General features: G+C 72.8%; 105 protein-coding genes and 1 tRNA gene (3 of these 106 cut by a window edge). 36 read left to right on the top strand and 70 right to left on the bottom strand.

Annotated features, from left to right (window positions below; genetic code table 11):
- Positions 1-7, top strand: partial view of a helix-turn-helix transcriptional regulator gene (locus C6W10_RS07810; protein WP_107257479.1) — the 3' end only. Its footprint begins 344 nt before the window's first position; 7 of the gene's 351 nt are visible here — the last part of the coding sequence; its start codon lies beyond the left edge, outside the window; its stop codon occupies positions 5-7.
- Positions 1-467, top strand: partial view of an SRPBCC domain-containing protein gene (locus C6W10_RS07805; protein WP_107257478.1) — the 3' portion only. Its footprint begins 10 nt before the window's first position; the window shows 467 of its 477 coding nt (coding positions 11-477); its start codon lies beyond the left edge, outside the window; its stop codon occupies positions 465-467. Before C6W10_RS07810 ends, C6W10_RS07805 begins: the two co-directional genes overlap by 17 nt.
- Positions 464-1,090 (top strand): dihydrofolate reductase family protein, encoded by a 627-nt coding sequence (locus tag C6W10_RS07800; RefSeq protein WP_107257477.1) that lies wholly within the window; start codon positions 464-466, stop codon positions 1,088-1,090. The genes C6W10_RS07805 and C6W10_RS07800 overlap by 4 nt, the downstream gene beginning before the upstream one ends.
- A gap of 85 nt (positions 1,091-1,175) precedes the next feature.
- Here the strand turns inward: C6W10_RS07800 and C6W10_RS07795 are convergent, their stop codons facing one another.
- The 3 genes from C6W10_RS07795 to C6W10_RS07785 form a co-directional block, all read right to left on the bottom strand.
- Positions 1,176-1,427, bottom strand: a complete 252-nt coding sequence (locus tag C6W10_RS07795) for a hypothetical protein (RefSeq protein ID WP_107263748.1) — start codon at positions 1,425-1,427, stop codon at positions 1,176-1,178.
- Between the two features lie 89 nt (positions 1,428-1,516).
- Positions 1,517-2,791 carry an APC family permease gene (locus C6W10_RS07790; RefSeq protein ID WP_107257476.1) on the bottom strand — a complete coding sequence of 425 codons (1,275 nt, stop codon included), beginning with the start codon at positions 2,789-2,791 and terminating at the stop codon, positions 1,517-1,519.
- A 10-nt stretch (positions 2,792-2,801) separates the two neighbouring features.
- Positions 2,802-3,554, bottom strand: coding sequence for a phosphatase PAP2 family protein (locus tag C6W10_RS07785; RefSeq protein WP_107257475.1), 753 nt, complete (start codon positions 3,552-3,554; stop codon positions 2,802-2,804).
- Between the two features lie 134 nt (positions 3,555-3,688).
- Between C6W10_RS07785 and C6W10_RS07780 the strand changes: the two genes are divergently transcribed.
- On the top strand, positions 3,689-4,891 hold the full coding sequence (locus C6W10_RS07780; protein WP_107257474.1) for a DUF4032 domain-containing protein: 1,203 nt from the start codon (positions 3,689-3,691) through the stop codon (positions 4,889-4,891).
- A gap of 46 nt (positions 4,892-4,937) precedes the next feature.
- Here C6W10_RS07780 and C6W10_RS07775 read toward each other — a convergent pair whose 3' ends face one another.
- On the bottom strand, positions 4,938-6,950 hold the full coding sequence (locus C6W10_RS07775) for a TrkA family potassium uptake protein (RefSeq protein WP_107257473.1): 2,013 nt from the start codon (positions 6,948-6,950) through the stop codon (positions 4,938-4,940).
- A 116-nt stretch (positions 6,951-7,066) separates the two neighbouring features.
- On the opposite strand from C6W10_RS07775, the gene C6W10_RS07770 reads away from it, so the two are divergent.
- Both C6W10_RS07770 and C6W10_RS07765 read left to right on the top strand, forming a co-directional pair.
- Positions 7,067-7,567: an MSMEG_6728 family protein gene (locus C6W10_RS07770; protein ID WP_107257472.1), complete on the top strand. Its 501-nt coding sequence runs from the start codon at positions 7,067-7,069 to the stop codon at positions 7,565-7,567.
- On the top strand, positions 7,567-9,045 hold the full coding sequence (locus C6W10_RS07765; protein WP_107257471.1) for an FAD-dependent oxidoreductase: 1,479 nt from the start codon (positions 7,567-7,569) through the stop codon (positions 9,043-9,045). The genes C6W10_RS07770 and C6W10_RS07765 overlap by 1 nt, the downstream gene beginning before the upstream one ends.
- 7 nt (positions 9,046-9,052) lie before the next feature.
- On the opposite strand, the gene C6W10_RS07760 is transcribed toward C6W10_RS07765, so the two are convergent.
- Entirely contained in the window at positions 9,053-9,289 is a 237-nt protein-coding gene (locus tag C6W10_RS07760; RefSeq protein WP_107257470.1) for a hypothetical protein, read from the bottom strand.
- 174 nt (positions 9,290-9,463) lie between these two features.
- Entirely contained in the window at positions 9,464-10,672 is a 1,209-nt protein-coding gene (lhgO, locus tag C6W10_RS07755; RefSeq protein WP_107257469.1) for an L-2-hydroxyglutarate oxidase, read from the bottom strand.
- 209 nt (positions 10,673-10,881) lie between these two features.
- Here lhgO and C6W10_RS07750 point away from each other — a divergent pair, with 209 nt between their 5' ends.
- The 3 genes from C6W10_RS07750 to C6W10_RS07740 all read left to right on the top strand — a co-directional run bounded on the left by C6W10_RS07750 (position 10,882) and on the right by C6W10_RS07740 (position 12,710).
- Positions 10,882-11,706 (top strand): hypothetical protein, encoded by an 825-nt coding sequence (locus tag C6W10_RS07750; RefSeq protein WP_159104503.1) that lies wholly within the window; start codon positions 10,882-10,884, stop codon positions 11,704-11,706.
- A 3-nt stretch (positions 11,707-11,709) separates the two neighbouring features.
- The gene (locus C6W10_RS07745; RefSeq protein ID WP_107257467.1) at positions 11,710-12,018 is read left to right on the top strand and encodes a hypothetical protein; all 309 of its coding nucleotides are present in this window, start codon (positions 11,710-11,712) and stop codon (positions 12,016-12,018) included.
- A 71-nt stretch (positions 12,019-12,089) separates the two neighbouring features.
- Positions 12,090-12,710, top strand: coding sequence for a collagen-like triple helix repeat-containing protein (locus C6W10_RS07740; RefSeq protein ID WP_107257466.1), 621 nt, complete (start codon positions 12,090-12,092; stop codon positions 12,708-12,710).
- 90 nt (positions 12,711-12,800) lie between these two features.
- On the opposite strand, the gene C6W10_RS07735 is transcribed toward C6W10_RS07740, so the two are convergent.
- Positions 12,801-12,877 (bottom strand) — tRNA-Thr (locus C6W10_RS07735).
- Between the two features lie 321 nt (positions 12,878-13,198).
- On the opposite strand from C6W10_RS07735, the gene C6W10_RS07730 reads away from it, so the two are divergent.
- Complete coding sequence (locus C6W10_RS07730; protein WP_107257465.1) at positions 13,199-14,290, top strand: ABC transporter ATP-binding protein; 1,092 nt, start codon at positions 13,199-13,201, stop codon at positions 14,288-14,290.
- 162 nt (positions 14,291-14,452) lie between these two features.
- Here C6W10_RS07730 and C6W10_RS07725 read toward each other — a convergent pair whose 3' ends face one another.
- The 8 genes from C6W10_RS07725 to C6W10_RS07690 all read right to left on the bottom strand — a co-directional run bounded on the left by C6W10_RS07725 (position 14,453) and on the right by C6W10_RS07690 (position 27,522).
- Complete coding sequence (locus C6W10_RS07725; RefSeq protein ID WP_159104502.1) at positions 14,453-17,062, bottom strand: family 16 glycoside hydrolase; 2,610 nt, start codon at positions 17,060-17,062, stop codon at positions 14,453-14,455.
- A 180-nt stretch (positions 17,063-17,242) separates the two neighbouring features.
- The gene (locus C6W10_RS07720) at positions 17,243-18,865 is read right to left on the bottom strand and encodes a polysaccharide lyase family 1 protein (protein WP_234361656.1); all 1,623 of its coding nucleotides are present in this window, start codon (positions 18,863-18,865) and stop codon (positions 17,243-17,245) included.
- A gap of 163 nt (positions 18,866-19,028) precedes the next feature.
- Positions 19,029-20,390: a polysaccharide lyase family 1 protein gene (locus C6W10_RS07715; RefSeq protein WP_107257463.1), complete on the bottom strand. Its 1,362-nt coding sequence runs from the start codon at positions 20,388-20,390 to the stop codon at positions 19,029-19,031.
- 252 nt (positions 20,391-20,642) lie between these two features.
- A complete protein-coding gene (locus C6W10_RS07710; protein WP_107257462.1) occupies positions 20,643-21,875 on the bottom strand; it encodes a Gfo/Idh/MocA family protein in 1,233 nt (410 codons plus the stop codon).
- Entirely contained in the window at positions 21,872-23,377 is a 1,506-nt protein-coding gene (locus tag C6W10_RS07705) for a mannitol dehydrogenase family protein (protein WP_107257461.1), read from the bottom strand. The genes C6W10_RS07710 and C6W10_RS07705 overlap by 4 nt, the downstream gene beginning before the upstream one ends.
- Positions 23,368-24,678, bottom strand: a complete 1,311-nt coding sequence (locus C6W10_RS07700; RefSeq protein WP_107257460.1) for an enolase C-terminal domain-like protein — start codon at positions 24,676-24,678, stop codon at positions 23,368-23,370. The genes C6W10_RS07705 and C6W10_RS07700 overlap by 10 nt, the downstream gene beginning before the upstream one ends.
- Before the next feature lie 61 nt (positions 24,679-24,739).
- On the bottom strand, positions 24,740-26,176 hold the full coding sequence (uxaC, locus tag C6W10_RS07695; RefSeq protein ID WP_107257459.1) for a glucuronate isomerase: 1,437 nt from the start codon (positions 26,174-26,176) through the stop codon (positions 24,740-24,742).
- 17 nt (positions 26,177-26,193) lie between these two features.
- Positions 26,194-27,522, bottom strand: coding sequence for a Gfo/Idh/MocA family protein (locus C6W10_RS07690; protein WP_107257458.1), 1,329 nt, complete (start codon positions 27,520-27,522; stop codon positions 26,194-26,196).
- A 241-nt stretch (positions 27,523-27,763) separates the two neighbouring features.
- On the opposite strand from C6W10_RS07690, the gene C6W10_RS07685 reads away from it, so the two are divergent.
- Genes C6W10_RS07685 through C6W10_RS07665 form a run of 5 tightly spaced genes read left to right on the top strand, consistent with a single transcriptional unit; the run spans position 27,764 to position 32,926 of the window.
- Positions 27,764-28,927 (top strand): LacI family DNA-binding transcriptional regulator, encoded by a 1,164-nt coding sequence (locus tag C6W10_RS07685; RefSeq protein WP_107257457.1) that lies wholly within the window; start codon positions 27,764-27,766, stop codon positions 28,925-28,927.
- 19 nt (positions 28,928-28,946) lie between these two features.
- Entirely contained in the window at positions 28,947-30,290 is a 1,344-nt protein-coding gene (locus tag C6W10_RS07680; protein WP_107257456.1) for an ABC transporter substrate-binding protein, read from the top strand.
- Between the two features lie 31 nt (positions 30,291-30,321).
- A complete protein-coding gene (locus tag C6W10_RS07675; protein ID WP_107257455.1) occupies positions 30,322-31,305 on the top strand; it encodes a carbohydrate ABC transporter permease in 984 nt (327 codons plus the stop codon).
- Positions 31,305-32,207, top strand: a complete 903-nt coding sequence (locus tag C6W10_RS07670; protein WP_107257454.1) for a carbohydrate ABC transporter permease — start codon at positions 31,305-31,307, stop codon at positions 32,205-32,207. The genes C6W10_RS07675 and C6W10_RS07670 overlap by 1 nt, the downstream gene beginning before the upstream one ends.
- Positions 32,208-32,266: 59 nt before the next feature.
- Positions 32,267-32,926 carry a hypothetical protein gene (locus tag C6W10_RS07665; RefSeq protein WP_107263746.1) on the top strand — a complete coding sequence of 220 codons (660 nt, stop codon included), beginning with the start codon at positions 32,267-32,269 and terminating at the stop codon, positions 32,924-32,926.
- A 29-nt stretch (positions 32,927-32,955) separates the two neighbouring features.
- Here the strand turns inward: C6W10_RS07665 and C6W10_RS07660 are convergent, their stop codons facing one another.
- From C6W10_RS07660 to cysS, 9 genes are all read right to left on the bottom strand, one after another.
- Entirely contained in the window at positions 32,956-34,230 is a 1,275-nt protein-coding gene (locus tag C6W10_RS07660; protein WP_199853889.1) for a cytochrome P450, read from the bottom strand.
- Positions 34,227-34,865, bottom strand: coding sequence for an ATP/GTP-binding protein (locus tag C6W10_RS07655; RefSeq protein WP_107257452.1), 639 nt, complete (start codon positions 34,863-34,865; stop codon positions 34,227-34,229). The genes C6W10_RS07660 and C6W10_RS07655 overlap by 4 nt, the downstream gene beginning before the upstream one ends.
- On the bottom strand, positions 34,846-35,217 hold the full coding sequence (locus tag C6W10_RS07650) for a DUF742 domain-containing protein (RefSeq protein ID WP_107257451.1): 372 nt from the start codon (positions 35,215-35,217) through the stop codon (positions 34,846-34,848). Before C6W10_RS07650 ends, C6W10_RS07655 begins: the two co-directional genes overlap by 20 nt.
- Before the next feature lie 22 nt (positions 35,218-35,239).
- Positions 35,240-35,662: a roadblock/LC7 domain-containing protein gene (locus tag C6W10_RS07645; RefSeq protein ID WP_107257450.1), complete on the bottom strand. Its 423-nt coding sequence runs from the start codon at positions 35,660-35,662 to the stop codon at positions 35,240-35,242.
- A gap of 29 nt (positions 35,663-35,691) precedes the next feature.
- Positions 35,692-37,128 (bottom strand): ATP-binding protein, encoded by a 1,437-nt coding sequence (locus C6W10_RS07640; RefSeq protein ID WP_159104501.1) that lies wholly within the window; start codon positions 37,126-37,128, stop codon positions 35,692-35,694.
- Positions 37,129-37,362: 234 nt separating this feature from the next.
- Positions 37,363-38,433, bottom strand: a complete 1,071-nt coding sequence (locus C6W10_RS07635; protein ID WP_107257449.1) for a pentapeptide repeat-containing protein — start codon at positions 38,431-38,433, stop codon at positions 37,363-37,365.
- Positions 38,434-38,495: 62 nt separating this feature from the next.
- Complete coding sequence (locus tag C6W10_RS07630) at positions 38,496-41,234, bottom strand: Hsp70 family protein (protein ID WP_107257448.1); 2,739 nt, start codon at positions 41,232-41,234, stop codon at positions 38,496-38,498.
- A gap of 171 nt (positions 41,235-41,405) precedes the next feature.
- Entirely contained in the window at positions 41,406-42,560 is a 1,155-nt protein-coding gene (rlmB, locus tag C6W10_RS07625) for a 23S rRNA (guanosine(2251)-2'-O)-methyltransferase RlmB (RefSeq protein ID WP_107257447.1), read from the bottom strand.
- Positions 42,560-43,981: a cysteine--tRNA ligase gene (gene cysS / locus C6W10_RS07620; RefSeq protein WP_107257446.1), complete on the bottom strand. Its 1,422-nt coding sequence runs from the start codon at positions 43,979-43,981 to the stop codon at positions 42,560-42,562. The genes rlmB and cysS overlap by 1 nt, the downstream gene beginning before the upstream one ends.
- A gap of 153 nt (positions 43,982-44,134) precedes the next feature.
- On the opposite strand from cysS, the gene C6W10_RS07615 reads away from it, so the two are divergent.
- A complete protein-coding gene (locus C6W10_RS07615; protein WP_107257445.1) occupies positions 44,135-44,812 on the top strand; it encodes an IclR family transcriptional regulator in 678 nt (225 codons plus the stop codon).
- 73 nt (positions 44,813-44,885) lie between these two features.
- Here the strand turns inward: C6W10_RS07615 and C6W10_RS07610 are convergent, their stop codons facing one another.
- The 3 genes from C6W10_RS07610 to C6W10_RS07600 form a co-directional block, all read right to left on the bottom strand.
- A complete protein-coding gene (locus C6W10_RS07610) occupies positions 44,886-45,563 on the bottom strand; it encodes an HAD family hydrolase (protein WP_107257444.1) in 678 nt (225 codons plus the stop codon).
- A 34-nt stretch (positions 45,564-45,597) separates the two neighbouring features.
- A complete protein-coding gene (locus C6W10_RS07605) occupies positions 45,598-46,998 on the bottom strand; it encodes a class II fumarate hydratase (RefSeq protein WP_107263744.1) in 1,401 nt (466 codons plus the stop codon).
- 96 nt (positions 46,999-47,094) lie between these two features.
- A complete protein-coding gene (locus tag C6W10_RS07600; RefSeq protein WP_107257443.1) occupies positions 47,095-50,091 on the bottom strand; it encodes a BTAD domain-containing putative transcriptional regulator in 2,997 nt (998 codons plus the stop codon).
- Between the two features lie 247 nt (positions 50,092-50,338).
- Between C6W10_RS07600 and C6W10_RS07595 the strand changes: the two genes are divergently transcribed.
- Complete coding sequence (locus tag C6W10_RS07595; protein ID WP_159079277.1) at positions 50,339-50,593, top strand: hypothetical protein; 255 nt, start codon at positions 50,339-50,341, stop codon at positions 50,591-50,593.
- A 348-nt stretch (positions 50,594-50,941) separates the two neighbouring features.
- Here C6W10_RS07595 and C6W10_RS07590 read toward each other — a convergent pair whose 3' ends face one another.
- The 3 genes from C6W10_RS07590 to C6W10_RS07580 all read right to left on the bottom strand — a co-directional run bounded on the left by C6W10_RS07590 (position 50,942) and on the right by C6W10_RS07580 (position 55,473).
- Positions 50,942-52,612 (bottom strand): fumarate hydratase, encoded by a 1,671-nt coding sequence (locus tag C6W10_RS07590; RefSeq protein WP_107257441.1) that lies wholly within the window; start codon positions 52,610-52,612, stop codon positions 50,942-50,944.
- Positions 52,613-52,707: 95 nt separating this feature from the next.
- Positions 52,708-54,138 (bottom strand): PQQ-binding-like beta-propeller repeat protein, encoded by a 1,431-nt coding sequence (locus tag C6W10_RS07585; protein WP_369931375.1) that lies wholly within the window; start codon positions 54,136-54,138, stop codon positions 52,708-52,710.
- Positions 54,139-54,174: 36 nt separating this feature from the next.
- On the bottom strand, positions 54,175-55,473 hold the full coding sequence (locus C6W10_RS07580) for an MFS transporter (RefSeq protein ID WP_107257440.1): 1,299 nt from the start codon (positions 55,471-55,473) through the stop codon (positions 54,175-54,177).
- A 254-nt stretch (positions 55,474-55,727) separates the two neighbouring features.
- On the opposite strand from C6W10_RS07580, the gene C6W10_RS07575 reads away from it, so the two are divergent.
- The gene (locus C6W10_RS07575; RefSeq protein ID WP_107263742.1) at positions 55,728-56,768 is read left to right on the top strand and encodes a DUF5937 family protein; all 1,041 of its coding nucleotides are present in this window, start codon (positions 55,728-55,730) and stop codon (positions 56,766-56,768) included.
- Here C6W10_RS07575 and C6W10_RS07570 read toward each other — a convergent pair.
- Positions 56,672-57,214, bottom strand: coding sequence for an Lrp/AsnC family transcriptional regulator (locus tag C6W10_RS07570; protein ID WP_107257439.1), 543 nt, complete (start codon positions 57,212-57,214; stop codon positions 56,672-56,674). The genes C6W10_RS07575 and C6W10_RS07570 overlap by 97 nt on opposite strands.
- Before the next feature lie 137 nt (positions 57,215-57,351).
- On the opposite strand from C6W10_RS07570, the gene hppD reads away from it, so the two are divergent.
- From hppD to C6W10_RS07540, 6 genes are all read left to right on the top strand, one after another.
- The gene (gene hppD, locus C6W10_RS07565) at positions 57,352-58,572 is read left to right on the top strand and encodes a 4-hydroxyphenylpyruvate dioxygenase (protein ID WP_107257438.1); all 1,221 of its coding nucleotides are present in this window, start codon (positions 57,352-57,354) and stop codon (positions 58,570-58,572) included.
- A gap of 11 nt (positions 58,573-58,583) precedes the next feature.
- Entirely contained in the window at positions 58,584-59,327 is a 744-nt protein-coding gene (locus tag C6W10_RS07560; RefSeq protein WP_234361655.1) for an RDD family protein, read from the top strand.
- A 28-nt stretch (positions 59,328-59,355) separates the two neighbouring features.
- A complete protein-coding gene (locus C6W10_RS07555) occupies positions 59,356-60,438 on the top strand; it encodes an RDD family protein (protein ID WP_107257436.1) in 1,083 nt (360 codons plus the stop codon).
- Complete coding sequence (hisC, locus tag C6W10_RS07550; protein WP_107257435.1) at positions 60,435-61,586, top strand: histidinol-phosphate transaminase; 1,152 nt, start codon at positions 60,435-60,437, stop codon at positions 61,584-61,586. Before C6W10_RS07555 ends, hisC begins: the two co-directional genes overlap by 4 nt.
- A gap of 131 nt (positions 61,587-61,717) precedes the next feature.
- Positions 61,718-62,272: a hypothetical protein gene (locus tag C6W10_RS07545; RefSeq protein ID WP_234361654.1), complete on the top strand. Its 555-nt coding sequence runs from the start codon at positions 61,718-61,720 to the stop codon at positions 62,270-62,272.
- Between the two features lie 31 nt (positions 62,273-62,303).
- Positions 62,304-63,332 carry a hypothetical protein gene (locus C6W10_RS07540; RefSeq protein WP_199853888.1) on the top strand — a complete coding sequence of 343 codons (1,029 nt, stop codon included), beginning with the start codon at positions 62,304-62,306 and terminating at the stop codon, positions 63,330-63,332.
- A gap of 85 nt (positions 63,333-63,417) precedes the next feature.
- On the opposite strand, the gene C6W10_RS07535 is transcribed toward C6W10_RS07540, so the two are convergent.
- The 5 genes from C6W10_RS07535 to C6W10_RS07515 form a co-directional block, all read right to left on the bottom strand.
- Positions 63,418-64,713, bottom strand: coding sequence for a PQQ-binding-like beta-propeller repeat protein (locus C6W10_RS07535; RefSeq protein WP_107257433.1), 1,296 nt, complete (start codon positions 64,711-64,713; stop codon positions 63,418-63,420).
- Positions 64,714-64,832: 119 nt separating this feature from the next.
- Positions 64,833-65,417, bottom strand: coding sequence for an SRPBCC domain-containing protein (locus tag C6W10_RS07530; RefSeq protein ID WP_107257432.1), 585 nt, complete (start codon positions 65,415-65,417; stop codon positions 64,833-64,835).
- Between the two features lie 191 nt (positions 65,418-65,608).
- Positions 65,609-65,806, bottom strand: a complete 198-nt coding sequence (locus tag C6W10_RS07525; RefSeq protein ID WP_107257431.1) for a DUF397 domain-containing protein — start codon at positions 65,804-65,806, stop codon at positions 65,609-65,611.
- Between the two features lie 191 nt (positions 65,807-65,997).
- Positions 65,998-67,203, bottom strand: coding sequence for a fumarylacetoacetase (fahA, locus tag C6W10_RS07520; RefSeq protein WP_107257430.1), 1,206 nt, complete (start codon positions 67,201-67,203; stop codon positions 65,998-66,000).
- Positions 67,204-67,219: 16 nt separating this feature from the next.
- Positions 67,220-68,077, bottom strand: a complete 858-nt coding sequence (locus C6W10_RS07515; protein WP_107257429.1) for a hypothetical protein — start codon at positions 68,075-68,077, stop codon at positions 67,220-67,222.
- Positions 68,078-68,171: 94 nt separating this feature from the next.
- Between C6W10_RS07515 and C6W10_RS07510 the strand changes: the two genes are divergently transcribed.
- Positions 68,172-69,347 (top strand): homogentisate 1,2-dioxygenase, encoded by a 1,176-nt coding sequence (locus tag C6W10_RS07510; protein ID WP_107257428.1) that lies wholly within the window; start codon positions 68,172-68,174, stop codon positions 69,345-69,347.
- A 23-nt stretch (positions 69,348-69,370) separates the two neighbouring features.
- Here C6W10_RS07510 and C6W10_RS07505 read toward each other — a convergent pair whose 3' ends face one another.
- The 4 genes from C6W10_RS07505 to C6W10_RS07490 all read right to left on the bottom strand — a co-directional run bounded on the left by C6W10_RS07505 (position 69,371) and on the right by C6W10_RS07490 (position 72,932).
- Positions 69,371-70,417 (bottom strand): hypothetical protein, encoded by a 1,047-nt coding sequence (locus C6W10_RS07505; RefSeq protein WP_159104500.1) that lies wholly within the window; start codon positions 70,415-70,417, stop codon positions 69,371-69,373.
- 149 nt (positions 70,418-70,566) lie between these two features.
- Positions 70,567-71,604, bottom strand: coding sequence for a tetratricopeptide repeat protein (locus C6W10_RS07500; protein ID WP_107257426.1), 1,038 nt, complete (start codon positions 71,602-71,604; stop codon positions 70,567-70,569).
- 370 nt (positions 71,605-71,974) lie between these two features.
- Positions 71,975-72,163, bottom strand: a complete 189-nt coding sequence (locus tag C6W10_RS07495; protein WP_107257425.1) for a DUF397 domain-containing protein — start codon at positions 72,161-72,163, stop codon at positions 71,975-71,977.
- A complete protein-coding gene (locus C6W10_RS07490; protein WP_159104499.1) occupies positions 72,156-72,932 on the bottom strand; it encodes a helix-turn-helix transcriptional regulator in 777 nt (258 codons plus the stop codon). The genes C6W10_RS07495 and C6W10_RS07490 overlap by 8 nt, the downstream gene beginning before the upstream one ends.
- Before the next feature lie 135 nt (positions 72,933-73,067).
- Here C6W10_RS07490 and C6W10_RS37170 point away from each other — a divergent pair, with 135 nt between their 5' ends.
- Positions 73,068-73,379 carry a hypothetical protein gene (locus tag C6W10_RS37170; protein WP_159104498.1) on the top strand — a complete coding sequence of 104 codons (312 nt, stop codon included), beginning with the start codon at positions 73,068-73,070 and terminating at the stop codon, positions 73,377-73,379.
- Between the two features lie 371 nt (positions 73,380-73,750).
- Here the strand turns inward: C6W10_RS37170 and ispF are convergent, their stop codons facing one another.
- The 3 genes from ispF to C6W10_RS07465 form a co-directional block, all read right to left on the bottom strand.
- Positions 73,751-74,233 (bottom strand): 2-C-methyl-D-erythritol 2,4-cyclodiphosphate synthase, encoded by a 483-nt coding sequence (gene ispF, locus C6W10_RS07475; protein ID WP_107257422.1) that lies wholly within the window; start codon positions 74,231-74,233, stop codon positions 73,751-73,753.
- A gap of 18 nt (positions 74,234-74,251) precedes the next feature.
- Positions 74,252-74,962, bottom strand: a complete 711-nt coding sequence (ispD, locus tag C6W10_RS07470) for a 2-C-methyl-D-erythritol 4-phosphate cytidylyltransferase (RefSeq protein ID WP_107257421.1) — start codon at positions 74,960-74,962, stop codon at positions 74,252-74,254.
- Between the two features lie 63 nt (positions 74,963-75,025).
- Positions 75,026-75,511, bottom strand: coding sequence for a CarD family transcriptional regulator (locus C6W10_RS07465; protein ID WP_007073334.1), 486 nt, complete (start codon positions 75,509-75,511; stop codon positions 75,026-75,028).
- A 330-nt stretch (positions 75,512-75,841) separates the two neighbouring features.
- Here C6W10_RS07465 and C6W10_RS07460 point away from each other — a divergent pair, with 330 nt between their 5' ends.
- The gene (locus C6W10_RS07460) at positions 75,842-76,606 is read left to right on the top strand and encodes a hypothetical protein (RefSeq protein ID WP_107257420.1); all 765 of its coding nucleotides are present in this window, start codon (positions 75,842-75,844) and stop codon (positions 76,604-76,606) included.
- A gap of 37 nt (positions 76,607-76,643) precedes the next feature.
- Here C6W10_RS07460 and C6W10_RS07455 read toward each other — a convergent pair whose 3' ends face one another.
- The 4 genes from C6W10_RS07455 to C6W10_RS07440 form a co-directional block, all read right to left on the bottom strand.
- Complete coding sequence (locus C6W10_RS07455) at positions 76,644-77,135, bottom strand: hypothetical protein (protein ID WP_159104497.1); 492 nt, start codon at positions 77,133-77,135, stop codon at positions 76,644-76,646.
- 35 nt (positions 77,136-77,170) lie between these two features.
- Positions 77,171-78,304: a type III polyketide synthase gene (locus tag C6W10_RS07450; RefSeq protein ID WP_107257418.1), complete on the bottom strand. Its 1,134-nt coding sequence runs from the start codon at positions 78,302-78,304 to the stop codon at positions 77,171-77,173.
- 178 nt (positions 78,305-78,482) lie between these two features.
- Positions 78,483-79,652 carry an acyl-CoA dehydrogenase family protein gene (locus C6W10_RS07445; RefSeq protein WP_107257417.1) on the bottom strand — a complete coding sequence of 390 codons (1,170 nt, stop codon included), beginning with the start codon at positions 79,650-79,652 and terminating at the stop codon, positions 78,483-78,485.
- A 45-nt stretch (positions 79,653-79,697) separates the two neighbouring features.
- Positions 79,698-80,498, bottom strand: a complete 801-nt coding sequence (locus C6W10_RS07440; RefSeq protein WP_107257416.1) for a methyltransferase domain-containing protein — start codon at positions 80,496-80,498, stop codon at positions 79,698-79,700.
- Here C6W10_RS07440 and C6W10_RS07435 point away from each other — a divergent pair.
- The 4 genes from C6W10_RS07435 (at position 80,497) to disA (ending at position 85,230) form a co-directional block, all read left to right on the top strand.
- Positions 80,497-81,384, top strand: a complete 888-nt coding sequence (locus tag C6W10_RS07435) for a UbiA family prenyltransferase (protein WP_199853887.1) — start codon at positions 80,497-80,499, stop codon at positions 81,382-81,384. The genes C6W10_RS07440 and C6W10_RS07435 overlap by 2 nt on opposite strands.
- Before the next feature lie 181 nt (positions 81,385-81,565).
- A complete protein-coding gene (locus C6W10_RS07430) occupies positions 81,566-82,288 on the top strand; it encodes a hypothetical protein (RefSeq protein WP_159079273.1) in 723 nt (240 codons plus the stop codon).
- Between the two features lie 75 nt (positions 82,289-82,363).
- A complete protein-coding gene (radA, locus tag C6W10_RS07425) occupies positions 82,364-83,809 on the top strand; it encodes a DNA repair protein RadA (RefSeq protein ID WP_107257413.1) in 1,446 nt (481 codons plus the stop codon).
- A 236-nt stretch (positions 83,810-84,045) separates the two neighbouring features.
- A complete protein-coding gene (disA, locus tag C6W10_RS07420) occupies positions 84,046-85,230 on the top strand; it encodes a DNA integrity scanning diadenylate cyclase DisA (RefSeq protein WP_107257412.1) in 1,185 nt (394 codons plus the stop codon).
- A gap of 48 nt (positions 85,231-85,278) precedes the next feature.
- On the opposite strand, the gene C6W10_RS07415 is transcribed toward disA, so the two are convergent.
- From C6W10_RS07415 to C6W10_RS07405, 3 genes are all read right to left on the bottom strand, one after another.
- Positions 85,279-86,019, bottom strand: a complete 741-nt coding sequence (locus C6W10_RS07415) for a hypothetical protein (protein WP_107257411.1) — start codon at positions 86,017-86,019, stop codon at positions 85,279-85,281.
- Between the two features lie 81 nt (positions 86,020-86,100).
- Complete coding sequence (locus tag C6W10_RS07410) at positions 86,101-86,658, bottom strand: peptide deformylase (protein WP_107263740.1); 558 nt, start codon at positions 86,656-86,658, stop codon at positions 86,101-86,103.
- A 20-nt stretch (positions 86,659-86,678) separates the two neighbouring features.
- Positions 86,679-87,191: a glycine cleavage system protein R gene (locus C6W10_RS07405; RefSeq protein WP_107257410.1), complete on the bottom strand. Its 513-nt coding sequence runs from the start codon at positions 87,189-87,191 to the stop codon at positions 86,679-86,681.
- Between the two features lie 137 nt (positions 87,192-87,328).
- Here C6W10_RS07405 and C6W10_RS07400 point away from each other — a divergent pair, with 137 nt between their 5' ends.
- Positions 87,329-88,225 carry an A/G-specific adenine glycosylase gene (locus C6W10_RS07400; RefSeq protein WP_107257409.1) on the top strand — a complete coding sequence of 299 codons (897 nt, stop codon included), beginning with the start codon at positions 87,329-87,331 and terminating at the stop codon, positions 88,223-88,225.
- Between the two features lie 97 nt (positions 88,226-88,322).
- On the opposite strand, the gene C6W10_RS07395 is transcribed toward C6W10_RS07400, so the two are convergent.
- The 3 genes from C6W10_RS07395 to lysS form a co-directional block, all read right to left on the bottom strand.
- Positions 88,323-90,854: an ATP-dependent Clp protease ATP-binding subunit gene (locus C6W10_RS07395; protein WP_107257408.1), complete on the bottom strand. Its 2,532-nt coding sequence runs from the start codon at positions 90,852-90,854 to the stop codon at positions 88,323-88,325.
- A gap of 462 nt (positions 90,855-91,316) precedes the next feature.
- A complete protein-coding gene (locus tag C6W10_RS07390) occupies positions 91,317-91,667 on the bottom strand; it encodes an Lsr2 family protein (RefSeq protein ID WP_101369180.1) in 351 nt (116 codons plus the stop codon).
- A 111-nt stretch (positions 91,668-91,778) separates the two neighbouring features.
- A complete protein-coding gene (gene lysS, locus C6W10_RS07385; RefSeq protein ID WP_369931418.1) occupies positions 91,779-93,233 on the bottom strand; it encodes a lysine--tRNA ligase in 1,455 nt (484 codons plus the stop codon).
- A gap of 144 nt (positions 93,234-93,377) precedes the next feature.
- Between lysS and C6W10_RS07380 the strand changes: the two genes are divergently transcribed.
- Complete coding sequence (locus tag C6W10_RS07380) at positions 93,378-94,124, top strand: class I SAM-dependent methyltransferase (protein WP_107257406.1); 747 nt, start codon at positions 93,378-93,380, stop codon at positions 94,122-94,124.
- A 33-nt stretch (positions 94,125-94,157) separates the two neighbouring features.
- Here C6W10_RS07380 and C6W10_RS07375 read toward each other — a convergent pair whose 3' ends face one another.
- From C6W10_RS07375 to C6W10_RS07345, 7 genes are all read right to left on the bottom strand, one after another.
- The gene (locus tag C6W10_RS07375; RefSeq protein ID WP_107257405.1) at positions 94,158-94,916 is read right to left on the bottom strand and encodes a type III pantothenate kinase; all 759 of its coding nucleotides are present in this window, start codon (positions 94,914-94,916) and stop codon (positions 94,158-94,160) included.
- A gap of 39 nt (positions 94,917-94,955) precedes the next feature.
- Positions 94,956-95,843, bottom strand: a complete 888-nt coding sequence (gene nadC / locus C6W10_RS07370; protein ID WP_107263739.1) for a carboxylating nicotinate-nucleotide diphosphorylase — start codon at positions 95,841-95,843, stop codon at positions 94,956-94,958.
- The gene (locus C6W10_RS07365; protein ID WP_107257404.1) at positions 95,840-97,543 is read right to left on the bottom strand and encodes an L-aspartate oxidase; all 1,704 of its coding nucleotides are present in this window, start codon (positions 97,541-97,543) and stop codon (positions 95,840-95,842) included. The genes nadC and C6W10_RS07365 overlap by 4 nt, the downstream gene beginning before the upstream one ends.
- Positions 97,544-97,668: 125 nt before the next feature.
- Complete coding sequence (locus tag C6W10_RS07360; RefSeq protein ID WP_107257403.1) at positions 97,669-98,574, bottom strand: septum formation family protein; 906 nt, start codon at positions 98,572-98,574, stop codon at positions 97,669-97,671.
- A 138-nt stretch (positions 98,575-98,712) separates the two neighbouring features.
- Positions 98,713-99,138: an aspartate 1-decarboxylase gene (gene panD, locus C6W10_RS07355; RefSeq protein ID WP_107257402.1), complete on the bottom strand. Its 426-nt coding sequence runs from the start codon at positions 99,136-99,138 to the stop codon at positions 98,713-98,715.
- 56 nt (positions 99,139-99,194) lie between these two features.
- On the bottom strand, positions 99,195-100,055 hold the full coding sequence (gene panC / locus C6W10_RS07350) for a pantoate--beta-alanine ligase (protein WP_107257401.1): 861 nt from the start codon (positions 100,053-100,055) through the stop codon (positions 99,195-99,197).
- Positions 100,056-100,107: 52 nt separating this feature from the next.
- Positions 100,108-101,004 carry a Rossmann-like and DUF2520 domain-containing protein gene (locus C6W10_RS07345; protein WP_107263738.1) on the bottom strand — a complete coding sequence of 299 codons (897 nt, stop codon included), beginning with the start codon at positions 101,002-101,004 and terminating at the stop codon, positions 100,108-100,110.
- Between the two features lie 263 nt (positions 101,005-101,267).
- On the opposite strand from C6W10_RS07345, the gene C6W10_RS07340 reads away from it, so the two are divergent.
- Together C6W10_RS07340 and C6W10_RS07335 are read left to right on the top strand one after the other, a co-directional pair.
- Positions 101,268-102,365 (top strand): SAM-dependent methyltransferase, encoded by a 1,098-nt coding sequence (locus tag C6W10_RS07340; RefSeq protein ID WP_304598412.1) that lies wholly within the window; start codon positions 101,268-101,270, stop codon positions 102,363-102,365.
- Positions 102,362-103,525 carry an NADH-quinone oxidoreductase subunit D gene (locus tag C6W10_RS07335; RefSeq protein ID WP_107257399.1) on the top strand — a complete coding sequence of 388 codons (1,164 nt, stop codon included), beginning with the start codon at positions 102,362-102,364 and terminating at the stop codon, positions 103,523-103,525. Before C6W10_RS07340 ends, C6W10_RS07335 begins: the two co-directional genes overlap by 4 nt.
- A 58-nt stretch (positions 103,526-103,583) precedes the next feature.
- Here the strand turns inward: C6W10_RS07335 and C6W10_RS07330 are convergent, their stop codons facing one another.
- From C6W10_RS07330 to C6W10_RS07315, 4 genes are all read right to left on the bottom strand, one after another.
- A complete protein-coding gene (locus C6W10_RS07330) occupies positions 103,584-105,893 on the bottom strand; it encodes a hypothetical protein (protein ID WP_107257398.1) in 2,310 nt (769 codons plus the stop codon).
- A 146-nt stretch (positions 105,894-106,039) separates the two neighbouring features.
- A complete protein-coding gene (locus C6W10_RS07325) occupies positions 106,040-107,053 on the bottom strand; it encodes a glycine betaine ABC transporter substrate-binding protein (protein WP_107257397.1) in 1,014 nt (337 codons plus the stop codon).
- Positions 107,054-107,348: 295 nt separating this feature from the next.
- Positions 107,349-108,083: an ABC transporter permease gene (locus C6W10_RS07320; protein ID WP_107257396.1), complete on the bottom strand. Its 735-nt coding sequence runs from the start codon at positions 108,081-108,083 to the stop codon at positions 107,349-107,351.
- Between the two features lie 19 nt (positions 108,084-108,102).
- A complete protein-coding gene (locus tag C6W10_RS07315) occupies positions 108,103-108,795 on the bottom strand; it encodes an ABC transporter permease (protein WP_107257395.1) in 693 nt (230 codons plus the stop codon).
- Between the two features lie 2 nt (positions 108,796-108,797).
- Between C6W10_RS07315 and C6W10_RS07310 the strand changes: the two genes are divergently transcribed.
- Positions 108,798-109,829 carry an ABC transporter ATP-binding protein gene (locus C6W10_RS07310; RefSeq protein WP_107257394.1) on the top strand — a complete coding sequence of 344 codons (1,032 nt, stop codon included), beginning with the start codon at positions 108,798-108,800 and terminating at the stop codon, positions 109,827-109,829.
- A gap of 211 nt (positions 109,830-110,040) precedes the next feature.
- Here C6W10_RS07310 and C6W10_RS07305 read toward each other — a convergent pair whose 3' ends face one another.
- The 6 genes from C6W10_RS07305 to folB form a co-directional block, all read right to left on the bottom strand.
- Complete coding sequence (locus C6W10_RS07305; protein ID WP_107257393.1) at positions 110,041-110,532, bottom strand: hypothetical protein; 492 nt, start codon at positions 110,530-110,532, stop codon at positions 110,041-110,043.
- Positions 110,533-110,683: 151 nt separating this feature from the next.
- Positions 110,684-110,992: a hypothetical protein gene (locus C6W10_RS07300; protein ID WP_107257392.1), complete on the bottom strand. Its 309-nt coding sequence runs from the start codon at positions 110,990-110,992 to the stop codon at positions 110,684-110,686.
- Between the two features lie 131 nt (positions 110,993-111,123).
- Positions 111,124-112,461 (bottom strand): ABC transporter permease, encoded by a 1,338-nt coding sequence (locus C6W10_RS07295; protein WP_107257391.1) that lies wholly within the window; start codon positions 112,459-112,461, stop codon positions 111,124-111,126.
- A 183-nt stretch (positions 112,462-112,644) separates the two neighbouring features.
- The gene (locus C6W10_RS07290) at positions 112,645-113,124 is read right to left on the bottom strand and encodes a DUF3180 domain-containing protein (RefSeq protein ID WP_107257390.1); all 480 of its coding nucleotides are present in this window, start codon (positions 113,122-113,124) and stop codon (positions 112,645-112,647) included.
- Positions 113,125-113,270: 146 nt separating this feature from the next.
- Positions 113,271-113,795: a 2-amino-4-hydroxy-6-hydroxymethyldihydropteridine diphosphokinase gene (gene folK, locus C6W10_RS07285; RefSeq protein WP_107257389.1), complete on the bottom strand. Its 525-nt coding sequence runs from the start codon at positions 113,793-113,795 to the stop codon at positions 113,271-113,273.
- A 1-nt stretch (position 113,796) separates the two neighbouring features.
- Positions 113,797-114,101, bottom strand: partial view of a dihydroneopterin aldolase gene (gene folB, locus C6W10_RS07280; protein WP_107257388.1) — the 3' portion only. Its footprint extends 118 nt past the window's final position; 305 of the gene's 423 nt are visible here — the last part of the coding sequence; its start codon lies beyond the right edge, outside the window; the stop codon is at positions 113,797-113,799.

Here is a 114,101-nt window from a genome sequence, read left to right as displayed (position 1 = left end):
ACCTTGACCTGACCCTGGAGCGGGTCATCCGCGCGCCCCGCGCCGTCGTCTGGCGCGCCTGGACCGATCCGTCCCGCTTCGCGAAGTGGTGGCTGCCGGCGCCGACCCTCTGTCGGGTCGACCGCCTGGAGGTCCGGCCCGGCGGCGGACTGGTGACCCGGATGAGCGACGACGGGGTGGAGTTCGTCCCGCACATGGACGCGAGCTTCCTCGTCGTCGACGAACTGGAGCGGATCGTCTTCACGAACGCGATCGACAGCGGATGGCGACCGACGCAGCCGGCTCCGGTCCCGATGACCGCCGAGATCACCCTGAGCGATCATCCGGACGGCACCGACTACCGGATCCTCCTCCGGCACGGCGATCCCGCCGCCCGCGCCCGGCACGAGGAACTCGGCTTCGCCGATGGGTGGGGATCGGTGACCAAACAGCTCGCCGGACTCGCCGAGGCCGAGGCGGTTCGATGAAGATCGCTCTGACCGAGTTCGTCACCCTGGACGGGGTCAGCCAGGGACCGGGCTCGTCGACCGAGGACCCCACCGGCGGCTTCACCCGGGGCGGCTGGCTCGTACCGCACATGGACGGGTCGTTCGTCCGGCGTACCTCGCAGTGGCTGGACCTCGCCGACGGACTGCTGCTCGGGCGGCGCACCTACCAGGCGTTCGCCCGCGACTGGCCGCGGATCACCGACCCGGCCGACCCGTTCACCGTACGGATGAACTCGCTGCCGAAGTACGTCGTCACGAACACCCTCACCGAGGGAGACTGGCACCCGACGACGGTGCTCCGGGGCGACCCGGTCCAGACCGTCGGGGAACTCAGGACACGCCCCGGACGGGAACTCCAGCTCCACGGCAGCGCCCGGCTCGGCAGCACCCTGCTCTCGGCCGGCCTCGTCGACACGCTCCGGCTCGTCATCGCCCCCACCGTCACCGGCGCCGGACGGCGGCTGTTCGACCACCCGGGCGCGGCCGTCGGCTTCCGACTGGTCCACTCCGAGGTGACGGCGACCGGCCTCCTGCTGCTCGAGTACGAGGCGGTCGGCACCGCCCCGGTCGCGGATTACGAGGGCCTCAGCGCCTTCGTCTAGGCACCGCCCCGCACGACACGGCCGTCCCGGCGCTGGCTCACTCGCCGTCCCGCCCGCTGACTCACTCGCCGTCCCGGCCGCTGACTCACTCGCCGTCCCGGCCGCCTCCGGTCGCCGCCCGGCGCCGCCACCACGAACGCGCGGCCAGTCCGAGCAGCACCGCGGAGACGACCCCGGGACCACAGTGGACCAGCAGCACCCCGGCCAGGCTCGGCCCGCCCCAGTCCCGCTGGTAGGTCGCCGGATCGGTCATGTCGATCACGAACGGTTCGGCGACCGCGCGGACGATCAGATAGAGCCCGAACAGGATTCCGAGCACGGCGAGAGCCTTCTTCATGCGCTCGACCATAGGAGGGGATCAGTGGAATGCGCGTCGCCCTGCGGTAGCAGCGCCGCGCTCGTACCTGGGTATGACCCGCCGGCCGCTCACCGCGCGCCGCTGTCGCCGCCCGGGTGTCGGGCGAGCCGGCGGGCGGCGTAGCCGAGCGCGCCGACGGCGAGCACGGCGAAGCCGGCCAGCACGCTGCCGACCGGCAGGGTGACCGCGAGCAGCAGGCAGCCGGCCAGCCCGAGCCCGGCGAGAAACCGGACCGGAAGCCTGCGGCCCGGGTCCCGGCCCAGGGTCAGCGCGGCGGCATTGGTGATCGCGTAATAGACCAGCACCGTACAACTGGAGAAGCCGATCGCGTGCCGGACGTCGCCGAGCGCCACCACCAGCACCACCACCCCGGCGACGGCGAGTTCGGCCCGGTGCGGCACCCGGTACGTCGGGTGCACGGCGGCCAGCGCACCCGGCAGGTCACGGCGGCGGGCCATCGCCAGCCCGGTCCGACCGACCCCGGCGACCAGTGCCAGCAACACGCCGAGCACCGCCACCGTCGCGCCGGCCCGGACCAGCCAGCCCAGCGCGGCGAGCCCGGCGGCGTCCACCACCTCGGCGAGCGGTGCGGCCGAGTGCGCCAGCCGGGCCGGCCCGAGCACCGAGAGCGCGACCACGGCCAGCCCCAGATAGATCACCAGCACCATCCCGAGCGCGACCGGTACCGCCCGGGGGATGGTCCGCTCCGGATCACGTACCTCCTCGCCGAGGGTGGCGATCCGGGCGTATCCCGCGAAGGCGAAGAAGAGCAGCCCGGCGGCGGTGAGTACCCCGGCCCCGGCCGGCCCGCCGACGGCGTCACCGAGCCGTACCGGCCGGAACTCCCCGCCGAGGAGCCCCACCAGCGCCACCAGGGCCAGTACGCCGAGCGTCACCGCCACCAGCCACCGGGTGACCCGGGCCGTCTTCTGCACCCCGCGCAGGTTCACCCCGGTCACCGCCAGCACGGCGGCCACCGCGACCGGCCGGGCGTGCCCCGGCCACAGGTACGCCCCGATGGTCAGCGCCATCGCCGCGCAGCTCGCGGTCTTGCCCACCACGAAGCCCCAGCCGGCGAGAAACCCGGGGAACGGGCCGAGCCGCTCCCGGCCGTAGACGTAGGTGCCGCCGGACTCCGGATAGCGGGCGGCGAGCCGGGCCGAGCTGGTGGCGTTGCAGTAGGCGACCAGGCCGGCGACGGCCAGCGCGCCGAGCAGGCCGAAGCCGCTGCCGGCGGCGGCGGTCGCCGGGGCGAAGACCACGAAGACCCCGGCCCCGAGCATCGACCCCAGGCCGATGACCACCGCATCGGGTACGCCGAGCCGGCGCTCCAGTTCCTGCACGACGCCGAATCTAGAGGTCGTCGGTGAACACTCCGCGTCGGTGCACCCCGCCCGGCAGGGACGGCAGCGGTACGTCGTCCCACGGCACCCGGTCGAGCAGCCGGCCGAGGAAGAGTCCGAGCAGCAGCCCGGCGACCGAGTCGGTGATCCAGTGCCAGCCGAGGTAGGTGGTGGTGCAGAAGACGATGACCGGGGGCGCCAGCCGGATCACGGCGTACAGGCCGGGCGGGGCGTCCGGCCGGCCGAGGGTACGCAGCAGCGCGGCGAGCAGCAGCGCGATCGCCGCGTACCAGACGACGGCGTTCGCCACGTGCCCGGACGGGTACGCCGTGCCGCCCGCCGGGTCGCTGAACAGCTTCTCCGGGTGCGCCAGCTCGAAGTTGTGCGGGTAGCCCCGGTCCAGCCACAGCTTCATCGGGCCGATGGTGAACGAGGTCAGCACGAACGCGCCGATCGGCACCAGCAGCGGCCGGACCGACCGGGTGCGCCAGCCGACCAGCACCGCCAGGCCGAACGCGATCGGCATCAGGAACCAGCCGCCCTGGCCCAGCGAGTTGAAGACCCGGGCCACCCAGTACGCCGGGCCGGGCCGGTGCGCGTCGACCCAGTCCCGTACCGCCAGGTCGATTCCGAGCAGCGCACCGGCGGCGAGCGCGGCGGTCAACGCGACCACCGCCGCGACCAGTACGCCGTCGAGCCACCAGCCGGCCGGACGGACGGGACGCAGCCGCAGCGGTCGGCGTACCGTCGTGGTCTCCCGCATTCCGACCACGCTACCGGGCGGCCGGGCGGAGCCGGCACAGGACGGCGGCCGGCCGGTTCGGCGGGTCCGGCCGGCGTGTGTGCCTGCACACGTGAGGCGGCGCTGGGCGGCTCGGACCGGCATGCTTGATATCCGTGCGGATCACCTCGGCCCTCGTCGACCCGGCGCTGCTCGACCTTCCCTGGTCGACTCCGCTGGAGGAGTGGCCCGCCGACCAGTTGGTGGCGCTACCCCAGGGAATCTCCCGGCATATCGTGCGGTTCGTCCGCCTCGCCGGCACCGTCTACGCGGTCAAGGAGACCGGCGAACGGGTGGCCGAGCGGGAGTACGACCTGCTCCGCGCGTTGGAGCGGATCGATTTCCCCTCCGTGGAGGCGGTCGCGATCGTCGCCGACCGGCACGACGAGCGGGGCGAGCCGCTCGACCCGGTGCTGATCACCCGGCACCTCCAGTTCTCCCTGCCCTACCGGGCGCTCTTCTCGCACACGCTGCGCCCCGAGACGCTGAACCGGTTGCTCGACGCGCTGGCCGCGCTGATCGTCCGGATGCACCTGACCGGCTTCTTCTGGGGCGACTGCTCGCTCTCCAACACCCTCTTCCGGCGGGACGCCGGCGCCTTCGCCGCCTATCTGGTCGACGCCGAGACCGGCGCGCTGCACACCCGGCTCTCCAACGGGCAGCGGGAGGAGGACCTGGAGATCGCCCGGGTCAACATCTTCGGCGAGGCGCTGGACCTGGAGGCCGCCGGGCTGCTGCACCCCTCGATCGACCCGGAGGTGGTCTGCGAGGAGGTGGTGCTGCGCTACCAGCGACTGTGGCACGAGATCACCTACGAGCAGCAGATCGAGCGGGAGGCCCGGCACGACATCGAGGGCCGGATCCGCCGGCTCAACGAACTCGGCTTCGACGTCGCCGAGGTGGCGATGTCCGTGGTGGACGGCGGGCGCTACCTGGTCCGGCCAAAGGTGGTCGACGCCGGCTACCACAGCCGCCGACTGCTCCGGCTGACCGGACTGGACGCCGAGGAGAACCAGGCCCGGCGGCTCCTCAACGACCTGGACACCTACCGGGCGGAGAGCGACCTCACCGACGAGCAGCAGGCCGCGCACCGCTGGTTGACCGAGGTCTTCGAGCCGGTGGTCCGGGCCGTGCCGGCGCACCTGCGCAAGAAGCTCGAACCGGCCGAACTCTTCGCACAGGTCATCGAACACCGCTGGCGGCTCTCCGAGCGGGCCGGCCGGGACGTCGGGCTGGCCCCGGCCGTGCAGTCGTTCCTCGCCGACGAACTGGTGCACCGCCCCGACGAGCAGGCCGTACTCGGCATCGAGGTCGGCTGACCGCCAGGATCGCAGCCGGGCGACCGCCGTCGGAGTCGTAGCGGGCTCAGTGCGGGGGATCGGGCCGGCGGGCCGGTGGTGGGACCGGCTGGCTCCGCCGCGCCGTCCGGCCCGGCTGGCTCCGGGTACCCGCCCGGCCCGGCTGGCCGGACTGCTCGCCGGTGCGGTCCCGGGCCGTCGACCGGCCGGCCTGCCGGGGTACGGTCCGCCGGCTGGGCCGGCTCGGATCCGACGACGACCGGCCCGCCGGTTCGGGCCGACCGGTCGACCCCGCTCCGGACTCCGACGGCGGCGGAAGCGGGGTACTCGCCTCCCTGAGCAGCCGGTTCAACCCGGCCCGCCGGACCACCACGGTCAACACGTCCCCGGGCCGGAGTTGGTGCCCCGGCGGCGGGGCCCACTCGGCGCGCCGCTGGCCGGCGCCGGTCAGCGCGAGCACCCGGACCCACTCCGCCTGGCTGACCACCCGCAGTTCCTGCCCGGCCAGTGCCGCGCCAGAGGCGATCGGCACCTCCGCGACCAGCAGGGCGTGCCGGGCCACCGGGATGGTCGCGATCACCGCCCGGTTGAGCAGGGCCGCCGAGAACGACGGCGCGGCCAGGTAGGAGACGCTGCGGGACACGCCGATCCGGAACGTTTTCTGGATCCGCTGCGCGAAGTCGCCGTCGAAGAGCCGCAGCACCACCTGTAGGTCGGCGCGGAGCGCCCGGGCGTTCAGCGCCGCCTGGAGGTTGGTCACGTCGTCGGTGGAGACCACCACCAGGGCCTGGGCGGTACCGACCGAGGCGTTGTCCAGGGTCTCCTCGCGGGCGGCGTCGCCGACGATCAGCGGGATGTTCAGCCGCCGGGCGACCGCCGCCCCCCGGGCCTCCGGATCCTTGTCGATGGCGACCACCTCGACGCCGAGGTCGTGCAGCTGCCACATCACCCGGGTACCGACGTTGCCCAGCCCGACCACCACCACGTGCCCGCTGCGCTCGCTCGGCAGCAGCCCGGCGTCCAGCGCCAGCCGGGCCTTGACGATCCCGTCCACCACGGCGGCGGTGATCAGCGGGATCAGCGCCAGCCCGGCCAGGTTCAGCACCACCTGGAGGACCTGGGCCGCCGCGCCCTTGTTGGTGTCCGGGTCGGCACCGACGATCGTGGTCACCATGGTCAGGTAGATCGCGTCCCCGATGCTGGTGTGCTCGGCGAAGGAGAGCAGGAAGCCGAGCACCACCGCCACGACCAGCACCGCGATGGTGGCCATCCCGATCTTGCGGGTGGCGAACGAGCGTACCGCCCGGAGCAGCACCGAGATCCGACGCCGCCGCCACCGCTGGGTGCGCAGCAGCCGCCGCCGGGTGGCCTGCTCGGTGCCGACCTGCCCGCCCTGGCCGACCGCCTCGGCGAGGACCAGGTCGGCGTCGGCCGGATCGCCGGGCAGCACCACCGGATGGTTCGGGTCCCGGGTGTCGGCCAGCCCGCAGACCACCTGTTCCGGCCGCACCTCGGCCCGGGGGGCGACGAAGAGGGTACGACCGCCGTGCCGGAAGTACGAGGGTGCGACCTCGCCGAGCGCCGCCGCGACGAACGCGGGCGCGGCCATCGAGGCGTCGGAGAGTACGGCGCTGTTCGGGAAGAGCTGCCGGATCCCGTGCCCGAGGCTCATGTTGAACATCCGCAGCACCACCCGGAGGTCCGGCTCGACCTCCTGGGCGCAGAGCGCCGCGTGGATGTTGCCCACGTCGTCCTGGTGCAGCAGTGCCAGCCCGGTCGCCCCGACCAGGCCGGCCGTCTTGAAGGTCTCCTCGTCGAGCCGGTCCGACTGGATCACCCGGACGCCCCGGATCGAGCGGATGTCCGGCCCGTCCGGCCGGCGGCGGTACGGCACGATCACGGTCACCCGTACGCCGCTGCCCTGCGGGTCGTTGCCGAGCAGCTCGGTGACGAGGTGGACGGCGAGGGCGTCCTGGCCGCAGACCACGTAGTGCGGGCGGTGATCTCCGTTGGTGCGCAGGCCGTCCCGCAGTCGGGTCTCGAACGCGCGCCGGGCCCGGGTCCGCCAGAGATCCGCCATGCCCGGATGGTAGTCACTGTGATCAGTACGCGGGAGCCGTCCGGGAAGCGGACGAGACAGTACAATCACCCAGCGTGTCGATGAATGGAACGCGCGGTGACGGGTAGTGCATCCGGGTGCAGACCTTCCTGCCGTACCCGGACTTCGGGCGGACCGCCCGGAGCCTGGACCCGCTGCGGCTGGGCAAGCAGCGGGTCGAGGCGATCCAGGTGCTGCGCGGCCTGGTCCGTCCCGGCTACGGCTGGCGCCACCACCCGGCCGTGAAGATGTGGGCCGGTTACGAGGAGGCGCTGGTCCGGTACGGCCTGGACATCTGTGCCGAGTGGGTCTCGACCGGCCGGGCCGACACCTGCGCCGGCACCCTGGTCGCCGACCTCGCCGCCGGTTGCGGCCTGGACCGGGTACGCCGGCAGGACGAGCTGGCCGCCGCCGGTGAACTGCCGCCCTGGCTCGGCCGGGAGGAGCTGCACCTGAGTCACCGCTCGGCACTGCTGCGCAAGGATCCGGTGCACTACGGCCCGATCTTCGGCGACGTCCCGGAGGTGCCGTACGTCTGGCCCGGCTCCGACCGCCCACCGGCCTGCCGGCCCCCGGCCCCACCACCCGGAGAGTCCTGATGCGACCCTCGTCGGGGTGGGTACGGCGCGACACGGACGCGCTGGTGGTCGGCGGCGGTGTCGCCGGGATCTCGGCGGCGGTCGTCCTCGCCGAGCGCGGTGTCCGGGTCACCGTGCTGGAGGCGCGGCCCCGGCTCGGCGGCCGGCTCGACACCCGGCCCGAGACGCTTACCGACGGCACCGTCGCGCCGGTCGACCACGGCTTCCACGCCTTCTTCCGGCAGTACCACAACCTGCGCGCGATCCTGCGCCGGATCGATCCGGCGCTCACCCTGCTCCGGCCGGTACCCGGTTATCCGGTGCTGCACGCCGACTGGCCGGCCGAGGACTTCGGCCGGCTGCCGGCGAGGCCACCGTGGAGCCTGTTGGCGCTGCTCGCCCGCAGTCCGAGCCTGCGCCTGCGTGATCTGCGCCGGATGGACGGCCGGGCCGCCCTGCCGCTGCTGGCCTACCACCCGCGACAGACGTACGCCGAACTCGACCACACCACCGCCGAGGAGCTGCTCGACGGGCTGCGGTTGCCGGACCGGGCCCGGGCGATGCTCTTCGACGTCTTCGCGCACTCGTTCTTCAACCACGAGGCCGACCTCTCCGCGGCGGAGCTGGTGGCGAACTTCCACTTCTATTTCCTCGGCAACCCGGAGGGGCTCGGCTTCGACGCACCGGACCGGGACTACGAGTCGGCGATCTGGCAACCGCTCGCCGCGCACCTGCGCCGGCACGGTGCCCGGATCCTCCTCGGACGGCCGGTGGCGGCGGTGCTGCCCGACGGCGACGGCTGGCGGCTGGAAACCGGCACCGGAGAGGGGCACCGGGCCGGGAACCTGGTGCTCGCCGTGGATCCGCCGGCCCTGAGCGCGCTGCTGGCCGGCTCGCCGGAGCTGGCCGCCCGGGCACCCGTACTCGCCGGACGGGCGGCCCGGCTCGGCGCCGGCCCGCCGTACGCGATCGCCCGGTACTGGCTGGCCGGCGACGTGGCCCCGGACCGGGCGGTGTTCAGCGGGGTGTCCCGGCAACCCACCCTGGATTCGGTGACCCTCTACCACCGGCTGGAGGCGGGTTCCCGCGACTGGGCCGACCGGACCGGCGGCGCGGTGGTGGAACTGCACGCGTACGCCTGCCCGGACGGCGTGCCCGCGCCGGAGCTGGCCCGGCGGATGTGGGCCGAGTTGGCCGGGCTCTGGCCGGAGGTCGCCGACCTGCCGGTGCGGGACCTGCGCTGCCGGGTCGAGCGGCGGGCCCCGGCGTTCCGGCCGGGCTGCTCGGCCGACCGGCCCGGGGTGCTCACCGACGCGGACCGGCTCTATCTGGCCGGCGACGGGATCCGCACCGAGCTGCCCAGCGCGCTGCTGGAGCGGGCCGCCCTGACCGGGATGCTCGCCGCCAACCACATCCTCCGGCGGGCCGGCGCCGCCACCGAGCCGATCCGGACCATCCCCCGACACGGCCTGCTGGCCCGCCGCGCACGCCGAGCGTGACCGAGGGTCAGCGTTCGCCGCCGGCTGCGGCCCAGCCGACGGCGACCAGGCAGATCAGCAGCACGATGCCGCCACGGCTGGTAGCGATCCGGGTCACCGTCCACGCGGTCCTGCGGAGTCCGGGCAGGCTCGCCCTGGTCTTGCGGTAGTCCACCCAGGCCCGCCGGGCCACCGCGTACGCGGTGCCCGCGAAGAGGCCGAACGCCACTCCGACCAGCAGGATGGCGACACCGGGACGGTCCACCCGGCCAGTGTCACCGGCACCGGTCGACGATCACCATCACCCGATCCGGTGACGCACAGTGATCGAGTGATCGACAGGCGTCAACGGTCGGCAGTCGTCGACGGCCGGCAGTCGTCGACGGCCGGCAGTCGTCGACGGCCGGCGGGGAGGCGGTCGACGGTCGGCGGGGAGGCGTCAACGGTCGGCGGGGAGGCGGTCGACGATGTGCCGGGCGATCTCGAACGAGCTGGTCGCGGCCGGCGACGGCGCGTTAAGCACGTGCACCTGCCGCTCCGTCTCGACGATGAGGAAGTCGTCCACCAGGCTGCCGTCCGGGCGTACGGCCTGGGCGCGTACGCCGGCTCCGGCGGGGACGATGTCGGCCTCGGTCAACTCCGGCACCAGCCGGGCGAGGCTGGCTGCGAACCGTTTCCGGGACAGCGAGCGGGTCACCTCGGTCAGCCCGTACCGGTAGTGCCGGCGGGCCAGCGCCCAGAGGCCGGAGTAGCCGACCTGCTCCCAGACGTCGCGCGGGTCGAACCGGCGCCACGAGTAGCCCTCCCGGGCGGTCGCGAGCACCGCGTTCGGGCCGGCGTGCACCGTACCGTCGATCATGCGGGTCAGGTGTACGCCGAGGAACGGGAACTGCGGGTCGGGTACCGGATAGATCAGTCCACGCACCAGCTTCCGCCGCTGGGGCACCAGTTCGTGGTACTCGCCCCGGAACGGCACGATCCGGGCCGGCGGGTCGATGCCGGCCAGTGCGGCGATCCGGTCGGCGTGCAGCCCGGCGCAGTTCACCAGTACGTCGCCGGTCACCTCGCCGGTACTCGTGCGCACCACGACGCCGCCGGCCCGGCCGTGGCTCCCGGCGACCCCGTGGATCCCGGTGACCCTGGTGTTCCGGCGCAGGTCGGCGCCGCTCGCGGCGAGGAGTTCGGCGAGCCGCCGGCAGACCGCGCCGAAGTCGACGATCCCGGTGGAGGCGACCCGCAGCGCGGCGACGGCGGCGACGTGCGGCTCGTGTTCGGCCGCCTCGATCGCGTTGAGCAGGGTGACCGGCAGCCCGTTGGCGAGCGCCCGCTCGTGCAGCGCGTGCAGCCGGGGCAGTTCGGCCGCCTCGGCCGCGACGATCAGCTTGCCGCAGACCTCGTACGGCAACTCCTGCTCGGCGCAGAACCGCACCATCGAGGCGCTGCCGGCCCGGCAGAGCGTCGCCTTGAGACTCCCCGGCCGGTAGTAGACCCCGGCGTGGATGACGCCCGAGTTGTGGCCGGTCTGGTGGGCGGCCCAGCCGGACTCCTTCTCCAGCACGGTCACCGTGTCCCGGGGCCGGTCGGTACGCAGCCGGTGCGCCACCGCGAGCCCGAGGATCCCGCCGCCCACGATCACGTACCTGGTCATCCGCGCTCCCCGGCCGCTGGCATCGGAGCCGATGGTATGCGCCCGTACCCGGCCCGGGACGGCGTCGCGTAGCCGCCGGTCAGGGCGTGTCCCGGTACGACACTGTCGGGTTGACGACTGTTTCTTCCGCAATATGGCAAGTCACGACAAATATCAATACTAGCCTGTAGCACCCCAATTTAGAGAACTTTTCACAATAGGCAGGTTCGATGCCGACCTATCCGCAATTACAAGCTGAATCATGGTGGGGTCGGGAGATCGTCACGCCGGAACTGGACTGGCTCGGCGACGAACTGTGCCGGCGTACCGGACGGCCCCGGGGCGCCTTCGGTGTCAAGGGCGACAACAACCACCTGCGGGGCGCCCACCGATCCCAGGAGTGGATCCTCAAGTCCCGGTACTGCACCTCCCGGACGTACACAGTGCAGTCGGGCCTGACCGCCGTCCAACAGCGACACGTCGCCGGAGTCGACTTCACGCCGGGCTCGGCCGGCCAGATGGTCGCGCAGTGCAAACGGCTCTACGCCGCGCTGCGCGCCGGTCAACTCGAAGAGGTACGCGAGTTCTACGGCAACGTCGACGGCGACAAGGTCGTCGACGGCTGGGACAACGTGCGGAACCGGGCCGCCAGCAGCGATTCCAGCCACCTGTGGCACTGGCACCTGACCCTCGACCGGCGCCACTGCGCCGACAGACGCGTGATGGAGCGGATCCTCGCGATCGCGCTCGGAGACCCGACGGAGGAAGACGTGGACGACGCGACGATTGACAAGATCGCAACCCGTACCAAGGCGAAGGTGCTGGCCGACGGCGGGATCCAGCAGTTGCTGGCCCGGGTCCAGCAGTTGACCGTCAGCCAGGCGACCCTGCTCGACGCCGTCGGCCGGGACACCACCGACGAGAAGGCCATCGTCGACGGCGTACTGGCCGGGCTCGGCCAGCGCGACATCGACAGCGTCGCGGCGGCCCTGAGGTCCGCGTTCGGCGACCGGGCGGCGGAACTGGCGGCGAAGTTGGGCACCCCGGCGAGCTGACGTGTGGGTGAACTGGCAAATCTCCTCCCGACCGGCGGCTTCGGTGCCGTCGGCGTCGGAGGGCTGCTCGTGACGATCGTGGCGTACCTGCTCAACGCCAACCGGGCCGATCGCAAGGAATACCAGGAGGCGATCGACCGCGCGGAGAAGCGCGCGGACGACGCCGCACGCCGGACCGATGCCGCCGAGCAGCGCGCCGAGGGGCTGCAACAGGCCATCGACGAGGCCCGCCGCGCGCGGCGGGCCGCCGAGGACGCGCTCGCCCTCGTCGAACGCGAACTGCACCGCTACCGCCCCAACGGTCCGGCATGACCGCCGGGCCTGACGACCTTCGGTGATGACCCAGGCGAGATCGGCAGGCCGGATCGCCGCGAGGAGGCGCGATGACCGAGGAGACGGAAATCTTCCGCCGCCGGATGGACCGGCGCATCCGGCGCCGGCTCATCATCGTGGTGGTGGCGACCGCGCTGGTCGCGGCGGCCGGCGGCTGGGCCTGGGCGAGGCTGGGCCGGCAGGCCGCCGTCGAGCAGCGCCGGGCGGCGACCGCGGTCTCCGGCGCCGAGCAGCTCTGCCAGCAGGTACGCCAGCTCGGCGGCGAGTGCGTCGTCGACCCCGCCAACCTGCGCGGCGCGCAGGGCCCGGCCGGACCGGAGGGTCCGCCAGGCCCGCCGGGGCTGCCCGGCCGGGACGGCCGACCGGGCGATCCGGGCCCGCCCGGAGATCCCGGCCCGCCGGGCGAACCTGGTCCGGCCGGCGATCCGGGCCCTCCGGGCGTGAGCGGGGGTCCGGGTGCCGCCGGCCCGACCGGACCGGAAGGCCCCGCCGGCCCGGAGGGACCCGCCGGCCCGACGGGCGAACCCGGTCCCTCCGGCGGACCCGGGCCGCCCGGCCCGATCTGCCCCGCCGGTACGACCCTGCTGACGCTGACCGTGGTGACGCCCGAGGGACCACGGCAGATCACCGCCTGCGTCGTCGACCCGGCTCCGCAGACACCCGCCCCGTGACCGCCCACTCCCGGGCCGCCGGTTCGCCGGTGGATTTACGCCGCGTCGCCCCGCTCGCCTGACGCCTTCGAGAGGGTGTCCCGGTGTAGTTGGAGCCCCCGGTCGGACTCGAACCGACGACCACTCGCTTACAAGGCGAGTGCTCTGGCCAACTGAGCTACAGGGGCGCGATGTTCGTGGTCAGCATAGCGACAGATGCCCTCCTACCATGGGTGGCACCGATTCCGATACCCGACACCGGGCGGCCTCGGAAGCGCTTGGTGACGGACCATGCCCGGATGCCCGAAATGTTCGTCAGGTACATCCCAGAAACGCCGCCTCACCTTGGCATGTGAGAAAAACCCGTTTACCGTGGCGTGACGCGGATGACACCCGACGCTGGCCACGGCCGGCCGAATGCCGTCCACGGACCGGTGCGGTAGCGCGCCGGTCGTTCTTTCACTCGGATCGTCCGGCACGTTCCTGCCGGTGGAAGGAAGCGCTGCACCATGGCTACGGTCACCTACTCGAAGGCCACCCGGATCTACCCGGGTACGGAGCGCCCAGCGGTCGACCACCTCGACCTGGAGATCGGCGACGGCGAGTTCCTCGTCCTGGTCGGCCCCTCCGGCTGTGGCAAGTCCACCAGCCTCCGCATGCTCGCCGGGCTGGAAGACGTCGACGACGGCTCGATCTACATCGACACCCGGGACGTCACCCACCTGCCGCCGAAGGCCCGCGACATCGCGATGGTCTTCCAGAACTACGCGCTCTACCCGCACATGACGGTCTACGAGAACATGGCGTTCGCGCTGAAGCTCCGCAAGACCTCGAAGTCGGAGATCGACCGGCGGGTCAAGGAAGCGGCCGCCCTGCTCCAGCTGGAGGACTACCTCAGCCGCAAGCCCAAGGCGCTCTCCGGCGGTCAGCGCCAGCGGGTCGCGATGGGCCGGGCGATCGTCCGGGAGCCGCAGGTCTTCCTGATGGACGAGCCGCTGTCGAACCTGGACGCCAAGCTCCGGGTGCAGACGCGTACCCAGATCGCGACCCTCCAGGCCAAGCTCGGCGTCACCACCGTCTACGTCACGCACGACCAGGTCGAGGCGATGACCATGGGCCACCGGGTGGCGGTCATGCTCGACGGCGTGCTCCAGCAGGTCGACACCCCGCGTGAGCTCTACGACACCCCGGCGAACGTCTTCGTCGCCGGCTTCATGGGCTCCCCGGCGATGAACATCAAGACGGTGCCGCTGACCGACAGCGGGGCGATGTTCGCCGACCTGGCCATCCCGCTGACCCGCGAGCAGGTGGCCGCGGCCAGGGCCGAGGGCGGCAACGGCAAGGTGACCGTCGGCTTCCGTCCGGAGGACTGCGACCTGGTCTCGCAGAGCGAGGGCGGCCTCGCCCTCGTCGTCGAGCTGGTCGAGGACCTCGGTTCGGACGCGAACGTCTACGGCCACGCCGCGATCGACGGCACCTCGGAGCGGTTCGTGGTGCGTACCGACCGGCGGAACATGCCGAACATGGGCGACACCGTCTACGTGAAGCCGCGTACCGGTCGGAACCACGCCTTCCACGCCGTGACCGGCAACCGGATCTGATCCGGCCGACCGACCGAATCGGGGCGGTCGCTTCCTGCTGGAAGCGACCGCCCCGATCGTTTTCCACCGGACCTTCCGCCGGGGTCGCGGTGCCGGGCGACTCCGGCGGGCGCCGATCAGGTCACGGCGGAGCCGAGCGGCGTCGGCGGCCGACCGGGCCGGTCAGAGCCTGCCCGCACCCGCACCCGCCGTGACGGATGCCTTGACCGTGCCGACGTTGTCGGCGGTGTAGCCGTACGGGACCGCGGCCACCGAGCCGTTGACCTCGCACGGGCCGGAGTTGGTCAGCGAGTTGTTCCGGGCGACCAGCCGGCCGGGGTCGGAGTCGGCGTACCCGCTCGCCGACCAGCACGCCTGCTGCACGTTCTCGAAGACGTTGGCTTCGACGAGTACCCCGGCGTTCATGGTGGACGCGATCGCGTACGAGTCGGCGTTGTTGTTGACGTTGGAGTAGTAGTTGTTGAAGACGTGTACCGTCTCGCCGAAGCGCACCCGGGGGCTGCGCTCGAAGGTCCGGTCGAACCAGTTGTGGTGGTACGTGACCCGCAGGTGACCCACGTCCTCGCCGGAGTTGCCGTCGGAGTGGCCGACCAGCGAGGTCTTCCAGTGGTTGCGGACGACGTTCCAGGACACCGTGATGTAGTCACCGGCGTGGGTGATGTCGATCATGCCGTCGTAGAAGTCGGGATCGTCCTCGATCGTGCTGGAGAACGTGTTGTGGTCGAGCCAGATGTGGGTGGCGTTCTCGATCTGGATCGCGTCCCCGCCGGTCACCCCACGGATGTTCATGTTCTGGATGATCACGTTGGCCGGCTGCATGTCCTCGATGTTGAGGGTGGTGCCGGAGACGCCGGAGTTCGCCCCGACGCCGCGGATCGTCTTGTTCGCCGTGATCTCCACGGTCCCCGAGCCGCTGAGCATGCCGTTGACCAGGATGGTCCTGGCCCCCGAGGACTGCGCCTGGGTCCGGAAGTCGGCGAAGCTGCTCACCGTCACCGTGGCACCGCCGGCCCCGCCGGTGGTGCCACCGGCCTGGGCGGCCCAGCCGACCAGACCGGTCTGCGGCGGGCCGCTGGTCGGCGGCGGCGTCGTGGCGGCCGGCGTGGTGGGCGCGGGCGTCGTCGGGTTGGTGGTCGGGTTCGTCGTCGGGCCGCCGGGCAGCCCGACCCGGCCCACCCCGGCCTGCGCCGAGACGACCGCCTTCATGTCGCAGGCGGTCTGGACGGTGTACGGGTACGGCGGGTTGCTGACGCTGCCGCCGGTCTGCCCCGAGCCCGAGTTGATCAGGCAGTTGTTCCGGGCCACCAGCCGGCCGTCCCCGGAGTCCCCCTCGCCGAGGTGGTACGGGTCGTCGACGTTCTCGAAGTAGTTGCCCTCGACGATCACGCCGGCGTTCTCGGTCGACGCGACACCGTAGTTCCCGGTGTTCAGGTAGTAGTTGTTGTAGACGTGCACCTGGTCGCCGAAGCGGACCCGGGGGTTGCGCTGGTTGGTGTTGTCGAAGAAGTTGTGGTGGTAGCTGACCTTCAGATAGCCGACGTCCTGGGCGGCGTTGCCGTCGTCGTGCCCGAGCAGCATGTTCTTGTCGGTGCCGTCCGCGTGGTTGTACGAGATCGTCACGTACGACGAGCCGCGCTTGACGTCGACGCCACCGTCGCCACCGGTGGTCCAGGTGTTGTGGTCGATCCAGATGTGGTGCGAGAACATCTGCACGTTGACCGCGTCGTCGTCCCAGTCCCGGAAGTTGAGGTTCCGCAGGATGACGTTGTGCACGGCGTTCGACGGCGGCGAGGTGATGTCGTCGTCGATCGGCAGGCCGATGTTGAGGCCGCCGCCGGTGAAGCCGGAGTTGGCGCCGAGGCCGACGATCGTCTTGTCCGAGCTGACCTCGTGCATCGGGCCGGGCAGGTCGATCATCCCGCTCACCTGGATGATCTTCGGTCCGGCCGAGGCCGCCTCGGTGACGAACTGCGCCGCCGAGTTGACGGTGACGGTCGGGCCGCCCGCCCCTCCGGTGGTGCCGTTCTGGCCGAGCGCGTTGACTCCGGCCCAGCCGTCGGCCACGTTGGCGCCGGGGTTGCCGGTCGGCGGCGGGGTGGTGGTCGGGCCACCGGTCGGCGGCGTGGTCGGGGTGCTCACGCTGTCGCTGACGAGTACGTCGTCGAAGTTGGCGGTGGCGTTGAAGGTCGCCACCCCGATCCGGCCGGTGCCGTAGGAGCTGTCGGTGCCCTCGGTGAGCAGCGTGCCGTTGACGTACCCGCGCAGCGAGCTGCCCGACACGTCGAGCCGCAGCGTGTACCAGTTGTTCAGCCCGACGGTCACGCTGGCGGTGTCCAAAGTGGTCGAGGAGCCGCCGGAGAGCCGCTTCAGCTCGACGGTGTTGTTGCTGCGCAGCGCCAGGTAGTAGTAGCTGGTGTTGCTCTGCACCCGGGCCAGCAGCGCGACGAACCGGTTGGAGCCGTTGAACGCGGTCGGCTTGACCCGGGTCTGCACGGTGTAGTTGGCCCAGCTCGTGGTGCCGGCCAGGGCCCGGGCGTCGCTGCTGGTGCCGGACTGCCGGTACACCCGGCTGCCGTCGGTGTCGACGGACCAGGAGCCGCCGGACGTGGTCCAGCCGGTGGAATTGCCGTCCTCGAAGTCGTCGGAGAAGAGCGTCGCGGCCTGGGCGGTGGCGCCCATCCCGATCGCGAGGGCGACCGCGACGAACGCGGAGCCGGTCGCGAGCAGGAGCCCGCGACGACGATGTCTCCGCCGGGTGTCGGTGGTACTCACGGAACCTCCTCGGTTATGTGTCTGCCCTTTCGGGCACCGGCCTCGATCCAGGAAGCCATCCATTGATAGTTATCGATCTTTAGGAGCCGGGTCGGCCCGGGACGAAGTGCGGCGGACCAGGCGCAGAGGGTGCGGCGGGCCGCGCGGCGGTGCGACCGGCACCGCCGCGCGCGGGGACCGCTAGAAGGACAGCTTCCCGGTACCGCTGCCCGCCATCACCGTCGCCCGGATGCCGTTCGGGTCGGCGACGGTGTAGGAGTAGTAGCTGCTCGGCTCGGTCACCGAACCGCCGGAGTCACCCGGCTCGCTCGTACCGGCCAGCACGTTGTTGCGGGCCACCAGCCGGCCCCGGTCTCCGGCGTAGCTGATCGACCAGGGCACCTCGACGTCCTCGAAGTAGTTCCCCTCGACCACGCAGCCCGAGTTCATCTGGCAGGCCACCCCGACGTCGGTGTTGTAGACGAAGTAGTTGTTGAAGACGTGCACCGGGTCGCCGAACCGGACCCGCGGATTGCGCTGCGGCGTACGGTCGAACCAGTTGTGGTGGTAGGTGACCTTCAGATACCCGGTGTCCTGCGCCGCGTTGCTGTCGTCGTGCCCGAGCAGCATGTTCTTGGTGTGGTGGTGGGTGTGGTTCCACGACACCGTCACGTAGCTGGCGCCCCGCTTGACGTCGATCAGGCCGTCGTAACCGGCCGACAGGTCGTTGTGGTCGATCCAGACGTGGTGCGAGAACATCTGCACGTTGATCGCGTCGTCGACGGTGTTCCGGAAGTTCAGGTTCCGGATGATCACGTTGTGCACGGCGTTCGCCGGCGGGCTGGTCGCGTCGCTGACCGGCAGCCCGATGTTCAACCCGCCGCCGGTGATCCCGGAGCTGGCGCCCACCCCGACGATCGTCTTGTCGGACGTCACGTCGTGCATCGGGCCGGGCAGCGCGATCATGCCGTTGACCCGGATGTTCAGCGGGCCGGACCGGCTGATCGCGGTGAGCAGGTCGGTGGCGGTGGAGACCGTCACCGTCGGGCCGCCGGCCCCACCCGTGGTGCCGTTCTGGCCGAGCGCGAACACCCCGGCGAAGCCGATCGGCGGGGCGCCCGGGTCGAGCGGCGGACCGGTCGGCGGCAGCGTCGGCCCGCCGGTCGGGCCACCGGTCGGCGGCGTACCGGTCACCGTCGCCACCTCGACGTCGTCGAAGGAGCCACTGGCGTACGAGGCGGCCAGGCCGACCCGCCCGGTCGAGAGTACGGAGTCGGTGGCCTGCACCGAGAGGCTGCCGTTGACGTACCCGCGCAGCGTGCTGCCGGTCGCCTCCAGCCGGAGCGTGGCCCAGGTGTTCAGCGGTACCGCGCCGGAACCGCTGGCCAGCGCGACCGGCGCCGAACCGTCGCGCTTGACGAGCTGCACCCCACCGCCGCTGGTCACCACGAGCGCGTAGTAGCGGCTGGAACTCTGCGCCCGGGCGATCACCCCGACGTGCCGGTTCGCGCCGCCGAACCCGGTCGGCTTGACCCGGGCCTGCACGGCGTAGTCGCGCCAGGAGGTGGTGCCGGTGAGGGTACGCGCGTCGCTGCTCTGCCCGGACTGCCGGTAGACCCGGCTGCCGTCGGTCGCCACCGACCAGCTTCCGCCCGAGGTCGACCAGCCGGAGGAGTTGCCGTCCTCGAAGTTGTCGGTGAGCAGGGTGTCGGCGAAGGCGGCCGGCATCGCCACCGTCATCGCGGCGGCGGTGAGCAACCCGGCCGCGCCCGCGACGGCGGTCAGCCGCCACCTCGGTCGTCCCCGGGACTGGTCTGCGTGCACGGTGAACCTCCCTGTGGCGGTGGTGGGGGTGTGGGCCGCCGTCGGCGCGGCGACGGCGGCGGTGTGGGGGTACTGCGTTCTCGGCGGCGCCGCGCCGCCGCTGGCTGGACCCGGCGGGACGACCGGGCCAGCGGTCACACCGGCAGGACGAGCGGGTCCGGCGTCAGACCGGCAGCCGGCCGGCTCCGGAAAGGGCCTGCACCACCAGCGGTACGAGGGGAGCGGGCAGCACCGGTCCGGCCCGCAGCGTCGGCGTCCATCCGGCGTCGCCACCCAGGTCGGGGTCGTGCTCGGCGTTGTACGCGGCCAGCAGGCTCACCGGCCGGGCCGGCTTCCGGCCCTCGCGTACCCAGTTGCCCCGCTCGGTGAGCACCGTGCCGTCCCAGTCGTAGAGCAGGTCCGCGGCGGTGATGCCGGTGCCGAGGGTGAAGTGGTTGTTCTCGGCGTGGACGGCGGACTGCACGCCGATCCCGATCGCATAGCTGAAGCCGTCACCGGCGAGCCGGTAGGCGTTGTTGTAGATGTCGACCCGGCCGAACCGCACCCGGGGCAGCCGCTGCCTGGTGCCGTCGAAGAGGTTGTGGTGCAGCGTGACGTCGAGCCGGCCGACGTCCGGGCCGACGGTGTTCGAGGAGCCGATCAGCATCACCTTGTCCCGGGCCACGAACCGGTTGTACGAGGCGGTCACCCGGCTGGCGGTGTGCGTGATGTCGAGCGACCCGTCGTGCACCATGTACGGCCGTCCGAAATAGACCGGCAGCCCGCTGTCCGGGTTGTCGCCGTCGGTGAAGGTGTTGTGGTCGACCCAGACGTTCTCGCTGCGGCGTACCGACATCAGGTCGAACTGGGAGTTCCAGGCTCCGGCCTCCCCGTCCGTCGGCGACCAGGCCGGGAAGCAGTCCCGGGCGTCGGCGAAGGTCAGGTTCCGCACGATCACGTTGTTGGCGGTGTCCACCATCAGGGTCAGCCCGGTGAGGGTCGCGCCGCGCAGCCCCACGATGGTGGTGTTCGGACCGACGTTGATCTGGGTCTGTCGGGTCTGGTTCGCCACCGACCGGACCCGGGCCTGCTCCAGCGGCCCGGACGGCGGCACCCGCCCCCACGTCGCCGGGTCGTACGCGGCCAGGTACGCGTCGAGCGAGTACTCGGGGTCGGCCAGGTCGGCGCAGTCGAGCAGCCGCCCGTCGTCGGACTCGAACCCGTCGATCGTCCCCTTGACATAAATGATCTTCGGAGTAGCGTTGTTCCTGTTGGTGGCGTTGTCGCCACCGAGCGCCCGGACCAGCTCGCCGCGGGTCCGGACCAGGTGCACCTGGTCCGCGGCGGCCGCCGACCCGCCGGTGGTGCCCGGTCCGGCCGAGGCCCAGCCGTCACCGGCCGGCAACGCCTGCCGGCCCAGCAGACGGGCTCCCCAGGACAGTCCGTCCGCACCGTGTGCGCCGGCCGTCGCGGGCGCCGCCACCAGGGCGCCGGAGACCACGAGAAGACCACCGACCACGGCCGCGGTCAACCTGCTCGATCGCATCACACTCTCCGCGTCTGTCTACCGTTCGCCGGATCTCGTAATGCTTACGAAATCTCTTCTTATTGAACGGTAGGGAGAAGCGCTTAAAGGTGTCAATGCGTTCTGTTTGCAGATATGTTGCATCGAACGAGGACAATAATGATTAGCTCGGCGGCCCTGTGCCGAGTAGAGGATATTCGGTCCGATTTCTATCGGACGATTGTCCCCGAGATTTGCAGTCCGTCGTCCGTTCTCACGCAGCCGGCCCGGCCGTCACGCATCGCCCGTCTCCCTCTCCACCGCAGTCCGGTGCGGCTTCACCGCCCACGGCACACCCAGCTCCGACAGGAGTGCGCCCTCCGCCGCCGCCCGGCGCAGCGCCGCGTTGACGCCCCGGATCGTCAGTACCCGCTCCGGCCCCGCACCGGTCGCCACCACCCATTCGGCGCCGACCGACGCCGGCTCCGGAGCGGCCGAGATCGCCTGCACCAGGGCGGTGAACGCGGCCGTACGGGACAGCGGCGCGATCAGCGGCACGCCCGCCGGATCCGCCCGGTGCGCCAACAGGTTCTCCAGCAGGTTCACCCGGCCCGGCACCTCGCGCGGCCCCGGGTCACCGGGCAGCGTCAACCGGTCCGTGGGATATTCCAGCACCGCCCGACCGGCCGTACCGTGCACGATCACCTCACCGGCGACGAAGTCTTCACCCGCGAGCGTGACCGCGGCCAGCACCGGCAGGCCGCAGCCGAGGGTCGCCCGCAGCGCGGCGGTGTCGTCCACCTCGATCGGCCGGGTCCGGTAGCGCTCCAGCTCCACCTGCGCCGGCCAGTCCGGCGGCGCGCCGTCGACCGCGCCCGACGGCGAGACCGCGCCGGCCGACACCGCCGACCCGGCCACCGCCAGGCACTGCATCACCGCGTGGGCCAACGGATTGACGAGTACGCCGTCCAGCGCCGGCCGCCCGTCCAGGCTGCGCCGGCCGGCCCACGGGGCACGGGCGTAGTAGCCGTCGGTGCGCTGCCAGGACGCCACCGTGGAGATCCCGGTGACCCGGCCCAGCCGGCCGTCGGCCACCGCCGAGGTCAGCTCGCGCAGCGCCTCGGAGCCGAGCGCCTGGAAACCGATCTGGGCCACCCGGCCGTGCTCGGCCAGTGCGGCGGCCAACGTGCGGTGCTCGGCCAGCGAGAGCACCGGCGGCTTCTCCAGCAGCAGGTCGGCGCCGGCCCGGATCGCGTCCAGCGCGATCGGCAGGTGGGTGTGCGGCGGGGTGCAGATCACCACCACCTCCGGCCGGGCCGCCGCGAGCATCTCGCGGTGATCGGTGAAGACCCCCGTACCGGGTGGTACCGGCGCGTCCGGCGCCGCCTCCACCGGGCGTACGTCGACCAGCGCGACCAGTTCCAGCTTCCCGGCGTCGTGCAGCGGGGCGATGATCCGGCGGTGCCACATGCCGTGCCCGCTCGCCCCGACCAGTGCCACCCTCGGCGGCGTCCCGACCCCGGTCATGCCGCACCCGCCAACGTCTTCTCCACCCCGTGCCGGTCCAGTGCGGTGAGCCACTCGACCACGAGGTCGCGTACCTCGTCGTCGGCGGCCAGCTCCGCCGGAAACACCTCGGTCAGCCCGAAGAGCGCCTCCACCGTCCCGGCCGGCGACTGCTTCCCGCCGGCCAGGGCCGCCCGGATCCGGTCGGCGAGCGGGTCGTCCAGCGGCAGCGGAGTACCGTCGTCGGCCCGGCCCTGGGCGAAGCGCATCCAGGCCGCCACCACCAGGGCCGCCCACCGGGGCCGGGCCCCGGCCGCGCGCAGGTCCTCGATGGTGTGCAGCACCCGCTGCGGCAGCTTCTGCGAGCCGTCCATGGCGATCTGGATGGTGCGGTGCCGGATCACCGGGTTGGCGAAGCGCTCCAGCACCTCCTCGCCGTAGTCGACCACCGAGACGCCGTCCGGCGGGGTGAAGCTCCTCGCCACGTCCTCGGCGATCAGCCGGCGCAGCACCCCGGCCAGGTGCGGGATCTCCAGCGCCTCGGCGATGGTCTCCCGACCGGCCAGCGCACCGAGATAGGCGGTGGCCGAGTGCACCCCGTTCAGCGCCCGCAGCTTGAGCCGCTCCCACGGGCCGGCGTCGTCGGTGAGTACCGCACCGGCCCGCTCCCAGGCCGGTCGCCCGCCCGGGAACCGGTCCTCGATCACCCACTGCCGGTACGGCTCGGCGGCCACCGCCGCCAGGTCGCTCACCCCGAGCGCCGCCTGCGCGTCGGCCAGGGTCTGCGCGGTGCTCGCCGGCACGATCCGGTCCACCATGGTGCCCGGGAAGCTGACGTTCTCGCGCAGCCAGTCGGCGATCCGCTCGGACCGGCCGCCCGCACCCGCACCGACCACCCCGAGCGCCTGGCCGACCAGGCTGTGCAGCCGCTCCCCGTTCGACGGCAGGTTGTCGCAGCTGACCAGGGCGATCGGCCCGGCACCGGCGACCGCCCGGGCCAGCAGGCCCCGGACCAGCAGGCCGGGCACCGTCTGCGGCGGCCGGTCGGTGGTCAGGTCGGCGAGCACCGCCTCGTCCGGGCGGAGCCGGCCGGTCGCCGGATCGAGCTGGTACGCCTTCTCGGTCACCGTCAGCGTCACCACCCGGATGGCCGGGTCGGCCAGCAGCGCGACGATCGCCGCCGGGTCGCTGGCCGCGTGCCGGACCTCGGCGAACGCTCCGATCACCCGGGTCTGGTTGCCCGCCCCGGAGGTGCTGGTCACGCTGAACAGGCAGTCCTGGGCGGCGAGCTTGGTCATCATGTCGGTGCTGCGCGGCGCCACCCCGACGATTCCCCAGTCACCACCGGCCGCCGCCACCGCCTCCTCGGTGTAGACCGCCTGGTGGGCCCGGTGGAAAGCGCCCAGCCCGAGGTGCACGATCCCGGCCGGTACGGCACCGGGCCGGACCAGCGGGCGGCTCGCCTCCGGCAGCTTGCGCAGTGCGCCGAGGCCCAGCCGCGACGCGCCGACGGTCACGCCCATACCGGGCCGTCCGGGAAGGAGTACTCGGCGATCGAGCCCGGCTTCATCGTCGAGCTGTAACCGGGCTGCTCCGGCAGCAGATAACGGCCGCCCCGGGTGCGTACCGGGTCGACGAAGTGCTCGTGCAGGTGGTCGACGTACTCGACCATCCGGCCGTCCAGCGAGGTGCCGACCCGCAGATAGTCGAAGATCGCCAGGTGCTGGACGTACTCGCACAGCCCCACGCCACCGGCGTGCGGGCAGATCGGCACGCCGAACTTCGCCGCCATCAGCATCACCGAGAGCACCTCGTTGACCCCGCCGATCCGGCAGGCGTCGATCTGGCAGACCCCGATCGCCTCGGCCTGCATGAGTTGCTTGAAGATGACCCGGTTCGCCGCCACCTCGCCGGTGGCGACCCGGCAGCGCCCGCCGGAGAGCCCGGTCACCGCCTCGGCGATCCGGGCGTGCCCGAGTACGTCGTCGGCGTGCGTCGGCTCCTCGATCCAGTACGGGTCGAACTCGACCAGCCGGGACATGTTCTCGATCGCCTCGTCGACGTCCCAGACCTGGTTGGCGTCCATCATCAGCAGCGCGTCCGGGCCGATCTCCTCGCGGATGATCCGCGCCCGGCGTACGTCGTCCTCGACCGGACCGCCGACCTTCATCTTCATCGCCCGCCACCCCTGGGCGTACGCCTCCCGGGTCAGCGCCCGGACCTTGTCGTCCGGATAGCCGAGCCAGCCGACCGAGGTGGTGTAGGAGGGGAAGCCGTCCCGTTCCAGCTCGGCGAGCCGGTCGGCGAGGCCGACCTGTCCCTTGTCCAGGATCGCGGCGGCCTCGGCCGGGTTGATCGCGTCGATGATGTGGTGGAAGTCGACGTTGCGGACGAGTTCCTCGCTCGGCATCTCGGCGAGCAGCCGCCACAGCGGCTTCCCCTCCAGCTTGGCCCGCAGGTCCCAGACCGCGTTGACCAGGGCGCCGGTCGCCATGTGGATGACGCCCTTCTCCGGCCCGAGCCAGCGCAGCTGCACGTCGGCGCTGAGCGACCGCCAGAACTCCACCGGCTCCGCGACGATCTCCGCCATCGTCCTGCCGACGACGTGGTGGGCGAGGGCCCGGATGGCGGCGCAGGTCAGCTCGTTGCCCCGGCCGTTGGTGAAGGTGAACCCGGCCCCGAAGGTCCCGTCCGGCGCGTCGGTGCGCAACTCGACGTAGCTGGCCGAGTAGTCGCCCCGGTTGATCGCGTCCGAGCCGTCCCCGGCCGCCGCCGTCGGAAACCGCACGTCGTGCACGTCGACGCCGGTGATGGTCACACTCACTGAGCTTGCCTTTCGTTCGCGACTGCGGGACTCACTCGCTGCGCTCGCTCATTCCTCGCGCTCACCTGTCAGTGCCTCCGAGCTTGAAGACCTTCTTGGGCAGGTGGTAGGCGAGGTCGACGATGGTCTCGGCCGCCTCGTCGGCCGGCAGCCGGTGCTCGGCGACGAGCCGGGCCAGGAAGCCGGCGTCGATCCGCCGGGCCACGTCGTGGCGTACCGGGATGGAGCAGAACGCCCGGGTGTCGTCGACGAACCCGGCGGTGTTGTAGAAGCCGGCGGTCTCGGTGACCGCCTCGCGGAACCGGCGCAGCACCTCCGGCGAGTCCAGGAACCACCAGGGCGCGCCGAGGTAGAGCGCCGCGTAGCCGCCGGCCAGCGGGGCCAGTTCCCGGGTGAAGGTGTACTCGTCCAGCGTGTAGACGACCAGCCGCAGCCGGGGATCGTTGCCGTACGTGTCGAGCAGCGGGGTGAGCGCGTGCAGGTACTCGGTGGCCTGTGGGATGTCGCCGCCGACGTCCCGGCCGTGCTTGGCGTAGAGCCAGCGGTTGTGGTTGCGTACCGAGCCGGGGTGCAGCTGCATCACCAGCCCGTCCTCGATGGACATCCGGGCGAACTCGACCAGCATGTGCGCCCGGAACGCCTCGGCGTCGGAGGCGGTGGCCTCGCCGCGCAGCCCGCGCTCGTAGAGGGCGCCCGCCTCCGCCTCGGTCAGCCGCAGGGTCAGCGCGGTCGGGTGGCCGTGGTCGGTGGAGGTCGCCCCGGCGGCGATGAACGCCTCGCGGCGGCTGCGCAGCGCGGCGAGGTAGCCGGGGTACCGGCCGGTGTCCTCGCCGGTGATCTCGCCGAGCCGGGCGACGTTGCCGGCCCAGCCGTCGAACTCCATGTCGACGACGTTGTCCGGCCGGAAGGTGGTGATCACCCGGCCGCCGGGCCCGCCCCAGCCGTCGGCGGCGAGCTTGGCGTGCCGGCCCAGCTCGTCGAGCGGCGACTCGGTGGTGGCCAGTACCTCGATGTTGAAGCGTTCGAAGAGCGCCCGGGGCCGGAACTCCGGCTGGCCGAGCTGCGCGGCGATCGCGTCGTAGATCTCGTCGGCGGTGGCCGGGGAGAGGCGGGTCTCGATTCCGAAAACGTTCCGGAAGGTCTCCTCCAGCCAGAGCCGGCTCGGGGTGCCCCGGAACAGGTGCCAGTGCGCCGCGAACCGGCGCCAGATGGTGCGGCCGTCCGTCTCCACCGGCTCGCCGTCCACCGCCGGTACGCCCAGCTTGGCCGGGGTGACGCCCTGGCTGAGCAGCATCCGGGTCAGGTAGTGGTCCGGCACGATGATCAGCCGTGCCGGGTCCGGGAAGGCGACGTCGTCGGCGAGGATGCCCGGGTCCACGTGCCCGTGCGGCGAGATCAGCGGCCGGTCCCGGACCAGCGCGTACAGCTCGCGGGCGATGGCCCGCTGGCTGGGCTCGGACGGGAAGAGCAGGTCGGGCCGGTCGGACGGTGCGGACACGGGTCGGCTCCTTGCGATCAGGGGATGGTGAGCAGCTCGGCGACGCGGACCGGCTGCCCGGTTTCGAAGGATCGGTTCGCGGCCAGGCCGGTGAGCAGGGCGAGTGCGCCGTCCCGGGCGGTGGCCGCCCGGGCCATCGGGTCGGTGTGGCCGCCGAAGAGCACCGCCGTCATCCGGGCGTCCGCGCCGCCGTGTCCGGTGCGGGTGTAGCCGGAGACGGGTACCTCCCGGGGCTGCTCCCAGAACGGCCGCAGCGTGATCTTCGCCCAGCCCTCCTCCACGGCTGCCTGTACGCCGTGCAGCGCGGCACCCTTCAGCTCGCCGGCCGCCTGCGGGCTGACGAAGTCGCTCTCCACCACCTCGAGTTCGAGCCGTCCCCGGCTGCCGTTGAACATCACCCGGTAGCCCTCCCAGGGTGCGTACGCGGTCAGGTGGTAGGTCATGGTGGCACCACTGTCGTACTGCGCCAGCACCGCCATGTCGTCCTCGATGGTCACCCCGGGCGCGAAGACGTTCTGGTCGCGGTGGTAGCCGTCCTCGGCCTCCGCCTCCAGATAGAGCGCCCGCAGCCGGGGGTGGTCGGCCAGGTGCAGCGCGAACGGGTCGTCCGCGGCGGCCGGCGAGCCGTGCGCCCGGTCGTACGGGCGGGCGTAGCCGTGCCGCTTCCCGGCGACGTCGCCGTAGAAGAAGAGCCGGCCGGCGGCGTAGACCTGCACCGGCCTTGCGTCCAGCCACCAGTTGACCAGGTCGAAGTGGTGACTCGCCTTGTGCACCATCAGCCCGCCGGAGTTGGCCTTGTCCCGGTGCCAGCGCCGGAAGTAGTCGGCACCGTGGCGTACGTCGAGCAGCCACTCGAAGTGCACGGAGCCGATCTCGCCGATGGCGCCCTCGGCGAGCACCTCCCGGACCTTCTCGTGCAATGGGTTGTAGCGATAGTTGAAGGCGACCGAAACTTTCCGGCCGGTTTCCGCAACGGCGGACAGGATCCGCTCGCACCGGGCCACGTCGGTGGTCATCGGCTTCTCGGTGATCACGTCGCAGCCGGCCCGCAGCGCCGCGACGATGTACTCGTCGTGCGTCCGGTCCACGGTGGTCACCAGCACCACGTCGACCCGTTCCTTCTCCAGCATGCTGGAGAACTCGCTGGCCAGGTAGGTCGGCACCGGCTCGAAGTCGAGTTCGGCGAGCCAGCCGTTGTGCGCGTTCATCCGGGCCGGGTTGACGTCGGCGAAGGCGACGAGTTCGGCCGTGTTCGGGTGGTCCAGCACCAGGGCGCGGACGAACATCTCCGCGCGCGCGCCCGTGCCGACCAGGGCGAAACGCTGCCTTCCCGGGGTTACCGTCATCCCAGCTCGCCTCCGTTGGCTGCAAAGGTTTGCAGGAGAAGTAACCACGCAACCCGGGCACCCGTCAACGGGCGGTAGCAAAGCTGCGGCCTATATCCGGATTTGTAACTATGGGAGCACTCCCATAGCTGCGTACCGCAACAAAGCCGTAACCGATCCCCGTTGACACCTGAGCAACCGTTTGCATTAATTGGCCAACCAAGTGACGGCAGACACACCGGCAGCCACAGAGAGGACTCGCGTGCCAGCCACCATTCGAGACGTCGCGCGGGCCTCCGGGGTGCACATCTCCACCGTCTCGCGGACGTTCTCGGCCCCACACCTGGTCAATCCGGAGACCCGGAACCGGGTGCTGGCCTGCGCCGAACACCTCGGCTACCGGCCCAACCGGGCCGCCCGGGCCCTGATCACCGGGCGCACCCACAACATCGGCCTGATCATCGCCGACATCGCCAACCCGTTCTTCCCGCCGCTGATCAAGGCGGCGGAGAGCCAGGCCCGGCAGCGCGACTACCACATCTTCATCGCCGACACCAACGAGGACCCGGCGGCCGAGGAGGACCTGGTGCACGCCCTGGCCAAGCAGGTCGACGGCGTGCTGCTGTGCAGCCCCCGGATGAGCAACAGCCTGATCGAGCAGCTCAGCCGCGAGGTGCCGCTCGTCGTGATCAACCGCCAGGTCACCGGCCTGCCGGCGGTGGTGATGGACGTCGGTCAGGGCGCCCGGCTCGCCGTCGAACACCTGACCGGGCTCGGACACCGCGACCTCGCCCTGCTCGGCGGGCCGCGCGGCTCCTGGACCAACCGGGAGATCCGCCGCTCGGCCACCGCCGCCGCCCGGGCCGCGGACGCCTCGCTGACCGTGCTCGGCCCCAACCCGCCCACCGAGGGCGGCGGCATCGCCATGGCCGAACAGGTACGCCGCAGCGGCGCCACCGCCGTACTCGCCTACAACGACCTGATGGCCATCGGCCTGATGGAAGGGCTGGACTCACTCGGGCTACGGGTGCCCAGGGACATCAGCGTGGTCGGCATCGACGACATCGCGCTGAGCCGCCTCACCCGGCCCAAATTGACGACGGTGGCCACGCCAACCGCGGCCGCCGGCCGGACGGCCGTCGACATGCTCCTGCAACACGACGGTTCCGCCTCCGCTCGCGCCGGTCGCGGCGGTGGACGGACCAGCACCACCGACGACCGTCGCACCACCGCACAGGTAAGCCTGCAGACCGAATTGGTCATCCGCGACTCGACGGGTGTCGGTCCGGCGGCTTCGGCCGACCGGCCCGGAACGGCGGCAGCAGCCGACAGTCCGGGCGCGGCATCTCCTGCTCGCCCGGGCCCGCACGGCCATCCGGTCCCGGGCGACGTGACCGCGGCCACCCCCGAAAGTGTCGCCTCCTAACGCCAAGGAGTGAGCGAAAATGCACCCCGCCACACCCCCGAGGGCAAACGTGCCTGCCGCGCGTAGCCGCCGTACCCTGCACCGTCGAGGCCTGCTCCGGATCACCGCCGCGATGGTCGCCCTTCCCCTCGTGCTCGGCGCCACCGCCTGCGGCGGCGGCGAGGAGGCGAGCACCGACCCCAACGCCAAGGTCGAACTCTCGATCTTCTGGTGGGGTGGGGAGGCGCGCGCCAAGCTCACCGAGGAGGCCCTGGCGCTCTACACCGCCAAGCACCCCAACGTGACGTTCAAGAAGACCTGGCAGGCCAACCAGGGCTACTTCGACAAGCTCGCCACGTTGACCGCCGGCGGCGACGCCCCGGACATCTTCCAGATCGACGACAACTACCTGACCGAGTACGCGTCCCGGAACACCACGCTCGACCTGACGAAGTACAAGGACGAGGGCAAGCTCGACGTCAGCAAGTTCCCGAAGAGCCTCTACGAGTACGGCGTGGTCGACGGCAAGTTCGCCGGGGTCGCGTTCGGGGAGAACACCCAGGGTCTGGTCTACAACAAGTCGCTGCTGCAGAAGCACGGCCTGCCGGAGCCGACCATCGGGATGACCTGGGAGGCGTTCATCGCCTGGGCGGCGAACGCCAGCAAGGTCACCAAGATCCCCGGCACGATGGACCCGAGCGCCGACTACAAGGCGTTCTGGGTCTGGCTGCGCCAGCAGGGCAAGGACCTCTACAAGGGCAAGGAACTCGGCTTCACCGCCGACGACGTGACCAAGTGGTTCGAGCTGTGGAAGGGCGCCCGCGACCAGGGGGCCACCCCGACCCCGGACGTGATCCACGAGGGCAACGCCACCGACATCACCAAGCAGCTCGTGGTGACCGGCAAGGCGGGTACCTCGTTCGTCTGGGCCAACCAGATGCCGGAGCTGAAGAAGAACACCAAGGACGAGCTGGGCGTCGTCTCCTACCCGGGTGACCCGAGCGCGCAGTGGGCCCGGGCCTCGATGTACTTCTCGGTCTTCGGCAAGACCAAGCACCCGGACGTCGCCGTCGACGTGATCAACTTCCTGGCCAACGACCCGGAGGCCGGCAAGATCCTGGGCACCGACCGTGGCCTGCCGTCCAACCTGGACGTGCGCAAGGCGGTCAGCGACTCGGTGACCGACCCGGCGATGAAGCAGTCGATCCAGGTCGAGAACGAACTCGGCGCCAAGTTCGGCCCGTCCCCGCAGGTGCCGCTGAAGGGGCACAGCAAGGTCCGGTCCGAGCTGATCAAGTTCGCCGAGGAGGTCCAGTACGGGCGGCAGACCCCGGCCCAGGCCGCCGCCGCCTACTACGAGGCCGCCAAGGCAGCGATCGCGTAGCGCGGTCACACGTTCGGAGAGGAGTTGGCTCGTGGCGTTGACCACGGCGCCCAACCCGACTCCGCCGGCCAGGGAAACCGTCCGGGCCTCCGCCAAGTCGCGGAGGCCCGGACGGACCCGGCACGGCGAGGGTCTGGCCGGTTACGTCTTCCTGTCGCCCTGGCTGATCGGCCTGATGGCCATCACGGCGATTCCCATGCTGCTGTCGCTCTATCTCAGCTTCACCAACTACGACATCCTGACCGACCTGTCGGACGTCGAGTGGGTGGGGCTGGCGAACTACGAGCGGATGTTCACCGCCGACCCGTCGTACTGGCACGCGGTGCAGGTGACGCTCTCGTTCGGGCTGATCGCCGTACCGCTGAAGCTGGCCGCGGCGCTCGGCGTCGCGCTGCTGCTCAACCGCGCCTGGCGCGGAGTCGGGCTGTTCCGGGGTCTCTTCTATCTGCCGTCGCTGCTCGGCGGCAGCGTGGCGCTGGCGATCGTCTGGGTCAGCATGTTCAACCGGGACGGCGCGTTCAACTCGTTCCTCAGCCTCTTCGGGATCGAGGGCAAGCCCTGGGTCAACGACCCGGAGTGGTCCCTGGAGACCCTGATGGTGCTCGCCATCTGGCAGTTCGGCGCGCCGATGGTGATCTTCCTGGCCGGGCTGAAGCAGGTGCCGACCGAGCTGTACGAGGCGGCGGCGGTCGACGGCGCCAACAAGCTCCGGCAGTTCGTCAACATCACCCTGCCGATGCTCTCCCCGGTGATCTTCTTCAACCTGGTACTGGAGACGATCAACGGGTTCCAGGGCTTCACCGCGGCGTTCGTGCTCAGCAACGGCACCGGCGGACCGGTCGACTCCACCCTGATGTACACGCTGAACCTCTACATCACCGGCTTCACCGAGTTGGAGATGGGCTACGCCTCCGCGATGGCCTGGGTCTTCCTGGTCGCGATCGCCCTGATCACGGTGGTCTTCTTCAGCACCGGCCGGTTCTGGGTGCACTACTCGGACGGAGACGGAAACTGATGGTCGCCCAGACTCCGACCCTGCCCCGCCCCGGCGGCCGGGCGACCGCCCGCCGTCGCCCGGGCGGCGCCGGCCGGCAGGCCGTCCGGCTGCTGATCCTGATCGCGATCCTCGCGGTGGTGCTCTATCCGCTCTTCTGGATGATCGGCACCTCGTTCAAGTCGCAGGAGGAGATCGTCAGCAACATCGGGCTGCTCCCCCGCGAGTTCACCCCGGGCAACTTCACCGACGGCTGGACCAACTTCGACGTCAACTTCGGCCGGTTCTTCTTCAACAGCGCGGTGGTCAGCCTGCTCACCGTGGTCGGCAACGGCATCTCCTGCCTGCTCGCCGCCTACGCCTTCGCGCGGCTGCGGTTCCGGCTGCGCGGGCTCTGGTTCGCCGTCATGATCGGGACACTGCTGCTCCCCGGGCACGTGCTGATCGTGCCGCAGTACATCCTGTTCCAGAAGACCGGGATGGTCGGCGCCGCCTGGCCGTACCTGCCGCTGGTGCTGCCGCAGTTCCTCGCCACCGAGGCGTTCTTCGTCTTCCTGATGGTGCAGTTCATGCGGGGCATTCCGCGCGAACTGGACGAGGCGGCCAAAATCGACGGGGCCAGCTCGTACGGTATCTTCCGGCACGTGATCCTGCCGCTGAGCCGACCCGCGCTGGTCACCACGGCGATCTTCTCGTTCATCTGGACCTGGAACGACTTCTTCCGGCAACTGGTCTACCTCTCCGACCTGGAGGACTACACCGTGCCGGTGGCGCTGACCCTCTTCATCGACTCGACCAGCCAGAGCGCGGTCGGCCCGATGTTCGCGATGTCGCTGCTCTCGCTGCTGCCGGTCTTCCTCTTCTTCATCGCCTTCCAGCGGATGCTGGTCGAGGGCATCAACACCAGCGGGCTGAAAGGATGAACCGGGAGGGCACGGGTGGAGTGGTGTGGTGGTAGCGCATGCGGGCGCAGGTGACGGCGATGGCTGAGGGCCCGCGTCGGGCACCGGAGAAGGGACCGGCCTGGCCGGAGGAGCCGCTGCCGGCGGCACCCCGACCGGACTGGCGGGAGACCCTGCGTACCGCCAGCGACCTGGCGCTGCTCGGCATCGTCGTCACCCTCGCCTCGCTGCCGGTGGTCACCGCGGGCGCCGCGGTCGCCACCGGCAGCGCCGCGCTGCACTCCTCCATCGAGACCGGGAGCTGGCCGGGGGTACGCCCGGTGCTGCGCGACTTCCGCCGGGCCGTACTCCCCGGAATCCTGCCCAGCCTGCTCGCCGGGATCGCCGCCGTCCTGCTCGCGGTGAACCTGCTCGCGCTGACCCGGGGCGTCGTACCGGGCGGCCCGGTGCTGGTCGCGGTCACCGCCGCACTGGCGGCGGCGGCCGGCGGCTTCGCCGGACTGACCGTGGTACGCCTCGGCCAGCGGGGCGGCCAGGGCTGGCGGGACGCGCTCCGGGAGGCGTCCCGGACCGTACGGGACCGCCCGGTGACCCTGCTCGGCACCGCCGGCACGGTCGCGCTGGCGACCCTGCTCTGCGTGCTGATCCTGCCCCCGCTGACCCCGATCCTGGTCGGCTACACCCTCTTCGGCCTGCACGCCACCACCCGCCGACTCAGCCGGGGACCCGCCACCGGTTGACCCCCGCGCCGACCCCGGCCGGGAACGGGTCAGGACTGCCCGGCGTCGAGCTGCTGGACGGGCGTGAAGCGTACCGGCAGCGACGCCGGACCACGGGTCCACGCCGAGTCGACCGGCGCCACCTCCTCCGCCGGAATCGCCAACCGGACCCCCGGCAGCCGGTGCAGGGCGGTCTCGACGGCGGTACGGACGATCAGCCGGGCCGGCAGCCGAGCCGGGCAGGAGTGCGGACCGGCGCCCCAGGAGAGATGCGCCCGGTTGCCGACCTCGCTGAACGTCTCGCCGCCGGTGTGGATCCGGGGATCGGCGTTGGCGGCGGCCAGCCCGAGGATCAGCGCGTCGCCGCGCCGGATCGGCTGCCCGGCCAGCTCGGTGTCCTTCAGCGCGTACCGGGCCGCCACGTTCGTGAAGGGCGGATCCCGCCACAGCACCTCGTCCAGCGCGTCGTCCACGCCGAGCCGGCCGCCCCGGAGGCGCCCGCCGAACCGCTCGTCGGTGAGCATCAGCCGCAGCGTCTGGCTGATCCAGTTGATGGCGTTCTCGTTCGCCCCCACGATCAGCAGCAGGACCGTGTCGTAGATCTCCGCGTCACTGCGCAGGTTCGGATGGCCGGCGAGGAAACTGGTCAGGTCCTTCGTCGGCACCGCCCGACGCGCCGCCACCGCCTCGGCGATCAGCCCCACGACCCGCTCCCGGGCGGCCGCCGCGTCACCCTGCCAGGAATACAACTCCAGCAACCCCCGATAGAGGGCACGCCCCTGGGCGGCGTCCATGCCGAAGACGTCGGCCATGGCGAGCACCGGGATGACCGCCGCGTAGTCCGCGACCAGGTCCGCCTCGCCCCGGCCGGCGAAGTCGCCGATCACCTCGGTGCAGAGGGCGGCCACGGCACGCCGCATCTGCCGCTGGTCGATCCTGCCGAGCCCACCGTCGATCGGGGCGCGCAGCCGCCGGTGCCGCTCGCCGTCGGTGAAGAAGGCGTTGTCGTACGGCGACATCATCGCCCGGACCTGCGAGTCCGGCGCCAGCCTGTTCTCCTGGTACACCGACCAGTTGGCCGGGTCGGCGGAGAACGCCTGCTCCTGCCGGGCGACCGTCAGGATCTCCTGGTAGCCCAGGACCAGCCAGCCGTTGATCCCCGGTTCGAGTTCGACCGGCGCGACCGGGCCGTACTCCTCCCGCAGCTTCTGGAAGACGTGCCGCGGCTCCGGACACTTCGTCGTGGAGATGAGCGGCGTCAACCCGGTCATGTCGTCGAGGGAGGTGGGAGCGCCCGGCTCCCGGCGAAAGATCGCGGCTGTCACGAGATCACCTTCTGGGGAGCCGGAGTGTTCCGGGCCGGAGTCGAGCCGCCGGCAAGATCGACGGCGTACTCGACGAGAGTCGTCAACGCGTTCAGCACCGAGGCCCGGTCCCGGGCGTCGCAGTCCACGATCGGGGTCTCCGGCAGCAGATCCAATGCGGTACGCAGTTCCTCGGCGCCGTGCCGGACCGTGTCCGGGAAGTGGTTGACCGCCACGACGAACGGCATCTGGGTGCCGATCTCCAACTGGTCGAACACCTCGAAGCTGGCCTCCAGCCGCCCGGGGCGGGTGTCGACCAGCACCAACACGCCGGCCGCACCGGAGGCGAGCCCCTCCCACAGGTCCCAGAAGCGCCGCTGTCCGGGCGTACCGAAGAGGTACAGGGCCAGGGTCTGGTTGAGCGTGATCCGCCCGAAGTCCATCGCCACCGTCGTGGTGCGCTTGCCCTCCAGGCCGGTGAGGTCGTCCACCCCCTCGCTGACCTGGGTCAGGGTCTCCTCGGTCCGGAGCGGGGTGATCTCGCTGACCGAGCCGATCAGCGTGGTCTTGCCGACTCCGAAGCTGCCGACCACGAGGATCTTCACCGACTTGGTCACGCTGCCCGGCAGGTACCCGTCAGAGGGCACGGAGTCCATTCAGCACCTCTTGCAGTAGTTCCCGGGAGGGTTGGGCGGTATCCGGGCTGCCGGCCCGTGCGGTCAGGTGGCCGGAGTCGACCAGGTCGCTCGCGAGCACGCGTACGACGCTCACCGGCAACTCCAGCCGGGCGGCGACCTCGACGAGCGAGAGCAGCCCCCGGCACATCGCCAGCAGGGCGCGCTCCTGACGACCGGCCGAGAGCGGTAGCGACGGCGCCGGATCCGTCGCGATCAGCAGGGTGTCCACGCTGATCGTGTTGCGCGACGGGCGGGCCCGGCCCTTGGTGAGCACGTACGGCCGCAGCGCCGAGTCGCGGTATCCGCGGCTCCGGTCGTCAGGAGAGATCATCCAGGCTCCCCGGTCCGATCAGTCATGTTCCGGCCCCCGGTACCGCTCCGACGCCGTGCCGGGCCGTGGTGGCGAGGTTGCGTTCACCGATCTTGTTGACCTGGGCCTGCATCTGGTGGGCGATGAGTGCCGGGTCGACAGCCGGTTCGGTCACCACCGCCAGGTGCGAGCCGTCCCCGGCCCGCCGGACGAAGAGGTAACCGCCGTCGAACTCGATCAGCAGAGAACGAAGGGACCGCCCGCCCGACCCGAACTCCCGGCCCACGCTCCGACCCAGCGACTGCAACCCGGAGCAGGCCGCGGCGAGCCGGTCGGCGACGTCCTGCTCGGTGTGCTCGGACCGGACCATCGCCAGACCGTCGGCGGAGAGCACCACCGCGTGCCGGACGTACGGCACCGAGACCACCTCGGCCAGCATCCAGCTCTGGTCTTGCTGCGCGCTCATCGTTCGTCATCCTCCGTGGTAGTCGGCGGTCAGTGGGAGCCCTCCGGACCAGGCCCGGTCCCGGTCTGGCCGCCGGAGAGAAAGGCGCCCATCCAGGAACCGGCCTGCTCCGGCGTCGGCTCCGAAGCCGACACCACCGGCTCCGCCGCCTCCGGGGCGGCCGACACCGCCTCGCCCCGACGCGACCGCCGACGCGGCAGCGTCACACCGGACGCCGGGTCGACGGGCTCCGCCTCGACCGGCCTCGGCCCCGGCTCCGGCTCCGCTGCCGGTTCCGGTGCCACGGCCGGCGCCGCGACCGCGACGGGCGGGCGCATCACGACCGCCTCCGGCGGGTCCACCGTCTCCACGACCTTCGACGGGATCAGCACCACGGCCCGCAGCCCACCGTACGGCGACTCGCTCAGATCCGCCCGGAACCCGTGCCGGCGTACGTAGTGGCCGACGACGGCGAGCCCGGTCTGCGGAATCTCACCCAGCTCGCCCAGCCCGACCGCACGCCGCCCGGAAACCGTCTCCCGGGCCTGCTCCAGCCGGTGGTCGTCCATCCCGATGCCACCGTCGTCGATCTCGATCACCGCACCGCGCTGCACCCGCCGCACCGTCACCGGCACGCTGGTGGCCGGCGGCGACGACTGGGTGGCGTTGGCCAGCAACTCCGCCACCAGGTGGATGACCGGCTCCACCACCTCGGCGGCGACCGCCACGTCCTGGTCACCGGAGACCTCGACCCGCTGGTACGCCAGGATCCGGGCCGAGGCGGCCCGCACCACGTCCACCATGGCCAGTGGCTCCTGCCACTGCTGCCCCGGCCACTCTCCACAGAGCACGGCGAGGCTCTGCGCGTGCCGGGCCTGCTGCGCGGCGGCGTGGTCCACCCGCATGCTCGACTCCACCACATCCGGATCGTGCTGGTGCCGCTCGGCCATCAGTGAGACCTGCTCCTGGATGGAGTGCGCCGCCGTCTGTACCCGTCGGGAGAGCGCCACCACCGCGAGCCGCAACGACTCCTCACGCTCGTCCGACCGCTTCAACGCGCTGGTCGCCTCGGCGAGGATGCCGTCGACCAGGCCGGCCGTCCGGTCGTCCAGCAGCGGGTCGCGCGGGGTGGACGGCACCGGCGACCCGGCCAGCACCGCCGGGAGCCGGACCCGGAGCAGGTGTTCGAGGGCGCGCTCCACCGCCGCCGACCGGGCCTCGTCCCGCTCCCGCCACTGCGTCTCACGCTCCACCAACTGGTGCTGGTGGCTGCGCACCTGACGCTCGAACTCCCGCTCACGCGCGTCGAGCGCGGCCCGGGCGGCCCGCTGCCGGCGCCGGAGCACCGCCAGCAGCACCAGGGTCAGCCCGGCGGCGGCCGCCGCCAGCCCGGTGGCCGCCCACCGCTGCCGGTCGGTGTCGAGCACGGCGGCGCCAACGGCCGCCGCACCAGCCAGGACGGTGAAGAAAAAGGTTGCCAGCCACACCGAGCGGCCCCCGGGCGAGGGACGACCCGACGATTCAAGAGGTGTCATGTTCACCTTCGAGCGGAAGATCCGGGCAGGACGGAGCCCCAAACCGCAGTTCAGGCACGTGGTGGATGAGGATCGTACCCGATCAGAACGGGATGATCGCCCCCCTGAGTGGACAGATCTCGCTGCCCGGGAACACCGACCGTACGGTGGCCGGCGCCACACCGGACGGCGGTCGCCCGCCCGGGATCAGTCGGCGCAGGTCGGAGCCGGGGACCCGGGGGTGGTCATCGCGGCCGGCAGCCGGGTCCGGTCGCTCAGCACCGCACAACTGATCTGCTCGGCGGTGACCTCGGTGGCGATCATCGTGGCCCCGTGCATCAGCGCACGGTTGAGGTTCGCCCCGGTCAGCCGGGCGTCGGTCAGGTCGATGTCGACCAGGTTGGCCCCGACCAGCCTGGTCCGGACCAGTTCCGCTCCGGGCGCGGTCACCGAGCCGAGGTACGCGTCGCTGAGGTTCGCCCCGGTCAGGTCGGCGGCGGTCAGGTTCGTGGCGTCGAGCCGGGCGCCGCGCAGGTCCGCACCGACGAGTACCGCACCGGTCAACCCGGTCCCGTCCAGCGCCGCCCGGACCAGCACGGCACCGGCCAGCGTCGCCCGGTCGAGCATCGCCATGTTGATCCGCGCCTCGGTCAGGTCCGCGCCGTGCAGCCGGGCCTCCCGCAGGCTCGCCCGATCGAGTACGGCACCGCGCAGGTCGGCGTCGTCGAGGTCGACCCGGTCGAGTCGGGCGCCGGTCAGGTCGGCCCCGTCGAGCCGGGCACCGGTCAGCAACGCCCCGGTCAGCCGCGCCCGTACCAGCGACACCCCGGTCAGCACCGCCCCGGTCAGGTCCACCCGGTCACCGGGGCGGTCCCAGCGGACGTCCCGCCGGCCGATAACCGTCAACGCCGCCTGCACGTCCACCCCGGGCCGCCGCCCGGCACCCGCCGGCCGCCCGGCGGAGCCGTCCACCGCACCGGCCGCGTCCGCCTGCGACTGTCGACGTACGAAGGTGGCGAGCACCGAGGTGACGGTCGGCTGCTCGATCGGCGCCTCCCGGAGCAGCCCCTCCAGGGCGTGTACGCCGCCCGCGCGTACCACCTCGGACGGGTCGGCGAGCAGCTCGACCGCGGCGGTGAACCGGACGACGGGGTCCGGCCCGGGGTCGCGGCCGGCCGTACGCAGCGCCGCACCGGCCAGCAGCGTCGCCACCGCACTGAGCACCAGCGCGGGTACCCCGAGAAGCAGGACCGACCGCCGGATCGGCTGGATATTCATGAACGTAGTTTGCCGCCGACGACCGGCCCGGGCCAGCCGGCGACCTCGGGCGGGGTGCCGTGCTATCCGGCGACGAAACGGGCCACCACGAACTCGGAGCGGGCGCCGCAGACGATGACCGAGCTGTTCCAGGAACAGGAGGTGGGGACCACCTGCTTGAGCTGGCCGAGTTCGGTCAGCTCGCCGGATTCGGCGACCACCCCGGCGACGCTGGCGTCCTGGTTGTACGGTGCCGGCGCCTCGGCGAAGACCAGCAGGTTGCCGCCGTCGACCCGGACGGCGAACCCGTCCCGGCTCAGCTTCTCGTCCCCCTCGGCGGAGAAGAGTTTCGCCACCGGGTCGCTGGAATCGAGCCGGACCAGGACACGCTCGCCGACCGGCAGCAGCCCCTGCGCCTGCGGCACCTTCCTCCGCCAGGCGGCCTGCTGGTTGCCGCCCTGGTCGCTCCGGACCGCCACCAGCTCGGTGCTCTCGCCGCTCGACCCGGCGGTTTCCAGCAGGCAGACCTGCCGTTCACCGCAGGGCTCCAGGGCGGTCGGCCGGCGGCTCTTGTCCACCGCGTTGTAGATGGTGGTCGGCGCGCCGAGCGACGCCAGGTCGTACCGGGCCAGCGCGTAGCCGCCGGTCGACGGGGCGACGAAGAGCTGCCCCTCGTACGCCAGTACCTTGTCGTCGGTGTCGGCGGCGGCGGCCCGGGACTTCAGCACCCTGCCGTTCGTCACGTCGACCACCCGGATCGAGTCGTCCGCGCCGATCTGCACGAGTCGCGGCTCGTCACCCGGATTCGGCGGTGTCGCCTCCACGGTCGGTTCGTCGGCACCGCCGAGATGCCGGGCCGTCCGCACCGGATAGACGACCGAGTCGCTGTCGTACTCGCCCTTCGGGTTCGGCAGGGTCCATACCCGGCCGCTGCGCGCGTCGACCCCGACCAGCGTGTCGGCGGTCTCGTCCAGCACCACGACGTACTCGTCGAAGAGGAAGATCCCGTCGTCGCCGTTGACCTGCCGGCTCCACAGCTTCGCGCCGTTCGCCGGGTCGAAGGCGATCATGTCACCCGGGGTACCGCTGCCGATGACCTTCGCCTTGACCAGCAGTACGTCCGGCAGCGCCTTGATCCAGTCCCACCGCTCGGCGCCGACCTCCGTGGTGATCCACCGTTCGACCTTCGCCGACTCGGCGGTCAGCACCGCGATGTCCAGCCGCCGGTCGGTCCGCTGGTAGCCGGCGTACGCCCGCTCGCCGGCGGTGGCGGTGAAGAGCGCGGACGGGTTCTCCTCGCGGGTGGCGATCCGGTCGACCTCCCGGAACGAGGCGAAGTCGAGGCCGGGATAGGGATCGCGGGTCAGGTAGAGCAGCGTCGCGACGACCACCCCGACCAACGCCACCAGCGCACCCGCGCCGATCCAGACCGCCCGGCGGCGTACCAGGCCAGCCGGCTGACCCGACCCAACCGGCTGGCCCGGCACGAGCGGCTGGCTCGGCGGCACCGGCTGACCCGGCACGCCCGGCCCACCCGGCGCGGGCGGCTGACCCGGCTGCCCGGAATAGCCGCCGACCGCCGGCGGGGCGGAGACCATCGCCGCCCCGACCTCGTACCCCCGAATCTGCCCCGGGATCTGTCCCGGCACCCCGGCGCTGCCCCGGGCCGCCGCCGGTGCCGTCGTGCCCGGGAGTTCGGCGAGCGCGCCCTCCGCGACCGGCAACTCCGGCTGTTCGAGCACGGTCGGCGCGATGCCGAGTTCGGCGTGCAGCATCCGGGCCACCAGCGGCACCCGGGAGGAGCCGCCGACCAGGAACAGCCCGGCGAGTTGGTCGTCGCCGAGCCGGCAGCCGGCGATCACCGACGCGGCCTCGAAGACACCCCTGCGCAGCAGCGGGGTGACCACGCTCTCCAACTCGTCCCGGGTCAGGTGCAGCGCCTGCTCGACGCCGGGCACCGGTACCGGCGCGGTCGTGGCCCGGGACAACATCTCCTTGGCCCCGCGTACGTCGTCCCAGAACTGCCGCCGGGCGCGCCACTGGCTGGCCGTGGCCGGCCGGCACAGTTGCTCCCAGATCGGCCCGTGCGCGGCCCGGATCACCCCGCCCAGGTGCTCGACCAGCGCCGCGTCGAGGTCGAGCCCGCCGAGGTCGGCGACGCCGCCCGAGCCGACCACCACGAACCGGGCCCGGCCGTTCCCGTCGGTGCCCTCGTTGCGGACCACCGCGATGTCCAGGGTGCCGCCGCCGAAGTCGAAGACCGCCAGCGCGGACCGGACCGGCACCGGCCGGCGCAACACGTCGGCGAAGTAGCGGGCGGCGGCGACCGGCTCGGGCACCAGCAGCGTGCCGCCGGGCGGCCTGGGCGAGCCGTCGGTGTCGGCCGTCACCGGCGGCCAGCCGGCCCGGGCGACGGCGGCGGCCAGGGTGTCCCGGCGGCGGGCTCCCCAACTGGCCGGATAGCTGAGTACGGCCGGCGGCAGGAACCCGACCGCCTCCACCGCCGCCCCGGCCACCGCACCGAGTACGCCGGCCAGCAGGTCGACGGTGGCGATCTCGCGGTCACCGAGGAGTACGGCGGGTTCGTCGATCCGTCGCTTCGGGTTCGGCTCGTAGCGGGCCGGGTCGGCCTGGGCAAGTCGCTGGGCGTCCCGCCCGACGTGTGACCGTCCGGCGTCGTCGAGGAAGACGCCGGACGGCAGGATCGGCTGCCCGTCGAAGAGCAGCGGCCTGGTCCGGCCGTCCGGCCAGCGCAGCACCGCGACGGTGTGCGAGGTCCCGAGGTCGACCCCGAGCCCGTACCCTCCGTCCTGACCCGCCATTACCCGACTCCTCCGCAGGGCGAGGGATTACCCGGCCCCGCATGCTACGTCCCGGCCCCCACCCCCGGCCCGCCCGACCCCGCGCGTGATGATCACGCTCTTTCCGGGCACGTGCGGTCTCGGTCCGCACGGAAGCCGCTCTGCGCGGGGAGCCGGGCGGGACGCGGAGCGTCAGGCGGCGAGGCGGCGCCGGGAGACCTCGGCGAGGGCGACCGCCGCGGCGACGCTGGCGTTGAGCGACTCGACCTCGGAGACCATCGGGATGCTGACCCGCAGGTCACAGGTGGCGCCGACCAGCCGGGACAGGCCGCGCCCCTCGGAGCCGACCACCACCACCAGCGGGCCGACCGCCACCTCCAGGTCGTAGAGGTCGGTCTCGCCGTCGGCGTCCAGCCCGACCACCATGAACCCCTCCTGCTGGGCGAGCTTGAGCGCCCGGGTCAGGTTGGTGACCTGGCTGACCGGTACCCGGGCCGCCGCGCCGGCACTGGTCCGCCAGGCGGTCGCGGTGATCCCGGCGGCCCGCCGCTCGGGTACGAAGACACCCTGCGCGCCGAAGGCGGCCGCCGAACGGATCACCGCGCCGAGATTGCGCGGGTCGGTGATGCCGTCGAGCGCGACCAGCAGCGGGGAGGGCTGCTCGAGCGCCACCGCGAGCATGTCCTCGTAGGGCTGGTAGGCGAAGGGCGGCACCTGCACGCCGATCCCCTGGTGCAGCACCCCGCCGGTCATCCGGTCCAGCTCGTTGCGGCTGACCTCCAGGATCGCGATGCCCCGGTCGGCGGCGGTCCGGACCGCCTCGTTGACCCGGTCGTCGATGTCGATGCCCTGCGCGACGTAGAGCGCGGTGGCCGGCACCTGCGACCGGAGCGCCTCCACCACCGGGTTCCGGCCGACCAGCAGCTCGGCCGCCTCCCGGCCCGGAGCGGAGCGGCGGCCCGGCGCGACCCGGGGACCCGGGCGCGGGGCCGGCTTGCCACCGGTACGCCCGGCGGTGGCCGCACCCCGACCGGCGCTGACCGACTTGCGGCCGCCCTTCTTCGTACCGGCGCCGCCGGCACCCCAGGTGGTGTCCTTGCTCCCCGGTACGCCGATCTTCGGCGCCCGGCCCTCCTCGGCGGCGGCCCGGCGCTCCTTCGCCTGCTTCCAGGCGGTGCGCTGCGGCAACTGCTCGGTGCCGGAGTAAGCCTTGTGCCAGGGCCGCTCGTCGGCGGGCAGCGTCTTGCCCCGGCCCTTGAGCGCATCCCGGTTCTTGCCTCCGGAGCCCGTGGTGGCGCCCTTCTTGGCGCTGACCCGACGCCCTCTGCGTGGCGAATTTCCGGGCATCAGTCCTGTTCTCCGATCGTCCAACGCGGTCCGTGCGGGGTGTCTTCGACCACCACGCCCGCGTGCTTGAGCTGGTCCCGTACCGAATCGGCGGCGGCCCAGTCCCGGCGGCTGCGGGCCTGTGCCCGCTGCTCCAGGGCCAGCGCCACCAGCGCGTCGACCACGGACCGCAGTTGCCCATCCTGCCCCTCGCTGCGCCAGGCCGCGTCGAGGGGGTCGAGACCGAGCACGTCGAGCATGGCACGGACCACGGCGAGCGCGGCCCTGGTCCCGGCGTCGTCCCCGCCGGCCAGCGCGATCTGGCCGTCCCGGACCGTGTCGTGCAACACCGCGACCGCGGCCGAGGTGTTGAGGTCGTCGTCCAGGGCGGCGCCGAACCCGGCCGGCAGCTCACCGAGCGCCCCCGCGCCGACCCGTTCCACGGCCCGCCGCACGAAGCCCTCCACCCGGCGGTACGCCACGGCGGACTCGCGCAGCGACTCGTCCGAGTAGTCGATCCGGGACCGGTAGTGCGGGGCGACCAGGTAGTAGCGCAGCTCCACCGGGCGGATCCCGATCGAGGCGACATGGTCGAGGTCGACCACGTTCCCCAGCGACTTGCTCATCTTGGCCTCGCCGAGGTTGAGCAGGCCGTGGTGCACCCAGTACCGGACGAAGGGCAGGCCGGCGGCGCGGGACTGGGCCTGCTCGTTCTCGTGGTGCGGGAAGGTCAGGTCGAGCCCGCCGCCGTGGATGTCGAACTCGGCGCCGAGATAGCGCCAGCACATCGCCGAGCACTCGATGTGCCAGCCGGGCCGGCCGGGCCCCCACGGCGACGGCCAGGCCGCGTCCGCCGGCTCCTCCGGCTTGGCACCCTTCCAGAGCGCGAAGTCGTTGGCGTCCCGCTTGCCCCGTTCGACGACCTCCTCGGCGATCTGCGTCTGGGTGGCGTCGGGGCGCTGACCGGACAGGTCGCCGTATTCCGGGTACGACCGGACGTCGAAGTAGACGTCGCCGGAACCGTCGTCGGCGACGTAGGCGTGCCCGTCGGCGAGCAACTTCTTGATCAGCTCGTGCATCTCCGGGATGTGCCCGGTCGCCCTCGGCTCGTACGTCGGCGGGAGCACGTTGAGGCTGCGGTAGGCGGCGCCGAGCAGCACCTCGTTGGCGTACGCGATCGACCAGAACGGGCGGCCCTGCTCGACCGCCTTGGTCAGGATCTTGTCGTCGACGTCGGTGACGTTGCGGATGAAGTCCACCTGGAAGCCGCTGCGCAGCAGCCAGCGCCGCAGCACGTCGTAGTTGACGCCGCCCCGGAGGTGGCCGATGTGCGGCGGAGACTGGACGGTGAGGCCACACAGGTAGACCCCCACCTTGCCGGCGTGCTTGGGGACGAAGTCCCGCACCGATCGGGTGGCGGTGTCATAGAGGCGTAGCGTCACCGTACAAGGGTACCGACCGATGCCTGCCGCGGCTCACCCCGCGACCACCGCCGAGAGCGGCACCGCCCAACCGCCGCCCCGCTGCGCCCGCCGCCGGTTGTGCCCGGTGCCGTACCGGCCGGTGCCGGCCGTACGCTGCCTGGTGTGGCGAGGGTGGCGGGCGGCGGAGCGGCCGGCCCAGCGAAGGAGCCCCCGGGCCGGGCCGGCGAGACCGCGCAGACCCTGGACCGGGGACTGCGGCTGCTGCACCTGGTCGCCGACGCCTCCGGTGGACTGACCGTGACCGAGGCGGCCGCCCGGCTCGGCGTCGGCCGGGCGGTGGTCTACCGACTCCTCGGCGCACTCAGCGAGCACGGGTTGGTCCGCCGCGACGCGGGTGGCCGGCTGCGGCTCGGCGCGGGGCTGCTGCACCTGGCCCGGCGGGCGCAGCCGCTGCTCGCCGACGGGGCGCTGCCGGCACTGCGCCGGCTGGCCGAGCAGACCGGGGCGACCGCGCACCTGACCGTGGTCGACGGTGCCGAGGGGGTGGCGCTGGCGGTGGTCGAGCCGAGCTGGACGTCGTTCCACGTCGCGTACCGGACCGGGGCCCGGCACCCGCTGGGCCGGGGCGCGGCCGGCCGGGCGATCCTGGCCGGGCGGCAGGGCCGGGCCGAACCGGTCGCGACCAGCGGCGAACTCCAGCCCGGCGCGTACGGCGTGGCCGCACCCGTACTCGGGGTCCCCGGCCTGGAGGCCAGCGTCGGCGTGGTCGCGCTGGCCCCGCTGGACATGAGCAAGACCGGCCCGCACGTCCGCACCGCCGCCACCGAGATCGCCGCCGCGCTCGCCTGAGGAAGATCACGCAGTTTCCGGCCCGAGTGATCCCGGCCGGCTCGGGAGGCCACTCGTTCCGCCGACGGTGCCGCTACCAGCGCTCGACCACCGCAGGCAGCTCGGCGAGGGAGCGGATCTCGGCGTCGGGGTGCAGGCCGGGCGGGCGCTGCCGGGCGGTGCGGTTGAGCCAGACCGCGCGCAGCCCGGCCGCCTGGGCCGCCTCGACGTCCTTGCCCGGCGAGTCGCCGACGTGCACCACCGCGGAGGGCGGCACCCCGGCCGCCGCCAGTACCGCGGCGTAGAACGCCGGTGAGGGCTTCTTGGGTACGCCCCCGACGTGCGCGTAGACCTCGAAGGCGAACTCGGCGGCCAGCCCGCACCGGTCCGCCCGGCTGTTGCCGTTGGTGGCGAAGCCGAGCGTGTACGACCGGCGCAGCGCGGCGAGCGCCGGCAGGGTGTCGGCGAAGGGGCGGGTCAGCGCGAACCGCCGGGCGAAATACAGCTCGGCGATCGGCTCCAGCTCGGCGGTGAGGCCGGCCCGGGCCAGTGACCGGGCCAGCGCGGCCCGGCGGATCCGGGTCACCGGCTCGGTGGCGTGCGCGGCGAAGACGGCGTCCCAGTCCCCCTCGATCTCGGCCAGGGTGACGGCCCGGGCCGCCGGGGTGAGCCGCCGCATCTCGGCCAGTACGGCCACCAGCGCGCCGGTCACCGCCGGCCGCAGGTCCAGCAGGGTCTCGTCCGCGTCGAAGACGATCGTGCGCACGCCCACGGGTACGAGGGTAGGCGCCGCCGGGCCGGGAACGTCAGGGGTGGGTCATCCGGAGTACGTCGAGCGCCTCGTCGAGCTGCTCGGCGGTGAGCCGGCCCGCCTCGACGTGTCCTCGGGCGAGCACCACCTCGCGGATCGACAGCTCCTTGGCCAGCGCCTCCTTGGCGATCGAGGCCGCCTCGTCGTAGCCGAGGTAGCGGTTGAGCGGGGTGACGATCGACGGCGAGCCCTCGGCGTACGCCAGCGCCACGTCGACGTTCGCGACCAGGCCGACCACGCAGCGGTCGGCGAGCAGCCGGCTGACGTTGGCGAGCAGCCGGATCGACTCCAGTACGTTGCGGGCCAGCACCGGCAGCATCACGTTCAGCTCGAAGTCGCCCTGCGAGCCGGCGAAGGCGACGGTGGCGTCGTTGCCGATCACCTGGGCGCAGACCTGCCGGACCGCCTCGCAGACCACCGGGTTGACCTTGCCGGGCATGATCGACGAACCGGGTTGCAGGTCGGGGATCTGCAACTCGCGCAGCCCGGCCCGGGGGCCGGAGCCCATCCAGCGGATGTCGTTCGCGATCTTGTAGAGGCCGACCGCGACGGTACGGAGCTGACCGGATGCCTCGACCAGCCCGTCCCGGGCGCCCTGCGCCTCGAAGTGGTTGCGCGCCTCGGTCAGCGGCAGCCCGGTCATCTCGCGCAGTTTCTCGATCACCTTTGGGGCGAAGCCGACCGGGGTGTTGATCCCGGTGCCGACGGCGGTACCGCCGAGCGGCAGTTCGGCGAGCCGGGGCAGGCAGCTCTCCAGCCGCTCGATGCCGTACTGGAGCTGCGTGGCGTAGCCGGAGAACTCCTGGCCCAGCGTCACCGGGGTGGCGTCCATCAGGTGGGTACGCCCCGCCTTCACCACCTCGGCGAACTCGTCCACCTTGGACTCCAGCGCGAACTGGAGGTGCCGCAGCGCCGGCAGCAGGTCGTGCACCACGGCGTGGGTGGCGGCCAGGTGGATGGAGGACGGGAAGACGTCGTTGCTGGACTGGGCGGCGTTCACGTCGTCGTTCGGGTGCACCTCGCGGCCCAGCTCGCGGGCGGCCAGGGTGGCGATCACCTCGTTCGCGTTCATGTTCGACGAGGTGCCGGAGCCGGTCTGGAAGACGTCGATCGGGAACTCGTCGTCGTAGCCGCCGTCGGCGACGTGCGCGGCCGCGGTGACGATCGCTCCGGCGACCGCCTCGTCGATCACCCCCAGCTCGGCGTTGACCATCGCGGCGGCACCCTTGATCTGGGCCAACGCCCGGATGTGCGCCGATTCGAGCCCCCGTCCGGAAATCGGGAAGTTCTGCACCGCGCGCTGCGTCTGGGCCCGCCACAGCGCGTCGACGGGCACCTCCACCTCGCCCATCGTGTCGCGTTCGATCCGGTAGCCGGCCGCCTCTGGTGTGGTCACGCGTTCCATCCTGCCTCGACCCGGGCCGGCTCGCAGATGATCGCCGTCACGGATCCGGGCCCCGGAAACCGGGCGGGGGTCGGCCGCCCGGACCGCTCAGTCCAGCTCGGCCAGCCGCCGCCGTACGTCGTGCTGGTCCGGCGAGTCGATCTGGACCAGCAGGGCCAGCGCGCGGGTCCAGTACGACCGGGCGGCCGCCGGATCGCTGTCCCGCAGGCAGCAGGCGAGCCCGTCCAGCGCCCGCGCCTGCTCGTACGGCAGTTGGATCTTCGTCGCGCCGAGCAGCGCCTGCCGGTGCAGGTCCAGGGCGGCGGCGGTGTCACCCAGATCGAGCAGGGCGCGGCCGAGCAGGTTCCGGGCCGCGCACTCGCCGGCCCGGTCCCCGGCGTCCCGCATCGCGGCCAGCGCCTCCCGGTGCCGCTGCACCGCCACCTCCGGCCGGCCGCACTGCCGCTCGATGCTGCCGATCTCGTTGAGCAGGTCCGCGACGGCGAACGGGTTCCCCCGGGCCTGCTGGATGCGCAGCGCCACGGACATGTGCCGCAGCGCCCGGTCACGCTGGCCCAGCCGCCCGTAGACCCCGCCGATCGAGCCCAGGGTGTCCGCCACCATGGCGATCTTGCCGACCTGGCGGGCCATGAAGAGCCGGTTCCGGAGTACCCGCAGCGCGTCGGAGTAGCGGCCGACGGTGAGGTAGACGCTGGCCAGGTTGGTCAGCGCGTTCGGCATCGCGTGCCAGCCCGGTGTCTGCCGGGCCAGCTCCAGCCCGAGTTCGAGGTGGTGCACCGCCTCCCGGGTCCGGCCGAGCATCATCAACGGCAGGCCGAGGTTCACCGTCGCCACCGACCGCCCGGCGATGTCGCCGAGCCGCTCCCAGATCGCGATCACCACCCGCAGCGACTCCACCGAGCGCTGGTACTCGCCGCGCCGGAAGTACGCCGAGGTGAGGTAGTTGTGCATGATGGCGATCCCGGCGTCGTCGCCGAGCGCCTCCGCCGCCCGCAGCCCGTCGGTGTGCGTCTGGATCAACTCGTCCAGGTGGCCGCCGAGATAAAGCTGCCGCCAGTTGGCCCGGGCGAGCTGCCAGGCGTACCGGTGCAGCCCCTCCTGCACCGCCAGCTGGACCAGCGCCACCAGGTTGCGCCGCTCCGCCTCCAGCCAGTTCCGCCCGTCCCGGGCCGCGGCGGCGACCAGGTCGGGGCGGGCGGGTTGCCCGGGTACGGCCATCCGCAGGTTCCCGGTCGGTTCGAGCACCTGGCTCACCGAGGCGGCGGTGTGCAGGTAGTAGTCGAGCAGCGCCTGCAACGCCTGCCGCCGCTCCGACTCGCCGCCGACCACGGTGACCAGTTCGGCCGCGTACTCCCGGACCAGGTCGTGCAGGCGGAACCGCCCGGCGTCCACCTCGTCCACCAGGTGCGCGTCGACCAGTTCGTCGAGGTGTTCCCGGACCACCCCGAGCGGCAGCTCGGTCAGGGCGGCACAGGCGTACTGGTCGAGCTGCACACCGGGATGCGCCCCGAGCAGCCGGAACGTCCGCTGTACCGGCTCCGGCAACTGGGCGTACGACAGCGCGAAGGCGTCCGCCAGGGTCCGGTGCTCGACGGCGAACTCGGCGAGTACCGGGCGGTCCGGGTCGCCGAGCCGCTGGGCGAGGTCGGCCACCCGCCAGCGTGCCCGGTGGGCCAGCCGGGCACCGGCGAGCCGGATCGCCAGGGGCAGGTACCCGCAGCGCCGGACCACCTCCTCGGCCGCCGCCGGCTCGGCCCGGACCCGTTCCGGGCCGACGATCCGGGCCAGCAGGTCGACCGCCTCGACCGGCTCCAGCACCGTCAGCGACTGCGCGCGTACCCCGTCCAGCCCGACCAGCCGGCGTCGGCTCGTCACCACGGTCAGGCAGCCGGGTGCGGCCGGCAGCAGCGGCCCGACCTGGGCGGTACTGGCCGCGTTGTCCAGCACCAGCAGGGCGCGCCGGGTGGCCAGCTCGGTACGCCACAGCGCCAGCCGGTCGTCGAGGTCGGCCGGGATCCGCTCCCCGGGTATGCCGAGTTGCCGCAGCAGCGTGCCGACGGCGGTGCTGGTCGGCAGCGGGCTGTGCAGGCTGTGCCCGTGCAGGTCGACGAAGAGGTGCGCGTCCGGGTACGCGGCGCCGAGCGCCGTCGCCAGGTGTACGGCCAGCGCCGTCTTGCCGCTGCCCGGCATGCCGTCGATGACGTAGACGGCGGAGAAGTTCGGACCCGCCTCCTCGATCTCCTTGCGCAGCCGGGTGATGGTCTCGTGCCGGCCGGTGAAGTCCTCGATGGCCCGGGGCAGGGCGCGTACCGGTGACCGGGGCGGGGGCTCGTCCTCCGCCGGCCCGATCTCGCCGGCGAGTACCCGTCGGTGGATTTCCCGCAGCGCCGCCCCGGGCTCGATGCCCAGCTCGCCGGCGAGGATCTCCCGGCCGGCCCGGAACACCGCGAGCGCCTCGGCCCGCCGGCCACTGTCGGCGAGCGCCAGCATCAGCTGACCCCGGAGCCGTTCCCGCAGCGGGTGGCGTTCCACCAGGTCGGTCAGTTCGGCGACCAGGTCACCGCTGCGGCCGCCGAGCCGCAGCTCGATCTCGAAGCTGTCCTCCATCGCCAGCATGCGCTGCTCGTCGAGGGACGCGGCGCCCCGGCGGACCGCCGTACCGGTGATCCCGGCGAGCGCCGGACCGCGCCAGAGCGCGAGCGCGGACCGGTAGCCCTCCCGGGCCTCCGGCCAGTGCTGCTCGGCGGCGGCGCTGCGGGCCGCGGCGACCAGCCGCTCGAAGAGGTGCGCGTCCAGGTCGTCCGGCCCGAGCACGATGCGGTAGCCGGCCGGTCCGGTGACGATCGTCTCACCGGGGACTCCGGCCGCCACGAAGAGCCGGCGCAGCCGGGAGACGCAGGTCTGCAACTGTCCGCGCGCGGTGACCGGCGGGTCCGCGTCCCAGACCGCGTCGACCAGTTCGTCGACCGGTACCACCTGCGGGGCATGCAGAAGTAGCACCGCCAGGACAACTCTGTCCCGGCCGGCGGTCACCGTCGACTCACCGCCGCTCACCTGAAGCGGCCCAAGGATCCCGAACCGCATGCGCCAGCTCCTGACCGAGGTCGCGTCCGGCAGCAGAGTAACCCGACAATCACGCGGAGCAGAATCGACTTGATAGCGGCCTGGCAGTGGAACGAGAGTGCCACCGCCCACACTGTGCGCTGGGACGCACGACACCAGGTGAGACACATCGACGGGGGCGGTGCGCCCGCCGGCCCGTGGGGGCGACGGACGCACCGTGTCGGAGCAGCGGTTTCGCCGCCATCCACACCTGAGGAGACGCCAGGAAATGGACGCCTCTGCAAGAGCCGAGCGGTCCCGGCCGGTGCCGGCCGCCGGGGACGTGTTGCAATTCGCCGAATCCGACTACTGCTACGGAACCGGCCCGCTCGTCCTCCGGGTCACCCGGGTCGGCGCGGATCTCGGCCGGTATCCACGGCTCGAGTGGCTGTCCCTGCGCGGCGTGGAGCTGCGCGGGGACGGCAGCGCCGGTCCCGAACGGCAGGTGCTGGTCCGCACCAGCGCACTGTCACGCACCGGCTGAGTCGAGTAGTTGCCCGTCGGCCAGCGCCGCCCGACGGGCAACATCGACCTGGTCACCTCGGCGAGTGGCGCATGGCGCTGCGGGCGACCCGGACGGCTGGCGTCAGGACTCCGGTGTGACGAAAGTGCCCCGGCCGGTGAAGGTCACCACCCGGCCCGCCCCCGTGCCCGCGTCGGCACCCGGCCGGGTCCACGATCGTCCTGGCGGTCACCTGGACAGCAGAGGCGTTATCGGGCTCTGGTTACGCCTCTGGCGTCCAGGTGAAGGCAGGCGGTTGCCCGACCGGGCGACCGCCGGGACGACCCGGATGCCCACCCGGCAGCAGCCGCTGAGCGATACCAGGCCCGGTCAGCGGCGGCCGACGGTCAGCACCGGCTTGGTGACCTCGGCGAAGAAGTCGTTGCCCTTGTCGTCCACGACGATGAAGGCCGGGAAGTCCACCACCTCGATCTTCCAGACCGCCTCCATGCCGAGTTCCGGATATTCCAGTACCTCGACGTGCTTGATGCAGTCCTGCGCCAGCCGGGCCGCCGGGCCGCCGATGGAGCCGAGGTAGAACCCGCCGTGCTCGTGGCAGGAGCGGGTCACCTGGCTCGACCGGTTGCCCTTGGCGAGCATCACCTGCGAGCCGCCGGCGGCCTGGAACTTCTGCACGTACGCGTCCATCCGGCCGGCGGTGGTCGGGCCGAACGAGCCGGAGGCGTACCCCTCGGGGGTCTTCGCCGGCCCGGCGTAGTAGACGGCGTGGTCGCGCAGGTACTGCGGCATCGGCTCGCCCGCGTCCAGCCGCTCGGCGATCTTGGCGTGGGCGATGTCCCGGGCCACCACCAGCGGGCCGGTCAGGGAGAGCCGGGTCTTCACCGGATATTTCGACAGCTCGGCGCGGATCTCGTCCATCGGCCGGTTCAGGTCGACCCGGACCACCTCGGCGCCCTGGTCGAGCTGGGCGTCGGTGACGTCCGGCAGGAACCGGGCGGGGTCGGTCTCCAGCCGCTCCAGCCAGACCCCGGAGGGCGTGATCTTGCCCATCGCCTGCCGGTCGGCGGAGCAGGAGACCGCGATCGCGACCGGGCAGGAGGCGCCGTGCCGGGGCAGCCGGACCACGCGTACGTCGTGGCAGAAGTAGCGACCGCCGAACTGCGCGCCGATGCCGAACTGCCGGGTCAGCTCCAGTACCTCGGCCTCCAGCTCCAGGTCGCGGAAGCCGTGCGCCAGCATCGAGCCCTGGGTGGGGAGGTTGTCCAGGTATTTGGCGGAGGCCAGCTTCGCGGTCTTCAGGGCGTACTCGGCGGAGGTGCCGCCGATGACCACGGCCAGGTGGTACGGCGGGCAGGCCGAGGTGCCGATCAGCCGCAGCTTCTCCTCCAGGAACTGCATCATCCGCCTCGGATTGAGCAGCGCCTTGGTCTCCTGGTAGAGGTACGACTTGTTGGCCGAGCCGCCACCCTTGGCCATGAAGAGAAACTTGTACGCGTCCGGGTGCCCGTCCGGGTCCTCGGCGTAGATCTCCACCTGGGCCGGCAGGTTGCTCCCGGTGTTCTTCTCCTCCCAGGTGGTGAGCGGGGCGAGCTGCGAATATCGCAGGTTGAGCCGGGTGTACGCCTGGTAGACCCCCCGGGACACCGCCTCGTCGTCGGAGCCGTCCGTCAACACGTGCCGGCCCCGCTTGCCCATCACGATCGCCGTGCCGGTGTCCTGGCACATCGGCAGTACGCCCCCGGCGGCGATGTTGGCGTTACGCAGCAGGTCCAGCGCGACGAAGCGGTCGTTCGGCGACGCGGCCGGGTCGTCGATGATGGCCCGCAACTGGGCGAGGTGCGCCGGTCGCAGGTAGTGGGCGATGTCGTGCATCGCCTCGGCGGTCAGCGCGGTCAGCGCCGAGGGCTCCACGGTCAGGAAACGGCGGCCGCCCGGCCCGTGGACCACGTCGACGCCCTCGTCGGTGACCAGTCGGTATTCGGTCTGGTCGGCGCCGACGGGCAACAGGGGGGAGTACGAGAACGGCGCGCCACTGCTCATAGCCGGCAAGCCTAGGCCAGCCGACCGGGGCCGGCCCACCCGCCGGGTCGACCTGCGACGCCGCTCTCATCCGGGTGCCGGTGCGACAGCGGCGGTCAGCCGTCCTTGCCGTTCTCCGGTGGACACTCCGGCTGCTTGGGGCCGCCGCACTCGATGCCGGGTTCGGGTTCCTGGCCGCCGGGGCCGGCGGTCGGCGCCGGGCCGCCGGTGGAGACCCCGGAGAACTGGAGGTACCCGATGTCCCGGCCGTCGCCGATCACCATCCCGGCCGGACCCACCGCGAGCACCTCGGCCGACGAGCGGACGTTGACCAGTTCCCGGCCGCTGCGCGGGTCGAGCGCGATGATCCGGTTCGGTCGGCGGTCGACCAGCAGGGCGACGTTTCGGGCGAGCGCGGCGCCGCCCTCCGAGTTGACCGGCCGGGTCCACCGGGCCCGGTCGATGGCGAGTTCGCTGCCGATCACCGAGCGCTGGTCGGCGGAGCGGGAGAGCGCGTACCGGTCGTCGACGGCGAGCAGCTTCTCGCCTTTGGGTCCGGTCCAGAGCACCCGGCCGTCGTACGCGTCGACGACCGTCTCCCGGGCGTCCGGCCCGACGCCGACGAAGACGTTCTCCCCGCCCTGCGGATCCTCCCGCTGCGCGCAGCCGGCGCCGTCGGCGGTACGCAGGTTGAGCCCGTCGCGGCGCCACACCTCCTGCCCGGTCGCCGGATCCCGGGCCACCACGGTGAAGTAGCAGGTGCCGTCGGCGGCGCGGGCCTCGATCCGCAGCATCCGGCCGCCGACCACCACGATCCGGTCCTGCTGGCCCGGCTCCACGTCCTGCATCACCCGGCCGGTGGCGGTGTCCACGATGTGTACCCGGCCGTCGACGGAGAGCCCGAGCAGCGGCGGCATCTCGGCCGGGCCACCGGCCCCCTCGTGCACCTGCCGGGTGGTCAGCCGCCGGGTGCCGAGGGTGTCCGGGTTGCCGGCCAGCGGCCCGGTCTCCACCCCGGGCAGGAAGGTCGTCCAGATCGGATTGCTGCCCCGGGGATCCCAGGCGGTCAGGGTGCAGTCCCGGGGTTCCCGGCAGCGGACGTCGACCAGGGCGTTGCGGTACGTCCAGACACCGACCGCGGCGCTGTCCTTGCGGCGTACCGCTCCGGTCTCGGGGTCGAGCAGTTCGTAGCCCTTGCTCAGCAGCTTGCCGACGGCGACGACGGGGTCGCGGTCGCCGCCCGCGACGGCGGCCCAGTCGGCCTTGCGTTCCCACAGGCGCAGCCCGGTGGTGAGGCTGCGGGACTCGACCCGGGTGCGGTAGCGGATCACCACGGTGTTGCCGGCGATGGTGACGCTCTGCGGCGTACCGCCGATCCGCTGTTGCCAGACGACGTCCGGCTCGGAGATCGGCTCGTCGCGGTTGACCCAGTCCCAGACTCCGGGGAAGGGGTTCCAGACGTTGGTCGCGGCGAGCACGATCACCGCGATCAGCGCGACGGCCAGGGCGGACATCACGCCCGCGCTCCGGGCGCTCCCCTTCGCCATCCGGTTACCGTAAACGAGATCGTCCGGCAAGTACGGCTAGGACGGTATGTCCGTGTCGCAAATTCCGGCCGCCCGGTCCACTTCGGCGGGCTCGGGGCGGAGCCAGCGCCACAGCAGCAGGGTCGCGGCCATCGAGGCGACCCCGGCGAGCGCCATCACCCGGCCCGGCGTGAGCCACTCGGCGAGCAGCCCGGCCAGCCCGGCGCTCAACCCCTGCGCGGTCATCAGCCCGGTACTCAACAGCCCGAACGCCTGCCCCCGGCGCTGTTCCGGCACCGCCGCCAGGAACCGCCGGGCCAGCCCGAGCTGGAAGGCGAAGCCGAAGGTGGCCAGCCCGAACAGCGTGACGGCGGCGATCAGCCCCGGCCCGGCGGCGAAGCCGAGCATCGGCGCGCCGAGCAGCAGCGCCAGCCACGGGGCCAGCCGCTCCCGCCGGGCCGGCGCGACCCACCGCCCGACCACCAGGTCGCCGACCAGCATGCCGAACGCGGACGCCGCGAACAGCACCCCGGCGCTCGCCCCCGGACCGAGACCGTCGGCGTACGGCACGATCACGCCCTCGGCGCCGACCAGCAGCGAGCCGGGCAACCAGTGCGCCAGCAGCAGCCCCCGGACCCGCCGGTCGCGCAGCAGCAGCCGGTTGACCTGCCAGGTCTGCCGGACCACCCCGTGCGTCACCGCCCGGTGTGGCCGCTCCGCCACGCCGTACCGGACCAGCAGGGCGGAGACCGCGCAGCTGAGTACGGTCAGCCAGAGTGCGCCGTACGGGCCGACCAGGCCGAGCAGCAGGCCGCCGAGGGCGAACCCGAGCACCTGGGTGGCGCCCGCCGCGACGGTGAAGAGCGAGCGCCCGAGCACGTAGCCGTCCCCGGCCAGCAACTCCGGCAACAGCGCGTTGCGGGCGGCGGTGCTCACCGGAGCGAGCAGCCCGACCGCGAAGACCAGCCCGAGCATGCCGGCCGGCGGGAGCAGGCCGAGCGCGAGTACCGCGACGGCGCCGAGCCGCAGCAGGTCGTAGCCGACCATCAGGGCCCGGGGCCGCCACCGGTCGGCGAGGGCGAGCAGCAGTACGCCGCCGATCGCGTGCGGCAGGAAGCCGACCACGTACGCCAGCGCGGCGAGCAACGCCGACCCGGTCCGGTCGTAGACGAGTACGGCGAGGGCGAGCATCTTCACCGTCTCGCCGATCATGAAGACGCCGAAGCTCGCGTAGAGCGCCCGGAACTCGGGCACCGCCAGCACACTGCCGAACGTCGCCGGTCGGCTCGCCCGGCCCTCGGCCGACCCCGTCGCGCTGCTCGCCCGGCCCCCGGCCGGCCCCGTCGCGGTGCTCATCGGGCCAGCGTGCGCGGCACCGCCGCCCGGCACTATGGTTTCGGGCAGGAGCGAAAGGTGCCGGCGCCGGCAGGTCGACCGTAGCGACTGCGGCAGCCGTGGGCGTGGCCGCTGCGGCGGAGCGTGGCCGCTGCGGCGGGGCGTGGCGGCTGCGGCGGAGCGTGGCGGCTGCGGCGGAGCGTGGCGGCTGCGGCGGGCGGACCGGCGGGCGGACAGCGGACAGCGGGCAGCGGCGGAAGGAGTCCTCACTGACCATCCGGATCGAGGTGACCTCGGCGGACGTGGCGGCCAGCCGGTTCGCCATCTCGCCGCTCGGCGAGGCGATGTCGGCGTTGCGGCTCTGCGCCGGCCAGCATCGGTCGGCCGCGCTGGACCCCTGGCTGGCCCGGGTCCGGGACCGCTACCTGCGGTTGCGGCGGGACTCGCCGGCGGTCGGTGCGCTGCTGGCGCTGCTGCGCCGGGGCGGCTACAACGCGGACTTCGTGCAGCCGCCGCCGTCGGGAGTCAGGCTGAGCTTCGCCGACGAGCTGGCCGTCATCCGGGCCACCCCGCTGGAGCAGGCCCGCGAGGAGTTGGCCCGCAACCTGGCCGGGCACCGGACCCCGCCGGAGTACGCGCGGCGGATCTTCGAGGCGCCGGACGTGGTGGACCGGATCGCCGACGCGATCGAGGCGGCCTGGACCGCACTGGTGGCGCCGGACTGGACCCGGCTGCGGGCGGTGCTGGAACGGGACCTGTTGCACCGGGCCGGTCAGCTCGGCACGTACGGCTGGGCCGCCGCGCTCGCCGACCTCGACCCCCGGCTGCGCTGGATCTCGGACGGGGCGAACGGGGTGATCGAGGTCGACTGCTCCGGCCAGGGCAGCCGGGAGTTGGCCGGCCGGGGGCTGCTCTTCGTACCCACCGCCTTCGGTCCACTGATCAGCTACACCGAGCCGCCCTGGCCGTACGCGATCGTCTATCCCGCCCGGGGCGTCGCCGACCTGCTCGGTCCGCCCCCACCCGGCCGTACCCCGGACGCGGTGGACCGGCTGGTCGGCGCCTCCCGGGCGGCGGTGCTGCGGGCCCTGGCCGTCCCCGCCACGACCAGTCAGCTCGTCGCCCAGCTCGGCAGCGGGCTGGGCAGCGTCGGCGGGCACCTGGCGGTGCTCCGGGACGCCGGACTGGTCACCCGGACCCGGCTCGGCCGGTCAGTGCGTTACGAGCGGACCGCGCTCGGCGACGCGCTCGCCGCCGAGGCGCCGCCCTCCGGGCCGGAGTCCACGGCCGAGCGGAGCAGCGGCAACACCCGGTAGGGGATCTTCTCCGCCAGCGCGATGATGCTGGAGGCCCGGGCGATCTGCTCGTGCGAGACGATCTGGTCCAGTACCCGTTGCAGGTCGGTGTTGGACCGGGCGACGATCCGGCAGAGCACGTCGCCGGAGCCGGTGATGGTGTGCGCCTCCAGTACCTCGGGGATGCCGCGCAGGTGTGCGGTCACCGGGTCGTGGCCGGGCCGCTGGTTGATCTCCAGCGTGACGAAGGAGGTCACCGCGAAGCCGAGCGCCGCCGGGTCGAGCTGCGGCCCGAGACCTGCGATCACGCCCCGGGCCAGCAGCTTGTCCAGCCGGGCCTGCACGGTGCCCCGGGCCACCTGGAGCCGGCGGGAGCACTCCAGGACGCCGATCCGGGGTTCGGCGGCGAGCAGGTCGATCAGTCTGACGTCGAGCGGGTCGAGCTGGACAGCTTGCACAGTAGTCACGGCTGTCGACCATACTAAATGCACAACCTGCCCAGCATTTTGCGGATCGGTTGCCCAGCCGGCGCCGGAGCGGGATGCTCCGGGAAAGACGGGCCGGACGCACCGGCCGGTCGCGGCACCCGCAGGGAGGCAGGACGATGACCAGCGCTCTCCACCAGCCGTCCACCGCCGGATCGGCTCTGGACCCCGACGTCGACGTCGACCGGCTCGTCGGGGCCGTCGCGCACGACGACGCCACCGACCCCTTCCCGGTGCAGGGCATCGACCACATCCGGTTCATGGTCGGCAACGCGAAGCAGACCGCGCACTACTACTCGACGGCGTTCGGGATGACCCGGGTGGCGTACCGGGGGCCGGAGCAGGGCTACCGGGAGCACGCCGAGTACGTGCTGACCAGCGGATCGGCCCGGTTCGTCTTCACCGGCGCGGTCCGCCCGGACGCCCCGGACGCCGACCACGTGGCCCGGCACGGCGACGGCGTACTCGACATCGCGCTGGCGGTGCCGGACGTGGACGCGGCGTACGCGCACGCCATGGCGCAGGGCGCCACCGGCCTGGCCGCCCCGTACGACGTGACCGACGAACACGGGACGGTCCGGGTCGCCACCATCGCCACGTACGGCGACACCCGGCACTCGCTGGTCGACCGGTCCCGCTACCGCGGCCCGTTCCTGCCCGGCTTCGTCGCGCAGGGCCCGATCGTGGACCGGCAGCCGATGATCAACGCCGGTGTGCAGCCGAAGCGGTTCTTCCAGGCCGTCGACCACGTCGTCGGCAACGTGGAACTGGGCCGGATGGACGAGTGGGTGGACTTCTACCGCCGGGTCATGGGCTTCACCAACATGGCCGAGTTCATCGGCGACGACATCGCCACCGACTACTCGGCGCTGATGTCGAAGGTGGTGGCGAACGGCACCCGCAAGGTCAAGTTCCCGCTGAACGAGCCGGCGGTGGCCCGCCGCAAGTCGCAGATCGACGAGTACCTGGAGTTCTACGGCGGGCCGGGCGCCCAGCACATCGCGCTGGCCACCAACGACATCCTGGCCAGCGTCGACGCGATGCGGGCGGCCGGCGTCGAGTTCCTGGACACCCCGGACTCGTACTACGACGACCCGGAGCTGCGGGCCCGGATCGGCCAGGTGCGCGCCCCGATCGAGGAGCTGAAGGCCCGGAAGATCCTGGTCGACCGGGACGAGGACGGCTACCTGTTGCAGATCTTCACCAAGCCGGTGCAGGACCGGCCGACGGTCTTCTTCGAGCTGATCGAGCGACACGGATCCCTCGGTTTCGGCAAGGGCAACTTCAAGGCGCTCTTCGAGGCCATCGAGCGGGAACAAGAGGCGCGCGGAAACCTGTAACACTGTCCGGCGTGACTTCGCAGCCTCCGTCCATGCCACCGCCGCCCGGCGGTTTCGCGCCGCACCCCCGGCAGCCCGGTCCCGGGCCGCAGCCGGGCAGTCCGGGGCCGCCCCCGCAGGGGTACGCTCCGCCGCCCGGCTACGGCCCGCCCGGGTACCCGCCGGCCGGCCCGCCCGGGTACCCGCCGGGCCGGCCCGGTTACGCCCCGATGCCGGGTTACCCGGTGGCACCGCCGCCGGTCAGCCCCTCCGGCCAGCCGCTCGCCTCGTTCGGCGACCGGCTGCTGGCGTACCTGATAGACGGGGCGATCCTCGGCGGGACGGTGATGGTGATCGCGATCCCGGTCTTCTTCGTCTTCTTCGCCACGGTGGGCGCGGATCTCTTCACCGTCCCCGACCCGGAGACCGGCACGATCGAGATGAACCCGTTCGACTTCCTGCTGCCGCTGCTGGCGGTGGAGGCCGGCCTGCTGGTGGTCGCGCTCGCCCTCCAGTACGTCTACCACGTGGAGATGCCGAAACGGACCGGGCAGACCATCGGCAAGCGGGTGATGAAACTGAAGATCATCCCGTTGGATCCGGCCGGCTCGATCGGCCGGACGCCGCTGGCCCGGCGCTTCCTGGTGCAGGCGGGCGGCGGGCTGGTTCCCGGGCTGACCTACGTCGACGGGCTCTGGCAGCTCTGGGACAAGCCGTACCAGCAGTGCCTCCACGACAAGTTCGCCCGGACCGTGGTGGTTAAGGTTCCAGCGTGAACGTCAGGACTCAACCAAGGTCGTCCCGGTGACGGTGCAGCCGGGCTGGTACGCCGATCCCGCCGAGCCGACCACCCAGCGGTACTGGGACGGCGAGGGCTGGGTGGGCGCACCGCTGCCCGTCGACGCCACTCCGCCGCCCGGCCCGCCGCCGGCCGAGGAGCCCGAGCCGGCCCCCGCACCGTCCAGCGGAGCCGGCGCACCGGGTTCGCCCGCCGCGCCCGGCTCACCGGCGGCGCCGCCCCCGGCCGGGGCGCCCGGCGGACCGGCCGCGCCGTGGGGCGGACCGCCCTGGGCCGGGCCACCGGTCAGCGCTCCGCCGCAGGGTGGGACGCCGCCGGTCAGCGGCGCACCGCCGAGCGGGCCGCCGGCCTCCGGGCCACCGGCCGCGCCGGGCTGGCCCGGTGCGGGTCCGGCGGGCCAGCCGTACGGGCCGCCGGCCGGGATGCCGCCGTACGGGCAGCCGCCGCCAGGCTGGCCGCATCCGTACTGGGCCGCGCCACCGCCCCGGCCGCACGGGCTGGAGCTGGCCCCGCTCGGTGCCCGGGTGCTCGCCCGGCTGATCGACATCAGCCTGGTGCTGCTGCTCAACGTGGTGGTCAACGGCTGGTTCGTCTGGCGTTTCGTGCAGGAGGTCGAGCCGGTCACCCGGGAGATCTGGCGGCGTGCCCTGGCCGGCGAGTCGACCACCGAGGGGCTGCCCCAGGTGAGCCCGCAGGCCGACGGCCTCCAGGTGGTCATCCTGCTGATCGCGGTCGCGCTCTGGTTCGCCTACGAGGTGCCGTCGGTGGCCAACACCGGGCAGACCTTCGGCAAGCGGGTGATGGGGATCAAGGTCGTACCGCTGGCCGAGACCGAGCAGTTGGGCTTCGGCCGCTCCTTCCGGCGGTGGAACATGCTCGGCCTGCCGGTCTTCCTCTGGAGCTGCTGCGGCATCGGCTTCCTGATCCAGCTCGTCGACTGCGCGCTCGCGTTCTTCGACCGGCCGCTGCGGCAGGCCCTGCACGACAAGCGGGGGCAGACCGTGGTGGTCAAGTCGACCTCCTCGGCCCCTCCCCCGGCCGAGCCCACCGGCAGCCCGCCTGATCGCATCGGAGGTCCCGAGTCATGACCGGTCCGACCAGTTCCACCCCCGGCCCCGACCGGCGGCCCGGGGCTCCCCGGCTGACCCGCGCCGATCTCGACGCGCTGCCGAACTACGTGCCCGGGCGCAGCCCGGCCGACCTGGCCCGGGAGCTGGGGCTGCCGGAAGCGATCAAGCTGGCCAGCAACGAGGTGCCGTACGGGCCGCTGCCCGGGGTGGTCGAGGCGGTCGCCGAGGCGGTGGCCGGCGCGCACCGGTACCCGGACATGGGCGTACTGGCGCTGCGCGCCGCGCTCGCCGAACGGCACGGCGTGGACCCGGACCGGATCGCCACCGGCTGCGGGTCGGTGGCGCTGGCCGAGCACCTGGTCCGGGCGACCTGCCTGCCCGGGGACGAGGTGGTCTACTCGTGGCGCTCCTTCGAGGCGTACCCGATCATCGTGGCGACCAGCGGCGCGACCAGCGTGCGGGTGCCCAACGACGCCGGCCACGGGCACGACCTGGCGGCGATGGCGGCGGCGGTGACCGACCGGACCCGGCTGATCCTGGTCTGCAACCCGAACAACCCGACCGGGACGAGTCTGCGCCGCGCGGAGCTGGACCGGTTCCTCGCCGCCGTGCCGGACGACGTGCTGGTGGTGCTCGACGAGGCGTACCGGGAGTTCGTCACCGACGCCGAGGTACCGGACGGCCTGGCGGTGTACGGCGACAGGCCGAACGTGGTGGTGCTGCGCACCTTCTCCAAGGCGTGGGGGCTGGCCGGGCTGCGGATCGGCTTCCTGGTCGGGCATCCGGAGGTGGCGGCGGCGGTTCGCAAGGTGGTCACCCCGTTCTCCACCAGCCTGGCCGCCCAGGCGGGGGCGCTCGCCGCGCTCGCCCAGGCCGACGAGGTGCGGCGGCGCTGCGCGCTGGTGGTGGCCGAGCGGGACCGGGTCACCGAGGCGCTGCGCAAGCGGCTGTCGGGCGGGCCGGTCGGCACGACGGTGCCGGAGAGCCAGTCGAACTTCGTCTGGTTGCCGCTCGGGGACCGGTCGGTGCCGTTCGCGCAGGCGTGTGAGGCGCGCGGGATCATCGTCCGCCCCTTCGCCGGCGAGGGCGTACGGGTCACCATCGGCACCCCGGCGGAGAACGACGCCTTCCTGGCGGTTGCCGACCAGCTCGCCAACCAGCGATAACGCGAAACCGATGGTAATTAAGGGCGTTTAACGCACAAATAGGACGATACGCTCTATCTTCTCGAATGGGTAGCGGAGCTGCTCCGGCTCCCGAGATCACCGGACCATTCGAGAAACGTGAGGTACCGCCCGTGCGACTTGCCAGAATGCTCGTGATCGGGGTGGCCGCCACGGCGGCGGTGGGACTCGCCGCCGCACCCGCCGTGGCGGCGCCGACCGACACCACCACCGTCACCTTCGACGTCACCGCCGGCACCCTCGACATCGACGCGCCCGCCTCGGCCGACCTCGGCGCCGGCGCACCGGGCACCACCATCGCCGGTTCCCTCGGCGCGGTCACCGTCACCGACGCCCGCGCCTCGGGCGACGCCTCCTGGGAGGCGAGCGTGACGTCGACCGTCTTCACCACCGGCACCGGTACGCCGAGCCAGACCATCCTCGCCACCGAGGTCGAGTACTGGTCCGGGCCGGCGACCGCCACCACCGGCAACGGCACCTTCACCCCCGGCCAGGCCACCAGCGACGACGCCGAACCGCTGGACAACGTCACCCCGGTGGTCGCGTTCAGCCACGTCGGCGGCACCGGGAACAACTCCGCCACCTGGAACCCGGGGATCATCATCAACGTGCCGCTGGACGCCGAGGCCGGGACCTACACCGGGACGGTGACGCATTCGGTGGCGTAGCCCCCGCAGCACGGCGGTACCGGCCGGACCGGTGCCGCGCCCGGCGGGCTGGGTACCGCTGCTCCTCGCCTGCCTCGCCGGACTGGGCCTGTCACCCGCCCAGGCCGGCGCGGCGGCACGGGACCCCGACGTGGAGCGCATCGGCATCCAACTGCTGGAGGCGCCGGTGGACCGGCGCGGCGACCCACGGGCGCTGCGCTACATCGTGGACCACCTGCCGCCGGGCACCCTGATCCGGCGGCACCTGCTGGTGGTGAACAAGACCGCCCGGACCCAGCGGATCGACCTCTACGCCGCGGCGGCCACCCTGGACGAGGGCCGGTTCCGGTTCGGCGAGGGCCGGACCCAGAACGAGCTGAGCTCCTGGATCTCCCTGGACCGGGACCGGCTGGACCTCCCGCCCGGCGGGCAGGCCCGGGTCCGGGCCACCCTCGACGTGCCACCGCCGGCCTCGAAGGGCGAGCGGTACGCCGTCATCTGGGCCTCGACGAAGTCCCCGCCGAAGAAGTCGGCCAACGTCACCCAGGTGCACCGGGTCGGCGTACGGGTCTATCTCGACATCGGGATCGGCGGCGAGCCACCCTCCAGCTTCACCATCGGGGAGGTGGTGCCGGCCCGGGACGCCCAGGGCGTACCGTCGGTCGGCATCGAGGTGCGCAACACCGGCGGGCGGGCGCTGGACCTCGGCGGAACGGTCTCTCTCTCCGAGGGTCCCGCCGGGACGCGGGCCGGCCCGTTCGACGTGATCGAGGGTACGACGCTCGGACCCGGGGCGTCGGGCACGGTCGGCGTACGGTTTCCCCGGGAACTGGCGAACGGCCCCTGGAAGGTCGACATAGCGCTACAGAGCGGCACCGTGCGACAGACCGGTACCGGGAGGATCACCTTCCCCGATCCGGGTGGGGTGGGCGAGCCGAGCCCCCTCTTCGGGCCGCTGCGCACCCCGTGGGGCATCCTCGGAAGTTCGCTGCTGGCCGGCCTGCTCGTGGCCGGCGGACTCCTGGTCGTCACCCGCCGGGCACACCGCCGTCGCAGGGTCGACGCAGATACCGCGCCGTAGCCGGAGCAGCGCAGACCGAGCCGTAGCCGGAGCAGCGCGGACCGGATCGTCGCCGGGGGAGGCACGTCCGCCGGAGTGGGCCGGGTCAGGTGCCGGCCAGGATGACCGGCTGGGCGGCCAGGTAGTAGCGGTCGTCCCCGGCGGTCGGGTCGACCGGCTCGGCCAGCCGCTCCACCGCGACGAAGCCGCTGGCGGCGTAGGCGAACCCGGGCGACCAGGTGGTCGAGTCCCGCCCGTACGTGAACGGGAAGCGGGACCTCTCCGCCCCGGTCGCGGCGTCGAGGGTGACCAGGTCCCCTTCGGCGGTACGCAGGTGCACCCGACCCGGTTGGGCGGCGACCAGCCGCGCCTGACCCGCCTCGGACCAGCGCCAGAGTTCGGCATTGTTGCGCGCCGAGCGGGCCACCAGCCCGGTTCCGGCCGGCGCCACCGCGACCTCGTCGACCAGTACGGCATCGGGCGAGTCCAGGGCCGGTGCGGGTACCGGGCGGGCCCCCTCGACCAGCCAGCCCCGGGTCACCCCGGCGCTGACCGTCCGCAGCGCCCGGCAGCCGGACCGCCCGGCCGCACAGCCGACCGGGCTGACCTGCACCGGCCCTCCGGAGTCGTCGGGACGCCAACGACCGGCGAGGCTGCCCGTGGCCACGTCGTGGAACTCGACCTCCCGGGAACCGGCACAGGTGTCGAGGACGGCGAAGAACCCGTCGGTGGTGGTCAGCCCCTGCCCCGCGCCGGCGGCGGCCTCGTCGTCCGGACCCCCGTCCGAGCAGGCGGGATCGGCGGCGAGGCGCCACAGTTCCCGGCCGGAGTCGAGGTCGATCCCGCGCCGGTCGGCGGTCCCGCCGACCACCAGTACGGGCCGGCCGGTCGAGGTGCGGGCGGTGTGCAGGCCGGTCGGGGCGTAGACGGTGGCGGCTCCGGTGCGTCGGCCGAGGTAGCCGTGCCCGGGGCTGGGTCCGGTGGCCCGCCAGCGCACGGTGCCGGTACGCGCGTCCAGTGCCACCAGCTCGCCGTCCGACCAGCGGGTCACCACCGTACGGCCGTCGGCCACCAGCCCCGCCACCTGCGCCGGCCAGCGCCGGTACGACCAGTAGGGCGTACGCCGGGTGGGTGCGTCGACCGGCCGGTCGGCCCGGATCTGCCGGGTGGTGGCGTAGACCCGGATCCGGTCGTCGACGATCAGCGGTGCCGCGTTCAGGGTGCCGACCACGCCGGGCCGGACGGTCACCGGGGCCGGATAGTCGGCCCGGGCCGGGGTGACCACCTCGGCCGGCGCCAGCACCCGGTGCACGATCACGGCGGATCCGACCACGACCAGCACCGCCACCGCGATGGCGACCGCCGGCCGCCACCAGTTCCGCGCGCCGTTCGGCGTTGCCATGCCCGGACACCTCCGCCCGAACCCTATCGACCGCCGGGCGTCCGCCGCCTGGCAGGTGCACGATCCGGTGACCGGCCGGGACGATCAGAGAGGTGACGGGCGCGGGGGCGGCGCGGGGATCAGGCGGCGACGGCGGGGCCGCGACGGTCCGGCCCGGTGGCGGTGGCGAGGTCGGCCAGGTCCCGGCGCAGCGCGCCCTCGCCCGCCCGGGCGGCGAGCCCGCCGAAGATCACCGCCAACAGCCGGCCGTACCGGGCGGTCGGCACACCCTGGTGGCTGACCGTGACCACCGTCCGGTGCCGGCCCGGCCGCCGGCCCGGCACCGGAGCGAAGGTGTACGTCGTCAGGTAGTCCACCCCGTTGCCGGTCGAGCTGACCACGAGTCGCCGGGGCGGTGTCGCCTCCTGGACGGCGAACTCCTCGGCCATCACGGTGCCGTCCGGGCCGGTCCGGCTCTCCCGCCAGACAGTCCCGACCCCGAACCCGCTGTAGGTCGACCGCCCGGTCTCGGTCGACAGCCCGGTCTCGGTCGGCAGCCCGGTCTCGGTCGGCAGCCCGGTCTCGGTCGGCGGCCCGGCCGGGTGCAGCACCTCGACCTGGTCGACCTGGCAGAGCCATCGGGGGCGGGCGGGCAGGTCGGTGAAGACCCGCCACAGCTCGTCGGCGGGCGCCTCGATCAGTCGGCTGAACGCCACCGTCGACATGGGCACCTCCCCGACCACCACGGTACGGGGCGGAAGGGGCAGACCACAGTGCGGACCGCCGCAGAGTGATCAGAACGTGACAGCGCGGCGCGGATGGACCCGGGCCGGCGGGCCTCGCCGCGCCTGGTGTCGAGGTGGGGGTCCCCCGTGACCGCGCGGTCCCGGCAGTGCTCGGAACCGCGCGGTGTGGATCAGCTCCCGAACGCGCCCGTCCTGGTCGCGGTCACGAACGCCGCCCAACTGGCCGGCTCGAACGACAGCACCGGGTCCGGGTCCTTCGAGTCGCGCACGCCGACCACCCCGGGCAGGTTGTCGGCCACTTCGATGCAGAGTCCCTGGTCGTTGGAACGGCTGCTCTTGCGCCAGCGAGCAACTTCCGCGTTGAACATTTTTGTACCCTTTCAAGGTGAATCACCATTGATGACGGGTTTGTCCCCATCCGGGTAACTCAACGCGCGATGAGCAATCCTGTTACTCGTCCCGGCCGGTCAATCGCACAGTTCGTCCGACCGGCTGGGAGAGAGCCGGCTGAACGCCGACTGGAGACCGGCTGTGCGTACGCTGGACGGATCGGAAGGTGTCAGGCCGAGCGGGCCGGGACGATCGTCCCGACGACCTCGCCGAGGCCGACCGTGGTGCCGTCCGGCCCGGGCGCGGTGGCGCCGATGCCGACCGTGTCGCCGTCGGACAGGAAGGTCCGGGTCGAGCCGTCGGAGAGCTTCACCGGCTCCCGGCCGCCCCAGGTCAGTTCGAGGAACGAGCCGACCTGCTCGCGGAGCGGCCCGGAGACCGTGCCCGAGGCGTAGAGGTCGCCGGTACGCAGCGCCGCCCCGTTCACCGTCAGGTGCGCGAGCTGCTGGGCCGGCGTCCAGTACATCCCGGCGAAGGGCGGCTCGCTGACCCGGGTGCCGTTCCAGTCCACCGTCAGCCGCAGGTCCAGCCCCAGGTGCGGTACGTCCCGCAGGTAGTCGAGCACCGCCGGCTCCTGCTCCGGGGCCGGCACCCAGGCGTCGGCCAGCGCCTCCAGCGGCACCACCCAGGGCGAGATCGAGGTGCAGAACGACTTGCCGAGGAAGGGCCCGAGCGGCTGGTATTCCCACGCCTGGATGTCCCGGGCCGACCAGTCGTTGAGCAGCACCACCCCGAAGACGTGCGCGGCGAAGTCGTCCACCCCGACCCGCTCGCCGAGCGGTGACGGTACGCCGACCACGAAACCGACCTCGGCCTCGATGTCCAGCCGGGTCGACGGCCCGTACACCGGACCGTCGGGGGTGTTGCGCTGGCCCGTCGGGCGGACCACCGGGGTACCAGAGACCACCACCGTGCCGGCCCGGCCGTGGTAGCCGACCGGCAGGTGCCGCCAGTTCGGCAGCAGCGGCTGCCCGTCCGGCCGGAAGATCCTCCCGACGTTGCTGGCATGGTGCTCGGAGGAGTAGAAGTCGACGTAGTCGGCGACCTCGAAGGGCATCACCAGCTCGACCCGGTCCAGCGGGACCAGCAGCGGGGTCACCGCCGCCCGGTGCTCCTCCTCGGTCAGCAGTTCCACGATCCGGGTCCGGACGGTGCTCCACTGCGCCCGGCCGAGCGTCAGGAACGGGTTCAGGGTCGGCTGCCGCAGCGCGCCGCCGGCCAGGACCAGCCCGGCCGCCTCCGCGCCGTCGAGGTCCAGGACCAGGTCCCCGATCCGTACGCCGATCCGGGGCGCCCGCCCCGCCGTCCGGAAGACCCCGTACGGCAGGTTGTGCACCCCGTACGCCGATCCGGCCGCCTCCGCCACCCAGGTCACGCGTCTCCTCCAACTGTCACGACTCGAAGCCTCCGTTCACCAGTCCCAGCCGGACCAGGTCGATCAGCGGTTCCATCACGCTGCACGAGCCGAAGCCGATCCAGAGTGGACGGTGTTCCTCGCGTCGGGACCGGGCCGCCTCGACCAGCGGCAGCGGGTCGGTCGCGGCCAGCGTCTCGGCCACCGCGGCCACCTCGGCGCCGGAACAGGCGACGGCGGTGGCGGCGAGGATGTTGACGAAGCCGTGGTGGGTGAAGCCGGTCTCCGGGTCGATGTGCCGGATCGCGTGGTGCAGTCCGGCGGTAAGCTTGAACGGCAGTTCCCGGTCCCGGCAGGCGCCGATCACGGCGGCCAGTTCGACCGGGGTGGGGAAGAGTTCGGCGGCCAGCCCGCCGGTGCGGAACTTGGCCGCGATCCGCCTGCCGGCGGCCCGCTCGTCGGCCAGCCGGTCGAGCGCGCCGAGCAGCCCCCAGGTGAGCGGGACCTCGGCGTAGACGTCGGCGTCGTCCAGTTGGGCGGGGAGGCCGGCGAGCGCGGCGAGGCCGGGCAGCGGGTCCTCGCCCCGCTTGGCCACCGCCATCTCGACCTGCCGGATCCGGATCCGCGGGTCGGTGCGGTCGCGCAGCGGGTACAGCTCTTCGACGGGTACGTCGCCGATCACCCCGACGTCGATCCGCTCGTCGTCGGCGAGCAGGGCCGGCAGGGTGGGCAGCGCGGAGGCGGGCAGCAGCAGGGGGCCGACCAGCGGGGCGTACCAGGCATTGCGGTGCCGGCGGTGCGCGGCGACCGCGTCGGGCAGGCTCGCGCTGCCGGGCGGGAAGACGGCGGCGTCGTCGACCAGCCCGGCGAAGAGCCGGGGCACCTGCGTTGACACGAACAGAGAACTTACGGGACGCTACGACTAGCGGACAACACCGTCCGATTATCGGACGTTCTCGGCCGGTGACTGGGACAAAAGGGAGGCGATCATGCCGTATTACCGCAGCGTCGGCGAGGTTCCCCGGAAGCGCCACACCCAGTTCCGGCAGCCCGACGGCAGCCTCTACGCCGAGGAGCTGATGGGGCAGGAGGGCTTCTCCTCCGACTCGTCGCTGCTCTACCACCGCTATCTGCCGACCGCGATCGTCGCCGCCGAGGAGTTCACCCCGCCGGCCTGGCAGCGGGTGCCGAACCTGCCGCTCAAGCCCCGCCACCTGCGTACCCACAAGCTCGACGGCGGTGCCGGCGCCGACGCGATCCTCGGCCGGCAGCACCTGCTGGCCAACGACGACGTCCGGATCTCGTACGTCGTCGCCGACCAGCCCTCCCCGCTCTACCGCAACGCGATCGGCGACGAGTGCCTCTACGTCGAGTCCGGCGCCGCCCGGATCGAGTCCAGCTTCGGGGTGCTCGGGGTGACCGCCGGGGACTACGTGATCATCCCGACCTCGGTGGTGTACCGGATCGTCCCGGTCGCCCCGCAGCCGCTGCGGATGCTGGCCATCGAGGCGTCCGGGCACATCGGCCCGCCCAAGCGCTACCTCTCGGTACGCGGCCAGTTCCTCGAACACTCCCCCTACTGCGAGCGGGACGTACGCGGCCCGGAGGCGCCGCTGCTGGTCGAGGAGACCGACGTCGAGGTCTACGTCCAGCACCGCCGGGGCTGGACCCGGCACGTCTACGCCAACCACCCCTTCGACGTGGTCGGCTGGGACGGCCACCTCTACCCGTGGGCGTTCTCCATCCACGACTTCGAGCCGATCACCGGCCGGATCCACCAGCCACCGCCGGTGCACCAGACCTTCCAGGGGCCGAACTTCGTGATCTGCTCCTTCGTACCCCGCAAGGTCGACTACCACCCGCTGGCCGTCCCGGTGCCGTACAACCACCACAACGTCGACTCCGACGAGATGCTCTTCTACACCGGCGGCAACTACGAGGCGCGGCGCGGATCCGGGATCGAGCAGGGCTCGATCTCGCTGCACCCGGGCGGCTTCACCCACGGCCCGCAGCCCGGCGCCCCCGAGCGGGCGATCGGGGCGGAGAGCTTCGACGAGCTGGCCGTCATGGTCGACACCTTCCGCCCGCTCGACCTCTGCGGCCCGGCACTCTCCTGCGAGGACACCGGGTACGCCTGGACCTGGTCCGGCCGGACCACCGGCTGAGCCCTACCGCGCCGGCAGCCTCGTCACCTGCGTGCCTCGACGAGGGACTTCAACCTTCGCTCGAAGGCCCGCTCGTCGATGCCCCGGGCCAGCTTCCGGTTGTAGTCCATCCGGAACGGACAGTTGTCCTCGCCGTTCTGCCGACCCGGGATGGTGAACTCGCTGACCACCCTGCCGCTGCGGGCCTCCCGCACCGTGACCTGGTAGACGCTCTCGAACAGGTCGAAGGTGAACGGCAGACCGCCGGTCGGTGCCGCCGGTTCACTCGTGTAGCTGCAGGTGACGTCCTTACCCGAGTCCCGGGTCGCCGCCACCCGTACGCAGACGAGGAGCTGTACCTCGTCGAGGTTCCGCTGTGAGGTGCCCGGCGCGTACCGGGGCTCCCAGGCGTTGGGCAGCAGGATCTCGGCGTACTCCATCTCCCGCTCGTCGGCGTATCTGACCAGCGCCATCAGGTGCGGACCCCGGCCGGCGAACGGCCGGGAGGTGAGGTTGTAGACGTAGAGCTTCGGTGACGTGCACGGCTGGTCGGAATCCTCGCTGCGGGTCTGTGTCTGACCGGACGGCGCCGGCAGGGGCGGGAGCTGCCCGGAGGGCGGCGGACCGCCGGACCGGTTCGGTGGCCAGGTGCACGGCCCGGTCAGCTCGACGGTGAACGTCCCGCTGTCCCGAGCCTTCTCCATGAGCAACTCGGTGCCGTCGTCGTGCTCGCCGGTGATCTCCTGGACGTCGGCGGGCGTGTCGACCCGCCACCCCTTGGTACGTTCACCGAAACCCTCGCGGATCATCCACGTGTCCACGTCGTCGAGGTACTTCCCCGCCTTCTCGCCCGCGGTGACCGTCAGCTCGGCTCGCGGCCGGACGCCCCAGCTCGGGCCGCCTCCGGGCAGGTCGGCACAGCCCACGCTCTGCGAGTGGTTCGGCGCGGTGGCCCGCGCCTCGGCCTCCAACGCCCCGGTCACCGCCCGGGACAGGTGCTCGGTGAGCCGCTGCGCGAACTCCTGGGTGGTCACCTTGGGTGCCGGCGGCTCCGGGGCGCTCTCGTCGGTGCAGCCCGTGAGCGCCAACACCCCGCAGAGGGTCACACCGAGTCGCCGAGTCCACCGTCGAGCCATCGCACCCCCGAACGTGCCGTCGGCACGGCAGGCCGTGCAGAAGCGGGTTGTTCTGTCCCGACTCTACCTGTTCATCCCGGCCGTTCGATGCACGCCCGCTGCCGTCAGTCGCGGTCGGGTGACCAGCCGAAGAGGACTGCCAGCTCGGTCGCGGCGGTGGCGAGGATCGCCAGCACCAGCGGCCACGGCGTGCCGAGGACGGCGTAGAGCAGGATCAGGCAGGGGCCGGCGACCACGGCGTAGACGGCGAGCGCCAGCATCCGGTCGGCGCGGATCAGGTCGGGCAGCCGCCCCCGGCCCAGGTTCGGCACCCGCCGGGCGAACCGCCAGACCAGGATGCCGCCGGTCACCGCCGCCAGCCCGGCCCAGAGCCGGGACGAGACCGGGTTCGCCGCCGCCAGGCAGGCCACCAGTACCGACACCACGATGGTGTAGCCGGCGCCGTACATCAGGAGCTGGCGCAGCCCGCCGCCGATCGCCCGGGCGCCGTCCCGGCTGGTCGGGTCGAGCGCCGCCGCATCGGCGAGATGTTCCAGCGCCTCCGAGTAGCGCCGCTGCTCCAGCCGAATCACCCCGATGTTGTGCTGGGCCGCCGCCAGCTCCGGGTCCAGCCGCAGCGCCTCCCGGTAGGCCCGCTCGGCCAGCTCGAACATCTCCATCCTGGCCGCCACCAGGCCCAGCACCAGATGCGCCTGCGGCTCCTCCGGCGCCAGCTCGACACCCCGCCACGCGGCGTTGAGCGCCTGCTGTCCGTTACGCGACTCACCCAGGATCGCCGCCGCGCTGCGCTGGGCGTACGCGTCGTCCGGCCCGAGTGCGAGGATCTCGTCGGCCGTCGCCGCCGCCTCCTTGAACCGGCGTAGGTCGGCCAGGGCGTGTCCCCGGATCACCAGCGGATGGATCAGCTCCGGCGCGACGGCCACCGCCGAGTCCGCCGCGCTCAGCGCCTCTTCCGGCTTCTCCCCGGCGAGCCGGACCATCGCGAGCATGACCAGCGCACGCACATTGGACGGGTCGAGCGCGATCGCGAACCCGACTTCGGCGGCAGCTTCGTCGTACCGGCCGAGTTCGGCGAGCAGTTCGGCGCGCTGGACGTACCCTTCGGCGGAGGAGGACTGGTCGGAATCGGCGTCGCTGGACACGGGCCGAGCCTAACCGGCGCTGTCCCGCCGGCTCCGCACGCCCGACCCGCCGAACACCCACTCTCCGGGCAGTTGCCGGACCGCACCGGCCAGTTGCCCGACGACCCGCCGAATGCCCACTCCCCATGCCGCCCGATGCGCGGTACCGTAGACGGGACCAAGCCTGGCGCTCCCCCCGTGGCGTCAGGCTTGGTCCCTTACTGCCCCCGGTCACCTGGTGGACGACTTCCCACTGCTGAGCCCGACCCGCCTCCCCCCGTGATCGCGGCCCCGACGCAATCCCGTCAAGGGGACTGTCGTCCCGGCCCGGACACGGCGATGCCCCCGCGCCCGTGCTGCCACACGGTCGCGGGGGCGCTCGGCTGCTGGACTAGCGGTCTGCGGCGAGGTCCCGGACGAAGCCGCGCCAGGCCGCCGGCCCGAACGTCAACACCGGCCCCGACCGATCCTTACTGTCCCGGACCAGCACGTGGTGCGGGAGGTTGTCCGCGATCTCCACGCAGTTGCCCTGGTTGCCGCTGCTACGACTGCTCTTGCGCCAGCTCGGCTGCTCAGTCATGCTCCTCAACCGCCTTCACGATCAGGTCCCGCGACTGGTCGACCGGGAGGGCGAGACCACTGACGATGTCCCAGGCCAACTCTAGACCGTGCAGGTCATCGACATCGGTCACCACCCGGCCGCGCAGTTGGTCGTCGAGATAGCCCGCCCGCACCCCACCGGGGAGCGTCGCCAGCACGAAGGCGCCGGACAGCCCGCCGTGCAGGCCGGCACTACGGGGCACTACCCGGATCTGCACCCGGGGGCGGTGCCCGACGTCGACCAGGTGGTCGAGTTGCTCCTTCAGCACGTCGGGCGGACCACAGTGCAGGGCGGCCTCGCCCAGCACAGCGGTCAGCATCGGCGGGTCGACCCGATCGACCGTTGCCGCCTGCCGATCCTTGCGAACCTGGGTGGTCCGTTCGACCGCCTCGTCCGGCAACCGGGTGCCGCGCAGCACGGCGCGCGAATACGCCTCGGTCTGGAGGAGCCCGGGAATCAGGTTCGGCTCGAACGTACGCAGCAGGACCGCGCGCTTCTCGTTGTCGGTCCACGGGCGCAGCCAGGGAGCCTGGGCGTCTTCCCGGGCCGTCTCGGCGGTGCGCCGGATCTCGTCGCCGGTTCCGAAGAACGCGTCGAGCCGTTCGGCCGTGTCGGGCTGTGGCACCAGTCGACCGCATTCGAACGCGGCAATCAATGATCCACTGACGTTGATCGCGGCACCAGCCTGATCCTGGGTCAACCTTTTCGCCGCGCGCTGCTTTCTCAGGATCTCTCGAAGATCGCTCACCCAATGCTCCCGTATGTGGATGGGTATCCGTTATCCGCCTCCAGTGCCCTGGCTCCATCTTCTGTGGATCGCGGGAAACAGTCCAGGGTGGAACCACCTCGCGTCAGCCCGGGAAACAACGAGAAAGGGTGATCAATGTCCAGGCGACACCGCAAACCCATCCGGCATTACCGCGCCTGGTATTTCCTCTGGATCTTCTGCTCCTGCGGCCGCCGCTGGCGCTGCCCGCGCACCATCGCGGCGCCCCACCGCCCCGGGCCGCCACCGACGGGCAGACCGGCGCTGGTCCGGGTACCCCCGGATCCGCCGCCGCCCCCGGCCCGGAACCGGCACCCCAACGCCCGCCCGGCGTGGGCCGCGCCCACCCGCCCGCACCTGGCCAACAGCCGGGCCGGCGGGCAGACGCCGGACCGGGCCGGCCGGGCCCGACAGGCCGAGCTCCAGTGACCGCGCGTCCGTGATGTACGGCCCGCACGCCCGGTTCCGACCGCACACGCCGGCCCGCCCCTCGTTCCGATGCCGGACCTGTGGCGCACCGTGGCCCTGCCAGCCGGCCCGCCTCAACCTGCTACACGCCTATCGGGACAACCGGATCGGCTTACTGATCTACCTCGCGGGCCAACTCCAACATGCCTTACAGGACCTACCCACCGTTGATCCCCGCGAACTGGCCGCCCGAATCGTCTACTGGCTTCCCCGCCAACGGCACGCGAGCCCGCCGCACCAAGATTCTTGTTGAATCATGGTCAGCCACGAACCTCAATTCACCAAGATTCGGAGAATCGCCCCCGCCGTTCATTCCGGTTGGCCTGCCGAGGCTAACTCTGGGATGACCGGTGGACCAGGGCGACGGCGATACCGGCCAGCCCCTCGCCCCGGCCGGTGAGCCCGAGCCCGTCGGTGGTGGTACCGGAGACGGTGACCAGGGCACCGACCGCCGCCGTCAACGTTTGCTGCGCCTCGGCACGGCGGGGACCGATCTTCGGGCGTACCCCGATGACCTGGATCGAGACGTTGCCGATCTCGAAGCCGGCGGCCCGGACCCGGCGGGCGGTCTCGGCCAGCAGCGTCACCCCGGCGGCACCGGCCCACTCCGGCTCGGCCACCCCGAAGTTGCTGCCCAGGTCGCCGAGGCCGGCGGCGGAGAGCAGCGCGTCGCAGGCGGCGTGCGCGGCGACGTCACCGTCGGAGTGCCCGGCCAGCCCGTCCACGCCGGGCCAGTGCAGGCCGGCCACCCAGCAGGCCCGGCCCGCCTCGAACCCGTGCACGTCGGTGCCGACACCGACCAGCGGAAGGATCACGTGCGAAAGCGTAGGCGATCAGTGGTGACCGGCGAGCGGTACGGCGCCGAGCAGGTGCTCGGCCAGGGCCAGGTCGAACGGGCGGGTGATCTTCAGCGCGTATTCGGAGCCGGGGACGCAGGTGACGGGTACGCCCTGCTTCTCGACCAGGCCCGCGTCGTCGGTGAGCGGATCGACGGCGGCGGCGTGCGCGGCGGCGAGCACCGCCCGCCGGAAGCCCTGCGGCGTCTGCACGGCCCGCAGCGCGGACCGGTCCACGGTGCCGAGCACCAGACCGGCCGGCGAGACCTCCTTGACCGTGTCGACCACCGGAAGCACCGGGATCACCGCCTCCGCACCGGCACGGACCGCCTCGGCGACCGACTCGACCAGGGCGGTCGGGGTGAGCGCCCGGGCGGCGTCGTGCACCAGGACGATCTCCGGGCCGGCCTGCACCGCCGCCAGCGCGGCGGCGACCGACTCCTGCCGGGTGGCGCCGCCGGTCACCACGGTCAGCTCGGCCACCGGGGCGAGCAGGTCCCGGACCGCGTCCTCGTCGCCGGGTGGCGCCGCCACCACGACGGTGTGCACCGAGGGTGCGGCGGCGATCCGTCGCACGGCGTGCACCAGCAGGGGTTCGCCACCGATCCGGCGGAGCGCCTTGGGGCCGCCCGGCCCGAGCCGGACGCCGGCACCCGCAGCCGGAACGAGGACCGCGACGTCACCGCGCGGATTGAGCTGCGCGGTCACGTCGCGGTCCTCGGACTTTCTTCCGGTACGTCGCCGGCACCGGCGGAAGTGCCAGCCTGAGTGCTATGCCTCGGTGAGCACCTTGTCGAGAAGAGTTTCCGCTTCGTCCTTGGTGCTCTTTTCGGCGAGCGCCACCTCACCGACGAGGATGTCGCGGGCCTTGGCGAGCATTCGCTTCTCACCCGCCGACAGGCCCCGCTCCCGCTCCCGGCGCCAGAGGTCGCGGACAACCTCGGCCACCTTGAGGGGATTACCGGAGGCCAGCTTCTCCAGATTTGCCTTGTAACGCCGCGACCAGTTGGTCGGCTCCTCGGTGTGCGGGGCACGGAGGACGTCGAAGACCTTGCCCAGGCCCTCTTCGCCAACCACTTCGCGCACGCCCACGATCTCGGCATTCTCGGCGGGCACCCGGACCGTCAGATCACCCTGAGCGACCCTGAGGACGAGGTACTGCTTGGGCTCGCCCTTGATGACCCGAGTCTCGATCGCCTCGATGAGTGCGGCCCCGTGGTGGGGGTAAACAACGGTCTCGCCGACACTGAAAACCATAGGTTCGAAACCCCTTTCGCTGTGTCTAGGGTAACACGCTCAGGCACCGATGTCCCACCGCAGTCCTGACCGTTAGCGCAGCTCAGAGGCCCTGTGAGAGGTCTTTCTTCGGCTTGACAAGACAGCGATCCGTAGATTTAGGCACGCTGCGTGACACACGGATCACCGGCCGACAAGGCGGATCGGAAAAATCGGATGTAGGGCGTTGCGGTCCCTCCAGCATATCTCTCCGGCACACGGCACCGCCGCCCACTGGCGATACGCCCCCCGGTGGGGGAGGCTGGAGCGGAGCCCGATTCACACCTCAGGTGAGCAGCCAGGGGGTGCGCGATGAGCACGTCGGCGGACGGCGACGGCCGGCCGGACAACGGCCCGTTCGACGGCGTGCCCGACCTGCCCGCCGACTGGGGCCGGATCGTCATCCCCGACGACCCCGGCGAACTCGCCGCCGAAGCCGCCCAGATCCGCCGCGAACTGCGGCTACGCGCCCGCCGCGACGGCTGGCGCAGGCGCCTCGGCCTCTCCACCAGCACCGCCGGCCCCGCCCCGCTGCGACTCTGCCTGCTGATCCTCTCCGTCGCCCTGCTGGCGACCCTGACCAGCCTCTTCGCCATCACCTGGCCCAACCCGCAGCGGCCGGTCGCCACCGGCCGAAGCACCCCCGGCAGCCCGAGCGGCCCGACGAACCCGGCCGCACGCGCCCTGCCCGCGCTGGACCTGCTGGGCGAGGACGGCCGGGTCGTCCCGTTGCGCGGGCTGCTCCCCGCCGTGGTCATCCTGATCGACGGCTGTAGCTGTGAGGAGCACCTCGACGCCGCCGTCCGGGCCGCCCCACCCGGAGTCGCCGTGGTGGCGGTCAGCACCCGCCGGACCGTACCCGGCGCCCGGAGCATGCCACCGCCCGGCGGCAGACCGCCCCGCTACCTGACGGACCCCACCTCCGAGCTGCGGGCCGCGCTGCACCTGCCCCCGGCGAACGGCAGACCCTCCGCCGTACTCGCCAGCCGGTCCGGGCAGATCCTCCGCACCGTGCCGGAACTCGGCTCGCCGGGCGACTACCAGGCCGACCTGCCGCGCCTGCTGACCCCCGCCTGAGCCGGCCACCCGGTTCAGCCGGGAAGCAGCCTCCCGGTCAGGGCAGCGCCACCACCTGGAGGGCGACCTCCACATGCCGGTGGTTCAGCCGTCGCGCCCCGATCGACATCTCGTCCCCCGCCGCGACGAGCTGCACACTGCCGAACGGTCCCGGGCAACTCACCGACCTCGACCAGCTCTGCGTCACCCCCCGGAACACCCGGACGTGCAGCTCCCCCGGACTGAGGCAGACGTACTGGAGCAGATAGCGGCCACCCGGCCGGGTGTCGATCGACCAGGTGACGAACCGGCGCTGGTTCAGCGTCGCCGTCTCCCGCCAGACCGTGTCCCGGAAGCGCGGCAGGCTCTGCCCGGCCACGCTCCCGCTCCGCTCGCCGGCCAGGTCCGCCCCGCCGACCCCGGGCGCCACCTCCGCCCCGCCGACCCCCGTCTGGCCCGGCCGGGGCGGCTCCGGAGCCGACCGGACCGACCACCAGCCACCGACCCCGACCAGCAGCACCGCTGCCATCGTCAACGCCACCCTGCGCACCGGTCGCCTCCTCCCGCCGGTCCGGCGGAGATGTCCTAGGAGTCGCCACCCGGGCCGGTTTCGTGGACCGGCCGCGTGCCGTCCGCCCGTGCCGCTCCGGGCTGCCGGTCGAGCAGTGCCGCGTAGAGGGTCAGCCCGGGTCCGAACGCGAGCATCACCACGGTACGGGGTGCGGCGGCAGCTCGCCGAAGTCGTTCCAGGATGAGCAGAGACGTCGGCGACGAACAGTTGCCGTACTCGTCGAGTACCGCCCGGGACGCCGCCATCGCCTCCGGCGGCAGGCCGAGTTCCGTCTCCACCACGTTGAGGATCCGCGGGCCGCCCGGGTGCACCGCCCAGCCGTCCACCTCACCGATCCGCCGGCCGTGCCGGCCCAGCAGGTCGGTGACCAGGTCACGGACGTGTGCCGCCAGCACCTGCGGCACCTTCGGCGACAGTCCCATCCGGAAACCGGTGTCGGTCAGCTCCCAGGTCATGTGGTCGGCCGTCGAGGTGTCGGTGACGGCGGTGACCTCGCGGACGACGTACCCGGGACGGCTGCCCGGGGCGACCACGACCGCGACGGCGGCGTCGGAGAAGAGCGCGTGCGAGATGATCTGCTGGGTGTCCATCCGGGCCGTCGACGGCTGGATGTGCAGGCTGGTCAGCTCGGCGCAGAGCAGCAGCGCCGGGCGGCCCCGGGCGGTGACGAAATCGTTGGCGGCGGCCAGCCCGGGCAGCGCCGCGTAACAACCCATGTGGCCGACGAACATCCGCTGGGTGTCCGGGGCCATCCCCATGTCCCGGGCCAGCAGGATGTCCAGCCCCGGCGTCGCGTACCCGGTGCAGGAGCAGACGACGAAGAGGCCGATCTGGTCGGCCGAGAGGCCGGCGTCGGTCAGTGCCCGCCCGACCGCCTCCTTGCCCAGCGGCAGCGCCTCGATCTGGTACCGGCGCATCCGGCGCTCGGTAGGCCAGTCCGAGACGTCCTCCAGCAGCGGGTTCACCGCCGCCTGCCGGTGCCGTACCCCGGAGTTGGCGAAGATCCGCTCGGCGAGCGCCCGGGTGGCCCCGGAGAAGTGCCGCGCGAAGAAGCCCGTCCACAACTCCTGCTGGCTCGCCGTGGGCGGCAGCGCCACACCCACGCCGGCGATCACCCCGGAACCGTCCTGCCCGCTTCCGCTTCCCATGCCGTCCTCCGATCGCGACACCGCGCACCCCTGCGCGCTCCACGCGCCCACCGAGCCCAACCGCCGAGCGTGACCTCGGGACTCGCGCCGCGCCGACGCGCCTGATCGCGACCCGGCCCGACCGGTGGCGGTCGGGCCGCCGGCTCGCGCACCATCAGGTACCCAGTCAGCCGGCTCCTCACCACCGCGGCGTCGAGGCGTCCCGGTCCGGATCGCCGCCGAGCGCGGCGACGCCGAGCCAGTCCGCGCAGACGTCCGAGGTCGCCGGGTGCAACGACCCGCACCGGGCGTCCCGGTAGAGGCGTTCCAGCGGATGCCCGCGCCGGGTCGCCGAGGTGCCCGCCGCCTCCACCATCGAGGCCGCCACCTCGGCCGCGGTCGTCCCGGCCAGCAGCTTCGCCCGCCACACCCAGCGGTTCGTCTCGGCGTCGCCGGGCGCCTCGTCGACCCGGCGGGCCGCCTCGGTCACCGCCAGCCCGGCGGCGGCGGTGGCGGCGTCGGCCCGGCCCACCCGGGCGCGTACCGCCGGCAGGCCGTCCAGCCCGCGTCCGGTCAGGTGCTCGACGGCGGCGTCGATCGCCGCCCGGGCCACCCCGACGTAGACGGCCGCGTAGCTCGCCACCAGCCAGTGCGGCATGAGCTGGGCGACCACCAGGGCCAGCCCCTCCACCCCGCCGAGCAGCCGGTCGGTCGGCACCGTCACGTCCAGGTGCAGGTCGTGCGAGGCGGTGGCCCGCATCCCGAGCGAGTCCCAGGTCGGCTCGACGTGCAGCCCCTCCGGCCCGGCCGGCACCAGGAACTGCGAGACCACCGACTGGTCGGCGACGCTCCGGGCGGCCACCAGATAGGCGTCGGCGTGCCCGGCCCCGGAGCAGAACGTCTTGGCACCCTTGATGTGGTAGCCGCCGTCCACCGGCTCGTACGTGGTGGTCAGCTTCGACAGCCGGGAACCGGCACCCCGCTCGCTCATCGCCACCGCGTACCAGGCACCGGCCGCCGCCTCGGCGAGCAGCCGGTCCCGGGCCGCCAGCGCCTCGGCCGGTACGCCGAGCGCCTCGGCCAGCTCCTCGGTCAGCGCGCCGAGCGCACCGGTGACCGAGGCGTGCATGTTGAAGACCAGCGCGGTGGCGCCGTTGCCCCGGGCCAGTTCGGTGGCGACCGCCGCGTACCCGGCGAAGCTGGCCCCCAGACCGCCCAGCTCCGTCGGGACCATCAGGCCGAGGAGCCCGGCCGACCGCAGATCGGCGAAGTCCTCGACCGGGAACGTGCCGTCCCGGTCGTGTTCGGCCGCCCGGGCGGCGAATCTCGGCGCCACCCGGCGTGCCGCTGCGAGCGCGTACACCGTCATCCGTGTCCTTTCCGCACCGGCCGGTCGGCCGGAGCTGCCGCCCGGCTAACCCTGCCTGGTCCCCCACCCCTGGTAGAGGACCGCCGCCGACCAGGTCGGAACGATCCGTGGCGCGTCCGGGGCCCCGGTCCGGCCGCCCCCGGGCGGAGCCGCGCGCCGGACCGCACGGCGCAGCAGCCAGCGTGCCGTACCCCAGACCGCCGGCCGGATGCCCCGGACCTGCAGCGCGATCCCGTGCCGGGCACACTCGTCGACCAGTTCCCGCGCGTCGACGAAGAGCCGGGGGTCGTGGATCCCCCGGGGCACCCCGGGGAAGAGTTCGGCCACCCGTACCGCCAGCAGGCGGCTCAGCGCGGTGGCGTTGAGGGTGTCCAGCACCAGCGTGCCGCCGGGCCGGAGCAGCCGGGCCGCCTCGGCCACCACCCGCCGCCAGTCCGGTACGTGTTCCAGCACCTCACCGGCGGCCACCACGTCGGCGCAGCCGTCGGCCAGCGGCACCGCCCCGACGTCCCCGTTCACCGGGGTCACCCCGTGCGCGGCGGCCTGGGCGAGCGCGGAGCGGACCAGGTCCACCCCGACGTGCCGGTAGCCCCTGCCGGCCACCCGGGGGGCGAGCAGCCCGGCGCCGCAGCCGAGGTCGACCAGGAGCGCCCCGGGACGGGCGGCCGGCGGCACCAGGGCGGCCCGCGCCTCGGCCAGCCAGTGCAGCATCGCGAAGGCGCCGTCCGGCTGCCACCACTCGTCGGCGAGGTCGTCGTACTGCCGGGGGTCGTTGCGGGGCAGCCGCCCGGCCCGGCTGCCGGGCGCGGTGGCCCCGGCGTCCGGCCCGGTCCGCGCTGTCCGCATGCGATCGAGCCTGGCACGACCGAGCGGTAACAACCAGACTTCCCATATGTCGCATGTGGTGTTAGGGCTGGTCCGGGCGAGCCACCCCGAGCCGGCGGCCGCGGTGACCACCGTCTCGGCCCTGCTCGCCTGGGGCGTCGGCCACCCACCCGGCGGCGTCGCCACGGTGGCCCTCACCGTGCTGTTCAGCCAGCTCGCCATCGGCTGGCTCAACGACCGGCTCGACGCCGACCGGGACGCCGCGGTCGGACGCCGGGACAAGCCGGTGGCCAGCGGCATGATCAGTCGACGGCTGGTCGGCACGGCAGGAGTGCTCGCCGCCGTACTGACCCCGCTGCCGGCGCTCACCCTCAACCTGGCCGCCGCCGGGGCGGTCACCCTCGCCCTGGTCTCCGCGCTGCTCTACAACTGGCCGCTGAAGTCCACCCCGCTCTCGGTGCTGCCGTACGCGGTCTCGTTCGGGACGTTGCCTGCGGTCGTCGTACTCGGGCTGCCCGGCGCGCCGACCCCGCCGGCCTGGCTCGTCGCGGCCGGTGCGCTGCTCGGCGCCGGGGCGCACTTCGCGAACGTCCTGCCGGACCTCACCGACGACGAGCGGACCGGGGTGCGGGGCCTGCCGCACCGGCTCGGCCCGACCGGCTCCCGGCTGGCCGCCGCCGGGCTGCTGCTCGCGGCCACCGCGACCCTGGTGGCCGGCCCGCCCGGGCCGCCGTCCTGGGCCGGGCTGGCGGCGGTCGCGGTCGCCGCCGTGGTCCCGGCGGTCGGCTGGTACGCGGGCCGGGCCGCCGCCGCCCGGGGCGACCGCCCGGTGGCCGTCTTCCGGGCCGTCATGCTCGTCGCGCTGATCGATGTGGTGCTGCTGGTGACCAGCGGCCGGGTCGGCTGAGCCAGCCCCGGCACCGGCCGGTACCGCCCGATCGGGCCGGGCCGGGATACCGGGTCGGCGTACGAGAGCCGATCACCGCCCACTACCCTGGAGCCCGTTGGGCCCGGGTACGGCCACCGTTGCCCGTTCGCCCCGACCCGCCGATCGCGACGGCGACCGGGATCGCACGAAGGAGGACCAGGTGACGCGCTCGATCAGGGGGGCTCGGCGAGCCGCTGCGGTGCTGGCCGGTACGGCGACCGCCGCGACCCTGCTGCTGTCCGGCTGCGGCGCGGGCCAGATCGCGGAGACCGCCGCCAAGATCCCCACCAGCGTCGGCACCAACGCCCAGTCGGCGGACAACAACTTCAAGGTCCGCAACCTGTCGATCGACTACCTGAACACCCAGGGCTATCCGGCCGGCGCCGACGCGCCGATGAACGTCGCCCTCTACAACGACTCCGGTGAGGCCGTCACGGTGCGGGTCAGCACCGCCGGTGCCCGTGCGGTGGTACTGGCCGGCACCCCGACCGCGCCGACCCCGGCCGGCACCGTCTCGTCGAGCCCGTCGCCCGAGGCGACCCAGGGCAGCCCGTCGCCGGAGGCGACCTCGGGCAGCCCGTCGCCGGGCGGTTCGCCGTCGGCGACCCCGACCGAGGGTGCCGCCGCCCCGTCGCCGACGGCGTCCCCGACGTCGCCGGCCGAGATCCGGCTCCCGGCCGCCGGGTTCGTGATCCTGAACAAGACCGTCGGCAGCTGGCTCCAGCTCTCCGGGCTGGCCGAGCCGCTGCTGCCGGGCGGCAGCATCGAGCTGATCTTCGACTTCGGCGGCACCCAGGTGTCGGTGTGGGCGCCGGTCGCGGTGCCGGTGACGCCGGCCCCGGTCGGTACCCCGGTCGTCGGCGAGAACGAGGAACACGAGTAGTCGGCAGTCTGGGCGCGGCTCGGTGATCGGCCGGGTCGCGCCGGTTCCGTCGTACGGATTGGTTAGCGTGCTCGGGTGACGACCAGCCGAGCCACGCCCCGCCCAGCGACCGGGCGCGGCCGTGCCGCGAGCCGCGACCCCCGCCCCGCCTACGAGTGCGACGCCTGCGGCCACCAGCCGCCCAAGTGGGTCGGCAGGTGCCCGGAGTGCGGCGAGTGGGGCTCCGTCGTCGAGTCGACCCTCACCGGCCCCACCGTCTCCGGCCGGGTGGTCAGTTCCCGGGCGCCGGCCGAGCCGGCCCGGCCGATCGCCACCATCAGCGCCGCACCGGCCCGGGCGCGTCCGACCGGCGTTCCCGAGCTGGACCGGGTGCTCGGCGGCGGTCTGGTGCCCGGCGCGGTGGTGCTGCTCGCCGGTGAGCCGGGGGTCGGCAAGTCGACGCTGCTGCTCGACGTGGCCCAGCAGTGGGCGGCCGGCGCCGGCAGCCCGTCGCTGGTGGTCAGCGGCGAGGAGTCGGTGAGCCAGGTCCGGCTGCGGGCCGAGCGGATGGGCACCCTGCACGACCGGCTCTACCTGGCCGCCGAGAACGACCTCTCCGCCGTCCTCGGCCACCTCGACGCGGTCAAGCCGGGCCTGCTGGTGCTGGACTCGGTGCAGACCGTCTCCACCCCCGGCACCGAGGGGGTGCCGGGCGGGGTCACCCAGGTCCGGGCGGTCACCGCCGCCCTGGTCGCGGTCGCCAAGGAGCGGGGGATCGCCACCGTACTCGTCGGGCACGTCACCAAGGACGGCCAGGTCGCCGGCCCCCGCGTGCTGGAGCACCTGGTCGACGTGGTGCTGCACTTCGAGGGCGACAAGCACTCGTCGCTGCGGATGGTGCGCGGCGTGAAGAACCGGTTCGGCACCGCCGACGAGGTCGGCTGCTTCGAGATGCACGAGGGCGGGATCAGCAGCCTCGCCGACCCGTCCGGGCTCTTCCTGACCCGCTCCGCCGACCCGGTCCCCGGCACCTGCGTGACGGTGGCGATGGAGGGGCGGCGGGCGCTGGTCACCGAGGTGCAGGCGCTGATCGGCGCCACGGTGGCCGGGTCGCCCCGGCGGACCGTCTCCGGGCTGGACAGCGCCCGGCTGGCGATGGTGCTCGCGGTGCTGCAACGCCGGACCGAGCGGCTGACCCTGCACGACCGGGAGGTCTTCGCCGCCACCGTCGGTGGGATCCGGGTGGTCGAGCCGGCCGCCGACCTGGCCGTCGCGCTGGCGGTCGCCTCCGGCGGGCTCAACCTGGCGATCGCGCCGAATCTGGTGGCGATCGGGGAGGTGGGGCTGACCGGCGAGGTGCGTCGGGTCGCCGCCGTGCCCCGGCGGCTGGCCGAGGCGGCCCGGCTCGGCTTCAAGTACGCCCTGGTGCCGACCGGCTGCGGGCCGAGCGCCAGCGGGGTGGCTCCGGAGAACATGCGGGTGACGGAAGTCACCGACGTACGATCGGCGCTGCAGTGCGTGGCGCGGGTGTCGGCTGAGTAACCATACGGTCACGCCGCGCTGCGGTTGGCCGGGGCGTGGCATGCTTACGGCCGTTGCCACCTGCGGCCAGACGGGACGGCCACGCCCGGCAAGGCTTGCCAATCAGCTACAAACTGGACACTACGCGGCGGGTCCCAGACGGTACCGACGGCGCGCCGATGGGAGGAAGCAGGCACAGTGGCACGTCACAGTAACCGCGACAGCACCGAACGCAGGGCGGTCCGTAGAATGTCCGAGTGCCGATCGACCGCGACGCGAACCGTACCGCCAGCGCGGCTCCTCCTGTCCGCACCAGCGCCGGCACCTCGACCCGCCCCGTCGGGGTCGGCAACATGACCATGAACGGGACGGGCCCGACCGGCGACCCGTTGCGGGCCAACCTGGCGCTGATGGCGCCGGGCACGGCACTGCGGGACGGGCTGGAGCGCATCCTGCGCGGCCGGACCGGCGCCCTGATCGTGCTCGGCTACGACCGGGTCGTCGAAACCCTCTGCACCGGCGGCTTCCCGCTCGACGTCGAGTTCTCCGCGACCCGGGTCCGCGAACTGTGCAAGATGGACGGCGCCGTCGTGCTCTCCAGCGACGGCACCCGGATCGTCCGGGCCGCCGTGCACCTGATGCCCGACCCGTCGATCCCGACCGAGGAGTCCGGCACCCGGCACCGCACCGCCGAGCGGGTGGCCCGGCAGACCGGCTTCCCGGTGATATCGGTCAGCCAGTCGATGCGGATCATCAGCCTCTACGTCAACGGCCAGCGGCACGTGCTGGACGACTCGGCCGCGATCCTGTCCCGGGCCAACCAGGCACTGGCCACTCTCGAGCGCTACAAGCTCCGCCTCGACGAGGTCTCCGGCACCCTCTCCGCGCTGGAGATCGAGGACCTGGTCACCGTACGGGACGCGGTCGCCGTGGTGCAGCGGCTGGAGATGGTCCGCCGGATCGCCGACGAGATCGCCGGTTACGTGGTCGAGCTGGGCACCGACGGCCGGCTGCTCGCCCTCCAGCTCGACGAGCTGATGGCCGGGGTGGACGCCGACCGGACCCTGGTGATCCGCGACTACCTGCCGACCGGGCGCAAGGCGCGGACCCTCGACGAGGCCCTGGTCGAGCTGGACCTGCTCACCGCCACCGAGCTGATCGACCTGGTCGCGGTCGCCAAGGCGATCGGCTACCCCGGCGCCTCCGACGCGCTCGACGCGGCGGTCAGCCCGCGCGGGTTCCGACTGCTCGCCAAGGTGCCCCGGCTGCCCGGGCTGGTGGTCGACCGGCTCGTCGGGCACTTCGGCAGCCTGCAACGGCTGCTCGGCGCCACCGTCGAGGACCTACAGGCGGTCGACGGGGTCGGTGACGCCCGTGCCCGGGGCGTACGGGAGGGGCTCTCCCGGCTCGCCGAGGCGTCCATTCTGGAGCGGTACGTCTGACGGCTGGACGGCCGGCGGCCTGCCGGGACCCGTCCGAGTCGTCGCCCGTCAGCCGGTGATGGTTATCCGGACCGGCTTGCTGAGCTTGTTGCCGAGCCGGCCGAAGAGCTCGTAGCTGCCGGCGACCGGATAGGGCCCGGCGGCGAGCTGGTTGGCGCACTTGGAACTCTCGCGCCCGTTCCAGGAGATCGTGTACGCGTTCTCGTGGTTGGGCGGGAACGGCCGGATGTCGTTGGCCCGGACCTCGCTGCACCCGTCAGACGACCAGACCTTGCGGGCCCCGGACTTGATGTACAGCTCCTGGAGGTCGGCGCCGACGTCCCGGTTGCAGGTCCGGTTGGAGACGTTCTTGATCTTGAGCCGCAGCTCGATCGTCTGGCCCCGCTGCACGGAGGTCTGCGAGGGCACCGGTGTCACCGAGATCTCCTGGTCGGTGCACTCGTTGGGAACCGGTGGCGGTGCCGGCGGCACCTGGCCGCCCGCCGGCTCGACGGAGGTCTCCTCCTCACCCGCCGGAGGTGCGTCGGTCGGCTCGCCGCCCGGGCCGCCCGGCTCCGGAGCACCGGACTCGGGGGCACCCGACTGAGGCGGGCCGGACGCCGACGGGTCGACGTGCGGGGTGAGCGTCGCGGACGGCCCAGGGTTGGCGGTCTTGTCCTTTCCGGGATCGCCCGCTGTGTTGACGCAGGAGTAGAGGATCACGACCAGGAAGAGCAGCAGGGCGCCGAGCACGACGGCTCGACGCCGCCAATACACGGCGGGCGGAAGGGGGCCAACCGTCAGACGCATAATGGTTTCACCGTATCGGCACGGGTCGCCCGGATCCCCGCGACGCGCCGGAGACCCGGCACGCCGTCTCGGCGCCGCCGATCACAGATAGACCTTCCGCTGGTAGACGGCGTGCGCGCCGGCCACCCGGTCCAGGAAGAGCCGGCCCGCACAGTGGTCGATCTCGTGCTGTAGCGCCCGGGCCTCGAAACCGTCGGTGACCAGCCGGACCGCCGCTCCGGTGCCGGGCAGCTCTGCCCGGACCACCACCCGGCTGGCCCGCTTCACGTCGCCGGTGAGGTCGGGGACCGACATGCAGCCCTCCCGCCCCGGCCGCCAGCGGCTCGCCTCGACGACCTCGGCGTTGCAGAGCACGAAGGTTCCGTGCGAGGTGACCGTCTTCGGATGCCCGGTCACGTCCACCGCGAAGACCCGGGCCCCGACCCCGATCTGTGGCGCGGCCAGGCCGACGCAGCCGGGCGAGACCCGCATGGTCGCCACCAGGTCGGCGGCGAGCCGCACCACGTCGTCGTCGCAGGGGTCGACGGTGGCACCCTCCCGGCTCAACACCCCGGCCGGGGCGGTCACCACCGGGCGTACGGCGCCCCGGTCGCCGAGCAACTCGGGTGTCCAGTCACCCAGGCCGCACGCCTCGGCCATCCCGGAACCGTCCTTCGCCGTCACAGCAGATCCGAGTCGGCACGCCGCAGGGTTACCTCCACGTCCAGTCCGGCGGCCACCTCGGCCAGCCGGGCGGCGACCGCGTCGGCCGTGTCCGGCCGCAGCTCCACCTCGGCGAGGAGGACGTAGAGCGGGCCGGTCAGCCGGGTGGTCAGGTCGGTGACGTTGCCGCCGGCCTCGGCGAGTACCCGGGTCAGCGCGGCGACGATGCCGAGCCGGTCGGCCCCGTGCACCGCCATCAGGTACGGCTCGCCGAACGGGGTACTCGACGCCTCGGCACCGACCTGGCGGACCGTCGCCACCAGCGGGCCGTCCGCGACGACCGGGGTCAGCGCCGCCTCCGCCTCGGCACCGGACGGGCCGACGCAGATCAGCGTCATCGCGAAGTGCCCGCGCAGCCGGGTCATGGTCGAGTCGGTCAGGTTAGCCCCGACCTGGGCGAGCGCCTCCGTCACGTCGGCCACGATGCCGGGCCGGTCCGGACCGATGACGGTGATCGCGAGCTCGTTCATCCGGGCAGTCTGCCCGACCAATCGGCCGCCCGGGGCCCGACCCGACCTCCGGCCCACGCTCCGGGACGACGCAGACTTCGGCGCCCGCCCCGGCCGCCGGCCGCCCGCCGGTCCGGCATGACAGGATCGACGGCGCCATGTCGACGACAACTTCGGAACTCGCCGCCGACGCCATCCGGTGGTACGACGAGAACGCCCGCGACCTGCCGTGGCGGGAGCCCGGCATCGGGGCGTGGCCGATCCTGGTCAGCGAGGTCATGCTGCAACAGACCCCGGTGATCCGGGTACTCCCCGCCTGGCGGGCCTGGCTCGCCCGGTGGCCCCGGCCGGCGGACCTGGCCGCGGACACCCCGGCCGAGGCGATCCGGATGTGGGGGCGGCTCGGCTATCCCCGCCGGGCGCTGCGGCTGCACGAGTGCGCGGTCGCCGTGCTGGCGCGGCACGGCGGCGAGGTGCCGACCGGACTGGACGAGTTGCTGGCGCTGCCCGGCGTCGGTGCCTACACGGCCCGGGCGGTGGCGGCGTTCGCGTACGGGCAGCGGCACCCGGTGGTGGACACCAACGTACGCCGGCTGGTGGCCCGGGCCGTCGCCGGAGAACCTGACGCGGGTCCGGCGACCCGTCCCGCCGACCTGGTCGCCACCGAGGCGCTGCTGCCGGTGGCGCCGGACCGGGCCGCCCGGGCCAGCGCCGCGTTCATGGAGCTGGGCGCGTTGGTCTGCACCGCCCGGGCGCCCCGCTGTGTCGACTGTCCGCTGGCGTACCGGTGCGCCTGGCTGGCGTCCGGGCGTACCGCGCCGGCCGGCCCGACCCGCCGACCCCAGCGGTACGCGGGCACCGACCGGCAGGTCCGGGGCAGGCTGCTGGCCGTACTCCGGGAGGCCACCGGCCCGGTGCCCCGGGCCCGGCTGGACCTGGTCTGGTCCGACGACCTGCAACGGTCCCGGGCACTCGCCGGGCTGATCGAGGACGGCCTGGTCGAGATGCGCGACGACACCTGTGTGCTGGCCGGCGAGGGCGGCACCGACGGATAGCCGGGTCGCTGAACAGCCCGGCCGGAAAGACGAATTCGGCCCGGTGGCGACTGCCACCGGGCCGAACCGTTCATCCGCTATCCGAGCTGCCGCTCGACTACTCGTCCGCGCCGGCCGGAGCGGTGTTGCCGAGGTCGGCCGGCACCGCGTCGGGCACCGGGACCGGCTTCTCCGCGCCGCGGAAGACCAGCTTGGACTTGTCGATGTTGTCCGGGTCGCCCTCGCAGTCCACGACGACGATCTGCCCCGGGGTCAACTCGTTGAACAGGATCCGCTCCGACAGGTTGTCCTCGATGTCGCGCTGGATCGTCCGCCGCAGCGGCCGGGCGCCCAGCACCGGGTCGAAGCCCTTCTTCGCCAGGTACTTCTTGGCGTTGTCGGTCAGCTCGAGGCCCATGTCCTTGTTGCGGAGCTGGGTCTCGATCCGCTGGATCATGATGTCCACGATCGAGAGGATCTCGGTCTGGTTGAGCTGGTGGAACACGATCGTGTCGTCGATCCGGTTGAGGAACTCCGGCCGGAAGTGCTGCTTCAGCTCGTCGTTGACCTTCTGCTTCATCCGCTCGTAGTTCGAGTCGGAGTCCTCGGAGGCCTGGAAGCCCATCGAGACCGCCTTGGCCACGTCCCTGGTGCCCAGGTTGGTGGTCAAGATGATGACCGTGTTCTTGAAGTCCACGATCCGGCCCTGGCCGTCGGTCAACCGCCCGTCCTCCAGGATCTGGAGCAGGGTGTTGAAGACGTCCGGGTGGGCCTTCTCGATCTCGTCGAAGAGGACCACCGAGAACGGCCGGCGGCGCACCTTCTCGGTGAGCTGGCCACCCTCGTCGTAGCCGACGTAGCCGGGGGGCGCCCCGACCAGCCGCGACACGGTGTACCGGTCGTGGAACTCGGACATGTCGAGCTGGATCAGCGCGTCCTCGCTGCCGAAGAGGAACTCGGCGAGCGCCTTGGAGAGCTCGGTCTTACCGACGCCGGACGGGCCGGCGAAGATGAACGAGCCGGACGGCCGCTTCGGGTCCTTCAGGCCGGCCCGGGTACGCCGGATGGCCTTCGAAACCGCGCGGACCGCGTCCTCCTGGCCGACGACCCGCTTGTGCAGCTCGTCCTCCATGCGGAGCAGCCGGGAGGTCTCCTCCTCGGTGAGCTTGTAGACCGGGATGCCGGTCCAGTTCGCCAGCACCTCGGCGATCTGCTCGTCGTCGACCTCACTGACCACGTCGAGGTCGCCGGCCTTCCACTCCTTCTCCCGCTGCGCCTTCTGGCCGAGGAGCTGCTTCTCCTTGTCGCGGAGCTGGGCGGCCCGCTCGAAGTCCTGCGCGTCGATCGCGGACTCCTTGTCGCGGCGCACCTGGGCGATGCGCTCGTCGAAGTCGCGCAGGTCCGGCGGCGCGGTCATCCGGCGGATCCGCATCCGGGCACCGGCCTCGTCGATCAGGTCGATCGCCTTGTCCGGCAGGAACCGGTCGGAGATGTAGCGGTCGGCGAGCGTCGCCGCCGCGACCAGCGCGGCGTCGGTGATGCTCACCCGGTGGTGCGCCTCGTAGCGGTCCCGCAGGCCCTTGAGGATCTCGATGGTGTGTGCCAGCGACGGCTCACCCACCTGGATCGGCTGGAACCGCCGCTCCAGGGCGGCGTCCTTCTCCAGGTGCTTGCGGTATTCGTCCAGCGTCGTCGCGCCGATGGTCTGCAGCTCGCCACGGGCCAGCATCGGCTTGAGGATGCTCGCCGCGTCGATCGCGCCCTCGGCGGCACCCGCACCCACCAGGGTGTGGATCTCGTCGATGAACAGGATGATGTCGCCGCGGGTGCGGATCTCCTTGAGCACCTTCTTCAGGCGCTCCTCGAAGTCACCGCGGTATCGCGAGCCGGCGACCAGGGCACCCAGGTCAAGCGTGTAGAGCTGCTTGTCCTTGAGCGTCTCCGGCACCTCGCCCTTGATGATCCGCTGGGACAGCCCCTCGACGACCGCGGTCTTGCCGACCCCGGGCTCGCCGATCAGGACGGGGTTGTTCTTGGTACGGCGGGAGAGCACCTGCATCACCCGCTCGATCTCCTTCTCCCGGCCGATGACCGGGTCGAGCTTGCCCTCCCGGGCGGCCTGGGTCAGGTTGCGACCGAACTGGTCCAGCACGAGGCTGGTCGACGGCGCGGCCTCACCCGGCGCGGTGCCGGCGGCGGCCGGCTCCTTGCCCTGGTAGCCGGAGAGGAGCTGGATGACCTGCTGGCGGACCCGGTTGAGGTCGGCGCCGAGCTTCACCAGCACCTGGGCGGCGACGCCCTCGCCCTCACGGATCAGGCCGAGCAGGATGTGCTCCGTACCGATGTAGTTGTGGCCGAGCTGCAACGCCTCGCGCAGCGACAGCTCCAGCACCTTCTTGGCCCGCGGCGTGAACGGGATGTGCCCGCTCGGCGCCTGCTGACCCTGGCCGATGATCTCCTCGACCTGCTGGCGGACGCCCTCCAGCGAGATCCCCAGGCTCTCCAGGGCCTTCGCGGCGACGCCCTCACCCTCGTGGATGAGGCCTAGCAGGATGTGTTCCGTACCGATGTAGTTGTGGTTGAGCATCCGGGCTTCTTCTTGAGCCAGGACGACAACCCGCCGCGCTCGGTCGGTGAACCGCTCGAACATGCCCTCGTGCTCCTCACGTGCCGTGCGCACTCGATCTTGATGGCCAAGCATCGTGGCGGGGCCACCACCCGGACGCCCGAGGCGGACATCCGTGCTCCCTTACTCTATCGCCGCGAGCCGACTCTCCTGAGGTCGTGTGTTCCCGGAATGAGCCACGTACGCGACGTTTTTCCCAACCGTCCACGCTCAGCGATGCTTCCCGGACCGTCCGCTGTACGCGCAGAGCGAAATTTCGAGTCCCGCCCGGGCGACGCGGCCCCGCGTCATCCACAGGCTGTGGACAACTTCGTCCACTGGATGTGGACAACGCCTGGGCCGCCAGGATGTTCCCGGGCCACCGATGTCGACGAAGCGGACACCCGCACCAATCGTCTCATACCGCCCAGCACGGCGAAAAATGAACGGGGTGGGTGGACGAAGCCGTCCACCCACCCCGCGCGCGGGTCGGGAAAGCACCGACGCCTAGCGGCCCGCCTTGGCGTGGTACTCGTCCACGATCTCCTGCGGGATGCGCCCGCGGTCGGAGATGTCCTTGCCTTCCTTCTTGGCCCAGGCCCGGATCGCCTTGTTCTGCTCGCGGTCGGCGGTGGCGCCACCCCGCCCCCGTGCGGCACGACCGCCGACCACCACGCCGCCCCGGCCCACCTTCGAGCCGGCCGCGACGTACGGGGCGAATAGGTCCCGCAATTTGCCGGCGTTCTTGTTCGACAGGTCGATCTCGTACTGCACGCCGTCGAGCGAGAACTTGACCGTCTCGTCCGCGTCTCCGCCGTCCAGGTCATCGACCAGCTTGTGAATGATCTGCTTGGCCACGTGTCGCTATCCTTTCGAGCAGGTTCGCCGCAAACAAGAGCACAATAGCCCGTTAGATGCTTGCTCCGTCAATAGGATGGCGAAACTACGCGACAGGCCGCGCCGCGGCAACTACTCCGGGCGGACCATCGGGAAGAGGATGGTTTCCCGAATTCCGAGGCCGGTGAGGGCCATCAGCAGCCGGTCGATTCCCATTCCCATGCCCCCGAGCGGCGGCATTCCGTACTCCATGGCCCGCAGGAAGTCCTCGTCGAGGCGCATCGCCTCGTCGTCGCCGGAGGCGGAACGCTGTGCCTGGGCCACCAGCCGCTCCCGCTGCACCACCGGGTCGACCAGCTCGGTGTAGCCGGTGGCCAGCTCGAAACCGAGGACGTAGAGGTCCCATTTGGCGGTGAGTCCCGGCTGGTCGGGATGCGCCCGCACCAGCGGGCTGGTCTCTTCCGGGTAGTCCCGGACGAAGGTGGGTTGCCGCAGGGTGGGTACGACCAGTTCCTCGAAAAGCTCCTCGGCGAGCTTGCCCGGCCCCCACTTGGGGTCGACCGCGAGACCGACCTTTTCGGCGTACCCGAGCAGGTCGGCCATGCCGGTGCGGACGGTCACCTCCTCGCCGAGCGCCTCGGAAAGGGTGCCGTAGAGGGTCACCGAACGCCACTGCCCGCCGAGGTCGAACTCGGTGCCGTCGGCGTGGGTCACCACATGCGACCCGGTCGCCGCGAGCGCCGCCGCCTGCACCAGGTCACGGGTGAGGGTCGCCATAGTGTCATAGTCACCGTACGCTTCGTACGCCTCCAGCATGGCGAACTCGGGCGAGTGCGAAGAGTCGACCCCCTCATTACGGAAGTTACGGTTGATCTCGAAGACCCGGTCGATGCCGCCGACCGCCGCCCGCTTGAGAAAAAGCTCGGGGGCGATTCGCAGATACAGATCCGTGTCTAACGCATTGCTGTGCGTCACGAATGGCCTGGCCGTGGCCCCGCCGGGCAGCGGTTGCAGCATGGGGGTTTCAACTTCGATGAAACTCCGGGCGTGCAGCGAATCGCGCAGACTACGCAGCGTCGCCGCCCTCGTGCGTACCATCTCGCGGGCCCGGGGACGAACGATCAGATCGACATAACGCTGCCGGACCCGGGCCTCCTCGCTAAGCGGCTTGTGTGCCACCGGCAGCGGCCGCAGCGCCTTCGCGGTCAGCTCCCACGAATCGGCGAGGACGGAAAGCTCACCGCGCCGGCTGGTAATCACCTCACCGGTCACCCCGACATGGTCGCCGAGATCGACCAGCCGCTTCCAGGCGTCGAGCCGGTCCTGCCCGACCCGGTCGAGCGAGAACATCGCCTGGAGTTCCGTCCCGTCGCCATCGCGCAGCGTGGCGAAACAGAGCTTCCCGGTGTTGCGGACAAAGATCACCCGGCCGGTGACGGCGGCGACGTCCCCACTCGCCGTATCGGTCGGAAGATCGGCGTAACGGGCCCGGATCTCGGCGAGCGTCGCGGTACGCGGATATCCCACCGGGTACGGCTGGACGCCCTCGGCGAGCATGCGGTCCCGCTTCTCCCGGCGGACCCGCATCTGCTCGGGAAGGTCGTCCACGGGATCGGCGGGGTTCGGGATCTGCTGGCTCACGGCATGCTTCCTCGGGAAATCGTGTCGGCGGAGTTCGGCCCCGAGCGTACTCAAGTGCGTCGGCCCCGGAGCACTGGATAACCTCCAGGCATGGTCGACCAGTCCCACGCCCTCTCCTTCGGTGCCGCGGCCGAGAGCTACGACCGGTACCGGCCCAGCTATCCCGAGCCGGCGGTCGGCTGGGCGGTCGGCCGTCCCGCCCCGGCCGAGGTGCTGGACCTCGGCGCCGGCACCGGCATCCTCACCGGGGTACTACTGCGGCTCGGCTACCGGGTGACGCCGGTCGAGCCGGACCCGGGGATGCGGGCCCGGCTCGACACCGCCACCCCGGGAACGGTCGCCCGGCCCGGGTCGGCCGAGCGGGTGCCGCTGCCGGACGGGTCGGTCGACGCGATCGTCGCCGGGCAGGCGTACCACTGGTTCGACCATCCGGTGGCGCACGCCGAGGGGGCCCGGCTGCTCCGCCCCGGCGGGACGTACGCCGCGATCTTCAACCACCGGGACGAGTCGGTGCCCTGGGTGGCCGCGCTGACCGCGATCACCGTGGAGGTGCTCGGCGGGCGCGGCGCCCGGGACGACGGACCCGGCATCGACGGCTTCGGCCCCGACTTCGAGCCGGTCGAACGGAACGAGTTCCGGCACGGCCTGACCCTCACCCCGGAGGCCCTGGTCGGGATGATCAGCACCCGGTCGCACTACATCACCGCCAGCCCGGAGCAGCAACGGGAGGTGGCGGCCAAGATCCGGGAGCTGACCGCCAGCCACCCGGACCTGGCCGGACGGGAGAGCTTCGCGCTGCCGTACCGGACCCTGGTCTTCCGGGCCCGCCGACGCTGAACCGGCCGGCGGCGGCCGACCGCGACGGGGCGGTCAGCGGTTGCGGTCGTAGACCATCCGCAGCCCGATCAGCGTGATCATCGGCTCGTGGTGGGTGATCGTCCGGCACTCGCCGATCACCAGCGACGCCAGCCCGCCGGTGGCGATCACCGCCCGCACCTCGCCCAGCTCACCGATCATCCGCTCGACGATCCGGTCCACCTGGCCGGCGAAGCCGAAGTACATTCCGGCCTGGAGGCACTCCACGGTGTTCTTGCCGATCACCGAACGGGGCACCGCCGGCTCGACCTTGCGCAACTGGGCCGCCCGGGCGGCCAGCGCGTCGAAGGAGATCTCGATCCCGGGCGCGAACGCCCCGCCGAGGAACTCCCCCCGCCCGCTGATCACGTCGAAGTTCGTGGTGGTGCCGAAGTCGACCACGATCGACGGTCCGCCGTAGAGGGTGTACGCCGCCAGCGTGTTCACCACCCGGTCGGCGCCGACCTCCTTCGGGTTGTCGATCGCCAACTGCACCCCGGTCTTCACCCCCGGCTCCACGATCACGTTCGGGATGTCGCCGTAGTAGCGGGCCAGCATCGTACGCAGCGAGCGCAGCGCCGCCGGCACCGTCGAGCAAGCGGCCACCCCGGTGATCTCCACCGCGTCACCGGCCAGCAGGCCGCGCAGCTTCAGACCCAGCTCGTCGGCGGTGGACCGGGCATCGGTCTTGATCCGCCAGGAGTGCACCAGCTTCTCGCCCTCGAAGGTCGCCAGCACGGTGTTGGTGTTGCCGATGTCGATACAGAGCAGCATGTCGTCCGTCCGAACCCCGAGTCGTGGCGCGTCCCGCCGCTACGCGGCGCGCGAGCGGAGGTCCAGTGCGATGTCCAAGATAGGGGAGGAGTGGGTCAGCGCCCCAACCGAGAGGTAGTCGACACCGGTCGCCGCGTATTCGGCGGCGGTGGCCAGGGTCAGCCCGCCGGTCGCCTCCAGCTCGGCCCGGTCGCCGACCGCCGTCACCACCTCGGCCAGCAGCGCCGGGGACATGTTGTCGCAGAGCAGGAAGTCGGCACCCGCCTCCACCGCCTCCAGCGCCTCGGCCACCGTGGTCACCTCGACCTGGATCGGCACCGCCGGGAACGCCTCCCGGACCCGCCGGTACGCCGGTGCGATGCCGCCGGCCGCCAGCTTGTGGTTGTCCTTGATCATCGCCACGTCGTAGAGCCCGAGACGCTTGTTGGCGCCGCCACCGGCCCGTACCGCGTACTTCTCCAGCGCGCGCAGCCCCGGCGTGGTCTTCCGGGTGTCCAGCACCGTCGCCTTGCTGCCGCCCAGCGCCTCGACCCAGGCCCTGGTGTGCGTCGCCACCCCGGACATTCGGCAGAGCAGGTTCAGCGCGGTCCGCTCGGCGGTGAGCAGCCCCCGGGTCGGCCCGGTCACCCTGGCCAGTACGTCCCCCACGGCGACCTCGGCGCCGTCGGCGACCACCGGCAGCACCCGTACGTCCGGGCCGCCGGCCAGCTCGAAGACGGCCGCCGCCACGGCCAGCCCGGCCACCACGCCACCGGCCCGGGCCACCACCTCGGCGGTGTCGACCTGCTCGGCCGGGATGGTCGCCACACTGGTCACGTCCAGCCGCTCCGGCCCCAGGTCCTCGTCGAGCGCTCCTTGGACGACGCGTTCCACCTCCGCCGGGTCGAGCCCGGCGTCCCGCAGCGCCCGCGTGGTCGGGTCCGTCAGCACAGTGCCTCCCAGTCCTGTCGCAGTTCGCCCGCCGGACCGATCGACCCGACCAGGTGTCCGAGCCAATCATCGCGTGCCTGTGAGAAGTCCTCACGCCAATGGCAGCCCCGGGTCTCCTGCCGGGCGTACGCCGCGCCGACCAGCGCGGCGGCCACCGTGAGCAGGTTGGTTGCCTCCCAGTTCGCGGTACGCGGCGCACCCCGGGTCGCCCCGAGGGTGACCAGCTCGGCGGCGGTCGCCCGGAGCGAGTCGGCGGAGCGGAGCACCCCGGCACCCCGGGTCATCGCCCGGGCCAGGCTCGCCCGCACCGCCGGGTCGACCGTCGCGCCCTCGCCGCCCCGCCACGCCCCGGTCGGCGCCGGCTCGGCCTGTGCCGGCAGGTCCCGGGCGATGTCCTGGGTGATCCGCCGGGCGAAGACCAGCCCCTCCAGCAGCGAGTTGCTGGCCAGCCGGTTCGCGCCGTGCACGCCGGTGCAGGCGACCTCGCCGCAGGCGTACAGGCCCGGGATGGAGGTGCGGCCGTGCAGGTCGGTGCGTACCCCGCCGGAGGCGTAGTGCGCGGCCGGGGCGACGGGGATCGGCTGCTCCGCCGGGTCGATCCCGGCCGAACGGCAGGAGGCGACGATGGTGGGGAAGCGCCGGGCCAGGAACTCCGCGCCGAGGTGCCGGGCGTCCAGAAAGACGTGGTCGGCGCCGGTGGCCAGGAGTACCCGGTGGATGCCCTTGGCCACCACGTCCCGGGGGGCCAGCTCGGCCAGCTCGTGCTGGCCGACCATGAACCGCTTGCCGTCCGCGTCGACCAGGTGCGCGCCCTCGCCGCGCAGCGCCTCGGAGACCAGCGGCTGCTGGGCGGATCGGGCCGGGGTGACGCCGTCGACCCCGGCCGCGGCCGGCGCCATCAGCGCGGTCGGATGGAACTGGACGAACTCCAGGTCGGTCACGGCGGCACCGGCCCGCATCGCCAGGGCGACGCCGTCGCCGGTGGAGACCACCGGGTTCGTGGTGGCGGCGAAGACCTGCCCCATCCCGCCGGTGGCCAGCACCACCGCCCGGGCCAGGATCGCGCCGACGCCGTCCTCGCTGCCCTCGCCGAGCACGTGCAGGGTGATCCCGCAGGCCCGCCCCGGCCCGGCCCAGCCGCCGTCCGGGGCCCGGAGCAGGTCGAGGACGAGGGCGTGCTCGACCAGCCGGATCCAGGGGTCGCGGCCGACCGCGGCGTGCAGCGCCCGCTGCACCTCGGCCCCGGTCGCGTCCCCGCCGGCGTGCACGATCCGGTCGGCCCGGTGCCCGCCCTCCCGGGTCAGCATCAGCGAACCGTCCGGGTTGCGGTCGAACTCGGCCCCGGCCCGGATCAGCTCCCGGAGCCGGGTCGGCCCCTCCTCCACCAGCACCCGGACCGCCGCCGGGTCGCAGAGCCCGACCCCGGCCAGCTCGGTGTCCGAGGCGTGCGCGGCCGGGGTGTCCAGCGGATCGAGTACGGCCGCGATGCCGCCCTGCGCCCACCGGGTCGAGCCGTCGTCGATGTTGACCTTCGTCACCACGGTCACGTGCAGTCCCGCCTCGCGCAGGTGCAGTGCGGCGGTGAGCCCGGCGATGCCCGACCCGATCACGACCACGTCGGTGGTCTCCACCCAGCCGGGTGCCGGCGCGGCCAGCAGCCGGGGTACCACCGGCAGGTCGACGGTCGGAAACTGCATCGCTCCAGTCAACCGCGTACGGGTGGGCCGGGGCGCCCCGGGGGCGGGAGAAGTGGCCTACGACGCTCTGGCGAAGACGCTCCGCCGAACCGGACGACGAGGCGCCCGGCACCGGATCGATCGGATCAACCGGTCCGGATCGGCAGCCCGTTCGCGCCGGCACCCTTCAGCGAGCGGGTGAACTTTCCGTCGGAGACCCACAGGTAGCACCGGACCCCACGGTTGCCCGACGTCCAGTCGTCCCGCCCGCCGGGCAGCGTCACCACCCCGGTACGGAACCGGACCGTGCTCTGCGACACCCCGACGAACCGGGCCGCGATGGTGTAGCAGCCGTCGTAGAAGGGCTGCCAGTCCCGCTCCGCCGTCGGGTATTTCAAGGTCGCCGGTGCCCGCCACACCCCGGCGAACTCGGTGTTGTGCCGGGCCGAGCACTCCACCGGGGGCATCCGGTCGATCGTCTCGGTCCGGGTCAGGGTGGTGGCGTAGCAGCCCAACCGGAGCGGTCCGGCCTCGCGCAGCGCGCCCTTCAGGCTCGCCGTCCGGCTCACCGCGTCGCCGTCCTCCTCGACGTTGGACAGTTCGGTCAGGTCACAGCGGAACCACCGGGCCCCGGCCGACCAGCCCTTCGGGGAGGGCACCGCCACACCGAGCCAGAGCCGGCCGGTACGCCAGTCCGCGCCGAGGAATCCGCGCGCCCGGCTGTCGCACTCGGCGTACGCGGTGGTGAAGCCGGCCGAGCCCGGTGCCGGCGGCTTCTCCGCCTCGCCCGCCGCCCCGGCGAAGGTGCCCACGTGCACGGTCTCCAGCCGGTGGTTGCTGGTGCACTCCACCGGCAGGTACGAGGAGAGGTAGACCGTCTCGGAGAAGTCCGCCGAGTGGCAGGTCTCGGCCGCCGGGGTGAAGACCGCCGGCTCGCCGACCGGCGCCCAGTCGTTGGTGAGGTCGCCGTCGGTGCCACCCGGAGGCGCACAGCCGGCGACGCCGAGCAGCACCGCCCCGGCCAGCGCCAGGGCGCTCGTCCAACGGCGCATCGCGTCCTCCCCAGGGCGACCAACGGTCCGGATGGCTGCACCCTACGTTAACCGGCGGGGTCACCCCGAAGGGAAGATCATCTCCCCGGCGGGTCGCTCCAGGATCCCCGGCGGGTCGCTCCAAGAGAGGTCGGCGGATCAGGCGGTGGCGACGAGGTCGCCCCGGACGGGGTCGCCGACCATTCCCGGTACGGCATCCGCCGGGTCGGCGCCCAGTTCGATGATCCGGTTCGCCGCGTCGACGTGCACGATCCGCGGCTGGTACGTCCGCGCCTCGGCGTCGTCCATCTGGCCGTACGAGATCAGGATGACCAGGTCACCCGGGTGCACCAGGTGCGCGGCGGCACCGTTGATGCCGATCACGCCACTGCCGCGCTCCCCGGGGATCACGTACGTCTCCAGCCGGGCCCCGTTCGTCACGTCCACGATCGCGACCTGCTCGCCGGGGAGCAGGTCGGCGGCGTCCAGCAGGTCGGCGTCGATGGTCACCGAACCGACGTAGTGCAGGTCCGCCTGGGTCACCGTGGCCCGGTGGATCTTCGACTTGAGCATCGTGCGGAACATCGGTACGTCCTCCGTGGTGCAGGGATGTCGCTGGCGGTCGTCGGACGGTCGGGGCCTCAGCCGGCCGGAGCGGGAGCCGGAGCCAGGTCGACCGGCATGTTGTCGATCAGTCGGGTGGAGCCGACCCAGGCGGCCACCAGCATCCGGGCCGGTCCGGTGGCGGGTGCCGGGCCCAGGTCCGGGGCGGTCAGCACCAGGTAGTCCAGCTTCGCGCCGGTCGTACCCTCGCCGAAGGCCCGGTAGGCGGCGGCGAGCGTACCGTCGGCACCCCGCCCGGCCCCGGCGGCGTCGCTGCCGGCCCGCAGCGCCGCCGACAGCCGCAGCGCCGAGACCCGTTCCTCGGCCGACAGGTAGCGGTTGCGGCTGGAGAGCGCCAGCCCGTCCGACTCGCGTACGGTCGGCACGCCGACGATCTCGACGTCCAGCTCCAGGTCGCGGACCATCCGGCGGACCAGGGTGAGCTGCTGGTAGTCCTTCTCGCCGAAGAGTGCGACGTCCGGCCGGAGCAGGTTGAGCAGCTTCGCCACCACGGTCAGCACCCCGGTGAAGAAGCCGGGGCGGCTGGCGCCCTCCAACTCCTCGCCGAGGCTGCCCGGGTCGACCCGGACCATCGGCTCGCCGTCCGGGTACAGCTCCTCCCGGGACGGGGCGAAGACGTACCGCACCCCGGCCGCCCGGCAGACCGCCAGGTCGGCCTCGAAGGTCCGGGGGTACCGGTCGAAGTCCTCGTTCGGGCCGAACTGGAGCGGGTTCACGAAGATCGTCGCCAGTACGGTGTCGGCCCGCTCCCGGGCCGCCCGCAGCAGCGCCTCGTGCCCGGAGTGCAGCGCGCCCATGGTCATCACCACCGCCAGCCTCCCGGGCAGCGGGGCCAGGGTGGCCGCCAACTCCGCCCGGGTACGCAACACCGTGGTCATCTCGCTCCCCACTCCTCCCCGGTCACCTGCCGCTCTTCCCGCCGCCCGGTCGTCACGCGGCGGTGACCTTCCGGTCCCGGTCCGCCAAGACCCCGAGCAGGGCCTCGGCGTCGGCCGGGCGGAGCCGGCCGGCGGCGATCGCCCGGTCGGCGGTACGGCGGGCCAGCGCCAGGTAGCCGGGTACCGACTCCGGGGCGGTGGCGGCCAGCCGGTCCAGGTGCCGGGCGATCGTACCGGCGTCGCCCCGGGACACCGGCCCGGTCAGCGCCGCGTCGCCGAGCCGCAGCGAGTTGTCCAGGGCGGCCCGCAGCAGTGGCCCGAGCACCTTCGCCGGCTGGGCCACCCCGGCGGCGCGGAGCAGCTCCACCGCCTCGTTGACCAGCGTGACGAGATGGTTCGCGCCGTGCGCGAGCGCGGCATGGTAGAGCGGGCGATCCGGTTCGGCGACCCACTCGGGTACCCCGCCGAGGTCGGCGACGAGCCGGACGGCGAACGGCCGCAGCGGCTCCGGGACCGTCACCCCGTACGAGATGCCGGGCAGCCGACGCAGGTCCTCGGCGGTACCGGTGAAGGTCATCGCCGGGTGCAGGGCCAGCGGATGCGCCCCGACCGCCACGGCCGGGGCGAGCACGTCGAGCCCGTGCGCGCCGGAGGTGTGCGCCAGCACCTGCCCGGGGCGGAGCGCGCCGGTCCCGGCCAGCCCGGCCACGACCGGGGCCAGCGAGTCGTCGGGTACGGCCAGCAGCAGCAGGTCGGTGGCGGCCCGGGCCACCTCGTCGGCGGGGCGTACCGAGGTCCCGGGCAGCAGCCGGGCGATCCGGTCCCGGGCGGCGGTCGAGACCCCGGCGGCGGCGACCACCCGGTGCCCGGCCCGGCCCAGCGCGGCGCCGAGCACCGCTCCGACCCGGCCGGCGCCGATCACGCCGACGGTGAGCTGGCGGGGGATCATGGGGTGCGACTGGCCCTGACCGGCCGGATCACGGCTCGGGGCGGCGGCCGATGGCCGGGCCGACCCGCCGGAGGTGCCGGCCTGCGGGCGCGCGGAAGCGCTCATAGCGTGATCCAGTCCTCGATAAGTGGTACCGGTCGATCGCAAGTATGCGCCGTCCGGCCAGCTCGGGACCAAGAGGTTGTGAAAACCTTCACCGCCGGTCGCCCGCCGGCCGGGGCGGGTGGCGGCCCGGGGTGACCGGCGCCGCATAACCTGGGCCGGTGCCGATCGGATGGCGAGCCGCGATGACCACCGCGCTCTACGGTGACCGGGGATTCTTCGTCGGAGGTGCCGGACCGGCCGCGCACTTCCGGACCAGTGCGCACGCCGTACCCGTGCTCGGCGCTGCCCTGCTGCGGCTGCTCGACCGGCTCGACGCCGCGCTGGGCCGGCCGGACCCGTTGCAGGTGGTCGACGTCGGTGCCGGCCGGGGTGAACTCCTCGGCACGCTGGCCCGGCTCGCCCCGCCGGAACTCGCCGCCCGGCTCCGGCTGACCGGGGTCGAACTCGCCCCGCGCCCGGATGCGCTGCCGGAGACGATCGACTGGCGGCCGGAGCTACCGGAGCGGATCGTCGGGCTGCTGCTCGGCACCGAGTGGCTGGACAACGTACCGCTGGACGTGGCGGAGGCCGGCCCGGCCGGCTGGCGCCGGGTACTCGTCGACCCGGCCACCGGCGCCGAGTCCCCCGGCGGCCCGCTCGACCCGGCCGAGACGCAGTGGCTGGCCCGCTGGTGGCCGACCCCGGGCCGGGACGGGTCCGCCCCGCGCCCGCCGGAGCGGGTCGAGATCGGACTGCCCCGGGACACCGCCTGGGCCGAGGCGGTCGGCAGCCTGCACCGGGGGCTGGCCCTCGCCGTCGACTACGGACACCTGCGGGACGCGCGCCCGGTGCGCGGCACGCTGACCGGGTTCCGGGCCGGCCGGCAGGTCGACCCGGTACCGGACGGGAGCTGCGACCTGACCGCGCACGTCGCGGTCGACTCGGTGGCGGCGGCCGGTACGGCGCGGGCCGGCCTGCCGTACACCCTGGTCGAACAGCACCGTGCGCTGCGCGCACTCGGGGCCGACGGGCGACGACCCGCGCTGACGCTGGCCTCGACCGACCCGGCCGGCTACGTCCGGGCGCTCGCCCGGGCCTCCACGGCGGCCGAACTGACCGACCCGGCCGGCCTCGGCGGCCACTGGTGGCTGCTGCAACCGGTCGGCGTCGACCCCGGACCGGCCGGATGGCTCGGCGCCGGGACGGCTGGATGGCTCGGCGCCGGACCGGACGTCGCGCCGGCCGGCGATGCGGCCGGGCGGATCGTGGCACGATGACGGGCATGACTGCCGACACCGGGGCGCTGCGGGAACTGACCGTCGGCACCGGGGCGGGCCTGGAGACCGCCGACATGGTGCTGAACATCGGGCCGCAGCATCCGTCGACCCACGGCGTACTCCGGCTCAAGCTGGTGCTCGACGGCGAGCGGGTGATCTCCTCCGAGCCGATCGTCGGCTACATGCACCGGGGCGCCGAGAAACTCTTCGAGGTACGCGACTACCGGCAGATCATCGTGCTCGCCAACCGGCACGACTGGCTGTCGGCCTTCTCCAACGAGCTGGGCGTGGTGCTGGCGGTCGAGCGGATGATGGGGATCGAGGTGCCGGAGCGGGCCGTCTGGCTGCGCACCGCGCTCGCCGAGCTGAACCGGGTGCTCAACCACCTGATGTTCCTCGGCTCCTACCCGCTGGAGATCGGCGCCATCACCCCGATGTTCTACGCCTTCCGGGAACGCGAGACCCTCCAGGCGGTCATGGAGGAGGTCTCCGGCGGCCGGATCCACTACATGTTCAACCGGGTCGGCGGGCTCAAGGAGGAGGTGCCGGCCGGCTGGACCCGGCGGGCCCGGGCGGCGATCGGCGAGGTACGCCGCCGCCTGCCGGACCTGGACAACCTGATCCGGCGCAACGACATCTTCCTGGCCCGTACCGTCGGGGTCGGGGTGCTCTCCGCCGCCGACGCGGCCGCGTACGGCGCCTCCGGCCCGGTCGCCCGGGCCTCGGGGCTCGACCTCGACCTGCGCCGCGACGAGCCCTACCTGGCGTACGGGTCGCTGGACGTGCCGGTGGTCACCCGGAGCGCCGGTGACTGCCACTCCCGGTTCGAGGTCCTGCTCGACCAGGTGTACGTCTCGCTCGACCTCGCGGAACGCTGCCTGGACCAGGTCGACCGGATCAGCGGTCCGGTGAACGTGCGGCTGCCGAAGGTGGTGAAGGCGCCGGAGGGGCACACCTACGCCTGGACCGAGAACCCGCTCGGGATCAACGGCTACTACCTGGTGTCCCGGGGCGACAAGACGCCGTGGCGGATGAAGCTGCGCACCGCCTCGTACGCCAACGTGCAGGCCCTGGCCACGCTCCTCCCCGGCTGCCTGGTGCCGGACCTGATCGCGATCCTCGGCTCGATGTTCTTCGTCGTCGGCGACATCGACAAGTGACGTACCGGCCGCACCGCCGGGCGGAACCCTCCGGTGGCCCGGGACGGTGGCGCGACGGTCAGCGCCAGTCGCCCTCGGCGGGGTAGCCGTACTCCGACCGTCGGGTACCGCCGGCCCGGGGCGCCTCGTCCAGCGGCGGGTAGCCGTACTCCTCGTCGTCCCGGTGCCGCCGCCCCCGCCGGGCCGGCTCCGGCTCGGGCTCCTGTCGCGGTGGACCCCAGGCGGACGCCGGGTCCACACCTCCGGCGGGCAGCGCCGGCGCACTCCCGGACCGCTCCCAGCCCCGACCGTCGCCGGAGTCGCCAGCATCGCCGCGCGGGACGGCGTCGTCGGCAGCCCACCCGCCGGAACCGCGCTGACCGCGCTGACCGCTGCGACCGCTCTGACCGCGCTGACCGCTCTGGCCCTCGGAGCGCCGGTCGTCGTCCCGGGGCTCCGACCACTGGCGACCCGCCCGCCGGTCCTCGGCCGGCCCCGGCTCCTCCCGGCGCATCTCCGCCCAGCGGTCCTCGACCCGCAGCTCGGTACCCGACTCGTCGGAGCGCATCGACGCCCGCCGCTCGCCCATCCGGACCTCGCGGCCCCGGTCGTCGCTGCGTACCGAGGTCCAGCGGTCGCCGGCCCGCAGCTCGGCCCAGTACGAGTCGTCGGCCGGGTCGCCGATCCCCGGATCCGGATCCGGGTCGGCGGAACGGCCACGCCAGCCGCCGTCTCCGCCGGTCCGGCGTCCGTTCCGCCCCTCGTCGGCCGGCTCGGCGGCCTGCCGCCCCTGCGCCGGCCGCCAGTCGTCCGGGTCCCCGTCGCGCCCGTCCCGCTCGGGGCCGCCCCCGTAGCCGCTGCCGCCGCCGTAACCGCCGCCCCCGCCGTTGTAGGCGCTGCCTCCGCCGTTGTTGGCGCTGCCCCCGGCGTGGCCGGCACCACCCCGACGCCCGTCACCGCCTCGACCCCGGCCACCGGCCCGCTCCTCGCCACCGCCGTAGGTGCCGCCACCGTAGGTGCCACCGCCGTAGGTGCCACCGCCATAGGTGCCACCGCCATAGGTGCCACCGGGCTGGGCGGCGCCGTAGCCGCCTCGCTGGCCACCGTCGCCGTAGCCGCCAGCCTGGCCGTCGTAGCCGCCAGCCTGGCTGCCGTAGCCGTCGTAGCCGCCGGGCTGGCCGGCGCCGCCGTAGCCGCCGTTGCCGTAGCCGCCCGGCTGGGCGCCGCCGCCGTAGACACCGCCACCGTAGGTCCCGGCGCCGTAGCCGGCATGGTCGTCGTCCTCGTGCCCGCCGACGATGGTCTGCCGGGTGGTCACCTGCACGGTCTCGGTGTGCCGTACCACGCCCCGGCCGAGCGGGGGCCCGGAGACGCCACCCGGGTTGCCCGCCATCCCGCCCGGGCCGCGCGGCCGGGCGCCCTGCGCCCACGAGTGGCCGTACTGCCCGGGCTCAGCCGCCGCGCCCTCGTCCCGGCCATACCGCCCCCGGCCCGGCCCGGTCCGGTCACCGTCGGAACGGCCGCTCCCCTGGTAACTGCCGCCTCGGTAGCCGGCCGCACCCTGGTAGCCGCCGCCCGGCCCACCGTGGAACTCGCCGGTGTCGCCCTGGTCCACCGAGTGCGCCGGACCCGCAGCATGCGACGGACCCGCAGCGTGGGAGGGACCGGCGGCGTGGGAGGGACCCGCCGCATGCGACGGACCCACGGCATGCGGCGAACCTGCGGCGTGCGACGGAGCCGGACCGCTTCCCGCTCGGCGTGGCCCGTCGGGGCGGGCGCCCGAACCCTCCCGGCCCGGTCCGCCCGGCGCCCAGCCTGCCGAGGCAGGCTCGTCCGGCACCCGACCGGTCCGACCCGGATCGGTGCCGGCCCAGCCGCTCCCGCCCGGCTCGGCCGCCGCCCGCCCGGCGGGCACGCTGGCGGAACCGGCCGCGCCACCGACCACCGCCGCCGTGGCGGCCGCACCGGTCGCGGCGGCCGGAGCGGAGGCACCCGGTACGGCGGCGGCAGCCCGGACGGCCTCGATCTGGCCACGCAGCGCCTCGACGTTGCCCTGGACGACCTCCAGCTTCTCGCCGAACGCCTTGTGCGTGGCGCGGGCGGCCGTGGCGATGTCGTTGCGCAGCTCGCCCCGCAGGTCGTCGAGTTCCTCGATGAGGGTCTCCTCCAGGTCCAGCCGGACACCCTCCGAGTCGCCACGCAACGTGATCGACAGTCCGATGAGTACGACCGCCAACACGGCGAGCACCGCCGCGATCCGCAGCGGCCCGTTCCCCTGCCCGACCAGCAGTAACAGGGCGGCCAGCGGAGCCAACCCCACCCCGACCCAGAAGAGTACGGTCAGCAGCGGCCGACGGCGGGTTTCCTCGGAGGCCTCGCGGGCTGACATGGCAGTCGAGCCTACCCACAGTTGCCGGGGACGGAAATGGCGGCGCCAGCGTACGGGGCCGGTCGACGGCACGTGCACTGCCGTCGACCGGCCCCGGTCGGTTCCACCGCTCGCACCCGGAAGCTGCGGCCCCCGGGCACCGCTCGTCAGCTCGTGGCGAGCGCGCCGTCGGAGGAGAAGACCAGCCCGACGCTGATCGTGCCGCTGGTCAGCGCCGACTTGGTCTGCGGGCCACCGGCGTCGAGCGAGTCGAACCGGCCGGCGTTGAAGTTGTAGACCTGGACCAGTCCGGCCTGGCACTTCGGCCGCTGCGGGCACTCCGGCGGGCCGCCGAGTACGGTCGCCGAGCCGGAGCACTTCGCCGCCAGCTCGCTGAGGGTGCGGACGCCGTACTTGTCGGCGAACTCCTTGGTGACCGCGAACGCGTTCTGGTCCTGGGCCGCCGACGGCTTGCCGAAGGTGATGCCGACCTTCTCACCGGCCGCCTTCAGCCCGCTCACGGTCTGGTTGAGATCCGGGGAGGAGATCGGCGGCGGGGTGGCCCCGCCCTTCGCGTTCACCTTGTTGTTCAGGAAGTCCGCCATCGTCGCCGCGTACTCCGGAACGACCTGGATGTCGCCCTTCTCCAGCGCCGGCTCGTAGAGTTCGCGGTTGCCGATCTGCTGGACCTTGACCTGGTAGCCGGCGGCGGTGAGGGCGATCCGGTACAGCTCGCCCAGGGTCTGGTTCTCGCTGAAGTTGGCCGCGCCGACGGTGATCGAGCCGGTGCCACCGGTCGGGATGCCGGCGGTGAGGTTGTTGGCCGAGGCGAACTCCTCGGCGGCCACCTTCGGGGTCTTGCGGTCGACGTCGACCGCCTTGTTCAGCCCGATCAGCTTGCTGGTGTCGAGGCTGTCCGAGACCTTGTCCAGGGCCGCGACCAACTGCGGCTGGGCCACCTTGCTGTTGATGGCCGGGATGATGTTGTCGGTGTTCTGGAGCTTCTTGTCGTCGTCGAGCACGACCAGGCTGGATCCGGCCACCGGTGCGCAACCGGCGCCCTGCGCCCCGGTTGCCGGGGCCTGGGTGCCGGACGAGCCGGCTCCACCGCAGCCGGCGAGAAAACCGGCCGCGACGACGGCACCGGCGGCGCCGACTGCCAGACGTGTACGTGTGCGCATGAAAACGCCCGCCTCCTGTGTCCCGGCGCGGCCCGGGTGGGCCGGCCGCGTGTCCGACGGGCGACAGGACAGGACGGCCGCCCGCGAGTACTCACGAAACATCCTCCCGTCTGGTACGACAATCCGATGCCGGCTTCGTCATCGGATCGTCACGCAAACGGACACGAGGCGCGCAGAGGCGACTACTCTTCGCGATAATCACGCGTGCCGGGTGGCCCCGTCGGGTACGCCGAGGGTCGCCGAACGTGATCAGACCCACACCGACGGGCCGACCGGCCGGTCGGCTGCCGGCGGGTCAGGAGCCGGTGATCGCCGCCGCCGCCCGCTGGTCGGCCCGCCGGATGGTCCGGCGCCGGTTCCGGCGCAGCGGCCTCGGGGTGACCAGCCGTTCCACCAGCGCGAAGACCAGTTCGACCAGCAGTGCGAGCAGGGCGACGAGGAGCCCGCCGGCCAGGATCTGACCGCCGCCGACCGCTATGCCCAGCCCGAACCCGGCGCTGATGATCTGCCCCAGCCCGCCGCCGTTGACGAACGAGGCGAGCGCGGCGGTCGCCACCACCTGCACGGCGGCGGTACGGAACCCGGCCGCGAGGTAGGGCACCGCGAGCGGCAACTCCACCCGGCGCAGCAACTGCCCGCCGGAGAGCCCCATCCCGCGCGCCGCGTCCCGTACCTCCGGATCGACCTGCCGGATCCCGGTGTAGGCGTTCGCCAGCAGCGGCGGCACCGCGAAGACCGCCAACGCGATGATCACCGGCGGCTTGCCGAAGCCGAGCGCGGTCAGCGGCAGGATGGTGAGCAGCGCGATGGTCGGGATCGCCAGCGTGACGTTGGAGACCAGCACCACGGCGCCGCCGCCCCGGCCGGTGTGCCCGAGCCAGAGCCCGAGCGGCCAGGCGACCAGGCAACCGAGTGCCACGGCGGCGGCGGAGATGCCGAGGTGCTCGACCAGCCGGTCGAGGACCCCGCCGGGATTGGTCCAGTTCAGCGGGTCGTTGAGCCAGACCACGGCCTGCTCGATCGGGTTCATTCGTACTCACCTCTCGCGCTCATCCTGCGGCTCCGCGACGGCGGGCCCACGGCGTGAGCAGCCGACCGAGGCCGGCGAGGACCAGGTCCAGGACCAGGGCCAGGAGTACGCAGAGCAGCGTCCCGGTCATGATCTCGGCTCTGAAGAAGTTGTTCCGGAATCCGCCGAGGATGAGCTGCCCGAGGCCGCCGTGCCCGACCAGTACCCCGACGGTGACCAGGGCCACCGTGGAGACGGTCGCCAGGCGCAGCCCGGTGAAGATGCCCGGCAACGCCAGCGGCAGGTCGATCCGGAGCAGCCGGGCGAACCGGCCGTACCCCATCCCCTGGGCCGCGTCCCGGACCTCCTCCGGCACCTGGTTGAGCCCGGCCAGCGCGTTCCGGACGATCAGCAGCAGGGCGTAGAGGACCAGTCCGAGCAGCACCGTGGTGGTCCCGGTGCCGAGGTACGGTGCGACGAAGGCGAAGAGCGCCAGCGAGGGGATCGTGTACAGCACGCCGGAGAGTGCGAGAATCGGCCCGGTGAGCGGCCGGAACCAGTACGCCAGCACGGCGAGCGGGATCGCGACCAGGGCCGCGATCAACACCGCCTGGGCGGTGAGGGCGGCATGCTCCCGCAGGGCGGCGAGAATGGTCTCCGAATTGCCCTGCACATAGTCCCAGGAGAACCACGGATTACCCGGGTGCGCCCGGTCGATCACCCGGAAGGACATACGTGGACGTTACCCCGGAGGCCGGTTCCGCCGGGCCCGCCGGCACCACGGGTGCCGCCGCGATAACCCTCGACCAGGTACGCAAACAGTATCCCGACGGCACGGTGGCGGTCGGCGAGCTGAGCCTGGAGGTCAAGGCCGGCGAACTGGTGGTGCTGATCGGGCCGTCCGGCTGCGGCAAGTCCACCGTGCTCCGCATGATCAATCGGCTGATCGAGCCGACCTCCGGGCGCATCCTGCTCGGCGACGAGGACGTCACCCGGGCCGACCCGGTCCAGCTCCGGCGGCGGATCGGCTACGTGATCCAGAACGTCGGGCTCTTCCCGCACCAGACCATCGCCACGAACGTCGGCACCGTACCCCGGCTGTCGGGCTGGTCCCGGGCCCGGATCGCGGCCCGTACGGCAGAACTGCTGGACCTGGTCGGGCTCGACCCGACCACCTTCGGGCCGCGCTATCCGCACGAACTCTCCGGTGGCCAGCGGCAGCGGGTCGGGGTGGCCCGGGCGCTGGCCGCCGATCCGGTGGTGCTGCTGATGGACGAGCCGTTCTCGGCCGTCGACCCGATCGCGCGGGCCCGGCTCCAGGAGGAGTTCCTGCGGCTCCAGGCGGAGGTACGCAAGACGATCGTGCTGGTCACCCACGATCTGGACGAGGCGGTCCGGCTGGGTGACCGGATCGTGGTGCTCTCCCAGGGCGGCAGGCTGGAGCAGTACGCCGGCCCGGCGACCCTGCTCGGCGAGCCGGCCTCGGCCTTCGTCCGGGAGTTCGTCGGGACCGACCGGGCGATCCGTCGGCTGGCGGTCACCCCGGTCACCCGGGAGCTGCTGCGTCCGATCCCGCCGGACGCCGCCACCACCGCCGGGCTGCCGACCGTGCCGCTCGGCTCGTCGCTCTACGACGCGCTGGCGGTGCTGCTGCGGACGAACTCGGACGACGCCCGGGTGACCGACGAGGGTGGCGAGCTGGTCGGGACGGTGAGCCGGCACCAGATCCTCAGCATCGACTATCCGGCCGACCCGGTCGGCGGCTGAGGTCGCCGCGGCACATCTCTCCGCCCGCTGGTGGAAGGCCCTCCGCCAGTCCCGGCCCGGTGCACGGGGCCCGCGACCGGCCCCGGACGGCACGGCGCCCGGAGTGCCGGTCGCGGGAGGGAAGCGATCGGGCACTCCGGGCGCCGCCGAGCGGGCGGTACGCCCGCGGGTCGAGGTCGACGACCTGCTGGACCAGCCCGGCCGGTGCGGCTCAGCGTCGGCCCCGCCAGCCGCCCAGGGTGGCCAGGCCGATGATCCAGCCGACGAAGAAGCCGTACGCGGCACCCCTGCCGGCGGCCTGGAATGCGCCGAGCAGCGACGGGTTGCTGCCGATCAGCGTGGCGAAGAGCGCGGCGAAGGCACCGGCGAAGACGTACGCCGACCAGCCGGCGAGGAACTGGCTGAGGGTGCCCCGGGCCCGGGCCAGTTGCGAGCCGGGCAGCATGTAGAGGAAGACCCAGGTGAGCACCACCACCAGGATCGCCTTGAGGTCGGCGGCGATGACGTTCTGGATCGTGTCGTCCGAGTCGAACCGCCACGCCGGCCAGGCGAGCAGCCGGAGGAACCAGCCACCCGCCGTGTTCTCGTCGGTTTCGTCCCCGGCCCAGTCGGCATACCAGGGGCTGCCGAAGACCAGGACCAGTACGAGTGCGGCGAGCGTGCCCGCACCCGTGGACGTCTTGTATCTGTTGGTGAGAGCCATGCACAGCTAATTCCCAGCGGAATCTGATCGCGAAACCCGGTGCCGGATTCCCGGAATGTGCTTGGCTTCAACCGATCCGCGCCATTGGCGGGCCGATGAGGGGATTCGACCGGCCGGTGCTTCGGTAGCCGGTCAGTGCTTCGGCAGCCGGTCAGTGCTTCTGTAGATAGTCGATGAACGCGGCCCGGAGCAGCGGCGCGGTCTCCTCGTAGCCGTGGCCGGTGAACTCCCGCCAGAGCGCGACCGCCTCGTCCACGGTCGGACCGGCCGCGTTCGGCGAGCCGTCCAGCGCCGCCGCCTCGTCCGCGTTCGGCAGGTGCCGGATCACCGACCAGAAGAAGCCGATGTCCCGCCGTTCCCGGGCCAGCGCGAAGGCCCGCTCGCGCAACTCCTCGGTGGACAGCGCGTCCAGCTCGGCGAAGGTCGGCGTGGTACGGGACTCGGGACCGGATTCCGTCATGAGGCCGAGCCTATCGGCCCGAACCGTCGCAAGCCGCACCGACCGTCCCGCCCGCCCGGCCGGCCCGTCCTGCCCCGCCCGGCCCGTCCTGCCCCGCCCGGCCCGGCCTACCCGGCCCGGCCCGGCCCGGGTCAACGGTCCGGGCCGTCCCAGCGGTCGCCGCCCCAGCGGTCGGTCGGCTGACCGGGCAGCGAGGAGTTCCACGGCTCCGGTGGCTGGGCGGTCTGGGCGCTGTCCCAGCTCGCCGTGGTCGCTGGCTCCTCCACCCAGTCCCGCTCGGCGTACGACCGAGGGCGGCCGTTCGCCTCGACCAGCCGGGTCACCAGCAGGCCGACGGCGAGCAGTACGGCGGCGAGGGCGGTCGGCGCGATGTCCAGGTTGCGCTCGTCGGCGTACCGGATGAACAGGGCGAGCGCGACGGTCGCGAGCAGCCCCCCGGCGACCCCGCCCCGTCGGCCGAACGCGCTGGCGCCGCCGAGCAGCGCGGCGCCGAAGGCCAGACCCGTCCACTCGATCCCGGTGGTCGGCGCCACCGGCCCGGTGCCGCCGGCCGCGAGCAGCATCCCGGCGGCGACCGCGAAGACCGTCGACAGCACCAGGCCGAGCGTGACGATGACGGCCGCGGCACCGCCCCGGCGCAGCGCCGGGTCGCCCACCGGCCGGAACCGGCCGACCGCCCGGCGTACCGTCTTGACGGTGCCGAAGAGGCCGGCCAGCACGGCGACGGCGGCGAAGCCGGCGAAGAGGTAGAGCGCGTGCTGGTTCGGGTCGTACTCGCCCTGCACGTCGACCGGGGCGGTGCGCTGCTCGACGAAGACCACCACCGCGAGTCCGGCGGCGAGGCTGGCCGCCCAGCCCGGCACGTGGAAGCCCACCACCAGTACGGCGATCACCAGGCCGACGGCGACCCCGGCGACCACCGCCGGCAGCATCGCCGAGACGACTCCCCGGTCGGAGTTCTCCGCGAAGTGCAGCGCGGCGGCGACGGCGACCGGACCCAGCGCGAGATTCGGCGCGGCGGTGCGCAGGGTCAGCCCGGCGCCGAGGGTGAGCAGCCCGAGCGCGGTGCCGAAGACCAGCAGGCTCTCCCGCTGCTCGCCACGGAGCAGGTCGGGATAGTCCCGGTTGCAGAGGAAGAGCAGCACCGCCACCACGACCAGCAGGACCAGCTCCCAGAGCAGGTGCACGCCGATCCGGTCCCGGCCGGGCTCGCCGTGTGCGGGATCGTCGAAGACGTTCTCCAGCGCGGCCGGTGGGACGTTCCGCCGCCGGGTCGGCTCGGCCGGGTCGGGGTCGGTCGCCACGGCGGGTTCGCCACCCATGAACCGGCCGGTGACGTGGCTGGACGACGTACGGGGGTCGGCGTCGTAACCGGGGTCCGCGCCGTACCGGGGATCCTCCCGGGCACCGGTGCCCACCGGATCCGCTCCGGGGTCCCGTCGCCGATAGATGGAATCGTCGTACGCCATCGCGCGCGCCTCCTGTTTCGTCCCGCCGAACAGGCCCCGACCCGGGGCGCCATCCGGGGGCGGAGCGGTCGGACGTGGGCAAGATCCAGCGAAGCGGGCGGATCCGGCCCGGTCGGAGGCACCGTACCCGCGCGCACGCCCGGCCGTCACCCCCGGTGCGCGTCGATTCGCCGCGCGGCCTGTTCAGCGCTCGTCGCGCCGATCCAGATCGTCACTCTCCGAATTACGATCATCACGATCGGGCACCCGACAGGCGCGTTCCAACCAGAGCGCCGCACCCACCAGGGCGAGCGACGCGCCGAGTCCCGCACTCGCCGCCGGTACGTCGTTCGCGGCCGCCCGGGTCCGCTCGATGAGCAGCCAGATGTCCAGCCCGGCGTAGAAACCCGCGAAGATCGCCCCGGCCAGCGCGGACGCCTTGGCCAGTACGACGAAGCGGGCCACCGCCAGCGGGTCGACCGGATCCCGTCCGGGCCTGCGCTCGATCCGGGCCCGGGTGTTCGCCGCCGCGTACCCCTCCAGGGCGGCCAGCCCGAGCAGGGTGACGATGGGCAGCCAGGGCAGCGGCGGGATGTGGCTGTAGAAGCTGCTGACCAGCAACCAGGCCAGGGCCGCCGAGGCGAGTCCGGCCACCACCAGGGAGGCGGGTCTGGTCGGACCCATCCGCCCGCGCTCGGGGGCCGGGCCGCGCGTCGGGGGTCTGCGCTCGGTCACAACTCTTCCTCACTCCGCTCGTCGGCACCGCTTCCCACGGACCGCCCGGAACCGGGTCGTGCTGCTGGCTCGTCCGGTCCGCGCCGCGGTCGCCGTCAATCCGACTCTATCCGCAGATCTGGACGGGGGCGCACGTCCAGCACGTCGGTGGCGACCGGCTCGGTCGACATCAGGTCGGTCAGCCAGCCGTGGCCGGGCAGCCGCCCGTACGGGTCGATGTCGATCCACGGCCGGAGCACGAACGCCCGCAGGTGGGCCCGGGGGTGCGGCAGGGTCAGCTCGGGGTCGGCGCTGCGCACCGGCTCGCCGTCGGCCGCCCAGACCGCGACCACGTCCACGTCGAGGGTGCGCGGGCCGAAGCGGCGCCGCGGGTCGCGGACCCGGCCGGCCGCCGCCTCGGCGGCCCGGGCCCGGTCGAGCCAGTCGCCCGGCCCGGCCGCGTCGTCCGCGACCAGCAGGACGGCGTTCAGGTACGCCGGCTGGTCCGGATCACCCCACGGCGGCGTCTCGTAGACCCCGGAGGCCACCAGGAGTACGTCCCGCAGCCCGTCGACCGCCGTGCGCAGGTGTCCGAGCCGGTCACCGAGGTTGCTGCCGATCGAGAGCACGGCCCGGGTCATCTCACCTCCGCCGGGTCACGGTGACCGCCACGTCGGCGAAGTCGTGCGGGATCGGCGCCTGCGGCTTGTGCACGGTGACCGAGGTGACCAGTACCCGTGGATCGGCGAGACAGGCGGCGGCGAGCCGCTCGGCGAGCGTCTCGATCAGGTTGACCGGCTCGCCGGTGACGATCGCGACCAGCCGGCCGGCGAGTTCGCCGTAGTGCACGGTGTCGGCCACGTCGTCGGAGCGGCCCGCCATCGTCAGGTCGAGTTCCAGCACGACGTCGACGACGAAGTCCTGCCCCTGTGCCCGCTCGAAGTCGT

Origin of the sequence: Plantactinospora sp. BB1 (genome assembly GCF_003030385.1) — a bacterium.
Lineage (GTDB): Bacteria > Actinomycetota > Actinomycetes > Mycobacteriales > Micromonosporaceae > Plantactinospora.
This window is presented reverse-complemented; position numbering and strand designations above follow the sequence as displayed.

Coding starts and splice junctions, on each gene's coding strand:
- C6W10_RS07800 (WP_107257477.1), top strand. CDS start 464: ATGAAGATCGCTCTGACCGAGTTCGTCACCCTGGACGGGGTCAGCCAG.
- C6W10_RS07795 (WP_107263748.1), bottom strand. CDS start 1,427: ATGAAGAAGGCTCTCGCCGTGCTCGGAATCCTGTTCGGGCTCTATCTG.
- C6W10_RS07785 (WP_107257475.1), bottom strand. CDS start 3,554: ATGCGGGAGACCACGACGGTACGCCGACCGCTGCGGCTGCGTCCCGTC.
- C6W10_RS07775 (WP_107257473.1), bottom strand. CDS start 6,950: ATGGCGGATCTCTGGCGGACCCGGGCCCGGCGCGCGTTCGAGACCCGA.
- C6W10_RS07765 (WP_107257471.1), top strand. CDS start 7,567: ATGCGACCCTCGTCGGGGTGGGTACGGCGCGACACGGACGCGCTGGTG.
- lhgO (WP_107257469.1), bottom strand. CDS start 10,672: ATGACCAGGTACGTGATCGTGGGCGGCGGGATCCTCGGGCTCGCGGTG.
- C6W10_RS07750 (WP_159104503.1), top strand. CDS start 10,882: ATGCCGACCTATCCGCAATTACAAGCTGAATCATGGTGGGGTCGGGAG.
- C6W10_RS07740 (WP_107257466.1), top strand. CDS start 12,090: ATGACCGAGGAGACGGAAATCTTCCGCCGCCGGATGGACCGGCGCATC.
- C6W10_RS07730 (WP_107257465.1), top strand. CDS start 13,199: ATGGCTACGGTCACCTACTCGAAGGCCACCCGGATCTACCCGGGTACG.
- C6W10_RS07715 (WP_107257463.1), bottom strand. CDS start 20,390: ATGCGATCGAGCAGGTTGACCGCGGCCGTGGTCGGTGGTCTTCTCGTG.
- C6W10_RS07710 (WP_107257462.1), bottom strand. CDS start 21,875: ATGACCGGGGTCGGGACGCCGCCGAGGGTGGCACTGGTCGGGGCGAGC.
- C6W10_RS07705 (WP_107257461.1), bottom strand. CDS start 23,377: ATGGGCGTGACCGTCGGCGCGTCGCGGCTGGGCCTCGGCGCACTGCGC.
- C6W10_RS07690 (WP_107257458.1), bottom strand. CDS start 27,522: ATGACGGTAACCCCGGGAAGGCAGCGTTTCGCCCTGGTCGGCACGGGC.
- C6W10_RS07680 (WP_107257456.1), top strand. CDS start 28,947: ATGCACCCCGCCACACCCCCGAGGGCAAACGTGCCTGCCGCGCGTAGC.
- C6W10_RS07670 (WP_107257454.1), top strand. CDS start 31,305: ATGGTCGCCCAGACTCCGACCCTGCCCCGCCCCGGCGGCCGGGCGACC.
- C6W10_RS07665 (WP_107263746.1), top strand. CDS start 32,267: ATGGCTGAGGGCCCGCGTCGGGCACCGGAGAAGGGACCGGCCTGGCCG.
- C6W10_RS07655 (WP_107257452.1), bottom strand. CDS start 34,865: ATGGACTCCGTGCCCTCTGACGGGTACCTGCCGGGCAGCGTGACCAAG.
- C6W10_RS07650 (WP_107257451.1), bottom strand. CDS start 35,217: ATGATCTCTCCTGACGACCGGAGCCGCGGATACCGCGACTCGGCGCTG.
- C6W10_RS07645 (WP_107257450.1), bottom strand. CDS start 35,662: ATGAGCGCGCAGCAAGACCAGAGCTGGATGCTGGCCGAGGTGGTCTCG.
- C6W10_RS07635 (WP_107257449.1), bottom strand. CDS start 38,433: ATGAATATCCAGCCGATCCGGCGGTCGGTCCTGCTTCTCGGGGTACCC.
- C6W10_RS07630 (WP_107257448.1), bottom strand. CDS start 41,234: ATGGCGGGTCAGGACGGAGGGTACGGGCTCGGGGTCGACCTCGGGACC.
- rlmB (WP_107257447.1), bottom strand. CDS start 42,560: ATGCCCGGAAATTCGCCACGCAGAGGGCGTCGGGTCAGCGCCAAGAAG.
- C6W10_RS07600 (WP_107257443.1), bottom strand. CDS start 50,091: ATGCGGTTCGGGATCCTTGGGCCGCTTCAGGTGAGCGGCGGTGAGTCG.
- C6W10_RS07595 (WP_159079277.1), top strand. CDS start 50,339: ATGGACGCCTCTGCAAGAGCCGAGCGGTCCCGGCCGGTGCCGGCCGCC.
- C6W10_RS07590 (WP_107257441.1), bottom strand. CDS start 52,612: ATGAGCAGTGGCGCGCCGTTCTCGTACTCCCCCCTGTTGCCCGTCGGC.
- C6W10_RS07585 (WP_369931375.1), bottom strand. CDS start 54,138: ATGGCGAAGGGGAGCGCCCGGAGCGCGGGCGTGATGTCCGCCCTGGCC.
- C6W10_RS07580 (WP_107257440.1), bottom strand. CDS start 55,473: ATGAGCACCGCGACGGGGCCGGCCGGGGGCCGGGCGAGCAGCGCGACG.
- hppD (WP_107257438.1), top strand. CDS start 57,352: ATGACCAGCGCTCTCCACCAGCCGTCCACCGCCGGATCGGCTCTGGAC.
- hisC (WP_107257435.1), top strand. CDS start 60,435: ATGACCGGTCCGACCAGTTCCACCCCCGGCCCCGACCGGCGGCCCGGG.
- C6W10_RS07535 (WP_107257433.1), bottom strand. CDS start 64,713: ATGGCAACGCCGAACGGCGCGCGGAACTGGTGGCGGCCGGCGGTCGCC.
- C6W10_RS07530 (WP_107257432.1), bottom strand. CDS start 65,417: ATGTCGACGGTGGCGTTCAGCCGACTGATCGAGGCGCCCGCCGACGAG.
- C6W10_RS07525 (WP_107257431.1), bottom strand. CDS start 65,806: ATGTTCAACGCGGAAGTTGCTCGCTGGCGCAAGAGCAGCCGTTCCAAC.
- C6W10_RS07510 (WP_107257428.1), top strand. CDS start 68,172: ATGCCGTATTACCGCAGCGTCGGCGAGGTTCCCCGGAAGCGCCACACC.
- C6W10_RS07495 (WP_107257425.1), bottom strand. CDS start 72,163: ATGACTGAGCAGCCGAGCTGGCGCAAGAGCAGTCGTAGCAGCGGCAAC.
- C6W10_RS37170 (WP_159104498.1), top strand. CDS start 73,068: ATGTCCAGGCGACACCGCAAACCCATCCGGCATTACCGCGCCTGGTAT.
- C6W10_RS07465 (WP_007073334.1), bottom strand. CDS start 75,511: ATGGTTTTCAGTGTCGGCGAGACCGTTGTTTACCCCCACCACGGGGCC.
- C6W10_RS07460 (WP_107257420.1), top strand. CDS start 75,842: ATGAGCACGTCGGCGGACGGCGACGGCCGGCCGGACAACGGCCCGTTC.
- C6W10_RS07450 (WP_107257418.1), bottom strand. CDS start 78,304: ATGGGAAGCGGAAGCGGGCAGGACGGTTCCGGGGTGATCGCCGGCGTG.
- C6W10_RS07445 (WP_107257417.1), bottom strand. CDS start 79,652: ATGACGGTGTACGCGCTCGCAGCGGCACGCCGGGTGGCGCCGAGATTC.
- C6W10_RS07435 (WP_199853887.1), top strand. CDS start 80,497: ATGCGATCGAGCCTGGCACGACCGAGCGGTAACAACCAGACTTCCCAT.
- C6W10_RS07440 (WP_107257416.1), bottom strand. CDS start 80,498: ATGCGGACAGCGCGGACCGGGCCGGACGCCGGGGCCACCGCGCCCGGC.
- C6W10_RS07415 (WP_107257411.1), bottom strand. CDS start 86,019: ATGCGTCTGACGGTTGGCCCCCTTCCGCCCGCCGTGTATTGGCGGCGT.
- C6W10_RS07410 (WP_107263740.1), bottom strand. CDS start 86,658: ATGGCCGAGGCGTGCGGCCTGGGTGACTGGACACCCGAGTTGCTCGGC.
- C6W10_RS07405 (WP_107257410.1), bottom strand. CDS start 87,191: ATGAACGAGCTCGCGATCACCGTCATCGGTCCGGACCGGCCCGGCATC.
- C6W10_RS07400 (WP_107257409.1), top strand. CDS start 87,329: ATGTCGACGACAACTTCGGAACTCGCCGCCGACGCCATCCGGTGGTAC.
- C6W10_RS07395 (WP_107257408.1), bottom strand. CDS start 90,854: ATGTTCGAGCGGTTCACCGACCGAGCGCGGCGGGTTGTCGTCCTGGCT.
- lysS (WP_369931418.1), bottom strand. CDS start 93,233: ATGCGGGTCCGCCGGGAGAAGCGGGACCGCATGCTCGCCGAGGGCGTC.
- C6W10_RS07380 (WP_107257406.1), top strand. CDS start 93,378: ATGGTCGACCAGTCCCACGCCCTCTCCTTCGGTGCCGCGGCCGAGAGC.
- C6W10_RS07375 (WP_107257405.1), bottom strand. CDS start 94,916: ATGCTGCTCTGTATCGACATCGGCAACACCAACACCGTGCTGGCGACC.
- C6W10_RS07365 (WP_107257404.1), bottom strand. CDS start 97,543: ATGCAGTTTCCGACCGTCGACCTGCCGGTGGTACCCCGGCTGCTGGCC.
- C6W10_RS07360 (WP_107257403.1), bottom strand. CDS start 98,574: ATGCGCCGTTGGACGAGCGCCCTGGCGCTGGCCGGGGCGGTGCTGCTC.
- panD (WP_107257402.1), bottom strand. CDS start 99,138: ATGTTCCGCACGATGCTCAAGTCGAAGATCCACCGGGCCACGGTGACC.
- panC (WP_107257401.1), bottom strand. CDS start 100,055: ATGACCACGGTGTTGCGTACCCGGGCGGAGTTGGCGGCCACCCTGGCC.
- C6W10_RS07345 (WP_107263738.1), bottom strand. CDS start 101,004: ATGATCCCCCGCCAGCTCACCGTCGGCGTGATCGGCGCCGGCCGGGTC.
- C6W10_RS07335 (WP_107257399.1), top strand. CDS start 102,362: ATGACGGGCATGACTGCCGACACCGGGGCGCTGCGGGAACTGACCGTC.
- C6W10_RS07330 (WP_107257398.1), bottom strand. CDS start 105,893: ATGTCAGCCCGCGAGGCCTCCGAGGAAACCCGCCGTCGGCCGCTGCTG.
- C6W10_RS07325 (WP_107257397.1), bottom strand. CDS start 107,053: ATGCGCACACGTACACGTCTGGCAGTCGGCGCCGCCGGTGCCGTCGTC.
- C6W10_RS07320 (WP_107257396.1), bottom strand. CDS start 108,083: ATGAACCCGATCGAGCAGGCCGTGGTCTGGCTCAACGACCCGCTGAAC.
- C6W10_RS07315 (WP_107257395.1), bottom strand. CDS start 108,795: ATGTCCTTCCGGGTGATCGACCGGGCGCACCCGGGTAATCCGTGGTTC.
- C6W10_RS07305 (WP_107257393.1), bottom strand. CDS start 110,532: ATGGCTCTCACCAACAGATACAAGACGTCCACGGGTGCGGGCACGCTC.
- C6W10_RS07300 (WP_107257392.1), bottom strand. CDS start 110,992: ATGACGGAATCCGGTCCCGAGTCCCGTACCACGCCGACCTTCGCCGAG.
- C6W10_RS07295 (WP_107257391.1), bottom strand. CDS start 112,461: ATGGCGTACGACGATTCCATCTATCGGCGACGGGACCCCGGAGCGGAT.
- C6W10_RS07290 (WP_107257390.1), bottom strand. CDS start 113,124: ATGGGTCCGACCAGACCCGCCTCCCTGGTGGTGGCCGGACTCGCCTCG.
- folK (WP_107257389.1), bottom strand. CDS start 113,795: ATGACCCGGGCCGTGCTCTCGATCGGCAGCAACCTCGGTGACCGGCTC.